106 protein-coding genes (1 of these 106 running past the window's edge) are annotated in these 114887 nt (G+C 59.9%); 82 read left to right on the top strand and 24 right to left on the bottom strand.

Translation table 11 applies throughout. From position 1 onward, the window contains the following. The 19 genes from HYZ49_13000 to HYZ49_13090 all read left to right on the top strand — a co-directional run. Positions 1–564: pyridoxal-phosphate dependent enzyme (locus HYZ49_13000; protein MBI3243200.1), on the top strand; the 564-nt coding region annotated here is incomplete at its 5' end. Between the two features lie 96 nt (positions 565–660). After that, a complete protein-coding gene (locus tag HYZ49_13005) occupies positions 661–1503 on the top strand; it encodes a hypothetical protein (GenBank protein ID MBI3243201.1) in 843 nt (280 codons plus the stop codon). A 7-nt stretch (positions 1504–1510) separates the two neighbouring features. Next, a complete protein-coding gene (locus HYZ49_13010; GenBank protein ID MBI3243202.1) occupies positions 1511–3418 on the top strand; it encodes an indolepyruvate oxidoreductase in 1908 nt (635 codons plus the stop codon). A 52-nt stretch (positions 3419–3470) separates the two neighbouring features. Continuing rightward, positions 3471–4070: an indolepyruvate oxidoreductase subunit beta gene (locus tag HYZ49_13015; protein ID MBI3243203.1), complete on the top strand. Its 600-nt coding sequence runs from the start codon at positions 3471–3473 to the stop codon at positions 4068–4070. Between the two features lie 4 nt (positions 4071–4074). Continuing rightward, complete coding sequence (locus HYZ49_13020; protein ID MBI3243204.1) at positions 4075–4926, top strand: xanthine dehydrogenase family protein subunit M; 852 nt, start codon at positions 4075–4077, stop codon at positions 4924–4926. Between the two features lie 44 nt (positions 4927–4970). Next, on the top strand, positions 4971–5432 hold the full coding sequence (locus HYZ49_13025) for a (2Fe-2S)-binding protein (GenBank protein ID MBI3243205.1): 462 nt from the start codon (positions 4971–4973) through the stop codon (positions 5430–5432). Next, a complete protein-coding gene (locus HYZ49_13030; protein ID MBI3243206.1) occupies positions 5429–7765 on the top strand; it encodes a xanthine dehydrogenase family protein molybdopterin-binding subunit in 2337 nt (778 codons plus the stop codon). Before HYZ49_13025 ends, HYZ49_13030 begins: the two co-directional genes overlap by 4 nt. Then, positions 7762–8883 (top strand): histidinol-phosphate transaminase, encoded by a 1122-nt coding sequence (hisC, locus tag HYZ49_13035; GenBank protein MBI3243207.1) that lies wholly within the window; start codon positions 7762–7764, stop codon positions 8881–8883. Before HYZ49_13030 ends, hisC begins: the two co-directional genes overlap by 4 nt. A 24-nt stretch (positions 8884–8907) precedes the next feature. Next, entirely contained in the window at positions 8908–9096 is a 189-nt protein-coding gene (locus HYZ49_13040; GenBank protein ID MBI3243208.1) for a hypothetical protein, read from the top strand. Between the two features lie 2 nt (positions 9097–9098). After that, the gene (locus tag HYZ49_13045; protein ID MBI3243209.1) at positions 9099–9533 is read left to right on the top strand and encodes a VOC family protein; all 435 of its coding nucleotides are present in this window, start codon (positions 9099–9101) and stop codon (positions 9531–9533) included. Further along, a complete protein-coding gene (locus HYZ49_13050) occupies positions 9530–9724 on the top strand; it encodes a hypothetical protein (GenBank protein MBI3243210.1) in 195 nt (64 codons plus the stop codon). Before HYZ49_13045 ends, HYZ49_13050 begins: the two co-directional genes overlap by 4 nt. Beyond that, positions 9721–10860 carry an acyl-CoA dehydrogenase family protein gene (locus HYZ49_13055; protein MBI3243211.1) on the top strand — a complete coding sequence of 380 codons (1140 nt, stop codon included), beginning with the start codon at positions 9721–9723 and terminating at the stop codon, positions 10858–10860. Before HYZ49_13050 ends, HYZ49_13055 begins: the two co-directional genes overlap by 4 nt. Continuing rightward, on the top strand, positions 10857–11309 hold the full coding sequence (locus tag HYZ49_13060) for a MaoC family dehydratase N-terminal domain-containing protein (GenBank protein ID MBI3243212.1): 453 nt from the start codon (positions 10857–10859) through the stop codon (positions 11307–11309). The genes HYZ49_13055 and HYZ49_13060 overlap by 4 nt, the downstream gene beginning before the upstream one ends. A gap of 47 nt (positions 11310–11356) precedes the next feature. Then, positions 11357–12124, top strand: a complete 768-nt coding sequence (gene fabG, locus HYZ49_13065) for a 3-oxoacyl-ACP reductase FabG (GenBank protein ID MBI3243213.1) — start codon at positions 11357–11359, stop codon at positions 12122–12124. A 3-nt stretch (positions 12125–12127) separates the two neighbouring features. Further along, a complete protein-coding gene (locus tag HYZ49_13070) occupies positions 12128–13951 on the top strand; it encodes a hypothetical protein (protein ID MBI3243214.1) in 1824 nt (607 codons plus the stop codon). A gap of 14 nt (positions 13952–13965) precedes the next feature. Next, on the top strand, positions 13966–15174 hold the full coding sequence (locus tag HYZ49_13075) for a thiolase family protein (protein MBI3243215.1): 1209 nt from the start codon (positions 13966–13968) through the stop codon (positions 15172–15174). A gap of 24 nt (positions 15175–15198) precedes the next feature. Then, on the top strand, positions 15199–16125 hold the full coding sequence (locus tag HYZ49_13080) for an NAD(P)H-binding protein (GenBank protein ID MBI3243216.1): 927 nt from the start codon (positions 15199–15201) through the stop codon (positions 16123–16125). Between the two features lie 16 nt (positions 16126–16141). After that, complete coding sequence (locus tag HYZ49_13085; protein MBI3243217.1) at positions 16142–16549, top strand: cobalamin B12-binding domain-containing protein; 408 nt, start codon at positions 16142–16144, stop codon at positions 16547–16549. Positions 16550–16561: 12 nt separating this feature from the next. Next, on the top strand, positions 16562–17380 hold the full coding sequence (locus HYZ49_13090; GenBank protein MBI3243218.1) for an alpha/beta hydrolase: 819 nt from the start codon (positions 16562–16564) through the stop codon (positions 17378–17380). Positions 17381–17663: 283 nt separating this feature from the next. Here the strand turns inward: HYZ49_13090 and HYZ49_13095 are convergent, their stop codons facing one another. Continuing rightward, positions 17664–17870, bottom strand: a complete 207-nt coding sequence (locus HYZ49_13095; protein ID MBI3243219.1) for a DUF2283 domain-containing protein — start codon at positions 17868–17870, stop codon at positions 17664–17666. Positions 17871–17946: 76 nt separating this feature from the next. On the opposite strand from HYZ49_13095, the gene HYZ49_13100 reads away from it, so the two are divergent. From HYZ49_13100 to HYZ49_13185, 18 genes are all read left to right on the top strand, one after another. Further along, entirely contained in the window at positions 17947–18114 is a 168-nt protein-coding gene (locus HYZ49_13100) for a hypothetical protein (GenBank protein MBI3243220.1), read from the top strand. A gap of 32 nt (positions 18115–18146) precedes the next feature. Next, positions 18147–19739, top strand: a complete 1593-nt coding sequence (locus HYZ49_13105; GenBank protein MBI3243221.1) for a methylmalonyl-CoA mutase — start codon at positions 18147–18149, stop codon at positions 19737–19739. 74 nt (positions 19740–19813) lie between these two features. After that, positions 19814–20992, top strand: coding sequence for a CoA transferase (locus HYZ49_13110; GenBank protein MBI3243222.1), 1179 nt, complete (start codon positions 19814–19816; stop codon positions 20990–20992). Between the two features lie 51 nt (positions 20993–21043). Beyond that, entirely contained in the window at positions 21044–23119 is a 2076-nt protein-coding gene (locus HYZ49_13115; GenBank protein MBI3243223.1) for a hydantoinase/oxoprolinase family protein, read from the top strand. 218 nt (positions 23120–23337) lie between these two features. Further along, complete coding sequence (locus HYZ49_13120) at positions 23338–25008, top strand: hydantoinase B/oxoprolinase family protein (protein MBI3243224.1); 1671 nt, start codon at positions 23338–23340, stop codon at positions 25006–25008. Between the two features lie 21 nt (positions 25009–25029). Then, entirely contained in the window at positions 25030–26187 is a 1158-nt protein-coding gene (locus HYZ49_13125; GenBank protein ID MBI3243225.1) for a hypothetical protein, read from the top strand. Positions 26188–26297: 110 nt separating this feature from the next. Continuing rightward, positions 26298–28814, top strand: coding sequence for an FAD-dependent oxidoreductase (locus tag HYZ49_13130; GenBank protein MBI3243226.1), 2517 nt, complete (start codon positions 26298–26300; stop codon positions 28812–28814). 69 nt (positions 28815–28883) lie between these two features. After that, positions 28884–29648 (top strand): electron transfer flavoprotein subunit beta/FixA family protein, encoded by a 765-nt coding sequence (locus tag HYZ49_13135; protein ID MBI3243227.1) that lies wholly within the window; start codon positions 28884–28886, stop codon positions 29646–29648. A gap of 2 nt (positions 29649–29650) precedes the next feature. Continuing rightward, positions 29651–30619 (top strand): electron transfer flavoprotein subunit alpha/FixB family protein, encoded by a 969-nt coding sequence (locus HYZ49_13140; GenBank protein ID MBI3243228.1) that lies wholly within the window; start codon positions 29651–29653, stop codon positions 30617–30619. A 74-nt stretch (positions 30620–30693) separates the two neighbouring features. After that, positions 30694–30900 carry an AbrB/MazE/SpoVT family DNA-binding domain-containing protein gene (locus HYZ49_13145; protein MBI3243229.1) on the top strand — a complete coding sequence of 69 codons (207 nt, stop codon included), beginning with the start codon at positions 30694–30696 and terminating at the stop codon, positions 30898–30900. Beyond that, a complete protein-coding gene (locus tag HYZ49_13150; GenBank protein MBI3243230.1) occupies positions 30897–31274 on the top strand; it encodes a type II toxin-antitoxin system VapC family toxin in 378 nt (125 codons plus the stop codon). Before HYZ49_13145 ends, HYZ49_13150 begins: the two co-directional genes overlap by 4 nt. Before the next feature lie 242 nt (positions 31275–31516). Continuing rightward, positions 31517–32689, top strand: a complete 1173-nt coding sequence (locus HYZ49_13155; protein ID MBI3243231.1) for a pentapeptide repeat-containing protein — start codon at positions 31517–31519, stop codon at positions 32687–32689. 191 nt (positions 32690–32880) lie between these two features. Then, positions 32881–33345: an acyl-CoA thioesterase gene (locus tag HYZ49_13160; GenBank protein ID MBI3243232.1), complete on the top strand. Its 465-nt coding sequence runs from the start codon at positions 32881–32883 to the stop codon at positions 33343–33345. Beyond that, entirely contained in the window at positions 33342–33800 is a 459-nt protein-coding gene (locus tag HYZ49_13165; protein MBI3243233.1) for an FAD-binding oxidoreductase, read from the top strand. Before HYZ49_13160 ends, HYZ49_13165 begins: the two co-directional genes overlap by 4 nt. Beyond that, a complete protein-coding gene (locus HYZ49_13170; protein MBI3243234.1) occupies positions 33769–34302 on the top strand; it encodes an FAD-binding oxidoreductase in 534 nt (177 codons plus the stop codon). The genes HYZ49_13165 and HYZ49_13170 overlap by 32 nt, the downstream gene beginning before the upstream one ends. Positions 34303–34501: 199 nt before the next feature. Further along, complete coding sequence (locus HYZ49_13175) at positions 34502–35770, top strand: hypothetical protein (GenBank protein MBI3243235.1); 1269 nt, start codon at positions 34502–34504, stop codon at positions 35768–35770. 39 nt (positions 35771–35809) lie between these two features. Further along, positions 35810–36949: a citrate synthase gene (locus HYZ49_13180; GenBank protein MBI3243236.1), complete on the top strand. Its 1140-nt coding sequence runs from the start codon at positions 35810–35812 to the stop codon at positions 36947–36949. A gap of 9 nt (positions 36950–36958) precedes the next feature. Continuing rightward, on the top strand, positions 36959–37264 hold the full coding sequence (locus tag HYZ49_13185) for a hypothetical protein (protein MBI3243237.1): 306 nt from the start codon (positions 36959–36961) through the stop codon (positions 37262–37264). A gap of 44 nt (positions 37265–37308) precedes the next feature. Here the strand turns inward: HYZ49_13185 and HYZ49_13190 are convergent, their stop codons facing one another. Further along, on the bottom strand, positions 37309–40275 hold the full coding sequence (locus HYZ49_13190; protein MBI3243238.1) for an AAA family ATPase: 2967 nt from the start codon (positions 40273–40275) through the stop codon (positions 37309–37311). Positions 40276–40374: 99 nt separating this feature from the next. Between HYZ49_13190 and HYZ49_13195 the strand changes: the two genes are divergently transcribed. The 4 genes from HYZ49_13195 (at position 40375) to HYZ49_13210 (ending at position 43885) form a co-directional block, all read left to right on the top strand. Next, a complete protein-coding gene (locus tag HYZ49_13195) occupies positions 40375–40830 on the top strand; it encodes a hypothetical protein (GenBank protein MBI3243239.1) in 456 nt (151 codons plus the stop codon). A gap of 99 nt (positions 40831–40929) precedes the next feature. Further along, on the top strand, positions 40930–41910 hold the full coding sequence (locus HYZ49_13200) for a c-type cytochrome (protein ID MBI3243240.1): 981 nt from the start codon (positions 40930–40932) through the stop codon (positions 41908–41910). A 90-nt stretch (positions 41911–42000) separates the two neighbouring features. Continuing rightward, the gene (bphX, locus tag HYZ49_13205) at positions 42001–42435 is read left to right on the top strand and encodes a BphX family protein (GenBank protein ID MBI3243241.1); all 435 of its coding nucleotides are present in this window, start codon (positions 42001–42003) and stop codon (positions 42433–42435) included. 103 nt (positions 42436–42538) lie between these two features. Continuing rightward, on the top strand, positions 42539–43885 hold the full coding sequence (locus tag HYZ49_13210) for a hypothetical protein (protein MBI3243242.1): 1347 nt from the start codon (positions 42539–42541) through the stop codon (positions 43883–43885). Positions 43886–43916: 31 nt separating this feature from the next. On the opposite strand, the gene HYZ49_13215 is transcribed toward HYZ49_13210, so the two are convergent. Both HYZ49_13215 and HYZ49_13220 read right to left on the bottom strand, forming a co-directional pair. Beyond that, a complete protein-coding gene (locus tag HYZ49_13215; GenBank protein ID MBI3243243.1) occupies positions 43917–44336 on the bottom strand; it encodes an HNH endonuclease in 420 nt (139 codons plus the stop codon). Next, positions 44333–44755, bottom strand: a complete 423-nt coding sequence (locus HYZ49_13220; GenBank protein MBI3243244.1) for a hypothetical protein — start codon at positions 44753–44755, stop codon at positions 44333–44335. Before HYZ49_13220 ends, HYZ49_13215 begins: the two co-directional genes overlap by 4 nt. Positions 44756–44910: 155 nt before the next feature. Between HYZ49_13220 and HYZ49_13225 the strand changes: the two genes are divergently transcribed. The 11 genes from HYZ49_13225 to HYZ49_13275 all read left to right on the top strand — a co-directional run bounded on the left by HYZ49_13225 (position 44911) and on the right by HYZ49_13275 (position 59913). Beyond that, entirely contained in the window at positions 44911–46674 is a 1764-nt protein-coding gene (locus tag HYZ49_13225; GenBank protein MBI3243245.1) for a cyclic nucleotide-binding domain-containing protein, read from the top strand. Positions 46675–47776: 1102 nt separating this feature from the next. After that, positions 47777–48106, top strand: coding sequence for a GxxExxY protein (locus tag HYZ49_13230; protein ID MBI3243246.1), 330 nt, complete (start codon positions 47777–47779; stop codon positions 48104–48106). Positions 48107–48245: 139 nt separating this feature from the next. Next, positions 48246–50984 carry a protein kinase gene (locus tag HYZ49_13235; protein MBI3243247.1) on the top strand — a complete coding sequence of 913 codons (2739 nt, stop codon included), beginning with the start codon at positions 48246–48248 and terminating at the stop codon, positions 50982–50984. 3 nt (positions 50985–50987) lie between these two features. Beyond that, positions 50988–52241 (top strand): hypothetical protein, encoded by a 1254-nt coding sequence (locus tag HYZ49_13240; protein MBI3243248.1) that lies wholly within the window; start codon positions 50988–50990, stop codon positions 52239–52241. A 46-nt stretch (positions 52242–52287) separates the two neighbouring features. Beyond that, positions 52288–53565: a hypothetical protein gene (locus HYZ49_13245; protein MBI3243249.1), complete on the top strand. Its 1278-nt coding sequence runs from the start codon at positions 52288–52290 to the stop codon at positions 53563–53565. Further along, a complete protein-coding gene (locus tag HYZ49_13250; protein ID MBI3243250.1) occupies positions 53562–55040 on the top strand; it encodes an NAD(P)/FAD-dependent oxidoreductase in 1479 nt (492 codons plus the stop codon). The genes HYZ49_13245 and HYZ49_13250 overlap by 4 nt, the downstream gene beginning before the upstream one ends. 155 nt (positions 55041–55195) lie before the next feature. Continuing rightward, positions 55196–56815: a SpoIIE family protein phosphatase gene (locus HYZ49_13255; protein ID MBI3243251.1), complete on the top strand. Its 1620-nt coding sequence runs from the start codon at positions 55196–55198 to the stop codon at positions 56813–56815. Then, positions 56805–57152 carry an STAS domain-containing protein gene (locus HYZ49_13260; protein ID MBI3243252.1) on the top strand — a complete coding sequence of 116 codons (348 nt, stop codon included), beginning with the start codon at positions 56805–56807 and terminating at the stop codon, positions 57150–57152. The genes HYZ49_13255 and HYZ49_13260 overlap by 11 nt, the downstream gene beginning before the upstream one ends. A gap of 109 nt (positions 57153–57261) precedes the next feature. After that, entirely contained in the window at positions 57262–57615 is a 354-nt protein-coding gene (locus HYZ49_13265; protein ID MBI3243253.1) for an STAS domain-containing protein, read from the top strand. Positions 57616–57629: 14 nt separating this feature from the next. Then, complete coding sequence (locus tag HYZ49_13270) at positions 57630–58400, top strand: hypothetical protein (GenBank protein ID MBI3243254.1); 771 nt, start codon at positions 57630–57632, stop codon at positions 58398–58400. A 91-nt stretch (positions 58401–58491) separates the two neighbouring features. After that, positions 58492–59913, top strand: a complete 1422-nt coding sequence (locus HYZ49_13275; protein MBI3243255.1) for an NAD(P)/FAD-dependent oxidoreductase — start codon at positions 58492–58494, stop codon at positions 59911–59913. On the opposite strand, the gene HYZ49_13280 is transcribed toward HYZ49_13275, so the two are convergent. Continuing rightward, positions 59908–61581, bottom strand: a complete 1674-nt coding sequence (locus tag HYZ49_13280) for a glutamine--tRNA ligase/YqeY domain fusion protein (protein MBI3243256.1) — start codon at positions 61579–61581, stop codon at positions 59908–59910. The genes HYZ49_13275 and HYZ49_13280 overlap by 6 nt on opposite strands. A 158-nt stretch (positions 61582–61739) precedes the next feature. On the opposite strand from HYZ49_13280, the gene HYZ49_13285 reads away from it, so the two are divergent. The 13 genes from HYZ49_13285 to HYZ49_13345 all read left to right on the top strand — a co-directional run bounded on the left by HYZ49_13285 (position 61740) and on the right by HYZ49_13345 (position 74839). Further along, on the top strand, positions 61740–62867 hold the full coding sequence (locus tag HYZ49_13285) for a DUF4338 domain-containing protein (GenBank protein MBI3243257.1): 1128 nt from the start codon (positions 61740–61742) through the stop codon (positions 62865–62867). After that, positions 62864–64006, top strand: a complete 1143-nt coding sequence (locus HYZ49_13290; protein ID MBI3243258.1) for a DNA double-strand break repair nuclease NurA — start codon at positions 62864–62866, stop codon at positions 64004–64006. Before HYZ49_13285 ends, HYZ49_13290 begins: the two co-directional genes overlap by 4 nt. Before the next feature lie 2 nt (positions 64007–64008). After that, a complete protein-coding gene (locus tag HYZ49_13295) occupies positions 64009–65838 on the top strand; it encodes an ATP-binding protein (protein ID MBI3243259.1) in 1830 nt (609 codons plus the stop codon). Positions 65839–65894: 56 nt separating this feature from the next. Further along, the gene (locus HYZ49_13300) at positions 65895–66113 is read left to right on the top strand and encodes a hypothetical protein (protein MBI3243260.1); all 219 of its coding nucleotides are present in this window, start codon (positions 65895–65897) and stop codon (positions 66111–66113) included. A gap of 15 nt (positions 66114–66128) precedes the next feature. Continuing rightward, positions 66129–66752, top strand: a complete 624-nt coding sequence (locus HYZ49_13305; GenBank protein ID MBI3243261.1) for a hypothetical protein — start codon at positions 66129–66131, stop codon at positions 66750–66752. A 190-nt stretch (positions 66753–66942) separates the two neighbouring features. Next, positions 66943–68931 carry a Sec-dependent nitrous-oxide reductase gene (nosZ, locus tag HYZ49_13310; protein MBI3243262.1) on the top strand — a complete coding sequence of 663 codons (1989 nt, stop codon included), beginning with the start codon at positions 66943–66945 and terminating at the stop codon, positions 68929–68931. 91 nt (positions 68932–69022) lie between these two features. Next, positions 69023–69715 (top strand): cytochrome C, encoded by a 693-nt coding sequence (locus HYZ49_13315; protein ID MBI3243263.1) that lies wholly within the window; start codon positions 69023–69025, stop codon positions 69713–69715. Between the two features lie 19 nt (positions 69716–69734). Continuing rightward, complete coding sequence (nosD, locus tag HYZ49_13320) at positions 69735–72122, top strand: nitrous oxide reductase family maturation protein NosD (GenBank protein MBI3243264.1); 2388 nt, start codon at positions 69735–69737, stop codon at positions 72120–72122. Positions 72123–72189: 67 nt separating this feature from the next. After that, the gene (locus HYZ49_13325; protein ID MBI3243265.1) at positions 72190–73029 is read left to right on the top strand and encodes an ABC transporter permease; all 840 of its coding nucleotides are present in this window, start codon (positions 72190–72192) and stop codon (positions 73027–73029) included. Positions 73030–73115: 86 nt separating this feature from the next. Then, positions 73116–73544, top strand: coding sequence for a nitrous oxide reductase accessory protein NosL (locus HYZ49_13330; protein ID MBI3243266.1), 429 nt, complete (start codon positions 73116–73118; stop codon positions 73542–73544). 9 nt (positions 73545–73553) lie between these two features. After that, positions 73554–74120, top strand: coding sequence for a nitrous oxide reductase accessory protein NosL (locus HYZ49_13335; protein ID MBI3243267.1), 567 nt, complete (start codon positions 73554–73556; stop codon positions 74118–74120). A gap of 30 nt (positions 74121–74150) precedes the next feature. After that, positions 74151–74543 (top strand): cytochrome c, encoded by a 393-nt coding sequence (locus tag HYZ49_13340; protein MBI3243268.1) that lies wholly within the window; start codon positions 74151–74153, stop codon positions 74541–74543. Positions 74544–74575: 32 nt separating this feature from the next. After that, positions 74576–74839 carry a hypothetical protein gene (locus HYZ49_13345; GenBank protein ID MBI3243269.1) on the top strand — a complete coding sequence of 88 codons (264 nt, stop codon included), beginning with the start codon at positions 74576–74578 and terminating at the stop codon, positions 74837–74839. Here the strand turns inward: HYZ49_13345 and HYZ49_13350 are convergent. Further along, positions 74824–75522, bottom strand: a complete 699-nt coding sequence (locus tag HYZ49_13350) for a Crp/Fnr family transcriptional regulator (GenBank protein ID MBI3243270.1) — start codon at positions 75520–75522, stop codon at positions 74824–74826. The two genes, HYZ49_13345 and HYZ49_13350, sit on opposite strands and share 16 nt — an antisense overlap. A gap of 54 nt (positions 75523–75576) precedes the next feature. Between HYZ49_13350 and HYZ49_13355 the strand changes: the two genes are divergently transcribed. Both HYZ49_13355 and HYZ49_13360 read left to right on the top strand, forming a co-directional pair. Next, complete coding sequence (locus tag HYZ49_13355; GenBank protein MBI3243271.1) at positions 75577–75909, top strand: cupin domain-containing protein; 333 nt, start codon at positions 75577–75579, stop codon at positions 75907–75909. After that, complete coding sequence (locus HYZ49_13360; GenBank protein MBI3243272.1) at positions 75906–77003, top strand: hypothetical protein; 1098 nt, start codon at positions 75906–75908, stop codon at positions 77001–77003. The genes HYZ49_13355 and HYZ49_13360 overlap by 4 nt, the downstream gene beginning before the upstream one ends. 87 nt (positions 77004–77090) lie before the next feature. On the opposite strand, the gene HYZ49_13365 is transcribed toward HYZ49_13360, so the two are convergent. Both HYZ49_13365 and HYZ49_13370 read right to left on the bottom strand, forming a co-directional pair. Further along, positions 77091–78029, bottom strand: coding sequence for an alpha/beta fold hydrolase (locus HYZ49_13365; GenBank protein MBI3243273.1), 939 nt, complete (start codon positions 78027–78029; stop codon positions 77091–77093). Between the two features lie 113 nt (positions 78030–78142). Beyond that, positions 78143–80803, bottom strand: coding sequence for a helix-turn-helix transcriptional regulator (locus tag HYZ49_13370; GenBank protein MBI3243274.1), 2661 nt, complete (start codon positions 80801–80803; stop codon positions 78143–78145). A gap of 408 nt (positions 80804–81211) precedes the next feature. Between HYZ49_13370 and HYZ49_13375 the strand changes: the two genes are divergently transcribed. Genes HYZ49_13375 through HYZ49_13385 form a run of 3 tightly spaced genes read left to right on the top strand, consistent with a single transcriptional unit; the run spans position 81212 to position 82546 of the window. Then, complete coding sequence (locus HYZ49_13375; protein ID MBI3243275.1) at positions 81212–81661, top strand: heavy metal-responsive transcriptional regulator; 450 nt, start codon at positions 81212–81214, stop codon at positions 81659–81661. Next, on the top strand, positions 81654–82181 hold the full coding sequence (locus HYZ49_13380; protein ID MBI3243276.1) for a copper chaperone Copz family protein: 528 nt from the start codon (positions 81654–81656) through the stop codon (positions 82179–82181). The genes HYZ49_13375 and HYZ49_13380 overlap by 8 nt, the downstream gene beginning before the upstream one ends. Then, positions 82181–82546 (top strand): MerC domain-containing protein, encoded by a 366-nt coding sequence (locus HYZ49_13385; protein ID MBI3243277.1) that lies wholly within the window; start codon positions 82181–82183, stop codon positions 82544–82546. The genes HYZ49_13380 and HYZ49_13385 overlap by 1 nt, the downstream gene beginning before the upstream one ends. Before the next feature lie 34 nt (positions 82547–82580). Here the strand turns inward: HYZ49_13385 and HYZ49_13390 are convergent, their stop codons facing one another. Next, positions 82581–83180: a hypothetical protein gene (locus HYZ49_13390; GenBank protein ID MBI3243278.1), complete on the bottom strand. Its 600-nt coding sequence runs from the start codon at positions 83178–83180 to the stop codon at positions 82581–82583. A gap of 51 nt (positions 83181–83231) precedes the next feature. Continuing rightward, positions 83232–87056, bottom strand: a complete 3825-nt coding sequence (locus tag HYZ49_13395; GenBank protein ID MBI3243279.1) for an alkaline phosphatase family protein — start codon at positions 87054–87056, stop codon at positions 83232–83234. Between the two features lie 476 nt (positions 87057–87532). Here HYZ49_13395 and HYZ49_13400 point away from each other — a divergent pair, with 476 nt between their 5' ends. The 6 genes from HYZ49_13400 to HYZ49_13425 all read left to right on the top strand — a co-directional run bounded on the left by HYZ49_13400 (position 87533) and on the right by HYZ49_13425 (position 94811). Further along, on the top strand, positions 87533–88777 hold the full coding sequence (locus HYZ49_13400) for a Zn-dependent hydrolase (protein ID MBI3243280.1): 1245 nt from the start codon (positions 87533–87535) through the stop codon (positions 88775–88777). 64 nt (positions 88778–88841) lie between these two features. Further along, positions 88842–89825: a diphosphomevalonate decarboxylase gene (gene mvaD / locus HYZ49_13405; GenBank protein ID MBI3243281.1), complete on the top strand. Its 984-nt coding sequence runs from the start codon at positions 88842–88844 to the stop codon at positions 89823–89825. 127 nt (positions 89826–89952) lie between these two features. Next, positions 89953–90369 carry an SCP2 sterol-binding domain-containing protein gene (locus HYZ49_13410; protein ID MBI3243282.1) on the top strand — a complete coding sequence of 139 codons (417 nt, stop codon included), beginning with the start codon at positions 89953–89955 and terminating at the stop codon, positions 90367–90369. Further along, positions 90370–92214 (top strand): aldehyde ferredoxin oxidoreductase family protein, encoded by a 1845-nt coding sequence (locus HYZ49_13415; GenBank protein MBI3243283.1) that lies wholly within the window; start codon positions 90370–90372, stop codon positions 92212–92214. Continuing rightward, positions 92211–93215, top strand: a complete 1005-nt coding sequence (locus tag HYZ49_13420) for an NAD-dependent epimerase/dehydratase family protein (GenBank protein MBI3243284.1) — start codon at positions 92211–92213, stop codon at positions 93213–93215. The genes HYZ49_13415 and HYZ49_13420 overlap by 4 nt, the downstream gene beginning before the upstream one ends. A gap of 33 nt (positions 93216–93248) precedes the next feature. Next, positions 93249–94811 (top strand): NAD(P)H-hydrate dehydratase, encoded by a 1563-nt coding sequence (locus HYZ49_13425; GenBank protein ID MBI3243285.1) that lies wholly within the window; start codon positions 93249–93251, stop codon positions 94809–94811. 83 nt (positions 94812–94894) lie between these two features. On the opposite strand, the gene HYZ49_13430 is transcribed toward HYZ49_13425, so the two are convergent. The 10 genes from HYZ49_13430 to HYZ49_13475 form a co-directional block, all read right to left on the bottom strand. After that, complete coding sequence (locus HYZ49_13430) at positions 94895–95320, bottom strand: YtxH domain-containing protein (GenBank protein MBI3243286.1); 426 nt, start codon at positions 95318–95320, stop codon at positions 94895–94897. Between the two features lie 12 nt (positions 95321–95332). Continuing rightward, positions 95333–95779 carry a hypothetical protein gene (locus tag HYZ49_13435; GenBank protein MBI3243287.1) on the bottom strand — a complete coding sequence of 149 codons (447 nt, stop codon included), beginning with the start codon at positions 95777–95779 and terminating at the stop codon, positions 95333–95335. 25 nt (positions 95780–95804) lie between these two features. Then, on the bottom strand, positions 95805–96083 hold the full coding sequence (locus HYZ49_13440; GenBank protein MBI3243288.1) for a hypothetical protein: 279 nt from the start codon (positions 96081–96083) through the stop codon (positions 95805–95807). Next, complete coding sequence (gene mnmA / locus HYZ49_13445) at positions 96080–97162, bottom strand: tRNA 2-thiouridine(34) synthase MnmA (GenBank protein MBI3243289.1); 1083 nt, start codon at positions 97160–97162, stop codon at positions 96080–96082. The genes HYZ49_13440 and mnmA overlap by 4 nt, the downstream gene beginning before the upstream one ends. Positions 97163–97270: 108 nt before the next feature. Beyond that, entirely contained in the window at positions 97271–97609 is a 339-nt protein-coding gene (locus HYZ49_13450; GenBank protein ID MBI3243290.1) for a hypothetical protein, read from the bottom strand. 31 nt (positions 97610–97640) lie between these two features. Beyond that, positions 97641–98384, bottom strand: coding sequence for a Fic family protein (locus HYZ49_13455; protein ID MBI3243291.1), 744 nt, complete (start codon positions 98382–98384; stop codon positions 97641–97643). Beyond that, entirely contained in the window at positions 98381–99529 is a 1149-nt protein-coding gene (locus HYZ49_13460) for a cysteine desulfurase (protein MBI3243292.1), read from the bottom strand. The genes HYZ49_13455 and HYZ49_13460 overlap by 4 nt, the downstream gene beginning before the upstream one ends. Before the next feature lie 135 nt (positions 99530–99664). Next, positions 99665–100744, bottom strand: coding sequence for a hypothetical protein (locus HYZ49_13465; protein MBI3243293.1), 1080 nt, complete (start codon positions 100742–100744; stop codon positions 99665–99667). An 87-nt stretch (positions 100745–100831) separates the two neighbouring features. Then, positions 100832–101269, bottom strand: a complete 438-nt coding sequence (locus HYZ49_13470) for a cytochrome c (protein ID MBI3243294.1) — start codon at positions 101267–101269, stop codon at positions 100832–100834. A gap of 48 nt (positions 101270–101317) precedes the next feature. Then, on the bottom strand, positions 101318–101989 hold the full coding sequence (locus tag HYZ49_13475) for a 1-acyl-sn-glycerol-3-phosphate acyltransferase (protein MBI3243295.1): 672 nt from the start codon (positions 101987–101989) through the stop codon (positions 101318–101320). Positions 101990–102048: 59 nt separating this feature from the next. Here HYZ49_13475 and eno point away from each other — a divergent pair, with 59 nt between their 5' ends. After that, on the top strand, positions 102049–103338 hold the full coding sequence (eno, locus tag HYZ49_13480; GenBank protein MBI3243296.1) for a phosphopyruvate hydratase: 1290 nt from the start codon (positions 102049–102051) through the stop codon (positions 103336–103338). 42 nt (positions 103339–103380) lie between these two features. Continuing rightward, the gene (locus tag HYZ49_13485) at positions 103381–104028 is read left to right on the top strand and encodes a Uma2 family endonuclease (protein ID MBI3243297.1); all 648 of its coding nucleotides are present in this window, start codon (positions 103381–103383) and stop codon (positions 104026–104028) included. A gap of 32 nt (positions 104029–104060) precedes the next feature. Here the strand turns inward: HYZ49_13485 and HYZ49_13490 are convergent, their stop codons facing one another. Further along, positions 104061–104552 carry a zinc ribbon domain-containing protein gene (locus tag HYZ49_13490; protein MBI3243298.1) on the bottom strand — a complete coding sequence of 164 codons (492 nt, stop codon included), beginning with the start codon at positions 104550–104552 and terminating at the stop codon, positions 104061–104063. Between the two features lie 160 nt (positions 104553–104712). Here HYZ49_13490 and radC point away from each other — a divergent pair, with 160 nt between their 5' ends. The 4 genes from radC to HYZ49_13510 all read left to right on the top strand — a co-directional run bounded on the left by radC (position 104713) and on the right by HYZ49_13510 (position 111580). After that, entirely contained in the window at positions 104713–105396 is a 684-nt protein-coding gene (gene radC / locus HYZ49_13495) for a DNA repair protein RadC (protein MBI3243299.1), read from the top strand. Next, on the top strand, positions 105396–106598 hold the full coding sequence (locus tag HYZ49_13500; GenBank protein ID MBI3243300.1) for a hypothetical protein: 1203 nt from the start codon (positions 105396–105398) through the stop codon (positions 106596–106598). The genes radC and HYZ49_13500 overlap by 1 nt, the downstream gene beginning before the upstream one ends. Before the next feature lie 73 nt (positions 106599–106671). Continuing rightward, positions 106672–108327 carry a M23 family metallopeptidase gene (locus HYZ49_13505; GenBank protein MBI3243301.1) on the top strand — a complete coding sequence of 552 codons (1656 nt, stop codon included), beginning with the start codon at positions 106672–106674 and terminating at the stop codon, positions 108325–108327. A 430-nt stretch (positions 108328–108757) separates the two neighbouring features. Further along, complete coding sequence (locus tag HYZ49_13510; GenBank protein ID MBI3243302.1) at positions 108758–111580, top strand: SUMF1/EgtB/PvdO family nonheme iron enzyme; 2823 nt, start codon at positions 108758–108760, stop codon at positions 111578–111580. A 190-nt stretch (positions 111581–111770) separates the two neighbouring features. Here the strand turns inward: HYZ49_13510 and HYZ49_13515 are convergent, their stop codons facing one another. From HYZ49_13515 to HYZ49_13525, 3 genes are all read right to left on the bottom strand, one after another. Then, the gene (locus tag HYZ49_13515) at positions 111771–113531 is read right to left on the bottom strand and encodes a glycosyltransferase family 39 protein (GenBank protein MBI3243303.1); all 1761 of its coding nucleotides are present in this window, start codon (positions 113529–113531) and stop codon (positions 111771–111773) included. A 73-nt stretch (positions 113532–113604) separates the two neighbouring features. Continuing rightward, a complete protein-coding gene (locus tag HYZ49_13520) occupies positions 113605–114861 on the bottom strand; it encodes a hypothetical protein (protein MBI3243304.1) in 1257 nt (418 codons plus the stop codon). An 11-nt stretch (positions 114862–114872) separates the two neighbouring features. Beyond that, positions 114873–114887, bottom strand: partial view of an acylphosphatase gene (locus tag HYZ49_13525; protein ID MBI3243305.1) — the 3' end only. 264 nt of this gene lie beyond the right edge of the window; 15 of the gene's 279 nt are visible here — the last part of the coding sequence; the start codon falls outside the window, past its right edge — the gene reads right to left on this strand; it ends in the stop codon at positions 114873–114875.

Here is a 114887-nt window from a genome sequence, read left to right on the forward strand (position 1 = left end):
TTCGCCGGGTTCACCTACCCGTTCCTGTGGAAGAACTTCAGCGACGGGCGGAAGACGAAAGTGATCGCGGTCGAACCGGCGTCGTGCCCCAGCCTGACGCGGGGCCAGTACACGTTTGACTATGGGGACACGGCGGCGATGGCGCCGATCGTGAAGATGCACACGTTAGGTCATACTTTCATCCCGCCGGGGATACATGCGGGCGGGTTGCGGTATCACGGGATGGCGCCGAGCGTGAGCGCGCTGGTGGAGCACGGCGACATCGAAGCGCGGGCGGTGAAGCAGTTGGCGACGTTTGAGGCGGCGGTGCAGTTTTCGAAGGCGGAAGGGATTATTCCGGCGCCGGAGAGTGCGCACGCGATACGGGTGGCGATAGATGAAGCGTTAGCGTGCAAGGCGACAGGGGAGAAGAAAGTGATCGCCTTCAACCTGTCGGGGCACGGGCACTTCGACATGATGGCGTATGAAGCGTATCATCACGGCAAGCTGGAAGACTACGAGTACCCGCAGGCGATGGTGGATGAAGCGATGACCCATTTGCCGAAAGTCCCGGCGATGGCGTAAGAGAGAAGAGAAGAGAAAAGAGAAGAGAGAGATTAGACGCTTCGCGTGGAGAATTCTCCAATTCTCTAATTCTCTGTTTTCCAGTGATGTTCGGCCATGAAACTTGAACCGTCTGCCATCCAACTGCGCTTTGTCGCCCTCGGCGATTTGCTCCTGCACGAGGAGCATGATCCTTATCGGGTGAAGCGCCTGGCGCTCACCCTCAAGCGAGAGGGCCGATTGCGTAACCCGCCTCTCGTGGCCGAACTGAACAGGCGCTACATCGTCTTGGACGGCGCCACCCGCACCACCGCTTTGCGCGAGATGGGCTACCGCGACGCCCTGGTTCAAATTGTGGATTACTACGCCGACACAGTTCAGGTGAGCGCGTGGCATCACGTGGTGGCCGGCTTGTCTCACAACCAACTGCTCTCTACCCTGGCCGATGTAGACGGGATCACCCTTCAGCCGGTTGATGCCGACACGGCTTGTCGGATGCTCGGCACGCGCGACATCATTGCCTGCGTGGTGATGCGAAACGGCCAGTGGTTTGCCGTGTTGGGCGATGGCGAAGCCGACATGGACAACAACCGGCGCGCCGACCTGCTCTGCCGGCTCGTGGCCGAATATCGCGGCAAAGTTGAAGTGCATCGCACGGTTGAGATCGATCTGCCCATGCTGGCTTACGAATATCCGGGGCTGACCGCCGCCATCACTTTTCCCGCATACTCGCCAGCCGAGATTTCGGAGATCGCCGTCAGCGGGGCCAAACTGCCGATGGGCATCACCCGCCACGTGGTCGCCGGGCGGGCGCTGGGGCTGGATGTTCCTCTGGAAATGTTGAGTGACTCGCAACCCCTGGCAGATAAAAACAAGTGGCTGAATGACCAGATCATGAATCGGCTCAAGGCCGACAAGGTTCGCTTGTATCAGGAACCGGTGTTTGTCTTTGACGAATGAGGCCCGGATGACTTTTCAACTTCTTCTCGGCAACGACGCAATTGCGCTCGGCATGGTGCAAAACGGCTGTCAGGTGGTGACGGCTTACCCCGGCACGCCCAGCTCCGAAATTCTGGCCGGGGTGGTGAAGTTCAAAAAGAAACTCGGCCACGACATCTACACTGAGTGGAGCGCAAGCGAGAAGGTGGCCTTTGAAGTGGCTCTGGCGGCAAGCTGGAGCGGGCTACGGTCGGCGACGGCGATGAAGCAGGTAGGGTTAAACGTGGCGGCTGACCCGATGTTCAGCGCGGCTTACATGGGCGTGGTCGGCGGCTTCGTCATCGTGCCTTGCGATGATCCCGGCCCGATGTCGTCGCAAACCGAACAAGACTCGCGGCTACTCGGCCTCACCGCCAAAATCCCGGTGTTCGATCCGGCCACACCTGCCGAAGCGATGGCGATGATGAAAGAGGCGCTCGAACTTTCGGAGCGGCACCGCATCCCCGTCATCCTGCGCCCGACCACGCGCGTTTGCCACGCGGTGCAAACTGTGGAAGTGAATGGCGCGACTCCTTTCGCCCCGCTCAAACCCGGATTCAAAAAAGACCCCCAGCGTTGGGCCGCCACCCCCGGGTTTCGCCTCAAACTACACCACGAGCTTAACGCCAAGCTGGCGGCCATCGAAGAGGAATTCAATTCATCGCCTCTCAACCAATTCTCCAATTCTCTAATCTCTAACACGAGATTAGAGAATTGGAGATTAGGAATCATCGCCAGCGGCGTCGCTTATCAAACGGCTTGCCAGGCCCTGGCCGAACTTGGCGCGAGCGTGCCCGTTCTCAAAATCGGCACGCCGTTCCCACTGCCGCGCAAGTTGGTAATGGATTTTGTGGCCCGATGCGAGCGGGTGCTGGTCATAGAAGAACCGGATGCCTGCATCGAATTGCAAATTCCAGATCTGAGGTGTGTGAGTGGCCGCCTCGACGGCACGGTGCCCAACGCCGGTGAACTGTCGCCTGAAGTGGTGACGGCTATTCTGGCCGAGGCCTTACAACTCACCGGCGCCTCCGTTCCGCCGCCGCCCGAAGACGAGGCCCTGAACGCGATCGTTCAATCGCTGAAGATCGCGCCCCGCCGCCCGCGCCTGTGCCCCGGCTGTTCGCACCGCTCGGCCATGTTCACCATGAAGCACACCTTTGGGCCGAACGCGATCTATCCGGGCGACATCGGTTGTTACTCGCTCGGCACCAACCTGCGCGCGATTGACACCTTTGTGGACATGGGGGCCGCCATTACGATGGCGACCGGGTTCTACCAGGCGGCCCGTTTCACGAAAGACAAGCGCCCCATCGTCGCCATGATTGGCGATTCCACTTTCCTGCACTCCGGCATCACGCCGCTGGTCAACGCCGTTCACACCGGGGCGCGGTTTGTTTTGCTCGTCCTCGACAACCACACGACGGCCATGACCGGCGCTCAACCGACGCCGGCCAATGATTACGCCGCCGACGGCGACATCGCCGCCAAGATTCCCATTATTGATATTGTCAAAGCCTGCGGTGTGAAGTTCGCCCGCATTGCCGACCCTTACGAGCACGAGCCGTTTGAAGCTTTGCTCAAAGAGGCCCATGCTTTCTCTCAATCTCCGGAAGGCGGCATCGCCGTCATCATCGCCGACCGGCCCTGTGTGCTTTACGACCGCTCGCCTGTTACCGAAAACCCGCTCCCGGTCGTCATCACCGAGCAGTGCGATGGCTGCCGTTACTGTGTGGAAGCCTTCGAATGTCCGGCCCTTGTTCTTCGCCCCGACAAGTCGCGAGTGGATGTTGACTACCGAATCTGCGTGGACTGCGGGCAGTGTATAGATGCCTGCTACAAAGGATTCATCGTGCCCAAATTGCCAGTGGATCAGTTGCCGGTGAACAGTCTACAGTGAACAATAAATACTTGCTCACTGCCTACTGTTGACTGTTCACTGCTTACTAACTATGGAACGCAAACTCATCATCGCCGGGATCGGCGGACAAGGCGTTATCTTTGTCACCAAAGTGCTGTCGCAGGCGGCCCTGGCGCGCGGCGAAAGTGTGATGGCCTCTGAGAATCATGGCATGAGCCAGCGCGGCGGCAGCGTGATGTCGTACGTGAAGGTCGGCGGGAGCGAAGCGCCGCTGATCCGGCGCGGCACAGCCGACGCCCTGATCGCCTTTGATCGGGTTGAGGCGATTCGTAACCTGCCGTTTATGCGAGCCGGCGGCAAGGTGTGCGTGAATAGCCTGAACGGCCTGGAGCCGGCGGTGATGCCGCGCTTGAACGAATTGGGCATCAACGTTCACACCCTCAACGCCGACGCCTGCGCCAAAGAACTCGGCGCTCCGGCGGTAGCCAACCTTGTCGTGCTTGGCTTTGCGGCGGCCCACCAGGCGCTAGGCCTGACGTTGGACGATTTGAAAGAGGCGGTGAAGACGCTTGGCCCGGCGAAGGCGGTGGAAATGAATTTGAAGGCGTTGGAGGCGGGAGCGAGGAAAGCGGCCCTCACCCCCGACCCCTCTCCCATTCGGAACAACACCGAACAGGAGAGGGGAGAATAAATCCGTGAACTCATTTGACTATTTTTCCCCGAAGTCGCTTTCCGAAGCCAGCGAGATTCTGGCCCGCTACCACGGCGAAGCGCGGGCGGTGGCCGGCGGCACGGATTTGTTGCTGAAGATGAAAGCCGGCCGGCTCGCGCCGAAGGCCGTCGTCAACATCAAGCGCATTCCCGAACTGCGCGGACTCACTTTCAACGGCCATTTGATGATAGGCGCGTTGACGACGCTGGAGGAACTCAAACGCTCGCCCGTCATCCATGAACATTATCCGGCGCTGGCCGAGGCCGCGAACACCATGGCCTCCGTGCAAATTCGCAACCTGGCCACGGTTGGCGGCAACCTGTGCAACGCCGCGCCCTCGGCTGACCTTGCGCCCATTCTGATCGCCCTCAAAGCCATCGCCCGCATCGCCGGGCCGGGCGGCGAACGGCGCCTGCCGCTTGACGAATTTTTCACCGGGCCAGGCGCCACCGTCCTCGCTCCCGGCGAATTGCTGGTCGGGCTAAAAGTCCTGCGCCCGGACGGCCCGGCTCTTTATCTCAAACACTCGCCGCGTGAGCACATGGACATCGCCGTCGTCGGCGTCGGCCTGTCGTTGCAATTGAAAGAGGGCCGGTGTGAGTCGGCGCGGGTGGCGCTAGGGGCGGTTGCCCCGACGCCCCTGCGAGCGCGCAACGCCGAAGATGAATTAACGAGTGGCCCGCTCACCGCTGATCGAATTCATCGCGCCGCCAAACTTGCCGCCGAAGAGTCGAAGCCGATTGACGACGTGCGCGGCTCGGCCTGGTATCGCCGCCGGATGGTGGAAGTGATGACGCGGCGGGGGCTGGAAACATTAATAACCAGTAACGAATAACGTTATTGGCAATTGGTTACTGGTTATTGGTAATTGGAGATTGCGTGCCGAAATTTCATTTGACCTTGCCGGTAAATAGCGAGCAACACGAACTGCTGATCGATCCTCGCCAGACTTTGCTCGACGTTCTGCGAAACGATCTCGACCTGCGCGGCGCGCATCGCGGCTGCGACTCGGGTGACTGCGGCGCTTGCACCGTTCTTCTGGATGGAAAGCCGATCGCGTCTTGCATGATCCTCGCCGCCGACTGCGACGGGGAAGCCGTCACTACTGTGGAAGGCGTCTCACCAAATGGAAGCCTCCATCCAGTTCAGCGGGCGCTCGTCGAAAAGGGCGGCATCCAGTGCGGCTTCTGCACGCCGGGGATGGTCATGGCGGCGATTGCCCTGCTCGACGACAACCCGCAGCCCACCGAGCAGGAAGTTCGGGATGGGTTGGCCGGCAACCTGTGCCGTTGCACCGGCTACAAGAAGATCGTCGAGGCGGTGATGGCGGTGAATCCATGATCGGCCAGCGCATCCCCAAACTGGACGCGCCCGACAAAGCCACCGGACGCACGACTTACGGCCACGATGTGAAACTGCCCGGCATGTTGCACGGGCGCATTTTGTATTCGCGCTATCCTCATGCCCGCGTTTTGAAAGTGGATGTGTCGCGAGCGGCACAGCTTCCCGGCGTCAAAGCCATCATCACCGCCGCCGACAACCCGCCAACCAAATTTGGCTATGGCAAAGACAACACTCCGCTCAAGGGCGATGCCGTTCGCAGTCTGCGCGACGAAGTCGCCGCCGTCGCCGCCGTAGACGCCGACACTGCCGAAGAAGCGTTGAGGCTGATCGAAGTTGAATACGAGCCGCTCCCGCCTATCTTTGAAGCCGAAGAGGCGCTGAAAGAAGGCGCGCCGCTCATTCATGCTGAGCGCGGCTCGAACCTTTTCAACAGTTATCGCTACTCGCATGGTGATTTGGAGTCGGGCGAGCGCGAGAGCGACGTGGTTCTCGAAACGGATTACGAGTTGCCTTACGTCGCTCACGGCGCGATGGAGACCAGCGTGGTCGTAGCCTCGTTTGATCATCGCGGCCACCTCACCCTTTACAGCACGACCCAGATTCCGTTTCTGCTTCAGCGCGATCTGGCCGAGGCGCTCGGCCTTGAGGGGAGCGACATCCGCATCATTCAAACGGCCATCGGCGGCGCGTTCGGGCGCGGGCTGGATATTTATCCTTTTGAGCCGATTGCGGCTTTGTTGGCGCGCAAGGCCGGCAAGCCGGTTCGCATCTCGTTCTCGCGCCACGAAGAATTTCTGGCCGCGCCGCTTCGTCAGCCGGCGAAGGTTCACGTTCGGGCCGGAGCGAAGCGCAACGGCCTGGTGACGGTTCGTGACGTGTACGCCCTACTCGATATTGGGGCTTATGTGTCGTGGGGAAGCGTCACGCCGCTGGTGATGATGGAGACGACGGCCTCTCTGTATCGCGTGCCGCACGTCCGCTTCTCCGCCGATTGCGTCTACACCAACAACCCGATCACGGGCGCGGTGCGCGGCTACGGCAACCCGCAATCCACCTTCTTCATTGAGACAATGATGGATCGGCTGGCCGTTGCCCTCAATCTTGACCCAATTGAGTTCCGCGTCCGTAACGCCAACATTCCCAACGAAGAGACGCCCCAGGGCTTGAAGATCACCAGTTGTGGAATGAAGCAGTGTTTGGAGGCCGTGGCGGCGCGAGCCGACGTTAGCAGTAAGCAGTTGGCAGTAGGCAGTGAACAGTCGGCAATTTCAAATCCAAAATCCACGCGAAGCGTCAAAAATCAAAAATTGAAGCGTGGGATTGGCTTTGCGACCACGCTCAACGTCGGCGGCGGGGCGCGCATTTACCGGAGTGACGGTTGCGGGGCGACGGTGAAGGTGGACGACTTCGGCCACGTGTCGCTCATCACCGGCAGCACCGAGATCGGGCAAGGCTCGGAGACGGTGTTGGCCCAGATCGTGGCCGAGGTGCTGGGCGTCAAGGTTGAAGATATCAACGTCCTCAACAGTGACACCGACGTGAAGCCCTGGGACGTGGGCGTCCACGCCAGCCGGACGACGTTCATCGCCGGCAACGCCGCCCACATTGCGGCGCTCGACGCGCGGCGGCAACTCTTTGAGACGGCGGCGGAGATGTTGAAAGTCGGTCCGGAGCAGTTGGTTGCGCGAGACGGCAAGATTATGGTTGCGGGGGAGCAGGGGAGCAATCTCCAATCTCCAATCTCCAATTCTCTTTCTCTCGCCAAAGTCGCCCGCGCCCGCCACTTCCGCGAGGGCGGCCAGGTCATCGTCGGCGAAGGCTGGTACGACCCGCCGACGAAGCTGGTGGACAAGGACACGTACAAGGGCAACATCTCGGCCACGTACGGTTTTGGGGCGCAGATGGCCGAGGTGGAAGTGGACACCGAGACCGGCAAGGTGCGCGTGCTGAGGCTGGTGTGCGCCAACGACGTGGGCCGGGCCATCAACCCGATGGCCGTCGAGGGCCAGATCGAGGGCGGGGCGCAGATGGGGCTGGGCTACGCGCTGACGGAAGAGGTGATCGTGAAAGAGGGGCGGGTGTTGAACCCCGACTTTCTCGACTATCGCTTGTTCACCTCTGCCGACATGCCGGAACTTGAATCGATCATCATCGAGACTGACGATCCGCAGGGGCCGTTCGGCGCGAAGGGCGTGGGCGAGATGGGCGGCACGCCGACCGCCGCCGCGATTGCCAACGCCATTTACGACGCGGTGGGCATAAGAATGACACAAGCGCCGATGACGCCGGAGCGCGTGCTGAGGGCTTTAGACGAAAGGAATGGACAGTGACCGGACTTCAACTCAACCCTTATCTTTTGAAAGTGCCGCTTTACATTGCCGGCAAATCCATTGAGGAAGTGCAGGAAGAGCTTGGACTCGACGACGTGGTGAAGCTGGGGTCGAACGAGAATCCGCTCGGCCCGTCGCTGATGGCGATTGAAGCGGCGGAGAAGATGTTGCCCGAGGCACACCGCTATCCGAATTACTGGGAGAAGGAACTGCGCCGCAAGCTGGGGCCGGCGCTTGACCCGGCCTTCACCGAGCGCAACGTCCTCATTGGCAACGGCGGCTGCGACGTGTTGCGGATGATCGCGCACGGCTTCATGAGCGAAGGCGGCGAGACGATCACCGCCAGCGCCACCTTCCCCATGTTTTCGATTCTGACGACGATGTTCGGCGGGCGGACGGTTGAAGTGCCGCTCACGGCGGACTACCGGTTCGACCTGCCTGCCATGCAAAAGGCGGTGACCCCGGCCACCCGGTTGATCTTCCTTTGCACCCCCAACAATCCCACCGGCGCCATCATCACTCAAGGTGAAGCCGACGCGTTCATGGCCGCCATCCCCGATCACGTCGTCGTCGTCTTCGATGAGTCTTACGATGGTTTTGTCGCCGACGCCAATTGCGTCAACAGCTTCGAGCACATCAAGCAGGGCCGGAACGTGATCTCGGTTCGCAGTTTCTCCAAGAAGTCCGGCCTGGCCAACATGCGCGTGGGTTATGCCGTCGGGCGGCCCGACCTCATCGAGTATCTTCATCACGCGCAAATGCCGTTCAACACCGGCTCGGTGTCGCTCGTCGCCGCCGTCGCCAGTTTGGACGATCACGAGTACCAGCGGCGAAGCGCCGAACTGGCGCAGGAAGAGCGCGAGTATCTGTATGTCGCGTTCGACGAACTCGATCTCAACTACGTCCACAGCCAGGCCAACTTTGTTCTGGTGAACGACCCGCCGGTGAACGCCAAAGCGCTGGTGGATGCGCTTCTGCGAAAAGGCGTCATCATTCGCTGGGCGGGAAGCATGGGTTTGCCAAATGCGTTTCGGGTGACGGTGGGGACTCACGAGCAAAATGAAATTTTTGTGGCGGCGCTCAAGGCCGTGCTGGAAGAAGTTAAAGCGACGGTTTAGCCGTCAACCAGGAGAGAAACGACTGTGACCACATCGCCTGCCGACCATTGCCTGAACTGCAACACCGCCGAAGCTGACATACCACTGGTGCAGTGGCAGTATCAAGGCCGTCACCTTTGGATTTGCGCCGATTGCCTGCCGCTCATGATTCACAAACGCCACCAACTTGCTGAGAAGCTGTCGGCGTTGGATGAGTCGCTGGAAGAAGGGTAACGATGGACTATATCAAGCGAGTCGAACGGGTTGCGCTGGCGGTTGAAGATTTGGACAAAGCTCAATCCTTCTTTGAACAGTGGTTCGGAGCGAAGTTCTGCCCCGAAGAGAACATCGAAGACATGGGCATTCGCTACCGCCCGTTTGACATTGGCGCCAGCAAGATGGAGTTGTTGCAGGCCACCCGCGACGACAGCCCGGTGGCGAAGTTCATCAAAAAGAATGGCGGGCCGGGCGTGCATCACATCACCTTTGAAGTGGAAGACCTGGATGTGGCCGTGGCCGAACTGGAGCGGCGCGGAGGCCGAATTGCTTACCGGCACACCTACCAGCCGGGCGTGACGTTTGAGGGCCAATACTGGCGCGAGGCGTTCGTGCATCCAAAGGATTCGTTTGGGGTGCTGATTCACCTGGCGGAGAAGAAGCCGGTGAAATGAACAATGAAGCAATGAACAATGAACAATTGGTGATAGATCGGGCTTTTAAAACTTTGGCTGCTGTGTTGTTGCTGGCGAGCGTGGCTTTCAACGCGCTAAAAGTTGCGCCGATTCACGCCAACGAGTTTGCTTTTGGCGTCGGAGCGTTCGTGCTTTCGTTGATCGCATTGCCTGAAGAGAAGCGGCGATGAACTTTTCTCTGACTGAGGAGCAGGAGTTATTCCGCCGCTCGGTGCGCGACTTTGTAGAGAAGGAAGTCGCGCCGGTGGCGGCCCAACTCGACGAGCGCGGCGAGTTCCCGCTGGCGCTGTTCCGGCGATGCGGCTACCTGGGCTACTTTGGATTGCGCTATCCCGAATCAGTCGGCGGGCTGGGCGCGGACTTCACCACCTTTTGCCTGATGGCTGAAGAGATCGCCCGCGGCTCGCTCGCGCTGGCGGCGGCGGTTTCGATGCAGTGTTTGATGGGAACCGACTTCGTCCATCGTTTTGGCTCAGAGGAACACAAAATCCGTTTGCTTGCGCCCGCCCTGCGCGGCGACAAGATTGGCGCGATTGCCATGACCGAGCCGGACTTCGGCTCCGACTTGGGCGGCATCACCACGCGGGCGGTGAAAGATGGCGACGGCTGGGTGTTGAACGGACGCAAGATGTGGATCACTTCGGCCACGGTGGCCGACTTTTTTACAGTGGCGGCCAAAACGGATCCCGAAGCCGGGTTCAAAGGGATTGACATGTTTCTGGTCGAGAAGGGTCAGCCGGGGCTGGCGGTGGGAAAGCGAATCGAAAAGATGGGCGTGCGCGCGTCCGAGACGTCCGAGTTAATTCTGGAAGATGTGCGCCTGCCTGCGGAAAACCTGCTGGGCCAGCAGGGAACCGGCTTCAAGAATCTTGGCGCAATCCTGGCCGAGATTCGGACGATGACGGGCGCGCTGGCGCTGGGCTTGGCGCAGGCGGCCATCGAAGCCTCCCTCAGATATTCACACGAGCGCGTGCAGTTTGGCAAGCCGATTGCGGCTTACCAGGCCATCGCTCACAAGATTGCCGAGACGGGCACGCAGTTGGAAGCGGCGCGCGGGCTGGTGTATCGCGCCGCCTGGCAAATTGAAAACGGCAAGCCGGACATGAAGCTGGCTTCGATGGCGAAACTGTTTGCGACCGAGATGGCGAACAAGGCCGCCGACGAATGCACCCGCATCTTCGGCAGTTACGGCTTTGCCATGGAATATGACGCCCAACGCTATTTTCGTGACGCGCGCTTTCTGTTGTACGGCGGCGGCACGAGCGAAATTTTGCGCGGCATCATTGCGAAGGAGATGGGAGTATGACTTACAAATCTCGCGGCCTGACCTTTGAACAATTCAACCCGGGCGACTCGTTCACTTCACCGGCTCGCACCGTCACCGAGGCCGACGTGGTGGCCTTTGCCGGATTGTCTGGCGATTTCAACCCGTTGCACATTGACGAAGAATTTGGCAAGACCACGCCCTTTGGCACGCGCATCGCGCACGGCATGTTGGTCGCGGCCATGTCAACGGGGATGTCGAACTGGACAGGCGTGTTTGAGGGGACGACTCTGGCGTTGATGGAGCAAGTCATCCAATATAAGAACCCTACAAAGTTTGGCGATACCGTGCATCTCGAACTCAAAGTGTTAGAGAAGAAGGAAACGTCCAAGCCGGATCGCGGCGTTGTCATCTTCGAGACGCGTGTTTGCAACCAGGAAGGCAAAGCCGTCATCGAAGGCAAGTGGACGCTGATGATGAAGCGGGGATGAAAATCCCAATCTCCAATCTCCAATTCTCTAACCTCAAAGAGGCTGAAATGAAACTCAAAGACAAAGTAGCACTCATCACTGGCGGCGGCAACGGCATTGGCCGGGCCACGGCGCTCCGGTTCGCGAAAGAGGGAGCGGTTGTTGTGGTGGCCGACATGGACGAAGCCGGTGTAACAGAGACGGCCAAACTCATCGCCGACGAGGGCGGCAAAGCGCTGGCCGTGACCGGCAACGTGTCGGCGCGGGCCGAGGCCCAAAACATGGTGGACGCCGTCATCGGCAACTTTGACCGGCTCGACATCCTCATCAACAACGCCGGCATCACCCGCGACGCGCTGACGGTGCGGGTGAAAGATGGCGAGGTGAGGATCATGACCGACGAGCAGTGGGACGCAGTGCTTCTGGTCAACCTCAAAGGCACGTGGCTCATGTCGCAGTTGGCCGCCGTGCCGATGATGAAGCAGAAATATGGCCGCATTGTCAACACGGCCTCGGTTGGCGCGCAGGGCAACATCGGCCAGGCCAACTACTCGGCCTCAAAAGCGGGCGTCATCGGGCTGACCAAGACTCACGCGCTCGAGTGGGCGCGCTACAACATCGCCGTCAACTGCGTCGCGCCCGGCGGCGTCAAGACGCGCATGACGGCGGCCATCCCCGACAGCGTCATGGCCGGCCTCGTCGAACGCATTCCCCTCAAGCGCATGGCCGAGCCGGAAGAGATCGCCTCGGTTCACACTTTCCTCGCCAGCGACGACGCCAGCTACATCACCGGCCAGGTGATTTGGGTGGATGGTGGCTTGACGGTAGGGGCGTAAAGGATGAGCAGGAGTAAACGCTTTTGGTCTCTCATTCTGCTGCTTGTGCTTGCACGGGTTATGTCGGTTTGGCTATTGAAGCCCGATCCAGCCTACGTGCTGATTCCGCGCGGCCTTAACGGACGTGGGTTGTTGACACAGCCCTCTTGGTTTGACTTGGCAATTCCGTTAGCGACGATTGTAATGCTCCAGCGTGGGCGTTTTCGGGAGCGTATTACGGTACGATCGGCGATGTTGGCCGTCGGTGATGCGTCTGGACTATTGCTGTTCCCTTTGCTAACGGGATTAGGGCTGTTCGTCTATATATATAAGTGGTACGTGTCACCCCAGGTTGTTGTGATGAACCTGTTGCGATGGGGTCAGTTTGTGTTGGCTTTCTTGGCTTTGAACTTGATGCTCGACACACTGACGGTGCGAAATCGCTATGGACGTTTGGCTGTTGGGTTGCTGGTGACGCTAATGCTTGGTCCCACCCAAGAAATGTACGCCACGATAGACGGAGAGTGGCTCTTCTTAGTCGTACTGAACAGCGTCGGCACGACGTTGGCGCTGACGGCACTGGCTTTCCGGCCCCTTTATCACCAGTCACCATGGCGTGCGACGTTGGCCGCCGTCATTGTAGGTGGCCTCAGTTGTCTGTTTATTGTTACAGGCGGCTCTGATAGTGTTCTCACTCTGGCCTTACCCTCATTTTCGTTTCTGATCGGTGCATTAGCCATCCGTAGCGCTAAATGGTGGCCGCGCTGGGCAGCATTGGCAGGTACGGTGACTGTCGCGCTCCTATTTAGCTTGGGCTTGCCGCGCCTTGTGCCGCCTGAACAAAGGACACTCCTCATTGAATCGATCCCTGAGCCCTCTCACACTGAGCAAGTCGAAGGGATCACAGTTCGCTACGAGGACTCGCGTGTTAGAGAAGTAACGGTGCGCCTGGCGCGTGTTTTGGCGGCAGCCAATCAGGTCAGCCAGGAGTCATTCGGTGTTTCGCCGCAAGCCAACGAGTTGGTAATTGGGGGAATCGAACCGGGCGGTTTCTATGCCGAATTCCCTCACAGCATCCGTGGCAACTTAGCCTCGGAGCGTTATATCGAACTTTCTCTGGATAACACTTACTTGAATTCTCCCGACGCTTCCATCCACTTTGCCGACCCGATTAACGCTATCCTGCATGAATACAGCCACTTGTATGGCATCGTACCATACTGGCCATGGGTTATGGGATCAGAGGAAGAAGGGTGGGCCACTTATGGCGCCACTCGTTTGGCGCGTCGGCTCTACGAGCGATTTGGCCCTGGTTTGTGGGATCCGCCTTACGATTACGCCGCTCGTGCTGAGGCGATAACGCAATCTAATCTCAACGGGCATCCGGTAGCGTGGTCTCACCCCGATGAGTTTGGGGGCTTTCGACTGTGGTACGAACTCGGCCAGCGAGATGGCGAAGGAGCCCTATTCCGTCGGCGCTGGGAACTGACAAGGCGAGATAGCCTGCGCTTCTTAATGATCGTCAACGATCCTGACATGGCGCAGAAAATGGCTGATGAATTGGGCCGTGCGGACTTTGTTTCCTTCGGCTCAGGCAGGCCGGTTCGCTACGCTCAACTTTATGACCTGCAAGATTTACAACCACTGGGCGACGTGATGGGAATGTCTCGCGCTCAGGTAACTACCCTTTATGACCGGAGGGCAGACGAAATTGTAGACCCGACTATAAAGGTGCCTGCACCGACTCCTGTTGAGTTAGACCTGGGAGCAACAACAGCAGTGCTGTTGCTTACAGTCTGGTTGGCGATGCGGGTTTTCTCGCGGCGAGACAAACTCACAAGTATGTGAGTGTAGGAGGTGCAATGTCATTTCAAAACGTCTTTATTCCCTACGGCGGCTACTGGTGCACGCCGTTTGTGAAGTGGCAGGGCAACTTTGCCAGCCTGCATCCGCTCACGTTTGCCGCTGATGTGGCGAAGCGCGCATTGGCCGAACGAAACATCCAGCCTTCTTCATTTGACGCGTTGTATCTCGGCTTGACCGTTCCGGCGAAAAGTTCGTTTTACGGCGCACCGTGGGTGGCGGCGTTGATCGGCGCGGAGGGGATCACCGGACCGACGTTTTCACAAGCCTGCGCGACTTCAGCGCGCGTGATCGGGAGCGCGGCCTACGAAGTGGAAGCCGGGGACGGCGGGGGAAACGTTGTTCTATGCCTCACCGCCGACCGCACCTCAAACGGGCCGCACCTGACGTACCCGAATCCTGCCAACCCCGGCGGCAAGCCCGACGCCGAAGACTGGGTGTGGGACAATTTCAACTGCGACCCCTTCGCCCGCAATGCGATGATTGAGACGGCGGAAAACGTGGCCCGCGAACAAGAGATCACGGCTCAAGAACAACACGAAGTGATGTTGATGCGCTACGGCCAATATCAAGAGTCGCTCAAAGACGAGGCGGCTTTCCACAAAAAGTATATGGTCACGCCGGTTGAGGTGAATCCATCCGGCAAAAAAGTGGTCGCCACCGTGAAAGACGATGAAGGCGTGTTCCCAACCACCGCTGAAGGACTGGCGAAGCTCAAGCCGGTTGTGCCGAACGGCACGGTCACATTCGGGGCGCAAACCTACCCCGCCGATGGCAACGCCGGAATGATCGTCACTTCGAAAGAGCGGGCGGCTGAACTCAGCCGTGATCGCCAGGTCGAAATTCAAATTCTCAGCTTCGCCCAGGGGCGAGTGAAGAAGGGCTTCATGCCGATGGCGAATGTTCCGGCGGCACAGCAGGCGCTTGAACAGGCGGGCATCTCGATCAATAATGTGAAGGCCATCAAGACTCACAACCCGTTCGCGGTGAACGACATCTACTTCTCGCGCGAGATGGGCGTGAGGAAGGAAGCGATGAACAACTACGGCTCGTCGCTTATCTGGGGCCACCCGCAGGGGCCAACCGGGATGCGGCTGATTATGGAATTGATCGAAGAGCTGGTTCTGCTCGGCGGCGGCTACGGGTTGTTCACCGGCTGCGCGGCGGGCGACACGGCGGCGGCGGTGGTGGTGAAGGTGGGAAGTTAGAGATTAGAGAATTGGAGATTGGAGATTGCAGTGGACGAAGTGCATGTAGTGACTGGCGCGTTTGGGTACACCGGGCGATATATCACCCGGCGGTTGCTGGCGAGGGGAATCACGGTCAAAACGTTGACCGGCCACCCTGACCGCCCCAACCCCTTTGGCGATCAGGTGAGCGCCATGCCGTTCAACTTCGACAAGCCCGCTGAGTTGACGAAGAGTCTCGAAGGCGCGAGCGTGCTGTACAACACTTACTGGGTGCGCTTCTCGCACGGACAGAACACGCACGAGCGGGCGGTTGCCAACACCCAGACTCTGATCCGGGCCGCTGAAGAAGCGGGCGTGAAACGCATGGTTCACGTCAGCATCGCCAAGCCGTCGCTGGACTCGACGCTCCCCTACTATCGCGGCAAGGCGATTATGGAGCAGACTTTGCGCGAGTCAAAACTCTCGTATGCCATCTTGCGCCCGACCGTGCTGTTCGGCGTTGAGGCAGGCGAGGACGTGCTCATCAACAACATTGCCTGGCTCCTGCGGCGTTTCCCGGCGTTCGCCATCCCCGGCGCGGGCGGCTACAAACTCCAGCCAATCTACGTCGAAGACCTGGCCGACCTTGCCGTTAGCGTCGGCCAACAATCAGAAAATGTGGTCATCAACGCCGTTGGCCCGGAGATATTCACTTTCGATGAACTGGTGCGGTTGGTTGCCAAAGCAGTCAACAGCCGGGCGTGGATCGTCCACGTGCCGCCGGGTCTGGCGCTGGCTCTGGCTCAATTGATCAGCCTGCTCGTCGGGGACGTGATGCTGACCGGCGACGAAGTGGCCGGGTTGATGGGCGATCTGCTCTTCGTCGATTCGCCGCCGCCGGGCCAGAAGCGCCTGAGCGAGTGGCTGGCCCAAAACGCGAAGGAAGTCGGCGCGCGTTATGCTTCCGAGTTGGGGCGGCATTTCAAATAGAGATTGGAGGTTGGAGATGACGAGACCCATCCGTGTGCTTATTTCCAAACCCGGACTCGACGGCCACGACCGGGGGGCCAAGGTGGTGGCGATTGCCCTGCGTAATGCTGGGTTTGAAGTCATCTACACCGGCCTGCATCAAACTGTCGATCAAATTGTCGAAGCGGCAACGCAGGAAGATGCGGACGTGATCGGCCTCTCGGTCCTCTCCGGCGCTCACTTGCCGATTGCGCGAAAGTTGATGGCGAAATTGCGCGAGGCCAAAATGGATGACGCGCTGGTGATGGTCGGCGGCAATATCCCGGAGCGCGACGTTGCGCCGCTGAAAGAATTGGGTGTGGCCGGCGTCTTCCCCACCGGAAGCAGTTTTGACGCTATCGCCGCCTTCATCCGCGAGCGAGCAGGCGAAACAGCAAACATATAAGTGGAGAAAACTATGAACACGGAAATGTTGAAAATCGGCGGCGATTCAATCGCCATCTATCAGAGCCAGGGCAAAGGGCCGGCGGCGCTGCTCGTCCACGGCAACTCCTGCTCAAGCCGGTCGTATCAACGCCAGCTTGAGGGCGCGTTCGGCGAGAAGTTCCGGCTGGTGGCAATGGACTTGCCCGGCCACGGGCAATCGTCGCCCGCGTCCGACCCGGCGACCTATTCCCTGCCCGGTTACGCCGAAGTCGTGGTGGAAGTCGCCAAACAACTCGGCCTGGCCGAAGCCGTGTTTGTAGGCTGGAGTTTGGGCGGGCATATTGTGTTGGAAGCGAGCGGTCAACTGCCAAAGGCCGCCGGCTGGATGATTTTCGGCGCGCCGCCGCTGGCGTTTCCTCCGGCGATGGCCGAGGCCTTCCTGCCCAACCCGGCGGTGGCGGTCGGCTTCAAGCCCGACCTGACCGACGAGGAAGCGGCGGCTTACGCCGCCTCGTTTTTCAAGCCGGGCACGCCAACTCCCGATTCGTTTTTGGAAGATATTCGCCGCACGGATGGCCGGGCGCGATTGGGGCTGGGCGGCAGTATTCGCCCGGACGGTTATAAAGATGAGGTTGAAATTGTGGCCAATCTCTCGGTGCCGTTGGCAATTCTTCACGGCGAGCACGAGCAACTCGTCAACCGAGCCTACATCAGCGCCTTGAAAATGCCTGGCCTCTGGCGCGGCGCAGTCCAAATTGTCGGCGACGCCGGACACGCGCCTCACTGGGAGCAACCGGATCAGTTCAACTCGCTCCTTGAAGCGTTCCTGCTGGAAACGGCCAAACGATAAAGGTCGGCCATGCTGTGTGGTCGCCAATGCCACCGGCTGTGTGGAGGTCTGCACCAGAGTCTACCCGTACACTGCCTGGCGCGTGCCGTGGATTAACAACGGCTTCGAGGATGCGGCGGCCACCATTAGCGGAGTCGAAACCGCATATAAAGCCATAAAGCGACGCGGCGATCTCCCGGCGCGGAAGGCCATTGAAGCCCGCGTGCCGGGGAAGGCAAAGGAGATCAATCGCCGGGTGTTTGAAAGAGGGGGAGGCGTTGAAATAAGCAGGCACTCGGCGGCGCTAAACCGTCACCGACTCAGAGCGCATGGAGGCCTTTACCAGGCCTGAGAGAAATTCGCTGGCGCGGAGTATTTCGAGCAGAACCGGGCGGTCATCCGGATCGAGGTGGAGAATAAGGGAGCCCACATGTTCGGCGTGGTCAATCGTGGCGGAAGCATCCAGCTCGATGGTCAGGATGTCTTCTTCACGGTCGTAGCTAACTTTCATATCGCTGCCTCCTGCCCGGGTAAAATGTGATTATGACTTTATCATCGCCTTCAATACGAAATACTACCCGGAGAACATGCTTTTCGTCAAAACCTTTTTGGGCTACTGGCGGGTCTTGGTCGGTTTCGACTTTATCAGGCGCATTGACGGTATCAATGACCTGAGCCTCTGTTACCACAAACTTGTGGCGGGCGAGTATTTCGAACTTTTCCCGCGCATGTTGGGTGAAACGGACGGCCATTGACAACGATTGTATCACAACGGTGAGAGGAAGTTATGCCCGACAAAAATCGTGATGTGATTCTAGAATCAGGCATCCCCGTCAAACCCGTTTACGGGCCGGAAGACCTCAAGGAGGCTGACGGCATTGGCGGGCCGGGCGAATTCCCGTTCACGCGCGGAATCCATCCGCTCATGTATCGCGCCCGCCCGTGGACGATGCGCCAGTATGCCGGCTTCGGCACGCCCGCCGAGACCAACGAGCGCTTCAAGTTCCTCATCGGCAACGGGCAGAACGCGCTTAACGTCGCCTTCGATCTGCCGACGCAGATGGGATTGGACTCCGACGACCCGCTGGCCGAGGGCGAAGTGGGGCGGGTGGGGATGGCGGTGGACACGTTGGCGGACATGGAGACCGCCTTTGACGGCATCCCCATCGAGAAAATCAGCGTCTCGCTCACCATCAACGCCGTGGCCGCGCCAATTATGGCGATGTATCTCGTCGTGGCCGAGAAGCATGGCGTCCCGCTCACTGACGTTCGCGGGACTTCGCAGAACGACATTCTCAAAGAATACATAGGGCGCGGAGCGTGGATTTTCCCGGTGGAGCACGGCATCCGGCTGGTGACGGACACGATTGAGTTCTGCGCCAAGCAAGCGCCGAAGTATTACCCGGTGAGCGTGTGCGGCTATCACATCCGCGAGTCGGGCGCGAACCCGGTGCAGGAGATCGCTTACGCTTATTGCATCGCCCGCGCCTACATTCGCGAAGCGCTGGGGCGCGGCCTGAACGTGGACGACTTCGCCGAACGGCTCTCGTTCAACTTCGACATCTTCGGCAACCTCTTCGAACAGGTGGCAAAATTTCGGGCGGCGCGCAAGCTGTGGGCCAAAATTCTGCGCGACGAGTTCGGGGCGCAGAAGCCGGGCACGATGCAGATGAAGATGATCGCCGGGGGCGGCGGCGGCGGCCTGACCATTGAACAACCGGAAAACAATATCGTGCGCGGCGCGTATTACGCCCTCATCTCCGCCCTCTCCGGCGCGCAAACGATGGCCCTGTGTTCATACGACGAAGCCTACACCATCCCCACTGAGAAGGCGGCGTTGATTTCCCTGCGGACGATGCAAATTCTGGTGGAAGAGATGGGATTGTGTGACACCGCCGACCCGCTGGGCGGCTCCTACTATGTCGAATGGCTGACGAACGAAATGGAGCATCGCATCGCCGCCGAGATGAAGCGCGTGGACGGCGAGATGGGCGGCATTGTTCGCGCCGTGAGCGAGGGCGCGGTGCAACGCGAGGTGGCGCATCAGGCCTTGAAGGTTGAGCAAGGGTTGCAGGACGGGACGATTCCCAAAGTCGGCGTCAACCGGTATCGAATGAATGAAGAAAGCCGCGACGTTGAATTGCACGACTACAAACCGGAGCAGGCCGAAGACGCCATCCGCCGACTCAGCGCCGTTCGCGCCAGCCGCGATTCACAGGCAGTGGCCTCGGCGCTGGAGAAAGTGCGCGAGGCGGCGGCGGACGGCCAGAACGTGATGCCGGCGATGATGGACGCTGTGCGGGCTTACGCAACGCTGGGCGAGATCACCAAGACGTTGAAGGAAGTGTTTGGCGTGTTTCGAGAGCCGGTGCGGTTGTAAGAGTAAACAGTAACCAGTGAACAGTCAGCAGCAGTGTTCACTGTTCACTGATGACTGTTCACTATTCACTCCTCATGCCTTTGCTCTCCTCTCTCACCGTCCTCTCTCTCGAACAAGCCACGACTCTCCCGTTCCTAACTCAGCGTTTAGCGCGGGAAGGAGCGCGAGTGATTCGCATCGAGACTCCGGGGCGCGGCGACCCGAACCGCTATGTGGGCAAAAAGTTCCTCGATGAAGACGGCATGGCCAGTTACTTCCTGCCGAACAACTGCGGCAAGCAAGCCATCACCCTCAACCTCGCCGAAGCCGAAGGCCGCTCAATCCTTCAATCTCTAATCTCTAATCTCCCCGTAGACATCTTCGCCACCAACAACCGCCCGTCCAGTTATCACAAACTTGGCATTGACTACGAGACTATCAAGACCATCCGACCAAACATCATCTGGCTCGGCACCACCGGCTTTGGCCCGGACTCGGACGAAGCGGCCTACGACCCGGTTCTGCAAGCCCGCGCCGGTTGGATGGACTTGACCGGCGAACCGGACGGCTCACCGCTCGTCTTTGGCTTGCCGATGGTTGATCTTGGCGCATCTGAGCACGCTTACGGCGCGTTGATGAAAGCACTGTACCGACGCGCCGTGACTGGCGAAGGAAGCCGAATTGATATTTCCATGTTCCGGTCAACCGTCTCCTGGATGGCAAGCCCGATCATGCTCACCGCCCTCGGCGAACGGGTGACCCGACGCGGCAACACTCACCAGTTTTTCGCCCCGGCCTCGGTTTACCCGACTCGCGATGGCTACGTTTACGTGGCCGTCGGCAATGACCGGCAGTGGGAGGCCATCACCAAACTGCCCGGCTTCGAGTCGCTGGCCGACGAAACGTATCAACGCAACGCGGGCCGAATCGCCGATGTGGAGAAACTGAACCGGCGACTCGCCGACTGCACCCGAACCATGAGCGTCGCCGATCTCGCAACCGCCCTGAACAGCATTGGCGTGCCAATTGCCAAAGTGAACACGCTCCGAGACGTGCTGGAAGACCCTCTGCTGAAAAAGGAATTTACCAACGTTCGCGATGAGAGAAGCGGCACAGAAGTGATCCTGCCACCGCTGGCTGAGGCCGGGGTAATTCGTGAATTGCCCCTACGCTTCCCGCCGCGCCTCGGCGAACACAACGAGGCGATTTACGGCGAAGCGCTCGGCTTCGATTCCCGAAAAATCGCCAGCCTGAAAGAACACGGTATCATCTGATCACCGTTCACCGTTCACTGATCACTGATTACTGTTCACTGGAGACTGAGAATGCGATTGGGAATTGACGTCGGCGGCACCTTCACCGACTTTGTTTTGCTCGACGATGCCACCGGGCAGGTCAACACCTACAAGTGCCTCACCACGCCCCGCGATCCCTCGGACGCGATTGAAGAAGGCGTTCGCGGGCTGGCCGATCAGGTTCCCGATCACGTCGAACGGCTGGAAGAGATTATTCACGGCACGACGCTGGTCATCAACGCCATCATTGAGCGCAAAGGCGCGCGCACCGGCTTGATTACGACCCAGGGCTTTCGCGACGTGCTGGAACTCGGGCGCGAGATTCGTTACGCGCCCTACGATGTCTTCGCCGAAGTCCCGGAGCCGCTCGTTCCCCGCCACCGCCGACTGGAAGTGGTCGAGCGCCTGCGCGCCGACGGGACTGTCGTGAGGCCGCTTGATGAATCAGAAGCGCGGGAGACAGTGCGGGCGCTGAAAGAGATGGACGTTGAGTCCATCGCCGTCTGTTTGCTCAACTCATTCGAGAACCCGGCGCACGAACTGGCCCTCAAACGACTCATCTGTGAAGAATTTCCATCGGCTTCTGTTTCAATTTCATACGAAGTCCTGCCGCAAATCCGCGAATACGAGCGCACCAGCACCACCGTCACCAACGCCTACGTCAAACCGCTCACCGAAAAATATCTGCGGGCGCTCTACAACCGGCTGGCCTCGCTCGGCTTCAGCGGACGGCTGTTCATCATGCTGTCCAGCGGCGGAGTCACCTCTGCGGAAACTGCCGCCGAGTTTCCCGTCCGCATTATCGAGTCCGGGCCGACGGCGGCGGTCATCGCCGGGCAATACTACAGCCGCCTGTTCAATTTGCCGGAAATGTTCTGCTTCGACATGGGCGGCACCACGGCCAAGTCGTGTTTGATTCAGGAAGGCATCGCCGGGGTTGTGCCGACGTTTGAAGTGGGGCGCGTCCAACGCTTCATGAAGGGAAGCGGCCTTACCATTCAAGTGCCGGTTGTAGACTTGATGGAGATCGGCGCGGGCGGCGGGAGTATCGCCCGCATGAGCCGCCTCGGCACTTTGCAAGTGGGGCCGCAGAGCGCGGGCGCGGAGCCGGGGCCGATTTGCTACGGTCGCGGCGGCGTTGAGCCAACCGTCACCGACGCCGATTTGCTGTTGGGCTATCTCGACGCCGATTACTTTCTCGGCGGCACAATGAAGCTGGATGTTGAGGCGGCCAAACATGGGATCGAAGAACGAGTCGCCAAACCGCTGGGCGTGTCTTATCTTCAAGCCGTGTGGGGCATTCACGACCTGATCAACGAGACGATGGCCGCCGCCGCCAAGACGCACATCGCCGAGCGCGGCGGCAACCCGCAGGTGGTCACCGTCGCCGCCTTTGGCGGGGCGGGGCCGGTTCACGCTTACGGGCTGGCGCGCAAGCTCGGCGCGCCGCGCCTCATTGTTCCGCCCAACGCCGGAGTCGGCTCGGCGCTGGGATTCTTCACCGCCCCACGCGCCTTCGATCTGGTTCGGAGTCACAAAGCGCCTGTTCTGTCGGCGGACTTTGCGGAGATCGAATCGTTGTTCCGCGAGATGGAGGCCGAAGGCGAACGCACGTTGCGGAAGGCAGGCGCGGAGGGCGCGATTGAGTTTTTGCGTTCGGTGGATGCGCGGTTTATTGGGCAAGGTTCGGAAACGAATCTGCCGATTCCCGAACGCGATTTCACGATGCTGACTCTGGCGGACGTGCGCCGCCGCTTCGACGAAACGTATAGCCACTTGTACGGGCGCACGTATCCCGAGTCGCCAGTTGAGTTTGTCAACTTCCGGGTGCGGGCCAGTTTGCCGGTGCGGTTGCTGGAATTGCCGCGATTGCAAAACAGGAGTGGGCGCGTTCAAGACGCGATCAAAGGCGAACGCAGAGCATTTTCCGGCCTCGCCCGCGACTTCATCCCCTTCACCGTGTACGACCGCTACAAGTTATTCCCCGGCGCGACGTTCTCCGGCCCGGCCATTGTCGAAGAGCGCGAGTCAACCGTCATCATCGGCGAAGAGGCGAGGGTGAGGGTGGATGAGTTTGGATTCTTGTGGATTGATTTGAAAGAATAGCTGTCACCGCAAAGACGCAAAGAGCGCAAAGAAGATCACAAAGTCTCTTTTGTTTATCTTAGCGGCCTTCGCGGGCAGTGTCCCTGTATAGGGCAGGTGTGTTTTTTTTGTGCGCGAAAGGCCTTGAAAACAAGCTGTTTCGCAAGCGCCAAAAGGCTACCTGCCCGTTATAGGGCCACTACCCCTTCGCGCCTTCGCGGTGAAACAGGTTTTGTTCGATGAGCAACTTTGACCCCGTCACCCTCGAAATCCTCTGGCGTCGCCTGCTCTCCATCGTGGACGAAGCCGACGCCGCCGTGGCCCGCACCGCCTTTTCCAGCCTGCTGCGGGACGCTCATGACTACACCTGCATGTTCACCGACCGGCGCGGGCGCGAACTGGCGCAAGGCTCGTTTGCCACGCCCGGCCAGTCGGGGGCGATGGCGATTGGAATCAAGAAACTGGTGCAAAGCCTGCCAGCTGATTCGTTTGAGCCCGGCGACGCCTTCATCACCAACGACCCCTGGGCGCTGGCCGGCCACCTCAACGACGTTTGCGTCCTCAGCCCGATCTTTTATCGCGATCAACTCACCGCCTTCACCGCCTGCGTCCTCCACCACGCCGACATTGGCGGGCGGGTGGCCTCGGATAATCACGACGTGTTCGAGGAAGGTCTGTTCATTCCGCTCGTCAAACTTTACGACGGTGGCAAGTTGAACGAGGCGGTGATGGACATGATCCGCTGGAATGTAAGAACGCCGGAGCAGGTCATCGGCGACATCCGCTCGCAGATCGCCGCCAACCACGTCTGTGCCGAGCAAGTGTGCAAGATGCTGGCCGAATACAATTTAGATGGCTTGGACGATCTGGCCGACGAGATCATCGGTCGCAGTGAACGAAGCATTCGCGAGTCCATCGCCAAAGTGCCGCCCGGCGTTTACCGGGCCGAAGGCATCATCGAGCAGATGCGCGGAGCGGGCCGCGCCGACCTGATCATCAAGTGCGCGATTGAAGTCGCCGGGAGCGACATCAAAGTTGATCTTACCGGTTCATCGCCGCAAGTGGACTGGGGCGGCAACGTCGTCTACAACTTCACCTACGCCTACGTCCACATGGCCGTCAAGAGCATCTTCGATCCCGACCTCCCCAACAACGACGGGAGCGCCGCGCCGATTCAATTGACGGCCCCTGAGGGCACGGTGGTCAACTGCAAATTTCCGGCGGCGGTCGCGGCCCGAATGCAGATCGGCCACTTCATGACCGAGATCATCTACCGCGCGCTGGCGGGGGCATTGCCGAATCGAGTCGTCGCCGGAAGCGGCGGCACACCGGCGACGATGCAAGTTTTCTACGGACGACGCAATACGGGGCAGCCGTTTCATGCCGTGTTGATCCGGGGCGGCGGCCTCGGCGCGGGCGGCGCCCGCGACGGTGAAGGCTGTTTCATCTTCCCGGCCAACGGCGCGAACACTCCGGTCGAAATTTTAGAGAGCGACTCGCCGCTCGTCGTCGAACGACGCGAACTGCTGACGGACTCAGGTGGCCCCGGCAAACAGCGTGGGGCGCTTGGGCGGCGGGAAGTGTTCCGTGTTCCTGATGACGACTATGCCCCTCAGCCGCCGGTGAATCTTGGAATCCAGTCGGGCCGTTTTCGAATCCCGCCGGAGGGATTATTCGGCGGCCAACCCGGAGCCAAAGCCCAATTTCTGGTCAACGGCCAAACCGGCAATCCCTACGGCCTCACCCGCCTCAAACCGGGCGATGTCGTCATCATGGACGCGGCGGGCGGCGGCGGCAACGGCAATCCAAAAGATCGGGAGCGTGATCAAGTGATTCGCGACGTGCGCGACGGCAAAGTGAGTCGTGAGAGCGCGTTGAAGGATTACGGAGTCGAGATCGCCGATGTGTAAGTGACGTAGCGAGCGCATGAAATGATACGCAAAGTTTTGGCCGCCATCGCCAAATTCATCGCCTTTGTGCTGGCAGTGTTGGCGGTGATTGTGGCAGTAGCGGCGCTGCCGCTCTTCAACGTCGGCCTGCACCTGTTCAGCCCGGACGTGTATAAACGCGCTTTGGCGGCGCAGAACATTTACGACCGTCTCCCGGCGCTGGCGGCTGAACAACTCGATCTGCAACTCCATTACACCGGGCCGGGCCTCGAAGAGGGGGGCGAGGGCCAGGCCTCCACTCCAGAACCCGGCAGTGGCCCGCCGCCCATGTTCCAAAATATTAGCCGGGCCGGCTGGGAACAACTTTTGTCTACCCTGTTGCCAGCCGACTGGCTGAAAACTCAGACCGAGAGCGCGCTTGATCAGACGTTTGCCATGCTGGATTCGACTGATCCCGACTCGAAAGTCACTATATCGCTGGTTGAATTAAAAGCGCATGTCGGCGGCGAGGCCGGGGTGGCCGCCTTTCTACAATTAGTGCGCGCTCAGCCGCCCTGCTCGCAGGAAGAATTGTTGGGGTGGGGCGGCGCGGCGGAGGCCGCCTTGCCCATCTGTCGCCCGCCGGAGGAAATTCTCACGGCGGCCACCCCGCAGATTCAAGCAATGCTGGCTGCGGTCGTGGTGGGTCTTCCCGATGAGGCTGATCTAGCCCAGACATTCGCGGGCGGCGGCGAGAGCGAGCAAGGCGAGTCTTCTGTTCCAAATTCCGGTGAGCCGCAACCGGATCCGCGAACGACTCTACGGTTGATCCGGCTTGGTCTGCGCTTGAGTCCGTCCCTCCCGCTCGTTCTACTGTTGCTGGTTGCGCTTTTCGGCGCGCGCTCGCGCAAGGCGTTACTGCGCTGGTGGGGCATCCCATTGCTGGTGGCCGGCCTCATCGGCGTGATTGAAGCATTGACATTAGTGCCAGCCATGCAGGCAGGTTACGCCACATTTGCCGCCGACAAAATCCCGCTGTACCTCTCAGAAAGTTTTGTGCAGGCCGGGCTGGATGTGGCTTTGCGCCTCGGACAGACGCTTGCGTGGTGGATTGGAAGCGAAGCTGTGCTGATCGGGTTGAGCGGCCTGGTGATGGTGGCCGGGTCGCGGTTACAGGCACAGCCCGCGAAAAGCACGCGAACTGCTCCCACAGCTTCTTAATGGGATATGACGGCCAAACGCCGATTAAACTGGGAGAAAAATGTGATATATTTGCCGTATATCACTGTCGCACTTGTCGCCAGGCATCAAAATAAAAAGGAGTATCTCCCATGAGTTCATTCCCAAACCAAGCAAACGTCGTCATCATCGGGGCCGGCATTGTCGGCAACAGCATGGCCTACCACCTGGCCCGGCTGGGCTGGAAGGACATTGTGTTGCTGGACAAAGGGCCTCTGCCCAACCCCGGCGGTTCCACCGGCCATGCTTCAAACTTCATTTTCCTCACCGACCACTCCAAAGAAATGACCAAGTTCACGTTGGACAGCGTGAAGCAATATAGAGAATTGGATGTGTTTATTCAGAGCGGCGGCATTGAGGTGGCCCGCACCACCGAACGCGCTGAAGAACTCAAGCGCCGCCTCGCCGCCTCCAAGTCGTGGGGCATTGAGTCGGAGTTGATCTCGCCGGCGCGGGTGAAGGAACTCGTGCCGTATGTCAACGATAAGATCATCCTCGGCGGTTTCTACACGCCCGGCATCGGCACAGTGGACTCCTTGCGCGGCGGCACGCTCATGCGCGAGAAGGCGCAAGCGATGGGCGCTCTGCAAGTGTTTGCCAACACCGAAATTTTGGGCGTCGAAACCCAAAATGGCCGCGTGCGCGGCATCAAGACCAGCCGGGGCGACATCAAAGCGGAAGTGATAGTCGTGTGCTGTGGCATCTGGAGTCCGCGCATTGCCCGCATGGCCGGCGCATCCATCCCGCTCACGCCCGCCGTCCACCAGATGATCAGCGTGGGGCCGGTGCCGCTCTTCGCCAACACCAAAGGCGAGATCGAATATCCCATCATCCGCGACATGGACACCAACGGTTACGAGCGTCAGCACGGCAGCGATCTGGAAGTCGGCTCGTACGATCACCGCCCGATCCTGATGGAACCCGATGACATCCCGCCGAACGAAAAAGCGGCGCTCTCCCCGACCGAGATGCCGTTCACCAAAGAGGATTTCGATCCGTCGCTGGAGCGGGCGTTGGAACTGATCCCCGACATTTTGGCCGACGAAAAAGTGGGCATCCGCTACGCCATCAACGGCTTACTCTCGCTCACGCCCGACGGCTTCCCGCTCCTCGGCGAGACGCCCGAAGTGAAAGGGCTGTGGGCAGTGTCCGCCATTTGGATCAAGGAAGCGCCCGGCATCGCCCGCGCGGTGGCCGAGTGGATGACGAACGGCCAGCCGGAGATTGACCCGAGCAGTTCAGACATCGCCCGCTTCTATGGCCATCAGAAAACCAAGACCCACGTCAACGCCCGCACCGCCGAAGGCTTCAACAAGACTTACGGCATTGTGCATCCGCGTGAGCAGTGGGCGTCCAACCGTTACGTGCGAACCAGCCCGCTCTTCGAGCGTCAGAAGGCGCTGGGCGCTGTTTTCTTTGAAGCGATGGGCTTCGAGCGCCCGCAGTGGTACGAGTCCAACACTAAACTGCTGGCGAAGTACGGCGAGCAGGTGATGCCGCGCAAGTACGAGTGGGACGGGCGCTGGTGGTCGCCCATCATCAACGCCGAGCATTTGGCGATGCGCGAAAGCGTGGGCATGGTTGACCTCTCGGCCTTCGCCATTTTCGACGTGACCGGCCCGACTGCGCTCGACTACATTCAAAAGATGGCCGTGGCGCAGATGGATGTTCCGGTGGGCCGCGTGGTTTACACGCCATTGCTGAACGTGGCCGGCGGCATCAAGTCCGATCTGACCATCATGCGCCTCAGTCAGAATCACTTCCGCGTGGTCACCGGCGTCTTCGACGGGCCGCGCGACAAGAAGTGGTTCGCCGATCACTTGCCCGCCGACGGCTCAACCCAACTGAGCGATGTCAGTTCGGCCTGGACGACGATTGGCATGTGGGGGCCGAATGCCCGCAAGCTGGTGCAGTCGGCCACCGAACACGACATGTCGCACGCCGCCTTCCCCTTTGCCACCTGCCAACAAGTGGACTTTGGCCCGATCCGCGCCATCGCTTCGCGCATTTCTTACGTGGGCGAACTGGGCTGGGAAATTTACGCGCCGATGGAACAGGCCGGGCGCTTGTGGGATATTTTGTGGGAAGCGGGGCAACAGTTCAACGTCGCTCCGGTAGGCATCGGCGTCTACGGCACAACCGCCCGTCTGGAGAAATCCTATCGCCTGTACGGCAACGAACTGGAGTTGGAATACAACCTGGTCGAGGCCGGCCTGGCCCGGCCACAGGTGAAGCCCCAGGACTTCGTCGGCAAGGAAGCGTATCTCAAGCAACGAGGCGGGCAACCTGCCGCCATCCTCTGCACGCTCACCGTGGACGACAACACTTCCAAGTCCGGCTTCAAGCGCTACATGCAAGGCCGCGAACCGATCCTCACGCCCGACGGCAAACCGATTGTGGACGCACATGGCCGCGGCTCGTACGTCACCAGCGCCGGCTCCGGCCCCTCCATCGGCAAGACCATCCTCATGAGCTACCTGCCGCCGCAACACGCCAAAGTCGGCGCGAGCCTCATGGTCGAATATTTCAACGAGCATTACCCGGTGACCGTGGCCGCCGTTGGCCCGACGCCGGTGTTTGATCCGAAGAATGAAAGAATGAAGGGTTGAGAGAGAAAAGAGAAAAGAGAATTGGAGAATTAGAGAATTCTCTAATCCTCCAATTCTCTATTACCTGTCATGAACATTTTAGTTTGCGTCAAACGTGTCCCGGCGGCGGGCGGCAAGATGTCGCTGACGGCGGACGAACAGGACATTGAAACGCGCTACTTCAGCTTCACAGTCAGCCCGCACGAAGAATGCGCGATTGAAGAAGCGGTGCGGTTGATTGAGGCGCACGGCGGAAGCTCGACTGTGCTGACGCTCGGCCCCGAGGTTGCCACCGAGCAATTGCGCGAAGGCATGGCGCTTGGCATCGAGCGGGCCATCCTGCTGGAAACCGATGGCCGCGAGTGGGATGGCGGGGCAACAGCGGGGGCTATCGTCGAGGCCGTTCGGGCGCAAGAGGCGGCTGGACACAAGTTCGATCTTCTGCTCTTCGGCAACGAGGCGGCGGACTCGGGCGGCTATCAAGTCGGCATCCGCGTCGCCCACGCCCTCGACTTGCCGTGCGTCACCGGAGTCAAAGAGTTGAAGATTCGGGATGGCAAGGCCGTTGCCAAACGGCAGGCCGGCGGCGGCTGGGACATTTTTGAAGTTCCCCTGCCCGCCGTCATCAGCGTGAAAGAGGGCATCAACCTGCCGCGCTATCCGTCTCTGCCGGGCCGCCTCAAAGCCAAGAAGAAGCCCATCGAACGCCTCACCCCAACCTGGCCCGGAAACGGTTTGGAAAAGATTCGACTCAAACTGCCCGCCGAGCGCGATCATCAAGTTGAGATTTTGGGCAAAGGCCCGGAAGCGGCGGTGAAGGCCGTTGAGTTGTTGCAAAGATTGGGAATGGTATGACCATGATTCTCGGATTGATAGAACACGACCGTGGCAAGTTGAACGACCTGTCGCTTGAGATGCTGACGTTTGGCCGCCGACTCGCCAATCAACTTGGTTCTACGCTTGAGGCCGTTTTGATCGGCGAGGCCGCCCGCCCGTTGGCCGAGCGGCTTCAGGCTTACGGTGTTTCGACCGTTTATCTCGTGCAACATGATCGACTCGACGATTACGCTCCCGAAGCCTGGGCGGGGAGTCTGGTGGAAGTGATGATGGCGGCCAAGCCGCAGATCGTGATCGCGCCCGGAAGCGATCGTGGCAACGAAGTGATGGCTCACGTGGCCGCTCGAAGCAACTTGCCAATGGCCGCCAACTGCACTGGAGCTTTGCCGGGCGATCCATTCATTGTGACTCGCGTGCGCTGGGGCGGCAGTCTTCTGGAAGAAGCCCGGCTGGGCGGCGAAGTGAAACTGCTGACGGTTTCGCCGCACGCCCTTGTTGCCGAAGAAGCGCCCGCGGCTGAGCTGACGATCAACACCATCACCCCGTCTCTCGCCGACAAAGATTTTCGGGTGCGGGTCACGGGCCGGGTTGAGGCGGGCGAAGGCAAAATCTCGCTGGCCGAAGCCAAAGTGGTGGTGGGCGGCGGGCGCGGCGTGGGCAGCGCCGAAGGCTTCAAGAAGCTTGAAGAGTTGGCCGGACTGTTGGGCGCGGCGGTCGGTTGCTCGCGCGCGGTGACAAGCCTGGGCTGGCGGCCACACGCCGACCAGATCGGCCAGACGGGAACCCGCATCGCGCCAGAGATTTACATCGCCTGCGGTGTGAGCGGGGCTACGCAACACCTTGTTGGCTGTCAGGGGGCCAAGCGCATCTTAGCCATCAACACCGACCCCGAGGCGACTATCATCGCCAAAGCCAATTACGCCATCATCGGCGACCTGCACGAGGTGCTTCCGGCGTTGAGTGAGGAGGTTAGGAAGGTGAGGAAGTAGGCGGGCGCGGGAAGCTGCTTTGAATGTAGAATAAAGGCGTATTACGCAACCCAGAACGATAAGCGGAGACCCCAATGGAAGTCGTAACTGTTTCGCCAAAGTTTCAGGTCGTCATCCCCCTCAGTGTCCGGCAGTCACTCGGCCTCAAGCCCGGCCACAAAGTACAGGTCATCTTGTACGAAGGCCGGATTGAGCTGATCCCGCTCAAGCCCATCAAGAAGATGCGCGGCTTTCTCAAAGGCATTGATACGACGATTGAGCGCGAAGCCGACCGCGTATGAACGTCGTTGACTCATCGGGCTGGCTGGAATACCTGGCCGAAGAGCCAAACGCGGATTTTTTCGCGCCCGCCATTGAGAATACAGCCGAGTTGATTGTGCCTTCCATCAGCGTCTACGAAGTGTTCAAGCGCATCAGCCAACAACGCGATGAGCATACGGCACTCCAGGCAACGGCGCTAATGATGCAAGGCCAAGTCATTCCTTTGGATATTTCGATTGCGTTGAGCGCGGCGAAAACCTCAGTAGCACTGTCTCTGCCGATGGCGGATAGTGTGATCCTGGCGACGGCGCGCGCTTTTGGCGCGACCCTGTGGACGCAAGATGAGCACTTCAAGAGCGTTGAAGGGGTGCGCTACATCGCCAAGAAGAAATAACGGCGACAACGCCGCCGAGTTGTGGAGCGCATCTTAGCCATCAACACCGACCCCGAGGCGACTATCATCGCCAAAGCCAACTACGCCATCATCGGCGATCTGCATGAGGTGCTTCCGGCGTTGAGCGCGGGGATTAAGAAGGTGAAGAAGTAAGTGGGGTGGCTTTGGGATATAAAGTGGAATTGTTATCCCGAAGCCTTGATTTGGTAGCTTCCCTGTAGCCGAAAGTTTCGTGAGGTCTCATGAGTTGGTTGGATCTGTTGCAAACGGTCATTGATAATTTGCGAGACGGGTTCGAACGCCGCGAACAACCCATCCAAAATTCAAATGACCATCGCATGCGCCCATTAACACGAGATGATGTCATAAAGATGATTCAGCAGAATGGTGGCTCAGAAGGTTTAGACCTATCCAAATGTGATCTGTCGGGAGCGGATTTACGCAATCTGAGTCTGCGCGGGGTCATATTTGGCAGATGTGATTTTGTAACCACAGGATACGGCGCAAACCTGGTAGGCGCTACCTTTACCGACTCCGACCTGACGCGAGCTAATCTGACGCATACAAACCTTCAAGATGCCGGTTTTTGGGAAGCCAATCTCTATGAAGCATCATTGTTTGCGGCTCAAGCTCAGAATGCACATTTTGGTCGAGCTGATCTGAGGCGAGCCGACTTGTATGGTTGTCAATTAGGCGGCGCTAATTTGTGGTACGCTCGTTTGGAGGAAGCCAACCTCGCAACTGCTAGACTCGCCGACGCCTTAGTTACAGGCGTTCAATTGGGTGATTTTCTATTACAGGAAAAGCAGAAAGACTATGAAGAATACTTCGAACGTTGGTATGCAAGAGACCTGCCAGCCAAGTATCGAGAACGCCACCTGAAACTCAGGTATCACGAAGCCACCGAAATATATATGAATCTCAAGAACGCCTACTTGTCACATGGGCGCTACAAGGAAGCAAGTCGGGCATATATCAATGAGCGTCTATCAAGGCGGGCGACTTGTGCCCCATGGCGAGCGAAAGCATATTACAGCACCGAATGGAATAGTAGCATTTTGAGAAAACTTTGGTTCTACCCCAAATATTTCGTTACATGGATTTTGGATTGGTTGGCAGACTTGCTGTGTGGTTATGGCGAAAAACCTCTTCGCACCGTGCTATGGGCGGGCGTTATTCTACTGGCATTCCCTCTCCTATTTGCCTTGTCAGGTGGTGTTGTTTCGCGGAGTGGACAAATGACGTGGCTGGATTACTTGAACTACAGTTTGGGAACTTTCACTACGATAGGGTTTAGCCAATTCGAAGCCCAAACGCCTTTAGCGCAAGTTCTGACCAGTATCGAAGCCTTGCTCGGTATTTCCACTTTGGCATTACTAATGTTTACTTTAGGCAATCGTATCAGTCGGTCGTAGGGAATTTGAAATCGCCACCTAGCCCCAATACGGTTCGGTTAAGCCGTATCGGGGCTTGCCCGCTTGAAGTTTCGCCAAGTTTATAGCCAAAATCGCGATGTTTTCAGCCAAATCCAACGGATGTGATCTGCTAACCGAACCGTATTGCACCTAGCCCGCGAATGCAGGTGCTGTTGGGCAAGCTACATCGGATGAACAACTCTATCCCCTCCGAACTCAAAATGACCTCCCCCTTCAAATTCTTCACCCCCCTCAAAGTCCGCTTCAACGAAACCGACCTGCAGGGCCACGTCAACTTTGCCCACTATCTCACCTATTTCGACGTGGGCGCGACCGAGTACATGGCCGCCATCGGTTACGACTACGACGCTTTGCTGGCCGAGGGTGTTGACCTGCTGTACGCCGAGTCGCACTGCAATTACAAATCGCCGGTCAAGTGGCCCGAAACTTTGCGAATTCACACCCGCATCGCCGAACTTGGCCGCCGCAGTCTGCGCTACGAATTTGACGTTCGGGCCGAGCAGGACGGACGGCAAGTGGCCACCGGCCACATCATCGCCATCATCGCCGAGCGCGGGACGTGGGCCGAACGGGAAGTGCCGGCCAAACTCCGGCAGGCGGTTACAAACTACGAAAACAAGGAGATTACACAATGAATTCAACAGCAGATGTCGTCGTCATCGGCGGCGGAGTCATGGGCGCGAGCACGGCGTTCCGGCTGGCCGAGCGTGGGCTAAAGGTGACGCTGGTGGAGAAGAGTTTCCTGGCCGGCGGCACCACCGGCAAATCGTCGGCCATTGTTCGTCAGCATTACTCAAATGAGACCACGGCTCGCATGGCGCTGTTCGCCCTGAGCATCTTCCAAAACTTTGCCGAGGCCACCGGCGGCGAGTGCGGCTACATGCCGGTTGGCTTCGTGGTGCTGGCCTCGGCGAACGATCGCGAAGGACTGGCGGCCAACGTGGCGATGCAGCAGAGCGTGGGCATCAACACTCGCCTGCTCTCAGCCGAAGAAATTCGCGAAATCGCGCCCGGAATGGCCCAATGCAAAACTGTTCTCAATAAAAAGGCTTTTCTATTTGTGCACAAGTGTCAAAATACAGTTTTTTAAAAGTTTTATTCTTCCATATTTTGACTATTGTGCCGCGCCTCACGTTTTCGTTGACTTCCCCAACGTCGCCTACTTCCGCCCTGAAACCGGCGGCATGACCCTGGTGGGTTCAGTCGATCCGGTCGAGGCCGACGATCGCGCCAACCCGGACAGCTACAACGAGCGGGTTGACTTTGAGTTTGTGGCCGACTCTGGAACCAAGCTGGCGCGGCGCTTTCCGTGCATGGAGCGCGGCGTGAGCCGCGGCGGCTACGCCGGCATTTATGACGTAACGCCGGACTGGCATCCGGTGATTGACGAAGTTCCGGCTGGCAGCGGATTCTTCGTCGCCGCCGGGCACAGCGGGCACGGTTTCAAATTAAGCCCCGCCGTCGGAGTGATGGTGGCCGACCTTGTTACCGGCCAGCGCACCGAAGGCCTTGACCCAACTTTGTTCCGCTTTGCGCGTTACGCTGAAGGCCGGCCTGTGCGCGGACGATATGACTATGGTATTGCGGGTTAGGCGACTGCTTCGCTTGATGAGTGAAAAACAGCGACCGCCGGGCTGAAACGCTCAGAGCCTGTTTGAAAATTGCTCAAAGCCCGCGTCCTCGCGGGCGTTCCCAACCGCGAGGACGCGGTTGGGGAGCATTTATTAAACAGGCTCTCAGGAGGGATATAATGCGGGTTAGGCGCAACGTGCCAAAACCGGAGAGGCAAGCATGGCCAAAACAACTTCAACCCGCCACACCCCCTTCAACCTCAACAGCTTTTTCAAGCAACTCAACATTCCCGAACCGGAACGGGCGCTCGTAGCCGACTGCCTGGCGCGCGGCCTCGAGCACTATTACCAGCACATTTACGGCTACAACAAATATGGCCGCCGCCCCGACTTCTTGATTCCGGAGCGCATGCACGAACCTTATATCTTCGGTTTCGGCGCGGTGGAAGTCGTGCGGCTTGAGACCCTGTCGCAGGAAACGCGGCTGAAGATCACCCAATATGCGTTTCAACAAATTGACGCCAATGCCGAGTACGGCACGCCGCACGGTCTGCCGGTGATGATCAGCTACCTGGCCGGCCTGGGCCAGCTCGACCCGGCCAGCTTTCGCTCGCTGATGATCGCCGCCGACTTTGGCGGCCCGCTCTTCGACGACTGGGAACTGATGGAAGTGCGCCGCCTGTTCGAGTGGCTGATCGCCAAGGCCGACATCCCGGAGCCAGAGCGGCTGTGGTGGCTGTGGCATCTGTGCGTCAATTGCGAGTCAACGCAAATGTGCCGCTCCCTGGCCGAAGTGCTGTTGACCGACACAAAGCTTTCCAAAGCCGGCAAGCGCGCCCTGTGTGAAGCCTGGCTGGCCGACGCTCCGGTCGGCAAGCCGCCGGCTCAGTGGGAAGCCATGCAAGCCCTGTTGAGCGGCAACGTGGACGCCTTCACCGCCCACGCCGCCGAGGCCGGTCTGCCCGTCTCTGGAACCCTGCCCACCCGTGAAGCCATCGAGGCCGAATACGACTCGGCCCTGGACGCCTTGATGGCCGACGACGACAAAGCTTTCGACACGCCCACCTCCATCCACCTCTTCCGAAAAATGCTGGTCGGGCCGCTGGGGCTGGTGGTCCTCACGCCCGGCGCGTTGAAACGAGCCGCCATCTCGGCTTTGCCCAGCCTGGGCCAGTCGCCGCTCAAAGTGTGCCAGCAGTATCTCGGCTCGGCCAGGGAATACTATGCCGACACTATCAATCAAGGCGTGGCCGACGTGATTCGCGCTTACCACCACAAGATGACGGGCGAGGAAATCAAGACCCTGATTGAGCGCGGCCTCAAAGTGGGCGCGGTGCCCACCCGCAAAACCTTTTATCAACTGGGGGCTGACCTTCTCGGCGAAAAGTTTATGAAGCGGGCGGCGCGCGACAGCGCCAAGTCCATCCGCGAGTGGGCGGCAAGGAAAACCGAAAGCGCCCCCAAAAAGAGGCGGGTCACCCGTGTCTAATCGCTTCACATTTGATTCATCAAGGAGCTTCCCCTTTTTATGACTCTTCCCTCTCCAGCTTTTGTCAAAGGGTTGGCCGGCGTGGTCGCCGCCCAAACTGCCCTGTCGTCGGTGGACGGCGCCAACGGCGTGCTCACTTATCGCGGCCTCAACATCCACGACCTGGCCGGAAATGTTGAATACGAAGAAGTTGTGCATCTATTGCTTTACGGAACGCTTCCCACCCAGGCGCAGTTGACCACCCTCAAAAAGGAACTGGCCGCCAACCGCAAACTCCCTAAAGCCGTTCTCGACCTGATCCGGTCTGCGCCCAAAAAAGCCGTGCCCATGGATACCCTGCGCACGGTCATCTCGGCCCTGGCGCTTCACGAAAAAGATGTAGACGATATTTCGCTGGAGGCCACGCGCCGCAAGGGCCTCCGCCTCACGGCCCAAATGGCAACCGTCGTGGCCGCCATCCAGCGCGCCCGCAAAGGCAAAGAGATTCTCAATCCTAAGCCGGGCTTGAGCCACGCCGAGAATTTTCTCTACATGCTTCACGGCGAAAAGCGAAACCGGCTTGAGAACGAGACGATGAACTTGTATTTCGTTCTGCTGGCCGATCACTCGCTCAACGCCTCGACCTTCACCGCCCGCGTCGTGTCGTCCACCAACGCCGACTTGCACGCCGCCGTCACCGCCGCGCTGGGCGCACTCAAGGGCAACCTGCACGGCGGCGCGGCAGAAGCCACCATGAACACGCTGTTGGAAATCGGTGCGATTGATAAAGTCAATCCTTTCGTGGACAACGCCTTTGCCAACAAACGCAAAATCATGGGCATCGGCCACCGCATTTACAAGCACGGCGACCCGCGCGCCCGGCACTTGCTGGAGTGGGCGCGCAAGATGGAAACCGCCGAAGGCAAGGGCAACAATTACGTGGACATGGCTCTGGCGGTGGAGCAGGCCGTCTTGCGTCATCGCGAGTTGTACCCGAACGTAGACTTTTTCTCCGCGCCTTTGCTCTACTATCTCGGCGTCCCGACGGACTTGGACACCTGTGTGTTCGCCGTCTCCCGCGTGGCGGGCTGGGCGGCGCACGTGATCGAGCAGTACAACGACTCGGCTCTGATCCGGCCGGCCGCGCAGTACACCGGCCCGGCAGAACAGGCGCTTGTGTCAATTGAAGATCGGAAGTAATCTAAGGCCATGACGAATCCATCCTTTCCCTCCAACTCCGACGAACTCGTGCGGCTGATCCAGGACGCCGCTTCGGGCGCGATCGCGCCTGAAATGTTCCTCAGGCTTTTCCGCGAAACGCACGAAGTGCTGGAGAGGGCCGGACGAGTGAGATACGCCTCTAAAGAACAGGCCCGTTTGATCTGGGATGTGTTGTGGGATATGGAGTATTGCTCGCCCGACCCCTCGAAAGAGGCCAGGCCGGGTGACTGGCACACGGCGGATCACCTGATGAAAACGGTGAAGCACACCGCAGAGAAGCTGGCAAAGTTGTGAAAGAAAAACGCCCGAAGGTTCATAACCTTCGGGCATTTTTTGTTTCACCATTCTGCAAGTTTCCAGATTTCCGGTTGCCATTTGCTGGTATTCGCGCCAACGCCGGCCTCGACGCCAATTTCGGCGAACAGGACGACGGCTCGTTTGAGATGTTGCATGGCGGCTTCGGTTTGGCCGTCGGTGTGTAAAAGATCGGCCAGGTTGTTGTGCAGAGCCGCTTCGCGGTGACGGTCGCCCTGCGAAGCGCACAACTTCAAGGCCCGTTCAGTGAGCGTGATTGCAGTCGCCGTCTGTTCATTAGCCCCAAAGGCCAGCGCCAGATTATTCAATGCCGCCGCCTGCGCGCCCGTGTCGCCCAAAGTTTCGGCCAGCGCCAGGCTACGCTCAAGATGAAGTTGAGCAGTCGGGAGGTCGGCCTGACTGCTGGCGAGAATGCCGAGAATGTTGTGCGCTTGCGCCAGCGCCCGCTGGTCGCCGCCGGCCTCGGCCAGCGTCAGCGCCTGCCGAGCCAGATCGAGCGCCCGCTCTGTTTGACCTCGATGATGAGCGGTGAGACTCCAGTCGGCCAGAACACGGGCGCGGCCACCTTGAGAACCGTCCACGCCGAACGCCGCCAGCGCGGCCTCAAAATGGCGCTCGGCCAGTTCCCCATCACCACGTCGTTCGTAAACATTGCCCAGTTTGTGTTCCAGTTCGGCCAGCGCCTCGAGTGAGCCGAGCGCCGCCGCCGTCTGGTAACTCGTCAGGGCAACGCCGTATTCGCCGGCCAGCGTTTGCAGATCGCCAATCGCTTCGTGCAGGGCGGTGGGATCAGGATGGCCTAAGGCCAGCGCCGAGCGATAGTGCGAGAGGGCTTCGGCATTGGCATACAGCTTGCGGGCGTGGTCGCCCGCCAGTTTGTAGTAGTGGGCGGCTTCGGCGTTGCGACCGCCCAGCCGGTAGTGCAAGGCAACCTGGCCGGCGAGCGGCCCGGGCGGCGTTTGAGCGCGGGCGCGCGAGGTGAGGGCTTCGGCCACGCGCCGGTGCAGGAGCCGGCGGCGGGCGAGGCTGGTTTCGTCGTAAACCAGGGCGCGCAGTTTGTCATGGCCGAAGTCATACGTCAGCGCGCCGTCGCCGCCGCCCACTTCGTGGACGAGACCGCGCGCGATCAGAGATTCCAGTCCGGCCACCGTTTCTTCGTCACTGCGGCCACTGGCAACTTGCAGAGTGTCGAAGTCAAACGAGCGCCCGATGACGGCGGCGGCGCCGAGCAATTGTCTGCCGGCGTCGTCAATTATTGCCAGGCGCGAGTGAAGCAGGCCGCGCACACCTTCGGGCAGAGGCCACTCGGCCTCAGGCCCGCCGCCGCCCAGCGCCGCCAGATATTCGACGAGAAAGAGCGGGAGGCCTTCGGTCTCGTGGTACAGCCGCTCCGCAATCCGGCTTTCGGGCGCGGACTTCATCGTTAGTTGAACCAGTTCTGCGACTGCGGATTGGCTGAGCCGCGAGAGCGAGAGCAGGTGGGCCAGCCCGGCCCGTTGCGATTCGGCCAGCGCCTGACGCAGGCGATGCCCGGTCGGCACCTGCTCGTCGCGCCACGTTCCCAGCAGGCACAGGCGATGGCCGCGCAGGCGGCGCGCCAGGTAGGCGAAGAGGTCCAGCGAGGCCTCGTCAATCCAGTGGAGGTCGTCCAGAAAAACGACGGTGGGCAAGTCGTTTCCCAACGCCAGCAAAATCTGGGTGATGCTTTCAAAGAAGCGGCTTTGCGCGCCGGGGCTGTCGAGAGGCGGTGTGGGCGGCAGGTCGCTCCTCAGGTTAGCCAGGTCAGGCAACAGCCGGGCGGCCTCGCTCAACCAGTGTGGCTCCAATGACTCAAGCCGGGCGGCAATGGCCGGTTGCCTCAGCGCCGATTGCAGGGCTTCGAGGAAGGGGCCATAGGCCAGGTTGCGTTCGCCTTCGTAGCAACGGGCGGGGAGCGTGGTCGCGCCTTGAGCCTGCGCCCGCTCGATGAAGGCCTCTGCCAGTCGCGTCTTGCCGATCCCAGCTTCACCCTCTATCACGATCAACGCGCCGTCCGCGCTCTGAGAGGCATACTGATTTTGCAAGGCGGCAACTTCGGCGGAACGACCGATGAGGGGGAGGTTAGAGGTTAGAGGCTGGAGGTTAGAAGTTAGAGGTTGGAGATTGGACGCCTGAACTACGGCGGGAAGTTGGACGCCTGAACTACGGCGGGAAGTTGGGATTTGGGATTTGGGGCTTGGAGTTTCCGTCGTCGGGCGGTTCTCTTTGATAGCCTCGTACAGCCGCGTCGTCTCTTCCAGCGGCGGCACGCCGAGTTCTTCGTCAAGAATTCGCGCACACTCCTGATACTGGCGCAGGGCGGCGGCGCGTTGCCCGGCGCAATCATACAACGACATGAGCCAGCGGTGAGCCGGTTCGTGCATCGGGTCGAGGGAGAGCCAGCGCCGAGCGTGGGCAATGGCGGCGTCCACTTCGCCGGCTGTGCTGTGACACTTCACCAGCCGTTCCAAAGCGTCGGCCAGTTCGCGGCGCAGTCCTTCACTCTGAAAAAATTGCCAGTCGTCGAAGGCGGGGCTGTCGCGCAGGCTGAAGCCGGCCAGGAAGTCGTCGTGGTAAAGCGTCACTGCCTCAGAAAGGGGATGGACGCAACGCGGGCAGGGGTCGTGAGGCGGGTGACCGTGAGTCCGGCAATCGGCCAGGCGGCGGTGAAACTCGGCCACGTCCACCCAGGCCGCCCCCGTCTCCAAATTCACCGCCTCCCGCTCAATCCTCAATCCTTCTCCATCCAGCGCCTTATTCAACACCGAGAGAGTGCGGCGCAGGGCGGCGTGCGCTTTGGCCTCGTCGGCGTCAGGCCAGAAGAGGGTTGCCAGGCGCTCGCGGCTGTGCAGTTCGCCCGTCACCGCCAGGTAGACGGCGAGGGCGGTGGCTTTGCGCGTGTCCACTTCGATGGGTGCGCCGTCGAGTTCGACGCGGGGCGAGCCGAGGAGGTGAAAAGCAAGCCGGGGCATCTCGATTGCATTGTACTCGAAAAGTGATTCCGTAACGCCTGCCGTAACGTTGCCGGAATGCGCGTTGTGTAAAGTGGAAGCAGATTAACGGAGGCAACTATGGTCAAAGAACAGAGTCGAGAAACGACAATGGGCGATGCGGCGGTGGACGGCCTGCTGGCCGGTGGAATGGCCGGGGTGTTGATGGCGGTTTATTTGGCAGTGGCCGGCCTGACCTGGGGAGACGGAATCGGCGTGACGCTGGGCCATTTCGATCCAGGGGCAACCGCCTCGCCGGTGGTGGGCGTGATCTCCCACCTGGCCGTGTCGGGCGTGTACGGGGCGTTGTTCGGGGTCGGGTGGCGGCTCGTTGCCCGTCTCTGGCAACGTTTGTCGGCCTATGCCTGGCTGGGCGGGCTGGCCTTCGGGCTGGCGCTGTGGGGGCTGGCCGGCGTCGTTCTCCTGCCGGGTGCGGCCTCAGCCCTCAGAGCCGTGCCGCCTCTCCATTTTGTCATCGCCCACATTGTCTACGGCTTGACGCTTGGCATCGGATTGTCCATGCGACAGCATGAATGACTGGCTAAGACCTGCCAGGTCTGGTCGAAAGTTCGGCAAAACTTAAAGCTGGCAAGACCCGGCAGGTCTTCCAGATAGTTGCTCAGGAGGCAAACTAAAATGATCGCAAACATCCTCATCTTTCTCGTTCTGATTGTTCTCACCATCGGCGCGGGCTGGCTGACGTGGCGGGTCGTGCGGGCCAAACGGCTGTGGGTGAAGATCGCCGGCGGGCTGGGAGCCGGACTGCTCACGCTGATTCTGACCGCCGTCTCGTTCGCGGGCGGCAAAGGCATCGCCATTCTTTATTTCCCCGGCGCAAAACCCGCGTCCGATCTCAAAGTGGAAGGCACGCCGGAGCAAATCGCGCGCGGCGAGTATCTAGCGGACATCGGCTGTGTGGGTTGTCACGGCCAGGTGGATGCCGACGGAAAGCCTACCGAAAAGTTTCCGCTCTCCGGCGGCTATAACATTGCAGAGGCGGAGGGCTTCGGTTTTGTCGGTCAACTCGCCACCGAGAACCTGACCCCCGGCGGCAAGCTGGCGAGCTACAGCGACGGCGAACTGTTCCGCGCCATCCGGCACGGGGTGAATAAAGACGGCCAGTCGCTCGGTTTCATGTCCCTCCTGCCCTTCGGCCAGATGAGCGACGATGATACGAAGGCCGTCGTCGCCTTCCTGCGCTCTCAGCCCGCTGTCACCCTCAGCAACCCAACCGGCGATAACATCAACTTCGTCGGCGCTCTGCTGTTTGGTGCGGGCATGTTCCCCAGCCCGGAGCCAAAACCAGATTCCATCACCGCGCCGCCCGCCGGCCCGACGGCAGACTACGGCAAGTACGTTGCCACCTTTGGCGAGTGCCGGGGCTGTCACGGCCCGGATGTCACCGGGGTGGAAGCCTCCTCGTTAGGCCCGGCGGTTCCCAACCCGCGCCCGTTCATATCCACCCTGACGGCTGAACAGTTCGTCGAAACCATGCGCAGCGGCACGCGGCCCAACGGCGTTGCCTTCCCCGAAACCATGCCCTGGCAGAACGCCTCGAAGATGAGCGACGACGATCTGGCCGCGTTGTACGCCTATCTCACCGCGCCGGTTAAGTAAGGGCGAAGCATGCTTCGCCCCAACAGACCCGAAGGGTCTCCAAGACCCTTAGGGTCTTCAACACACTCAACTCAAAAAGGAGACTTCACAATGAACAAACTCAAGTGGTGGTTTCGCATCGTCGGAGCGTTCTATCTGCTCCTGGCGCTGATGAACATGTACGGCATGTTTATCAACCGTCAATTTTTCGCCAGCGTAATCCCGTTCCCCGCGGATGAGTTCGCAGTCAAGGCATTTGTGGACGGGTGGTCTCCCTTCGCATTCGAGATATTGGGGATAGCCACGTTCATGCTCTGGGCGTCGCGTGACCCGCTCAAGTATCTCGGCGCGGTCTGGCTCATCGTCTGGCTCGAACTCCTTCACGGGGTTGTGGATGATGTGTACTTGATTGCCAACGGGTATGACGCCGTGGGCTACCTCGTTTTCATCGTCGTTCACCTGATCATCATCGGCACGGGGGTCATGTTCACGCGGCAGGCGTCAGTCCAAACACCGGCTCGCGCATCAGTTCCGATGAAGGCTTAGTGCTTCGCTATAGAAACCCTGCGGAGCAAGCATCCCCAGATGCGGCGCAGGCCGCAGAAGGGGATGCAGACTCCGCAGGGATTAAATTGCGGGAGTCTAAACGATGACCCTCGATGCCGAACTTGCCTCAGCGACGCGCCTGCAGGGTCGTTGGCTCACAGCGGCCCGCGCGGTGTGGGCGGCCGTATTTGTCTTCTCGGTGGCCGTTTTCCTCGTCGCCCTGCCAGCGCGCTATGCCCAACTGCTATCACCCGAGGATGAAATCAGGGATGGGATGACGCGCCTCGGTTTTTCGCCAGAGATTGTTGAACAGTATGGGAGCGAGGCCGCCATGCGCGCGGTCTTGTCCCAGCTTAGCCTGCCGGAGACGGGGTATGCCGTTTTCAATGTAGCCCTCGAAGGGGGCGTGGCATTAGTGTACATCGTCGTCGCGCTAATGATCTACTGGCGCAAATCCGATAGCCTGATGGGGCTTTTCACCTCCCTGTTCCTGGTCACTTTCGGCGTCGCCGGGAGTTCTTACCTTTTGATACCGCTCGAAGTGCGGCATCCGGCCGGATTCTACCTGGTGGCGGTAGTGGCTACCCTGGCCTATTCGATGCTGCCGCCGTTTTTCTATCTCTTCCCCGATGGGCGTCTGGTGCCCTATTGGGCGTGGATTCCGGCCGGGTTTTGGGCGGGCACAACCTTTTTCTGGAATTTTTTACCCCGCTCGCCATTAAATCCAACCAGTTGGCCGCTCTGGCTTTTTTTCCTGTATTTGCTCTTGCTTTGGGGATCAACAGTCGTTGCCCAAATCTATCGCTACCGGCGCGTTTCGAGCATGGCCCAGCGCCAACAAACCAAGTGGGTGGTGTTCGGTTTTGGGCTGATGATTTTACTGATCCTTCCTCCCTACATGATTCTCCCCGGTTTGTTACCGAACGTCGCGCCCGAAACGGTTTATTCAATACTGTCACCCGTACAAACCCTGGCAATGAGCATCATCCCGATTGCGCTTGCCATCAGCATCCTCCGTTACCGCCTGTGGGACATTGACATCCTCATCCGCAAAACGCTGGTGTACTCGGTGCTGACCGGTGCCCTCGCCCTCACTTACTTTGGCAGTGTCGTCATTCTGCAAAGCCTTTTCACCGCCGTCACCGGCCAGCAGTCGCCGGTCGTCGTCGTCCTCTCTACCCTCGCCATCGCCGCGCTGTTCTTCCCGCTCCGCAAGCGCGTGCAGGACACGATTGACCGCCGCTTCTACCGCAAGAAGTACGACGCCGCCAAAACACTCGCCGACTTCGCCGCGACCTGCCGCGACGAGACCGACCTGGAGAAGTTGACGGCTCGGCTAGTGGAAGTGGTGGAGGAGACGATGCAGCCGGAGAGTGTGAGCCTGTGGCTGACTTTAAATAAAGTGAGCTCAGCGAATCCGCACAACGAGCGTACTGAGCAGGAGAGATAGGGTGAGGTTGAAACGAGTAAGGGGAAGCCAGTTAAAGTTCTGGCGGATGGTAACCGGCTTGAACCCAAAGAGCGCGGGCGCGCACGCGCAGTTCGTCGTTGAGCGACAGGGCCTGAACAGTCGCGCGGCCTATCGCCGTCAGGCCAAGGATATGGACGCTTTGCTCATCCCAAGCGAAATGTCCGGCCCACGTTTGCGTTCGAGGGTTGTAGAGGGGAACGGCCTCGCCCGTTTGAGGATCAGCGGCTTCGGTCAGAACGCCTTTGGCTTCGTTGCACAGGCGGCACGAGAGCCACAAGTTCTCTTCGGCGTCGGACCCGCCGCGCGCTTTGGGGGTGAGGTGTTCGAGGGTGAGGGGGATGCCGCTGACAACTTCCTGCGTGTGGCAATAGCCGCAGCAATGGCGGGCTTGCGCGGCGACTCGTTGGCGCAGAGCCACAGAGACCGTCATGCCGCCAAACTCAGTTCGGCGAGTGTTGGCAGGTGGTAGCCGCGCCGCTTGAGGAGAACAGCGGCGTAGCCTTTGCGAAAGGTCAACGCATCGGCTTCTTGGCGAAGCGAGTCGAGTTTGGCTTGTTCAGCCTCGCTCAAGAGCGATGCCTTCTTCTTGTCGAGCAGGGCTTCGTATTCGGCCCACCGTTCGGCGGGCAGACGGCGACGGGACTCTTGAATGAGTTCAGTCTCGCTCATGGATAAGAGCGGGTAGACGTCGGGCTGGTAGGCGGGCGGAATCTCTTCGAGGAGCGGCGGCAGACTGTGCGACAGGCTTTGCTCGACGATCACATCCACTGGTTGATGGGCAAGTTCCGCCGCTTGCTTGAGGTGGTTATAGGTCGCATCGGAGAGTTTGACAGTGAGCGTCTGAGTCATTGTATGTTCATCATCCTTGCTGGGGATTATAGCATGAGCGGCGTGGCGATAAATGCGACACCTGGCCGACTTCGCCGCGAATGATCATAAATCTTTACATTCTTTGCGGCCTGGCGTCTTTGCGTTGAATTACGGAGGGGAAAATGGAAAAGCAGATGAATCTCAAACTGGAAGACGGCTCTCGCGTAGCAGTGATGGGCGGTGGCCCGGCGGGGTCGTTCTTCGCCTACTTCCTGCTCGACATGGCTGAACGTGCCAAGCTGAGCCTTCGCGTGGACATCTACGAGCCGCGCGATTTCACCGTTCCCGGCCCACTCGGGTGTAATATGTGCGGCGGCATCATCTCCGAGTCGCTGGTGCAGATGCTGGCCGCCGAGGGCATCAACTTGCCGCCCACCATCGTCCAGCGCGGTATCTCGGCCTACATGTTGCACACCGACGCGGGCAGTGTTCGCATCGCCACGCCGCTGGAGGAGAAGCGCATCGGGGCAGTGTATCGCGGCCCTGGCCCGCGCGGCATCAAGGAACTCAAGTGGGGCAGTTTCGACGGCCACCTGCAATCGCTGGCCCGGCAGAAGGGCGCGAACGTGATCCGGGCGCGGGTCGAGGAGGTGAGCTGGCAGGACGGCAAAGTGGCGGTCAAGGGCAAAGGCGGCGCGCCGGAAGTCTACGACCTGCTGGCGGTGACGGCGGGCATCAACACCGCCGCCGCCAAACTCTTTGAGAAGTTGAATCTGGCTTACAAGCCGCCGAAGACGACCAAGACCTTCATCCGCGAATACTATCTGGGCGAAGAGACGATTGGGAAAGTCCTCGGGAACGCAATGCACGTCTTCCTGCTCAACATCCCCCGGCTGGAGTTCGCCGCCATCATCCCCAAAGGCGACTACGTGACGACCTGCCTGCTGGGTGAGGACATTGACAACGATTTGATCCAATCCTTCCTGAACTGCCCCGAGGTCAAGCGCATCATGCCGCCGGAATTGAATCTGGAGCAGGGGGCGTGCCAGTGCCAGCCGCGCATCGCCACCGAGGGCGCGGTTCAGCCGTTCGGCGACCGCATCGTCTTCATCGGCGATTGCGGGGTGACGCGGCTGTACAAGGACGGCATCGGGTCGGCTTATCGCACCTCGAAGGCCGCGGCCACAACCGCCGTCTTCGAGGGTATCTCCGCTAATGACTTTCGCAAGCACTACCTGCCTGCCTGCCGGGCCATCGAATTCGACAACGCCATCGGCAAGATCGTCTTCCTGGTCACGCGGCTGATTCAGGAGCGGGGCTTCGCGCGGCGGGCGGTGGTGCGCATGACGGCGGACGAACAGCAGAGGCCAGGCAGTCGGCGGCGCATGAGCACCGTGCTGTGGGATATGTTTACCGGGAGCGCGCCCTACAAAGAAATCTTTTTGCGGACTCTGCATCCGGCATTCTGGCTGCGGTTGAGCTGGGATTTGTTGGTCTCGCTTCTGCCTGCCAGCGCCGGTTCGCAAGCCGAGGCGGGTGAGCGCCGCCAGGAGTTACCTATGAATTCCGGAGCCTTAGGCAAGGTCTTTGAACCCGGCGACATCCTCTTTCGCCAGGGCGAGGTCGGCCAATGTATGTTTGTCATTCAGGAAGGGCAGGTGGCAATCGTGCAGGAACACGAGGGCGAAGAGATTTTTCTGGGCGTGCGCAGCGCCGGCGAGTTTTTGGGCGAAATGGCGATTTTTGAAGCCGAGCCGCATTCGGCGACGGTGCGCGCCCTGAGTCAGGTGCGCGTGCTGACGGTGGATCAGAAAAACTTTCAGCGGCGCATTCACGAAGACCCGTCGCTGGCCTATCGTCTCTTCAAACTCATGTCGCGCCGTATCCGCGAGTTGGGCCAGGAGAAAGCCCTGCTGAGCAAGGAGATTGACCGGCTGAGCGAGGGGAGGGCGGAATGACTTTCGAATCCAACACAACCCTGCGCCCGCCGTGGCTCAACGTCGCGCGCGCCGCCTGGATCGCCCTGTCACTCAGCGCGCTTATCGTGTTCACCATCGGCACGTTCAATCAACTGCAAGGACCGCTGCCGAGCTGCACCACGCCGGGCACCGAGTGCGGTCCGTGGTCGATCAGTCAAGAGGATATTCAATTGGGGCAGCAGTTGGGCATGTCAGGACAGCTCTTGTTTCTGATCGCGACTGCGGTGTTGTGGGTCCCGCGGCTGGGCTATATTTTCGTCGCCGGGATTATTTTCTGGCGCAAGTCAGACGATTGGATGGCATTAGCGTTATCTTTGCTGCTGACGCTAGGGATCACCGAGGGTATCACCGACGTCGGTGTGCTGTTGCCGCTGCAATCTACGGTCTACGCGCTGTCCATCGCACTCTTTGTGCTATTGCCCTTTGTTTTTCCGAACGGACGTTTTGTGCCGCGCTGGATGCGCTGGCTGGTTCTGCCCATATGGCTGGCGTGGTTGGCTTCAATGGTCTGGACGCAGCTACTTGGCCTGGTCAGCCTGATTTGGTTTGTTCCGGCGGCGTACGCCGTGGTCCACCGCTATCGGCGCGTCTTCAACGCGGTGGAACAGCAGCAGACCAAATGGGTGATGGGTGGGCTGTTAAGTTCGTTCGTGGCGTTTGTGCCCATATTGTTCAGCTCGTTCGTTTTTCCGCCGACGCAGTCCACCCCCGATCGGCTCGCGTTCATGTTTCTGGTGTATGTCCCGGTTTATGTGGGCGTATCGTTGCTGGTGCCCATCTGCATCGGCGTGGCTATCTTCCGCTATCGGATGTGGGACATCGACGTCATCGTTCGCAAGACGCTGGTGTACTCGGTGCTGACCGGCGCGCTCGCCCTCACTTACTTCGGCAGTGTTGTCATTCTGCAAGGCCTCTTCACCGCTATCACCAGCCAGCAGTCGCCGGTCGTCCTTGTCCTCTCCACCCTCGCCATCGCCGCCCTGTTCTTCCCGCTTCGCAACCGGGTGCAGGATTTCATTGACCGCCGCTTCTACCGCAAGAAGTACGACGCGGCCAAAACGCTGGCCGATTTCGCCGCCACCTGCCGCGACGAGACGGATTTGGACAGGTTGACGGCGCGGCTGGTGGAAGTGGTGCAAGAGACAATGCAGCCGGAGAGTGTGACGTTGTGGCTAAAAGATTCCAACGCAAAGCCTGCCCCTTCGGCAAGCTCAAGGCAAGCTCTGAGCCTAATGTGCTCGTTGAGAAGCTTGTTATCGTCGAAGCGAAGGCCGTGACTGTGTACAATCCGATCTTTGAAGCTCAAGCCCTGACTTATCTGCGCCTGCTCGACTTGCGGCTAGCACTCGTCATCAACTTCGGCGAGAAACTTGTAAAGAACGGTATCCATCGTGTCGTCAACGGCCTGTGAAACACCAAAGAACAATCCTTGCGCCCTTGCGTTAAAAGCTTTAACGCAAAGTCGCAAAGACGCCAGGGCGCAAAGAAATAGATAAAAGACCTTTGCGTTCTCTGCGTCCTCGCGTCTTTGCGTTAGAAAGAGACATTGAGTGACTGACACAGATCTCAAGCAACCTGGCGCCCTCATCGGTGGCCGTTACCGGCTCGGCGAGCGCCTGGGGCGGGGCGGCATGGCCGAGGTCTACAAGGCCTACCAGGAAAGCCTCGATCGCCACGTCGCCATCAAGTTCATGCACGCCTTCCTGGCCGAAGACCCGCAGTTCCAACAGCGCTTCCAGCGTGAGGCCCGCAGTGTCGCCGCCCTGCATCATCCCAACATCGTCCAGGTCATTGACTTCGACTGGGCCGAGGGCGCGGCTTACATGGTGATGGAGTTCATTGACGGCCTCACCCTCGACGCGCGTTTAGCCGAACTGGCCGAACGCAAAGAGCGCCTGCCGCTCGCCGAAGCCGTCCGCGTCGTCCGCGACGCCGCTCACGCCCTCAGTTACGCCCACGCCCGCGACATCGTCCACCGCGACATCAAGCCGGCCAACATCATGCTCGAACGACAGGGCCGCGTCATCCTCACCGACTTCGGCCTGGCTAAGCTCATGTCGGCCTCGCGCTTCACCACCTCCGGGGCCATCCTGGGCACGCCCGCTTACATGGCCCCCGAGCAGGCGCTGGGGCAGGCGGGCGATAAACGGGTGGACATTTACGCCCTCGGCGTCCTCCTCTACGAACTGGTCACCGGTCAACTCCCCTTTGAGGCCGACTCGGCCATCGCCCTCATCCTCATGCACCTCAACCAGGCCGCCGCCCCCCCGCGCACCCTCAACCCCGACCTGCCCGAAGGCCTGGAGCAAGTCATCCTCAAGGCCATGAGCAAACGGCCCGAAACCCGCATTCAATCCGCCGACGAACTGGCGGCGCATCTCAACTTTTTCCTCTCGCCGACGAGCGCCGCGCCCCCCGATCTGGCCGCCGCTCCCTCCGTCAACCTCCGCCCCTTGCCGCCGCACAACCTGCCCGCCCAGCCCACTTCGTTCATTGGCCGCCAACAGGAACTTTCTGAAGTGTGCGCGCTCCTCCGCCAGCCTGAGGTGCGTCTGGCGACTCTCACCGGCCCGGGCGGCGCGGGCAAGACCCGCCTCAGTTTGCAAGTCGCCAGCACCCTCCTGCCCGAATTTGCCGACGGCGTCTTCTTCGTTCCTATCGCCGAGATTCGCGAACCCGATTTCGTCATCACCGCCGTTGCCCAGGCCCTCGGCGTCAAAGAAGGCGAACGCGCACTACTCGATCACCTCAAGGCGCACTTACAATCCCGGCAAGTCTTGTTGGTGCTGGACAACTTCGAGCAAGTGTTGGAAGCCGCGCCACTCATCGCCGAGTTGCTAATTGCTTCACCGGGCTTGAAAGTGCTGGCGACCAGCCGCGCCGCCTTGCGCGTCTATGGCGAACACGAATTCCCTGTGCCGCCGCTGGCCGTGCCTGATCTGAATCAACTGACTTCGCCGGGTGCGGAAGGGGCCGCCGACCTGACTCGATACACCGCCATTTCTCTCTTCGCCGAGCGCGCTCAGGCGGTGAAACCCAACTTCACCCTCACCCACGACAACGCGATCACGGTTGCTCAAATTTGCGCCAAACTCGACGGCCTGCCTCTGGCCATCGAACTGGTTGCGCCGCGCATCAAATTGCTTTCTCTCTCGGCCATCCTCAACGGCCTCGACAGCCGTCTCAAACTGCTCACCGGCGGCGCGCGCGATCTCCCGGCCCGCCAGCGCACCCTGCGCGGCGCGATTGACTGGGGCTACAATCTGCTCGAAGAAGACGAGCGGATTCTGTTTGCGCGGCTGGGGGTGTTCAGCGGCGGCTTCACCCTGGAGTCCGCCGAGGCGGTTCTGGGAGCAGAGCCGGTCAACCCTGAATACTCGATCCTCGACGGCCTCACCGTCATGGTAGATAACAGTCTTCTACGTCAGACCGAAACCGCCGCCGCCGAGCCGCGCTTTACAATGTTTGAAACCATCCGCGAGTATGCGCTTGAAAAATTGCAGGCGGGCGGCGAACTGGCGCGCTATCAGACTTTGCATGCAACGCACTACCTGGCGCTGGCCGAGGCCGCCGCGCCGCAACTTCAGGGCCGCGATCAAATTGCCGCTCTCAACCAGTTTGAAGCCGAGCATCACAATCTCATCGCCGCGCTGGCCGGGTCGCTCGCGCGCCGCAGTCTGCCCACTGTTCTTCGCCTCGGCAGCGCCCTGTGGCGTTTCTGGCTTTTGCGCGGCCACCTCAGCGAAGGCCTCAAATGGCTGGACGAGATTCGGGCGCTGGCCCGCGAACATCCGTCGCCCGATCCTGTTCCGCTCGCTCGCGCCCTGTACGGCGTGGCCGCGCTCCATAACGAACGCGGCGACACGGCCACGGCTTCGGCATTGTTTGAGGAGAGTCTGACTCTATTCAAGCAGGCCGGCGCGGCGAGTGGGGCCGCTTACGCGCAAAACGATCTCGGCGCTTCGCTGTTGGCCCAAACGCGCACTGAAGAGGCGACGGCTCTGTGTGAGGCAAGTCTCGCCGCTTTCAAAAAAATGGGCGATGATTGGGGGACGGCCAGCGCGTTGACCAACCTCGGTCTGGCCGCCCTCTCGCGTGGCGACGCGGCCCGGGCCACGCAGTTGTGCCAGGAGAGCTTGAGTCTGTTTCAAAAGCTGGGCGACCGCTGGGGCATGGCCCTGGCCCTGAATAACTTAGGGTTGGCCGCCTTGCCGCAGGGCGACCATGACCGCGCCAGCACCCTGGTGGAAAGCGGCCTGGCGCTGATACGCGAATTGGGAAGTAGATAAGCCATGAAAAAACTGGAAGTTGTTCCTAACCCCTGGCTCCGCCTCATGCGCTACGCGTGGGTTGTGACGGCTGTGCTGGCGTTCGGCATTCTCATCGCCGCCCTGCCACACTACTACGCCAGAGTCCTGGTGGAGGCGGCCAACCAGCTCGTGGACGGGCCGCCCGAGTTCGTCTTCGCGATGGATTTCATCGGCACGTTTGCTTCCGTTCTCGCCGCGGTCGTCTCCCTTGCCGTCGCGGTTCTGCTGTTCAGGCGCAAAGCGCGCGACGGCATGGCGCTGTTCCTGTCATTCTTTCTGCTCGGCTACGGCACGATGATGGCGGGGCCGCTGGAAGCGCTTTTTGATTTTGGCGGCCCGGGCAGTGAGTTTGCCCTGCTGGCCCAGACCGGTCTGCTGACGGCGCCAATGATTGCCTTCGGTTTCCTTTTTCCGAACGGGAGATTTGTCCCGCGCTGGAGCCGGGGCCTCCTGGTCATCTCGCTTTTTCTCCTGCCACTGCTGGCCTCGACGCCGGTGAGCCAATGGTTTTCGACCCCCACGCCCGCGACCCTCGTGGGCGAATTCGGTCTGGGGGCGCTCCTCCTCGCGGCGCTCGGCGCGCAAGTCCACCGCTATCGCCGGGTGTCGAATTTCGACGAGCGCCAGCAGACGAAATGGGTGCTGTATGGCTTCGTGCTTTTCTTTGCCCTGATAGTTGTCTTGACGATCCCGTACTCGATCTTGGAGGCCATCCCGAAAGGCAGGCGCATTCCCTGGTGGGGGCCTCTGAACGGCGCGCTGTGGTGGCTCTCGTTGTGTGTTCTGCCCGTTTCGATTGCGCTGGCCATTCTGCGGCATCGCCTGTACGACATTGACATCCTCATCCGCCGCACCCTGCAATACTCGGTGTTGACCGGCCTGCTTGCCTTCACCTACTTTGGCAGTATCGTCGTCCTGCAAAGTATTTTCACAGCAGTCACCGGCCAGCAGTCGCCGGTCGTCCTCGTCCTCTCCACTCTCGCCATCGCCGCCCTGTTCTTCCCGCTTCGCAACCGGGTGCAAGATTTCATTGACCGCCGCTTCTTTCGCAAAAAGTACGACGCGGCTAAAGTCATCGCCGAGTTCGCCGCCACCTGCCGCGACGAGACGGATTTGGATAAACTGACAGCACGGCTGGTGGAAGTGGTAGACGAGACGATGCAACCTGAAAGTGTGACGCTGTGGCTAAAAGACTCTAACGCAAAGCCGCAAAGGCGCGAGGGCGCAAAGGAATGAAAAGAATCTTTGCGACCTTGCGTCTTTGCGTTAAAGGTTTAACCTGATGAATACAATTGCCTCCGAATCAAATACGACGCTGCGCCCGCCCTGGGTTCACCTGGCACGCGCCGCCTGGATTCTCATAAGCCTTGCCACGCTTACACTGTTCCTCGTCGGCACGGTGAAAACCATTCGCGCGCCCTTGCCCAGCTGCATAGCCCCCGATGCCGCCTGCACGCAGGTATTCATCAGCCGCGAAGACGCGCAGATTGCCGAACAAATGGGGCTGCCGATCCCATTATTCGCCGTCACTCTGGCATTAGCGATTGTTGCCCGGCTGAGCCTGGTCGTGGTAGGCATCATCATCTTCTGGCGCAGGTCGGATGACTGGGTGGCGATGATGCTGTCCGGCTCGCTGATGACGACTCTGATTGAGGGCGGGTTTGGAAATATGGGCGTGCTTAATGTCGCCATTGCCTTGTTGTTTGCAATTGGGGCTGCGCTCTTTAATCCGCTCCCGTTCGTGTTTCCCAATGGACGTCCCGAGCCGCGCTGGACACGTTGGATTGTCATTCCACTCACAGCTGGGTTTACCCTCACGAGTCTGGCGGCTTATTTTTCGCCGCAATGGGCGGGGCCGAATGCCGCCTTGACCATTATCTGGGTCACCCTTTCGCTTTATGCGATGGTCTATCGCTACTTCCGCGTCTCGAACGCGGTAGAGCGCCAGCAGACGAAGTGGGTGCTGCTTGGTTTGTCAGCCACTTTCGTCGTTGGGATTAATTACGTTGTCAGTAACTCCATTTTTCCCTCGTCGCAGCCCTCGCCCACCCGAATCACCGGGTTATTGATCGGCTTGGCGCTCTATCTGGGGGGCTATGGTTTTTTCGCTTTCTCTATGGGCGTGGCCATGCTCCGCTACCGGCTGTGGGACATTGACCTCCTCATCCGCCGGACGCTCATCTACTCGATTCTCTCTGGCCTCCTCGCTCTCACTTACTTCGGCAGTGTGGTGGTTTTGCAAGGCATTTTTACTGCCATCAGCGGCCAATCGTCCGCCGTCAGCATTGTCATTTCCACCCTCACCATCGCCGCCCTGTTCTTCCCGCTTCGCAACCGCGTGCAGGATTTCATTGACCGCCGCTTCTATCGCAAGAAGTACGACGCGGCCAAGACGCTGGCCGAGTTCGCCGCGACCTGCCGCGATGAGACGGATTTGGACAAGTTGACGGCGCGGCTGGTGGAAGTGGTGGACGAGACGATGCAACCGGAGAGTGTGGCCTTGTGGCTGAAGCCGACCGAGACCGCGATCTCCAGGAAAGGGATCAACGATCAACGATGACGAACATTATTGTAGTTGGCGGCGGGCCGGCAGGTGTCACCGCCGCCCTGCGCGCCCGCGAACTGGGCGCAAACGTGACCCTGGTAGAACGCGGACGACTCGGCGGTGTTTGCACCAACGACGGTTGCGCGCCGACGCGGGTGCTGGCCAAAGCGGCCCGTCTCGTCCGCGAGGCCGAACAGTTTGGCGATTACGGGCTGATCGGCCAGCCGCCCACTGTGGACCTGGCCGAATTGCTGGCGCGAGTCCAGCAAACGATCTACCGCCTGCAAGAGAAGAAGCAACTGCTCAGCCACCTGGAAGAGGCCGGGGTTAAAGTGCTGGCGGAGGTTGGCGAAGCGCGTTTCGTGGACGCGCACACGCTGGTCCTTGCCGGTAGTAACGACTTTAGTCGTTCGCCAGCGACTGAAGTCGCTACTACAATACTGAAAGCTGATAAGTTCATTCTCTGTGTCGGCGGCCATGCCCGACGATTGAATTTCCCCGGCAGTGAATATGCCCTCACACACAGCGACGTGTGGACGATGCGGAGTCTGCCACGCTCGGTCGCCGTCGTCGGGGCGGCGGCCACCGGTTGTCAACTGGCTTCTATCCTCGCCGCTTTCGGCGCGCAGACTCACTTACTTGATCTCGCGCCCCGCATCCTGCCCGCCGAGGATGAAAATGTGTCGGCGGAGATCGCAAATGGTTTTCGGAAACACGGGATCAAGATCATTACCGGCATCGGCGGCGTCCACCAGATTGACAAGATCGGGTCGGGACTCTGCCTCCACTACAAATCCGGCGCCGACGTTCTCTCCCTGGAAGTGGAAGCGGTCATCATGGCGACCGGTTGGGCCGGCAACGTTGAAAGGTTGAATGCCGAAGCGGCGGGTATCAAGACCGAACACGGTTACGTGGTAGTGGACGATTTTCTGCGTTCGACCGCGCCGCACATCTTTGCCGCCGGCGACATCACCGGGCGGATGATGCTGGTGCAGAGCGCCGGTTACGAAGCGCGGGTGGCCGCCGAGAACGCCGTGCTGGGCCTGGCGCGCAAATACGAACATCGGATCGTGCCGCACGGCGGCTTCACCGACCCAGAATACGGCAGTGTGGGCTTCACCGAAGCGCAGGCGCGGGCCGCCGAGCCGGATTGCGTTGTGGCGCGAGTGTCTTACGCCGAACTGGATCGGCCCGTGATTGATGGCCGCCCGGACGGGTTCTGCAAGCTGATTGTTTCGCGAGCCACGCGCCAACTGTTAGGCGCACACGTCGTCGGCGAGCAGGCGGTGGAAGTCGTACAATTGATTGCCACCGGCATGGCGGCCGGACTGCAAATCGAGCAGTTAGCCGAACTGGAACTGGCCTACCCGACCTTCACCGAAATCGTCGGCCTGGCGGCGCGGCAGTCCGCACACGAATTGGCGGTGACCCCGCTCGCGCCGCACTGGCGCGCTCTCGGCCAACGAAGCGCTTTAACGCAAGGACGCTAAGATGCAAAGGCGCAAGGGAAATAAATGGGACGCAGATGAACACAAATTTCCGCAGATAAATCGAAAAATCTGCGTAAATCTGCGAAATCTGCGGATAAGCCCGTAACGCTCTTCGTAACGATCCGCAAACGCTTATCCTGTAGACTGGAGTTGAAATGACCACTTTACTGAGATCTTTCTGGCAAACGCTGACCGGTCAAAGCCAACCGGCGGCAACCGAGACGCCTCAACAGCCGGCGGCCCAACCGGCCCGCCCGGTCAAGGCGCTCACCCTTGAAATTGCGCCCAACGACCCGCTGGCGGTCTATTTCCAGAGTTCGCCCGGCACAGTGGAGATCGAACGACTCAATATGGACTCGCCCGCGCTGAAAGTGTTGAAGGCGGCCCGGGTCAAACTGATAGTGCCGCTGGTCAGCCAGGGTGAACTCATTGGCGTGGTCAGCCTCGACCATCGCCGCAGTGAGCAGGACTATTCCAGCGACGACCGCGGGCTGTTGAGCAACCTGGCCACGCAGGCCGGGCCGGCGGTGCGCGTGGCGCAACTGGTGCGCCAGCAACAACTCGAAGCGCAAGCCCGTGAACGGTTGGAACAGGAATTGCGCGTCGCGCGCCTGATCCAGCAAACGCTTCTGCCTAAAGAATTACCCGCCCTGGCCGGCTGGAACGTGGCCGCCTATTACCAACCCGCGCGCTCGGTGGGCGGCGACTTTTACGACTTCATCTATTTGCCCGATGGCCGCCTGGGTCTGGTGATCGGCGATGTCACCGACAAAGGCGTACCGGCGGCCCTGGTCATGGCCACCGCCCACGCGCTCTTGCGCACGGCCGCCCTCCAATTCGACACCCCCGGGCAAGTGCTGGCGCAAGTCAACAACCTGATCTGCCCCGACATCCCGCCCAAGATGTTCGTCACCTGCCTGTACGCCATCCTCGACTCGACCACTGGGCGCTTGCACTACGCCAACGCCGGCCACGATTTGCCCTATGCCTGGTCGGGCGCCGGCGCAACCGAACTGCGTGCGCGCGGGATGCCGCTCGGCCTGATGTCGGGCATGAACTACGAAGAAAAAGAAAAGATGATCGCCCCCGGCGAGAGCATCCTTTTCTACAGCGACGGCCTGGTGGAAGCCCACAATGCCCGGCGCGATATGTTCGGGTTCCCGCGCCTGGGGCGGCTGGTTGGCGAACACAAGGGCGGCGCGAGCGTGATTGAATTTTTGCTCGACGAACTCAAAACCTTCACCGGCCCGGACTGGGAACAGGAAGACGATACGACGATGGTGGTCGTTCAACGTGGTGAAGCAGAGGATGGGGGGGAAGCCGCCTCCTGGCAAACCATTGCCGCCTTTACTGTCCCCAGCGAACCCGGCAACGAACGTGAAGCCATGCAACGCGTGGCCGAGGTAGTGAAGGACCTGAACCTGCCCTCGGCCCGTTTTGAAAAATTGAAGACGGCAGTGGCCGAAGGCACGATGAACGCCATCGAGCACGGCAACCAGAACCGGCCCGACCTGAACGTGGAAATCGCCGTGTTAGTGTCGGCGGCCCGGGACGCGTTGGCGGTGCGCATCACCGATCACGCTCTGGCTGGCAACAAGCCGGTGGCGGCGGCCACCCCCGATCTGGACGCCAAGCTGGCCGGCCTGCAAACGCCGCGCGGCTGGGGGTTGTTCCTCATCGAGAAGATGGTGGACAAGATGAACGTGATCAGCAACGAGGCGCACCACACCCTCGAACTCATCGTAACTCTTCAAGGAGACGGGCATGCCCAATAACACACTATCCACAAGCGTGCGCCAGGCAAACTCAACTGCGATTATTGACTTGCGCGGCGAGATCAATTCCTTTGCCGAAGAAGTTCTGAACAACGCCTATACCGAAGCCAACCAGGCCCATCCTAAAATTATCCTGCTCAACTTCAGCGGCGTAGACTACATCAACAGCACCGGCATCGCCCTCATCGTCGGCCTGCTGGCGCAAGCGCGCAAGTCGGGCCAGCGGTTGTTCACCACCGGCCTGAGCAGTCACTATGTCGAAATCTTCCAGATCACCCGGCTGTCCGATTTCATGAACATCTATCCCGACGAGGCCAGCGCCCTCGCGGCCCAGTAATTTTCGATTTAGGATTTTAGATTTTTGATTACGGATATGACGGCTCCCTCCCGACGGAAGCGGTTGTCAATCCAAAATCCCCAATCCGAAATCCAGAATGAGGAATGCCATGACCCCGGCTAAAGCGACTCTCACCGTGCGTTCACTTAATAGCCACGCCAGTGTGGTGGACATCAAAGGCGACATCACCGCCGCCGCCGAGGCGGCCTTGTCGGATGCTTACACTCAGGCCACCGCCGCCGGTGCGCGCATCATCATCCTGAATTTCAGCGGCCTCGAATACATGAACAGTTCCGGCATCGGCCTGCTGGTGACTCTGCTCGTGCGCGCCAACCGGCAAAAGCAACACCTGCTGGCCTGCGGCCTGAGCCAGCACTACCAGCAGATTTTTGAGTTGACCCGCCTCAACGAAGCTATCGGCATCTTCAATACCGAAGCCGATGCAATCGCCACGGCTGGCTGATCAATGGAGAACGCATGAGCACCCAATCCTCCTCTCTTCCCGAAGACGAGAATCCCCACGTCGCCTCGTGGGCTGTGCCGGTCACTAAACTCAAAACCGAGGACGTCCCGCGCGAGGCCGTCAACCTGAACGTGGATGGCCGCCGCCTCACCGGGCCGCTCAAAGGCTTTGGGCAGATGTGGCAGAAAACCTACTCGGTGCGCCTGCCGGGCGTCCAACAATCGCCTGCCGACATCATCAACATTTGGAAGAAGAACTTTGGCAGTTTCTGGCAGAAGGGCAACCGCTTTTATGGCTCCATCATCGGCATTGCGCCGGGCGAAGTGGCCCTGCTCAACCTGGCCGGGCCGGGCGGCATGACCGGCCCCGGCGGCGCGCCCCTCATCTCCACCGGCGTCCTGGTCATCTACGCCGACGACGTCTCTTTCAGCTTCATGACGCCCGAAGGCCACATGTTTGCCGGCATGATCACCTTCAGCGCCCACGAAGACGAAGATGGCCCGGTGGCGCAAATCCAGGTTCTCATCCGCGCCAACGATCCTGTCTACGAACTTGGCTGTCGCCTCGGCGTCGTCCACAAGACTGAAGACACGCACTGGCATGCCACACTCACCAATCTGGCAACCCACCTCGGCGCGCAGAACATCAAAGTCGGGCAGAAGAACACGCTTGTAGATCCGCGCGTGCAGTGGAGCGAAGCGAAGAACGTCTGGCACAACGCCGCCCTGCGCACGGCGCTGTACATGCCGCTGACGCTGACCAGGAAAGTTTTCAAACGCGGCTGAAAGACTTCGACGCCAAGACGCAGGGACGCAAAGGAATGAAAAAGAAACCTTGCGCCCTTTGCCCCTTGGCGGCTTTGCGTCAAACCACCCTATGCCTATTTACGACGCCATCATCGTCGGCGCCGGCCCCAACGGGCTGGCCGCCGCCATTACCCTCGCCCGGGCCGGGCGCAAAGTGCTGGTGCGCGAAGCCGCTTCCACCATCGGCGGCGGCTCCCGCTCCGCCGAACTGACTCTGCCCGGTTTCGTCCACGACGTGTGCGCGGCCGCCCATCCTCTTGGATTGGCCTCCCCGTTTTTCCGGTCGTTGTCATTGAGTGAATTCGGCCTGGAATGGATCCAGCCGTCAATTCCTGTGGCTCACCCGTTTGACGACGGCACGGCGGCAGTGCTGGATCGGTCGCTTGAAGCCACGGGCGACTCGCTCGGCGCAGATTCAAAAACCTATCAACGCTTGATGAAACCGCTCGTGGCGGACTGGGAAAAGATCATGCGCGAGTTTCTCGGCCCGTTGCGCTTTCCGCGCTACCCGCTGGCCATGACTCGCTTTGGCCTGCTGGCGATCTGGCCCGCCCGGACTCTGGCTCAGACTCTCTTTCGGGGCGGGCGGGCCAGGGCCTTGTTCGCCGGGTTGGCCGCCCACTCGATCCAACCGTTGGAGCGCCCACCCACCGCCGCCTTCGGCTTCATGCTCGGCATCCTCGGCCACGCCGTCGGCTGGCCGGTCGCCAAAGGCGGCTCGCAATCCATTGTGAACGCGATGGCGGCTTATCTTCGTTCGCTGAGCGGCGAGATCGTCACTGATGCGCGAGTGGACTCGGTGGATGAGTTGCCGTCCGCCCGCGCTGTTCTTTTTGATGTGACCCCGCGCCAGTTCCTGCATCTGGCAAAGGATCGCCTGCCGGCGTCGTATCGCAACACGCTGGAGCGGTATCGTTACGGGCCGGGGGCCTTTAAGATTGACTTTGCCTTGAGTGAGCCGATCCCGTGGAAAGCTGAAGCATGCCGACGCGCCGGCACGGTGCATCTGGGCGGCACGCTTGAGGAAATTGCCGCTTCCGAAAGCGCCGTGTGGCGGAACGAAACCGCCGAGCGGCCTTACATCTTGCTGGCCCAGCAGAGTCTATTCGATTGCTCACGCGCGCCGCAGGGCCAGCACACGGCCTGGGCTTACTGCCACGTGCCACATGCCTCCACCGTTGACATGACCGAACGCATCATTGCCCAAATCGAGCGCTTCGCGCCGGGCTTTCGCGATTGCATTCTGGCGCATCACTCTCATTCGACAAAAGTGATGGAGCAATACAACCCCAACTACATCGGCGGCGACATCACCGGCGGGGTGCAGGATTTTGGCCAACTCTTCACCCGTCCCACGTGGCATTTTCCGCCTTACGCCACTCCAGCCCGCGGCCTCTATCTTTGCTCGGCTTCCACCCCGCCGGGCGGCGGCGTGCACGGCATGTGCGGCTACTTTGCGGCGCAGACGGCCTTGCGCGATGAAAGGCTATAAGGTTTTGGGCACTTGGTAATCACTCTTTAGCGACACGGTGCGGTTGAAGACGAGCCGGTCGTCCGCCGAATCAGCATCTACGCAGAAGTAGCCGTTGCGCTCGAACTGGTAGCGGTCGCCGACCGTTGCCCCTTTCAGTGACGGCTCCACGTAGCACTTAGGCAGGACTTCCAACGAATGCGGGTTGAGGTCGGAAAGGAAGTCGCCACTCGCTTCCGGGTCCTGGTTCTGGAACAGGCGATCATAGAGACGCACTTCGGCCTCCACCGCAGTGGCGGCCGCCACCCAGTGAATGGTGGCCTTCACTTTACGACCATCGGGCGCGTCGCCGCCGCGCGTGGCCGGGTCGCAGGTGCAACGCAATTCCACCACCTGGCCGTTCGCATCCTTCACCACCTCCACACACTTGACGAAGTAGGCGTAGCGCAGGCGCACCTCGCGGCCCGGCGCGAGGCGGAAATATTTGGGCGGCGGGTTCTCGCGGAAGTCGTCCTGCTCGATGTAGAGCACGCGGCTGAAGGGCACCTTGCGCGTCCCGGCGGTTGGGTCCTCGGGGTTGTTGATTGCATCCATTTCCTCAACCTGATCTTCGGGATAGTTTTCGATGACGACGCGCAGGGGCTTGAGCACGCCCATGACCCGGGGCGCGCGCTTGTTGAGGTCGTCGCGGACGCAATGCTCCAGCAGGGCCAGGTCAATCGTGCCGTTGATCTTGGTGACGCCGATGCGGGCGCAGAAATCGCGGATGGCTTCGGGTGTATAGCCGCGCCGCCGCAGGCCGGTGAGGGTGGGCATGCGCGGGTCGTCCCAGCCGCGCACGAGGCCGTCCTTCACCAATTTCAAGAGCTTGCGCTTGCTCACCACCGTGTAGGAAAGATTGAGGCGGGCGAACTCGATCTGGCGCGGGGCGTAAATCTCCAATTCTCTAATCAACCAATCATACAAGGGCCGGTGATCTTCGTATTCCAATGAGCACAGCGAGTGGGTGACGCCTTCGATGGAGTCGCTCTGGCCGTGAGCGAAGTCGTACATCGGGTAAATGCACCAGGCGTCGCCGGTGCGGTGGTGGCTGGCGTGGAGGATGCGGTAGAGCACCGGATCGCGCATATTGATGTTGCCGGCGGTCATGTCAATCCTGGCTCGCAGGGTGCGGGCACCATCGGGGAACTCACCGGCCCGCATCCGGGCGAACAAATCCAGATTCTCCTCCACCGGGCGGTTGCGATAGGGGCTGTCCTGGCCCGGCTCGGTGAGCGTGCCGCGATACTCGCGCACTTCGTCGGCGGTGAGGTCGCAGACGTAGGCTTTGCCTTTCTTGATCAACTTGACGGCGTACTCGTAGAGTTGCTCGAAGTAGTCGGAGGCGTAGAAGAGACGGTCTTCCCAGTCGTAGCCCAGCCAGCGGATGTCGGCCATGATGTTCTCGACATACTCGGTATCTTCTTTGACCGGGTTGGTGTCGTCGAAGCGCAGATTGCATTGGCCGCCAAAGTCGGCGGCGATGCCGAAGTCCACGCTGATGGCTTTGGCGTGGCCGATGTGCAGGTAGCCGTTCGGCTCCGGCGGAAAGCGGGTGTGGACGCGGTTGAAGCGACCCGCCTTCAGGTCTTCGGCCACGGCGGCGCGGATGAAGTCGGTGGGTTGGGGGGCAGTAGGCTCAGAAGTCATAATGGTGTGGTTGCTTACAGGGTGAGGTGTGGTCTGATTCCGAATGTGGGATATTATACCGCTCAGTGTGGGTAACATCTTGTAGAGGGGTGTTGGCCTGTAGAGCAACTTATCGAGTGGCTTTCCCAGGCACAAGCTTGGGCATATAATTCAGCGTGATGGTATCCAAACATAAGCTAGAAGAAGTAACAGCCAAGAGTCTCCGTCGGAAGATACTCGCGCATTTTAAGCAGGTAAAACAATCCGACTCGGAGGAGACAAAAGATTCCCTCCGCGCTTTGCATGAGCCAGCCGTTCAAGTCGAACTGCTCAAAAACCAAAAGTGGATTAAGGCTAATTATCCCAAGTATTCTAAGTATTTTGCAGACGGCATTGATATGGCCCCTGCAAAAATTAAACCTATTCTGATAGAAGTCAATGACGAGCATTGGGCCAATCTTTTTCGTCTTGCACGGCTAACGTGGTCTTTACCATTTACACGGGGTTACGGCAGACGGCTAAGATATGTTTTACTGGATGAAGCCAACGAAAAATTAATTGGCGTTCTTGGTCTACAGTCCCCTCCACTTGATTTTCCTGTACGTGACAAGCTATTCAACTACCCGGAAGGGCGAAAAATTGAGCTTGTAAATCAAACGATGGATATATACACGCTAGGCGCAATCCCCCCTTACAATCGGTTGTTGGGCGGGAAATTAGTTGCGCTGACCGCCGCATCAAACGAAGTTAGGCAGGCTTACAGTAAAAAATACACCGGGGCAGTTACCGAAATTGATAAACGGACTTTGCCAGCAAGACTCGTTGCCCTCACTACAACAAGCGCCTATGGAAGAAGCAGCATCTATAACAGACTAAACTACAACAACCGTGCCATAGCATATTCAATCGGTTACACGGAAGGATATGGCAGTTTCCATCTCGCGCCTTTGTACCCTTTGGTCTGCGAGTTTCTAGAGAAATCAGGAGAAGTTATACGGGGCGGCTTTGGGGTTGGCCCTCGCATCATGTGGCAAAACTACAAACGGGTTTTTAGCCTGCTTGACCTGCCAAGCCAATTACTCAAGCATGGCGTAAGGCGCGAGGCTTTTCTGTTTCCACTAAGTTCTAATCTAGAAAACTATATGAGCGGAAAAGCATCTCGCCCCGTTTACTATCACCAATCGTTTCAAGACCTAGTAGATTGGTGGTGCGAACGGTGGCTATTGCCGAGAGCCGACAGAGTCGACGGTTGGCACGCTTGGGATAAAGAACAAATTGAGCATTTGCTCACTTTGAAGAAATCATGAATGCTAATTTCGACCGCCCTTTTGCCGATTTGCCATCGGCGCTTGTTGACGAAGTGCTACAGCGCACTCAGGAAGTGGGAAAAGCCCTTCTGGACTCATTCCATGAATTGCAATCACAGAAGGCCGCCCGCCGCAATCAACTGACAGACTCAAAGCTATTGGGCCGCGAATCTGATTTTGAGTATGGCATCATCCCGACAACTTGTGGAATAGATGGAGCATTTGCCATTGAGCGATTATTGGCTATTGACTTGATAGCGGTGGCAGCGGTTGCTATGGAGGGACTGACCCCGCCGTCAGAAAACCGTTTCTGGCCTGAACCGCGCCATCAGGTTTTGATTGAAACCGAGTCGCACGACCCCGACACCGGAACAATAGCGAGAGCCTTGATGATGGGGATGGAGTTAAGCCTAGCCGTACAAGCCCCTCATGAAGTTGTTTTTCTTGATGGGTCGCTGACCACTCCAATCATCTTCTTCAATCAAGCACTGAACAAAATACAGGAAGCAGAACATTTGAAAACTTCGCAGGAGTTTCTGGCCCGTGCGAAGGACATTTTGGAAGCCTATCAGGCAATACTCAAAGCGCACCGTTCCGACAAGTATTGGGTGGCTATCCCTAAATACACTACTCGTCGTGAAATAGGAGAAATATCGCAGTGGCCAGAGTCACAAGATGACCGTTCTATTTTGACTGGCATCCTAGAGCCAGGAGAAATTACCCAACCAGTTGAGTTGAAAAAGCCTGAAAAGCCTTGGCATTTGAATACTAACCCTATTAAGGCCAAGGGTGTGGCGGAACTCGCCGACGACATCACAAATCGCTTGTATGAAATTCAGGTGGTGTATTACCGGCCATATCCTTGGTTGCCTGCTTTGCGCCTTGAAATGAGTCGCGCGGTTGCCAAAACCCCCGCTAGACTTGCAAGCGTGTTACATGCTATCAAACATCAATGCGGCGCACCCGCAATGATGGAACCTTACCCGCTTTATATGGCTGACCGTATGGTTAAGTCGCTTGCAACAGCCATCCCAACGTTTAGACAAATTACAAGCCAGCACATGGCCGAGGCATATCAAGGCGATGTCGCAGATATATTCCTTGGGCTTCACGGATATCGAACTGAAACAGGTAGATGACTATGACACACGATACTTCTAGCCACGTTGACAAACTGATAGACCAGTCTGAGCGAATCGGAGTTATAGGTTCGCCATCTTCAACGAATGAGTTGGCCCTAGACATTATGGGCGGGGCAGTCAGCAAAAAACTCGTTGGTGAGTTGGCTTTATTGCGGTATCTGCAAGATAACAGTCCTCACTATGCCCTCGGCCAAATCACCGAAGTGACGTTGCGAAACGTGTGGCACGAAGACCCTACGATGCGGAGTCTCATTAGGCAACGCGGGCGTATTGACGCTGTTAGCGAACGCCAAGACACCCATCAAGGCGAAATGCTCATCAGTGCTGTGTTTGCCGGAGGAGCCAATGGTTATAGGCCAAGCATTCTTGGCACAGTTCCAGCCACCGGAACGCCCATTCATTTAGTTGATGATGGCGTACTCAATGAACTGCTATCACCTTATCGACAGCAGTTGTTTTACCTCGGCAAGGTATACGGTTCTACTCCCAACCTGCCCTTATGGTTTAAGCATTTTGACACAGGGCCAGATGGAGCAGGCGAGGCCTATCACCTCGGCATCTTCGGCAAGACTGGCTCAGGCAAATCAGTTTTGGCGAAAATGATATTGCTGGCCTATGCGCGTTATCCAAAGATGGCTATGCTGGTCATTGACCCGCAGGGAGAATTTGCAAAGGAAGCCAAAGGCGAGTCGGTGCTTGGGCAATTCACTTTACCGACTAAAACCGTACTCAATCAACTCAACAAGTCAACCCAAGTTTACAGCGTCCGCGACCTTATACTCGACCGATGGGAACTCTTTGAGCAAATACTTACTGAGTCGCGATTCTTTCGAGAACTTCAAATTATGACTCGCGACAAGGCGGAGTTAGCGTCCGGCCAACTCATTTTGGAAATGCAGAAGGCCAAGTTAACTCTGGCGAAGTTGCATGAGCGAAGCAGCTTTGACCGCGCTTGGGCATTACTAAAACAGGATAAGGTGCAGAACAAAATCTATGCAAAGGAAGGAGCAGCGGCTGAGAGATTCGCTGAAGCTATACAAGAAGCCGACCCTGATGAGATATATCGAACAATCTGGCTACCTGTTGCTCAACTTTTCAGGGAAGACCGAAAGAGTGCGCGGAAAGTTGAAGCCCTTTTGCGCGGCTTATTTGACCCAGAGAAAGACCGCCGTCCTCTTGTAGTAATTGACCTGTCAATTGAGCAGGCTATATCGCTGGGTGGTAGTAGCAGTTTAGGGCCATTGTTTAACGAAGAAGCGCAATCCGAGCAATCCGTAGAGGTGCTGTGGAACGAGACAATCCAGGCTTTGGTGATTAAGCGTCTGCTGGAGGGTATTCGCAGAACCGCTGAAGAAGCCTACAAACAGAACCGAAGTCTCAATACACTTGTCTTGATAGATGAAGCACACCGACTCGCCCCACGCGAAGAACCTGAAAATGACCAGAAAAAAAGCGTTAGGGGCATATTGATTGACGCAGCCCGAACCACGCGCAAGTATGGCGTGGGCTGGATGTTCATAAGTCAAACCTTGTCTAGTCTGCATCGGGAGATTCTGGAACAATTGCGTATTTTTTTCTTTGGCTTTGGGTTGGGCATGGGGTCAGAGTTCAAGGCCCTCAGCGAGTTAGTTGGCGGGCGAAGCAAAGCCCTTGACCTGTATCAATTATTCCGCGACCCTCACTCATCGTTTGATACATCATCGCGAGAATATTCATTCATGACGATTGGGCCAGTATCGCCTTTGTCCTTTTCGGGAACGCCTTTATTCCTGAGCAGTTTCAATAAGTCAGACGACTTTTTGAAGGCGAATGGCTTGGATAAGCCATAGAGAGTCAAACCATAGTATGGAGTAGCCTACCAATTGCCCCAGGATAGGAGTTCGCTATGACCCTTGCAGAAATTCTCCCCACCGTCCAGCAACTGCCGGCGCAAGACAAACTCAGGCTGATTCGTATTCTCGCTGAAGAACTGGACGCCAAAACCGAGGCTGTTTTTCCATTTCAACCCAACAGGATTTACTATCTGCCCACTCCTTACAATTCGTTTGGAACTGGCCGAAAACTGATGGACGCCATGAAGCTGGCTGATAATCGCAAGAACTGAACGCTAACCGTGAACATGCAAGCCACCCCACCCTCCATTTGGGATGTGTATCAGGAAGGGAGCCGTTTCTTTATGAAGGAAGGCGATGTCTACGAAACGCTTCGCGCCCTGGCAACCCGGTTGAGGGAAGAGGGGCTGGAGTACGCGCTGATCGGCGGCCTGGCCCTGGCGGCGCACGGCTACCGCCGTTTCACCGAAGACGTGGACATTCTGATGACGCCTGAGACATTGCGCCTTTTCAAGGAGAAATTTGTCGGGTTGGGGTATTTGCCGGCCTTTGCCACCGCCTCAAAATCTTTCCGCGACACGCGCACCGGCGTCAAGGTCGAAGTGATGACGACCGGTGAGTATCCGGGCGACGGCAAACCGAAACCGGTGGCGTTTCCTGATCCGGTTTTGGCCCGCGTGGAGCGGGACGGCTTGTGGGTTTTGGCGTTGGAGAAGCTCGTCGAACTCAAGCTGGCTTCCGGCCTCTCGGCCTCCCACCGGCTCAAAGACCTGGCCGACGTTCAGGAATTGATCGCCATCTTGAAACTGCCGCTGGAGTTGGCCGGGCAGTTGGATGCCAGCGTCCGCGCCGAGTATCAACGGCTCTGGCAGGGCGCGCAAACCGCCCCGCCTGAGGAAGGGATGTCATAGCCTCTGCAGTAAGAAACACATGATATTTGTCATTTGTTTGAAGCGCCCTCACCGTGAGGGCGCTTTTTTTATTCCCGGCCCGGCCTGAATATGACGATTGTCATACGCTCCGATTGTGTTTTAAGGAACAATCTGGGGCATATCGGTTATTCAAGCGATTCGCTTTTCTCACAACCCCAAGGAGGCTTCTATGAAAAAAGTATTGACAACACTGTTAGCGCTGGTCACCCTGCTGGTGGCCTGCAGTGGCGGCAAGCCGGCCGCCACCCCGGCCACGAGCGGCCTGCCCGCCGACGCGGCGGCCATTGCCGCCGCCCGTGGCCTGACCCAGGACGACATCGCTGCCGCCCTCAAGACCTACACCCCCTCCGGCCAGCTCGACCCCTACATCATGTTCGCTTCGGGCGGGCAGGGCGGCCAGGTGCTGGCCATTGGCGTGCCGTCCATGCGCATCCTCAAGCTCATCGGCGTTTTCACCCCCGAACCCTGGCAAGGCTACGGTTTCGGCGGGTCGAGCGACAAGGTCATCGAGGGCGGCTACATGCCGAACGGCGATGAACTCAAGTGGGGCGACACTCATCACCCCAACCTGTCGGAGACCAAAGGTGAGTACGACGGGCAGTTCCTCTTCATCAACGACAAGGCCAACGCCCGCCTGGCGGTGATTGACCTGCGCGACTTCGAGACCAAGCAGATCATCAAAAACCCCAACGCCATCAACGACCACGGCGGCGCGTTCGTCACCCCCAACACCGAGTACGTCATCGAAGGCCCGCAATATGCCGCCCCGCTCGGCTTTGAGTATGCGCCCATTGACGAGTATCAGAACAAGTATCGCGGCCTGATCACCTTCTGGAAATTTGACCGGGCCAAGGGCCGGGTGGACGAATCCCAGTCCTTCCAGATTGAACTGCCGCCCTACTGGCAAGACCTGTGCGACGCCGGCAAAGGCGTGAGCGAGGGCTGGTTCTTCTGCAACTCGTTCAACACCGAATTGGCCACCGGCGGCGTGGAACTGGGCAACCCGGCCTTCGAGGCCGGCACGACCAAGAACGACGTGGACTATCTGCACATCGTGGACTGGAAGAAGGCCGAGCAGGTCTTCAAGGGCGGGGACGTAGAAAAGCTGAACGGGATCGCCGTCATCAGCATGGAGACCGCCATCAAGGAAAACATCCTCTACTTCGCCCCCGAGCCGAAGAGTCCGCACGGCGCGGACGTGACCCCCGGCGGCGAGTTCATCGTCGTCGGCGGCAAGCTCGACCCGCACGTGACGATCTACTCCTTCGACAAGATCAAGGCCGCCATCGAAGCCGGCGGTTTGGAGACCGACTCCTACGGCGTCCCCGTCATCCCGCTCGACAAGGTGATGGAAGCCCAGGTTGAACTCGGCCTCGGCCCGCTTCACACCGTCTACGACGACAAGGGTTACGCCTACACCTCGCTCTTCCTGGACTCGGCGGTGGCCCGCTGGACTCTCGGCGGCCCGTACGCCGACAAGCACCCTGAAGAACCGTGGACGCTCGTCCAGAAACTGCCCGTGCAATACAACATCGGCCACATCGCGGCGGCAGAAGGCGACACCGCCTCGCCCGATGGCGGCTACGTAGTGGCCCTCAACAAGTGGAGCATTGACCGCTTCGCCAACGTCGGGCCGCTCCTGCCGCAAAACTTCCAACTGGTGGACATCGCCCAGACCGGCGATCAGATGAAAGTGATCTACGACATGCCCATCGGCATGGCCGAGCCGCACTACGCTCAGATCATCAAGGCCGACAAACTGCACCCATTCGAGGTCTACCCCGAAATTGGTTGGAACCCGGAGACGATGAGCGTTGACCCGAACGCCATCACCGACGCGGCCCAGGCCCGGGTGGAACGCAACGGCAACAACGTTGAAATCTGGACGGCAGTCGTGCGGTCTCACTACACGCCAGAGCACGTTGAAGTCAACAAAGGTGATCACGTGGTCTGGCACTTCACCAGCCTTGAGCGCCAGCGCGACGCGACACACGGCTTTGGCCTCTCCGGCTACAACATTAATCTCAGCCTTGAGCCAGGCGAAGCACAGACCATTGAGTTCGACGCCAACAAGGCCGGCACCTTCACCTTCTACTGCACCGAGTTCTGCTCGGCCCTGCATCTGGAGATGATCGGGTACTTCTTAGTCAAACCGTAATCAGAGCCGAAGACATGGAGATCGGGAGACAAGGAGATTAACTTCTCCTTGTCTCCCCTGCTCCCCTACTCCCTGTCTCACGAGTAAACCCATGAAGCAGTTCTTCTCCCTCGACCCCGACGTCAAAGTCCTCCTCCCCGACGGCAGTACCCGCCGCCTGACGGATTATCTTTTCCCCAGCGCCCTGCTCATGCTGGCCGCGTTGATGCTGATGATCTCGATGTTCCTGCCCTACTGGAGCATGACGATGACAGCCCCGCAGTATCCCAAAGGCCTGAAGGTGGATGTGTACGTCAATCATCTCGAGGGCGACATGCGCGAGATTGACGAACTCAATCACTACCTGGGCCTGCCGCCGCTCGACGAGGGCGGCCAGTTTGAACGCTCGATCTCCATTTTCTCGATTGTGGCCCTCGGCCTGCTGTTGATCGCCGGAGTGTTCATTCACAATCAATGGGCCGGCGTGCTGGCCCTGCCCGTCCTCGGTTTCCCCGTCGTCTTCGTGGCCGACCTCTGGTACATCCTTTATCACTACGGTCACAGCATTGACCCCGACTCGGCGCTGGGCGACGCTATCCAGCCTTTCACCCCGCCCATCATCGGCATTGGCAAAGTCGCCCAGTTCGGCACTGTCGCCAATTTCACCGCCGGCTTCTACCTGGCGATTGCCGCCATCGTCGTGATGCTCGTCGGCCTGTGGTTCCACCGCGCCGCCTACAAACCGATTGTGGACGCCCGCAAGAAAGTGGGCAGTGATCAGTTGCCAGTTATCAGTAATTCGTGAGCGACAAGTGAGTCGAGCAATGAAACTGTCTATGCCGGGAATCATGGGGGTCGTGTTGGCAATATTGCTTGGCGCGTTGCCAACTACAGCGGCTCCGTCTGCCACTGATCACTCTTCACTGTTCACTGATCACTTGATTGTTTCCCCCTCCGGCCCCTACACCACCATTGAAGCCGCCCTGGCCGACGCCGGCGACGGCGACACCGTCGAAGTTCACGGCGGCGCGTACCCGGCACTCGTGATCGCAAAATCGGTGACGCTGGTTGGGGTGGATTGGCCGGTGATTGACGGCGGCGGACAGGGCACGGTCGTCATGCTCAACGCGCCCGGCATCGTCTTCAAAGGGTTCCATGTGCGCGGCAGCGGCGTCGAGCCGGATCGCGACCACGCCGGCATCACCCTCACCGCGCCGGATATCACGGTTGAAGGCAATCGTTTGAGCGACGTGCTCTTTGGCGTCTTCGTCGAGCAGGCCGACGGGGCTGTGGTGCGCGGCAACGACATTGCCAGCAAAGCCCAGTACGACTCGGGCCGCAAAGGCGACGGCATTCGGGTCTGGTACAGCAAGGATGTCATCGTCGAAGGCAACCACGTTCACGACGCCCGCGACGTGGTGTTGTGGTACGCCGAAAACATCGTCGTGCGCGACAACCTCATCGAAGGCGGGCGCTACGGCCTGCATCTGATGTACTGCAACAACTCGCAGGTGGAAGGCAACCGGGTGCTGAACAACTCGGTGGGCGTTTACACCATGTACTCCAGCAACGTGATCCTGCGCGACAACGACATTCGCGGCCAGCGCGGGCCGAGCGGTTACGCCCTCGGCTTCAAAGACGCCGACTTTGTCGAAGTGACCGGCAACGTGGTGGTGGACAACCGCGCCGGAATTTTCGTGGACGGCACGCCATTCAACCCCCAAAGCTGGGGCCGCTTCACCGACAACATTTTCGCCTTCAACGACGTGGGGGCGATCCTGCTCACTGCCGTGCGCGGCAACACGTTTGAGAACAACACCTTCTGGGAGAACGTGGAACAGGTTGCACAGCAGGGCGGTGGCCACCCCGGCGAAAATGTCTGGCGGGGCAACTACTGGAGCGATTATGCCGGTTTCGACGTTGACGGCGACAACCTGGGCGAGTCGCCTTACACCTCCGAACGTTTCTTTGAAAGCCTGACCGATCGCGAGCCGATGTTGCGCGCTCTCATCTACAGCCCGGCGGCGCAAACCATCGAGTTCGCCGCGTCCTCATTTCCCATTATCAAGCCCCAACCCAAATTAGTGGATGAGTCGCCGCGCCTGCAACCCGCAATCATTCCGGCCTCGGCCATCGCCCCGAAGAAACCGGCCCTGCCCATGACTCTGCTGGGGGTCGCTATATTTGCCGTTGGCATCCTGTTCGGCGCTTTGGCTTTTATGAACCGCAAAGAAAACACAAAAGGGCATCACCCTATGGCAACTCAAACCCCACCCGAAACCGCTGTGCGCGTTGAGGGCCTGATCAAACGCTACGGCAAGACGGCGGCCCTGAACGGCGTTTCGTTCACGGCCCGCCCCGGCGAGGCGCTGGCCCTGTGGGGCGAAAACGGCGCCGGCAAGACTACCCTAATCAAAGCCCTGCTCGGCCTCATCGAGTTTGAAGGCGACGTTTCCATTCAGGGCTGTGATGTGCGTCGGAACGGCAAGGCCGCCCGCCGCAACATCGGCTACGTGCCACAAGAGGCGATCTTTTATGATATGACCGTTCAGGCGACGATGGAGTTTTATGCCCGGTTGAAAGAAAGAAAAGAGATGAGAGATGAGAGATTGGAGATTGAGCAATCTCTCGTCTCTCATCTCTCATCTCCCATAGAACGTATTCCGGCCTTGCTCGAACGCCTCGGCCTGAGCGAGCACGCTCGTAAACCCGTGCCCGCCCTCTCCGGCGGCCTCAAGCAACGGCTGGCGCTGGCGGTGGCTCTGCTGTCCGACCCGCCCGTGCTTCTGCTCGACGAGCCGACGGCCAACCTCGACGCTAAAGCGCGGCGCGACTACCTGGCTCTGTTGGGGACGCTTCGCAAAGAGAAGAAGACCATCATCTTCGCCTCGCACCGCATCGAAGAAGTGGAAACGCTGGCCGACCGGGTGGTCGTCATGGAGGCCGGTCGGGTGGTTGAGACGCTCAACCCCGGCGAAGTCCGTTTGCGGCTCGCGCCGGATGTTGAACTCACCCTGTGGGTCGCCGATGGCGAACGTCCCCGCGCCCTGGCCTGCTTTGAGAGCAACGGCCTCAACGCTCACCTTAACGGGCGCGGAACCGTCGTCGTCCGTGTAGACCCGCAAAACAAATTGCAACCCCTGAGCCTGCTGGCCGAGCAGGGCATCTCGGTGCTGGACTTTGAAGTGGAGCGAGGCCGTTTGTGGAATTGAGGGGACGCAGATGAACGCAGATGAACACAGATTTGGAATCACGATCCGTGTGCATCGGTGAAAATCCGTGCCTGAAAAAATGGAATTGACACTGCTCTGGACGATTGCTCAACGTGAACTGCGCGAGAGCTTGCGCAACAAGTGGCTGGCCTTTTACGCCGTCGGTTTTGCGGCGCTGGCCTTTGCCCTCTCGCAAGCCAGCCAGGCCTCCGCCGGCTATAGCGGCCTCGGCGGCTTTGGTCGCACCGCCGCCAGCCTCGTCAACGCCCTCCTGCTCTTCGTGCCACTGCTCGGCCTCAGCGTGGGCGCGGGCGCGCTGGCCGGAGATCGCGAACGGGGAACCTTGATGTACCTGCTGGCCCAGCCGGTGAATCGCGCCGAAGTATTCTTTGGCAAAGCATTAGGGGCCGGGTTGGCCGTCACTGCCGCCCTGGCCGTCGGCTTCGGGTTGGCGGCCATTGCCCTGTCGTCAACCGGCGACGGCGACCCCTCAGTCTTTCTCGCCCTCACCGGCTACACCGTCCTGCTGGCGCTGGCCTCGCTGGGCTTCGGCTTCGTCATCAGCGCCCTCACTCGCAAAAGCGCAACAGCCGTCGGCGCTTCGCTGTTACTGTGGCTGGGGCTGGTCTTCTTCGGCGACCTGAGTGTGGTGGGCGCAACCCTGACTCTGCGCCCAACCCCGGCCATGCTCCTCAGCATGTTGCTCGTTAACCCTCTGCAAGCCTTCAAGCTGGGCGCGATCTACAGTCTGCGAGCCACGCTCGACACGCTGGGCGCGGCCGGCCAATATGCCACGTACCGCTTCGGCGAAAGCCTGCCCTTCCTGCTCGCCGGCCTGCTTCTTGCCTGGATCGTTCTCTCATTCGGCATTGCCTTTGCCACCTTCAGCCGTCGAGGCGACTTATGAAGACTGATTTTCAAGTGTCAAATGTCATAAATAACTTGTCACATTTGACGTTTGATCTTTCACGCCTCCCACTGTACTTTTTGCTGATGGGCCTTTTGCTTTCCGCCTGTAGCTCCAATTCCAACGAACCCCAACCGCCGGAAATTCTTTACGGCCAGGACCTGTGCGACGCCTGCGGCATGATCATTGACGACGCCCGCTTTGCCGCCGCCACCCTGCTCACCAGCGGCGAGTTCCGCAAATTCGACGAGATTGGCGACATGATGATTTATCACATGGAGCACCCGGAAGAACAGGTGCAGGCCTATTTCGTCCACGACTACAAATCTGAAGCGTGGATTCGCGGCGAGACGGCGTTCTTTGTGGAAGGCGATATCACGACTCCGATGGGCGGCAGTATCGTCGCCTTTGAAGATCAAACCGAGGCCAAAGCTTTCGCCGCAGAAGTGAATGGCAAAGTATTCACCCTCTACGACTTGCGTGTGGAAGCTCACCTGGCCGTGCATGGAGGATAAGGACTGAAAATGTATCGTTGGATATGCGTCTTATTGCTTGCCGGAAGTCTGCTCACCGCCTGCGGCGGCGGGGCCGCCGCCACCCCTACAGTGGAGCCGCCGACGGCCACCCCGTTGCCGCCCACGCCCACGTCGCCGCCGCCCACCGCCACCGCCGAGCCGGCAACGCCGCCGGAGATCAACTACGGCCACGACTTCTGCGACGAGTGCAACATGATCATCGGCTACGACAAGTTCGCCGCCGCCACCATTCTCACCAGCGGCGACTCGCACAAGTTCGACGAAGTCTCAAACATGCTCTTCTATCACCTCAAGCATCCCGACGAGCAAGTGCGGGCCTGGTTCGTTCACGACTACGCCAGCAAGACGTGGATCAGAGGCGAAACGGCCTTCTACGTGCAAGGCGCCGCGATCATCACCCCGATGAACGACGGCATCATCGCCTTCGAGCAGGAGGCCGACGCTCAGGAATATGCCGTCACCAAGAACGGCGACGTCTTCACCTTTGAAGAAATCCAACTTGTTGCTCAACAACTATTGCAGGCCAAAGAAGCCACTGCCTCGCCTGCGCCCTAACCTTCAATTCAATAATTCAGGAGACCCACAATGAAAGTTCGACTACTCACCATTTTTTCTCTGCTTCTCGCAGGCGCCTTGATCATCGCCGCCTGTGGCGGCGGCGGCCCGGCGGCCACCCCCACGCCCGAAGGCCCCGCCGGCGACGCCGTGGCCGGCAAAGCCAAGTTCGAAACCACCTGCACCACCTGTCACGGCCCGGATGCTAAAGGCCTGCCCGGCCTCGGCAAAGACCTGACGGCCAGCGAGTTTGCCAAAGGCCTTTCGAATCAGGAATTGGTTGACTTCCTGCTGGTTGGCCGCCCGGCGAGCGACCCGCTCAACACCACCGGCGTTGACATGCCGCCCAGAGGCGGCAACCCGGCCTTCACCGATCAAGACCTGGTTGACATCATGACTTACATTCGCACCTTGCAACAGTAATTCTGAAAACGAAAGAGGAACGGGGAGCTGTCATGGCGGAACCGAATCACCCTTTGAATCAGTGGCGAATTGACCCGGTCACGGGCCTGCCGCTCCCCGATCCTTTTCCCGAATACATTCACTGCCCGCACTGCGGCGAGTCGGAAGTTGAGGTCTTCTGTTATCAAACCAGCGTGAAGTGCCACAACTGCGGCAAGGAGATTCCACATACGCGCCCGCCCGGTTGCGGCGCCTACCCTTTTTGCAAACGGGGCGAGCCGTCGAAGGACGAGAAGCCGCCTCAAGAAGGAGGGTGAGCCTGTCGGCGCAATTTTTCCACGTCGGTGATGACGAGGTAGCCGCCGCGCCGGGTTTCGATCAGCCCCTGAGCGCGAAAACGGGACATGGTACGGATGGCTGTCTCCAACGTCGTTCCGGCCATGTCGGCTAAATCCTGTCGCGAAAGTGAGATGGTAATCAGAACTCCGTCGGCCTCGGCCCGGCCCACCCGGTCGGCCAGCTTGAGCAGGATGTGAGCCATGCGCCGCTCCACCTTCTCGCCGGCCAAAATCTGCAGGCCCATCATCGAGTGCAAACGCATGCCCAACATGCGGATGAGTTTGAGCGTTGTGGCGGGTTGCGTGGTTAGAAACTGAGCATACGCGGCGCTGGGCAGGCTCACCGTTTCCACCTCGTCCATAGCTTTGGCCGTGGCCGGGTGGCGGGGCATGAACAGCACCGCGCCGCCAAAGACCTCGCCCGGCGAGATCATTTCCAGAATCACCTCGCGCCCGGCGTCTTCGTGATAGACGATCTTCACCCGGCCCTGCCGCACCAGCCACACCCGGTCGCACTCATCGCCCTGATAAAAGATGGCCGCCTCGCGCTCGAAATGATCGACGCGGGCCTGACCGGCTAGCGAGGCCAGGTCTTGTTCGACAAGATCGGCAAACAACGGCAGTCGCCGGAGCAGTTCGATAATCTGGGAAGCGGCCAGCATACGGATGTAAAGCGATTATATCGCATCAGCCCTCACAACAGCCCGGAGCCTTTCATGGAAAAACCCTATTCACATCTTGTTCTTGGCGAGCAATTCCCCGACCTCCCCGCCGACAGCATTCTGAGCCGGACGATCTACGGCGACGAGCAGGTGAAGGCGGTGCTGTTCAACTTTGCCGCCGGGCAGGAGCTTTCGGAACATACGGCGGCCATGCCGGCCATCATTCACATTCTGCAAGGTGAAGCAAAGCTCACGCTTGGCGGTGAGGCGCTGGAGGCCCGCGCCGGAACCTGGGTGCGCATGGCGGCCAATTTGCCGCACAGCCTGCTTGCTAAAACGCCGGTGACGATGTTGCTATTGATGTTGAAAACACCCGGAGGGAAATGAGACGCGAGCATCTTCCGTTGATGGTCCTGGCCGGGCTGACTCTGTTGGCCGGGCTGTGGGCCGGGTTGAACCGCCTCGGCTGGGGGTTGCCGCCTCTGCGCCCAACCGCTCACGGCCCGCTGATGATCTCCGGCTTCCTCGGTGCCCTCATCAGCCTGGAGCGCGCCGCCGCCTTTGGCCGCCGCTGGCCTTACGCCGCGCCTGCGCTCGCGCTCGCCGGAGTCGTCCTGCTCCTCGCCGGCGCGCCCGCCCCGGTTTATCAAAGCCTGATTCTTCTGGGTAGCCTGTTTCTGCTCACCGCCTTCCTCGTCACCTATCATCGGCACTACGGCTTCAAGCTGGAATGGGCCGCGGCCACCATGTCGCTGGGCGCGTTGTGCTGGGTGGCGGGCAACCTGGCCTGGCTCGTCGGGCGGCCCCTCTTTCAAGTGTCGCCCTGGTGGATCGGCTTCCTCATGCTCACCATTGCCGGAGAGCGGCTGGAGTTGGCGCGAGTGTTATTGCTCCGCCGCGCCTCGCTGATCATGTTTGCCCTCAGCGTCGCTGTTTTCTTCGGCGGCTTGCTGGTCTCGTTGAGCTTCTTCGCTCGCGGCCTGCAGCTAAGCGGCTTCGGCCTGGTCATGCTCGGCTTGTGGCTGCTCCGCTTCGACGTGGCTCAGAAGACCGTCCGGCAAAGCGGCCTGACTCGTTTCATCGCCGCCTGTCTTCTGCCGGGCTATGCCTGGCTCGTGGCCGCCGGGGCGTTGTGGGTTGCCTGGCCGGCCTACTTTGTGGCCGGGTCGGCCTACGATGCCATGTTGCACATGATTCTGGTTGGCTTTGTGTTCTCGATGATCTTCGGCCACGCGCCCATCATCGTCCCCGCCATTCTGAATTTGCCTATCACTTACCGCCCCGCGTTCTATCTGCACCTCATTTTGCTCCATGCCTCGCTCGTTCTGCGCGTGTCGGGCGACATTGCCGCCCTGCCGGCGCTCAGATTATGGGGCGGCCTGCTCAACGTCACAGCCATCTTGCTCTTCATTGGCAACACTATCCTGGCAACACGAAAACAGACCTCAGGCGCCCGCTCGGCGAAGACCTCTGAGGTGTGAGTCCTTCACGAGCTAATCTCCGTAGCGGGCCTCAACCTTACGCTCGAAGAAGTGGAAAGCATCTTCGCTCCGCAACCTCGGCGCTGTCTACGTCTCCTGCACAAACCGGATGACCCTTTCGGCAACTTCCTGCGCTTTGTCTTCAGCGAGAAAGTGGTTGGCGTCAGCCAAGATGTGAACGCGCTCCGGCGGCACGCGCAGGTCGCGGGCGAACTGCACCGGAATCTTGGCATGGTTGAGCACCGGGTCTTTCTTGCCCCAGAGGATGGTCGCCGGGACGTTCAGGCGTTTGAGAGCCGCTTGCCAGCGCGGCATTTGGGCGAAGACGAAATCGAAATTGCTTACAAATTGCTGGAACGGGCGTGTAGCGCCCTCATTCATGGGGAGCCAGTAGCCCTCGGCCGCGGCGGAATTAATCACCTCGGGGTGGCCGGTGAACTCCTTGATGAACGACGCCATCATCATCGGCCCCATCAGCTTACCGCTCATCATACTCAACATCATCGGGCCTAGCGGACTCATCATCATCTTAATCATCGCCGGGGGCTGGAAGCCATCTGTGTAGGCGGATGTGTTGAGAATGACGAGGCGGGCAACGCGCCCGGGCGCGCGATCCACTATCTCCCAAGCCCAGGGGCCGCCAAGGTCATGCACCACGAGCGTAGCTTTATCCACGCCGATTTTGTCGAGCAGGGCGGTGACACGCCGGGATTGCTTATCGAGGGTGTATTCGCTCAGGTCGGCGGGCTTGTCGCTGGCGCCCCAGCCGAGCAGGTCGGGCGCGATGACGCGCAAGTTAGCGACGGTGAGGTGCGGGATAACTTTGCGCCAGAGCCACGAGTTGGTGGGCATGCCGTGCAGAAGCACAACTGGCTCGCCGTCGCGCGGGCCTTCGTCCACATAAGCGATGTGGCCGCCTTCCACTTGCGCTTTCTTCAAGCGGGCGCGGTGCTCGGCCACAGTCTGCGGGATGTGGTCGGCAGTGGGCGATTGAGCGCGGAGGGAATCAACAGTCGGTGTGGTCATGGTCAGGGTCTCCTTAATTGAAATTTGATGGCAACAGGGTAACGCCGAAATCGGTTGGACCGTGTCCACCGGCCGGTTGAATAGGGGAGGTTGAATTAGGTGATGCCGCTTACTTAAAGGAGGCCATGTTCTCGCGCCCGCCCCACTGCCTCGATACGGTTGCGGACGGAGAGTTTGCCGTAAATACGGATGAGGTGGGTCTTCACCGTCGCCACGCTGAGGACGAGTTGCGTGGCGATTTCGGGATTGGAGAATCCGGCGGCGACAAGGCGCAAGACTTCTAATTCACGCTCACTCAAGGCCTCGAAGAGTCCTTCGGGTTTGGGCGCTTCAGCCTTGAGGAGAGCGAGGAGCGCGCGGATGTGGTCAACATGTTTGCCTTGCGCGAGGAGCGCACCCAAAGGATTGAGGAGATTGGCGTCGGCATCTGCAAAGGCCCGGAGGTGGCCCTTTGGCTCGGCGAGGGATAGCGCCCGGTCTAGGGTGACCGCTGCCTCTGTCATTTTGCCCTGCCGCGCCTGAATGGAGGCAAGAATCACCAACGCTTCCAGCGCATCGCCGTTGCGCTCCTGATCGAGGGCGGCCTCGAGCAATCGTTGAGCAAGTTGAACGGCGGTGGCGTATTGGCCCTGCGCGGCGAGGGTGCGCGCCAGCAAGCGGGCCTCGAACTCGCGGGCAACGGGGACGGGCGCATCGGCGCTGAGGTCGGAGGCGGCGGCCCACTCGGCGACGGAGGCGGCGTCACCAGTTTGAAGAGCGAGCCAAGCGCGGTGCGCGGCGATGCGCTTCAGGACGTGGCCTTTCCCTTCGACCTGCGCCAGTTTCTCAGCCCGTTCCAACTGAGCGTGGGCGGAGTCGAAATCGTTTTGCGCGGCGTGGATGCGCGCCAGTGTGAGATGCGCTTGCCGCCGTTGACCCGGCGATTGGAATTTTTCTGCCAGGTCGAGGGCGCGCCGGGCTTCGCGCAATGCCTCATCAAGCTTGTTGCGCTCCAGCGCAATTTGGGCGAGCGCAAGATGCGCACCAACGAGAATCGGGTCATGGGCTGCGCCGCCGAGGTCGAGGGCCTGTCGGTGCGCGGCTTCGGCGTTGCGCAGTTGCCCTTGCCGGAGACGCACCTCACCCAAATCCGTCAGCGCGTAGAGCGTGACGGTAAGGTTGCCCGCCTGCTGGCCAGCGCGCGCCGCGCGCTCGAGAATCTCGCCAGCCACCGTGCTCTGCCCCAGGCGCACGCAGATGTAGCCCTGCAACTGCAGCCCCACCGATTGCAGAAACAGATTATCGGGCGAGAGCGCGTCGAGCGCCTGCCGCGACAGTTCCAGCGCCGTTTGCGTTGCGCCGCGCTCCAGGGCAATCTCGGCGCGCACCATCAGCAGTTCGCTGACGGCTTCGTCATTTGAATCGGTGGCGGAGGCCGGCGCTTGCTCGACCAACGCGATGTGCGCTTCAATCGCCTCCAAATCCGGCATGCCGAAGAGGCCGTGTGTCAGGAACAGCAAACGCGCATAGACCGCGCCGAGGCGGGGGCGAGCCATGACAAAATTTTCCGGCAACGCCTGTAGCCACTGTTGTAGCTGCGTAATTTCAAAACTACGGCGCAGCATATCGCCCGCCACACGCTCGATCAGCCCGGCGGCATAGTCGAAATCGCTGGCGGCCAGCGCGTGCCAGATAGCGTCTTCGACGAGTTCGGCCTGCTCAAGCCAGTGGGCAGCGCGCTGGTGCAGGCCGCGCACATCCGCGCCAGATTGCTCGAGGCGAGCACGCAGAAAGTCGGCAAAGAGGTGGTGATAGCGATACCACCGACGTTCATTGTCCAACGGGATAACGAGCAAGTTCGCGCTGTCGAGCAATTGCAGAATGGGCTGGCTCTGCTGGAAAGGCAGAACGGTATCGCACAGCGGCGCACAAAAGCGTCTCAGCACCGACGTGTTCAACAGAAAGGTCTGCACCTCCGGCGACTGCCGCGCGAACACTTCATCCAGCAGATAGTCGGTCACGAAGCGATGGCTGCCGCTGAAGTTGCGAATGAAGACAGCCTGATCAATCCGGCCTGCCCCGGGTGGCGGATTCTGCAACGCGATCGCCGCGAGTTGCAAAGCCGCGATCCAACCCTCGGTGCGGGCTTCGAGGGTAGCTACGTCATCGGTGGAGAGATTCAACCGCATCGTCTGATTCAGGAACTGCGCGGCCTCATCCGGCGTGAAACGCAAATCGTCGGCGCGGATTTCAGCCAGTTCACCACGCGCTCGCCAGCGCGAGAGCGGCAGTGGCGGGTCGGTGCGCGTGAGGATGACGAGGTGAAACTGTGCGGGAGCGTGATCGAGCAGGTAAGTCAGCGCGTCGTGAATAGGCTCTGACTCGATGACATGATAATCGTCGAAGACGAGAAAAAACGGGTCAGGCAGGAGGGCGGTTTCGTTGAAGAGGGCCGTCATCAACGAGGTGAAAGCCGTCGGTTGGGCCGAAGGCAACAATGCTATCGCGTCTTTTCCGAGAGTCGGCTGAAGCTTCTGCAACGCGGCGATCACGTAAGTCCAGAAACGCGCCGGGTCGTTGTCGCCCGCCTCGAGCGAGAGCCATGCGACAGGGTGGCGGCTCTGCGCAATCCATTCCGCGAGGAGCGTGGTCTTGCCAAACCCGGCGGGCGCGGCGATGAGCGTGAGTGGACAGGTCGGCCCTTCTGCGAGGCGGGCAGTGAGGCGCGGGCGCGAGATGAGCGTCGGGCGCATGGATGGGGCGTGGAGCTTTATGGTGAGGAGCGAAGCAGGCATAAATTGTACCCGGCTGAATTTTAGCTGAGGCGCAGTTTAACGCTAGTAGTCCGCCAATGCTAAATTGATGGATGTCTAATCCGCCGCAGTTCGCGAAGCGTGCGGCGCGGGCGGCGGTGCAATTGCCATCCATCAAAACAGGTTTGGCGGACTACCATGCTTCCACGCCGACTTCTGCCCGGTGGCCCGCAGTATCGGCGGCTGCATGGCGATCACGACCTCCTCGACATGAAGACACCTAACGAGTTTTCGGCCTCTGGTAAGAAATTCCGGCATCGTGTTGTCTAAGCGCTATTCAGGCCAGGATAAACGGATGATAATTACTCCCGAAGGTATAAGGCCTTCGGGAGTTTTTTTGCGGCCTTGACCTTCCAGCGACTGGAAGGTGTAGAGTGAGGAGTGATGACGATGTTGATTCACGACTTGGCGAAACAAACCGGCGTTCCGGCCAAAACCATCCGCTATTACGAGTCCATTGGCTTGTTGCCGCCCCCGAAACGGGCGGCGAACAATTACCGCGAGTACGCGCCGGCCGAGGCCGAACGCTTGCGCTTCATCGCCAGCGCGCGCGGTTTGGGTTTCTCGCTCGACGACGTGGCCGAAATCCTTTCGGCGCGTGACGGCGGTATTGCCCCCTGCCAGCGTGTGCTCGATGCGGTTGACCGGCGGCTGACGGACGTTGACCGCCGCATTGCCGATTTGCTGGCCTTGCGCGATTCTCTCCGGCAACTGCAGAGCGAGGGCGCCATTCTTCCCCGTGATGACGTGCAGGGGGAGCACTGCGTGTGTTACTTGCTCAAAGCGTATCGTGACACCGGACACGTCACTATTCAGAGAGGAGAATTTTTCGATGACTGATACTTGTGGTTGTCCGCCCGAAGCCGGAAGCGCGGTTTGCGAACTGCCGGCGCAAGGATTTCAACGCCCGGCTCACGCTGCCAATACTTGCCCTGAATGTGGCAAGACAGGCAAGCTCGTGCAGGGGCAAACCGTCAAAGCCCTTCTAGCGGTGAGTCTGCGCGACGTGCGCGACGTGGAGTATTTGTTTTGCCGGACGCAGACCTGCCCCGTCGTTTACTTTTCACCCGATGGCGAGCAAACCTTCACGGTGGAAGAAGTGCGAGAGCGCGTCTATCAAAAGGAGCCGAACGCAGAGGAAGTGTTTGTCTGCTACTGCTTCCGGCATACGGTCGGCGAAGTGCGCGCCGCTTCGCCGGAGACTCGCGCCGTCATCTTGGACGACATCAACGCGGGCATCAACGCCGGGCAGTGCGCCTGCGATCTGCGAAACCCGCAAGGCACGTGTTGTTTGGGGAATGTGCGCGGCCTGGCTGCTACGCAACAACTTGAGCGCCTGGCGGCGGGAGTGACACACTAATGCGTCTCGTCATCTTGCGTATCCTCGGCGCGGTCAGTTCCATTTTCGTCGCCCTGTGTTGCCTGGGCGTCCCGGCGGTGATCGCGGCGCTGTCCGCCATCGGCGCAGGCTTTTTGATTAATGACGCCATTCTGGCTCCTTTGCTGGTTGTGGCGTTGGGCATAACAGTGGCGGGAAGTTTCTTCACCTTTCGCCAACATCACAACCTGTGGCCTCTCGGTTTGACGATCGCCAGCGCCGTCGTCGCCTTCGCCAGTGTTTATATCGTTTACCTGCCTGTGGTGGTGTATGGCGCTCTGGCCGTATTGATTCTCACGCAGATTGGCGATTTTGTTTATCAGCGCAAGTGGCTTCTGCCGGTTTGAAAGAAGAGGCCAGCATGATCGCTGGCCTCTTCTTTTATGATTTTTCGCGTTGGGCCGGTGACTGCATTCTGCGAAAGATGGCAACCAGGCCAAGCACCACCAGCGCCAACCCGCCAAACACCAGAGCGGGCGAAGGCGAGGGCGGCGGCGCGCCAGAGGTCGCCGGTTGAGGCGTGGGCGCCGAGGCTTGCGCTTTGGGAAAGGTGGGCATGGGCGCTAACAACGCCTCTTCCTCTTCGCGCAGTTCGCCTTCGCCCTCTGCTTCCAACACCGGCGGCCCATAAACGACGATCGGCGCGCTCGCAACCGGCAGGTTGGAGCTTTGGGCCAGCACCTTGTACGTGCCTTCAGGCATGTCAACAGGCACGGTGAAGGGCTGGGTGAAGTCGCCGTGGCCGTCGCCGGTGGCGACGCCGAGCGGGAACTCGCCTGCGGCCCCGACCAGCGAGACGGTGATTGGCTCGTCGGCGGCGATATTGACGCCGCGCACTTCCAGCACCAGGCCGGGCTGGAGACGGTCAGAACTGATCTCCACTCGCGGGTCGCCGTCGTGCGCCCGGGCCTGGAGCGGCAAGAGCAACAACGTGAAGACGGCGAACGCCGCCAGTAGTCGTTGAAACAGTGTTTGCTTCATCGTGGATGAGAATTGAGGGCCGGCAAAGTTGCCGGCCCTCAATTCTTCAACCTATGGCGTCACAACCGGGCAATTGTTCGAGCTAGCCGGGTTGAACACCTTGACGCATTTAATCCGCCCCTGGATAGTCGGGCTGATGGGAGTGTTAGCAACAACATAGTCGGCCAATACCTGATCCATGATGTCGCGAGACGTAGCGCGGCTGAAGAAATTCGGGTACGTATCACCGCCGCTTACCATGAAGTCGTTTTCGGCGATGGTGTAGGTGGAAGCCGCTGTCAAATCAACCGCAGCGCCAGTGCAACTTCCATCAGATGCTTGTCTAACGGCGCTGACCACTCGATTGCCGGTGCCAGGCACCGGAGTCGGTGAGACGGTTCGTGGTGTTGCTGAGATGTCGTAGGTGAAGCACAAGCCTGAGACCTGCCCATATCGTCCATTAGCGCCAGGCATCGAGGCGACGGCATTTTCCAACATGTCTTTCAACTCAGCGCCGTTCACCGAGAGGGTGACGACGACGTTGCCGAACGGCAGAACCGTGAGCACCTGGCCGCGTGTGATCAGGAAGGGCGGTTGTGTGCCCGGTGGGCAGAAACCTGGGCCGCCACCCGCCGCCGGACAGGTGAGCGCGTCGCGCAGGCCGCCAGAGTTGGTGACGGCGAAGTCAACGCTGTAGGTTGTTCGCATCGCATCGGCGGTGACATTGCCCACCAGCGACTCGCAGGTGCGGCCGGCTGTGTTGCCACAGGCGTCGGTGCGCGGGATGAAGCGATTGGAACTGCCAATCTTCGTGCCGAGGATCGGCGCAAGTTGCCCACTCAGATCGTCAATCTGAGCCTGGATCGCCGGGTCGGGCGTCACGCCAATGTTCCACGGTTTGTGGAAGTCGGCGGTCATGTAGATCACCTTCTTGGTGCTGGGGTCGAAGACAAGGCGGATGCGGGTGAAGCGGATGCCTTTGCTTCGATTCTCGACGACCAGCACGCCGTTCGGCCTCGTGGTAAGCACCTGGAGGTCGGTGTGGTCGCCGACGACGGCGTTAACATTGGTGACGTTGTCAGCCAGATCCACCAACGGGCCGGCGGGCGCGGTCAAAGTTCCTGCCGTTGCCCCCAGGTGTCCAAAGGCGACGATGATGCCAACCTTCTTGTTCTTCAGCCTCACGGCTTCGGCGTTGACGGCGGCAACCGGGTCAGTCACCTGGAACGGGTCAAAGGAGTTGGGAAAGACCAGGGTTGGGGCGTCGGGGTTGGTAAAGCCGATCAGGCCCACCTTGACGCCGTCGAACTCGAACACCTTCGACTTCACCCACTCTCTGGGCGTCTTGCCCCGGTTGTCTACAACGTTGGCCGAGATGTACTTGAAGTCGGCCAGCGGGATCAGGGTGTTACGGAGGTAGGACTGGCCCTTGTCGAAGTTGTGGTTGCCCAGACCGTCGGCGTTGAAGCCCATTAGGTTCATTAACTCGATAGTGGGCGTGTCGCCGAAGAAGCTGGAGATGGGCGGCGTCGCGCCGACCGAGTCGCCGGCGGCGATGGTGATGGATGTCAAATTGTCGTCATTGTCATCATCACCCGCGCTCGCGGCTTCGGCGCGATAGACGTCGAACCAGGGCTTGAGGAAGGCCGACCCGCCGATGGCAAAGCTCGGGCCCAGCGTGTCGGCTGTTTCGGAGAGCGGCACAAGCTGGCCGTGGTAGTCGCTGATGTCGAGGATGGTGACTTCCTTCCAGTGATCGGAGCGCGGGAGGACGTCGTAGAGAATCTTGCCGCGCGCGTTTTGCGGGCCGGGGATGCCCATGAGGAAGGCAATCGTCGGGGCCAGGTCAATCGCCCGAACGCCGACGATCGGATCATCGTTTTTCTTGACGCCCGGACCGGAAGCGACGAACGTGCCGTGCATGTTGACGTTGTGTTCGATGTCAACGAGGTTGGGCAGGTAGCCATGCTGGCCGAAAAACTGGGAGAAGGCGAAGAGTTGACCGGGGGTGGCCGCGTCTGTTTGATAGGGCGGGCGGAAAACGACGACGACGTCGCCGCTGCGATTGGGATGCAGGGCGTCGGTCCCGTCCACGTTCCGCAAATCTTCTTTCTTGAAGACGGCGGCCACCACTTGCTTGCCGGGGTTGGCCGGGTCAGTCAAGTTCTGGAAGTAGTTGACCAGATTGTTCCGAACCGTTTCATAGTCAGCCGCGAGGACTTGTGGCGCGTTACTACCGCCCGGATCACGCCCGGCCAAATCAATATACAACTGAACCGTTCCACCAGCGTGGCATTCTTTGACCAGGGTTGCCGCTACAGCACGGCAGTTGCTGGTCTGTTCGGGGCCATAACCGAGATCGGCCAGAGCTTTGCTCACGTTCACCGCATACCACTGCGGCGCAAAGCCGTGGTCGGACGAAGCGAAGACGGTGGCATTGGGCAGGAAAGAGCGCGTCAGCGCCAGTTTTGCATCCGCTTCATGATAGGCGCTACGGATGTAGCCCTCGCGAGTGGCAATCAGACCATCGGGCGTGCCGTTGCCTTCAAGATCGTCGAAGTACGGATTCGGGTTGCCATCAATGTCAGTCGGCGTCACCAGCGCCATGAACTGGTGCGAGAACTCGTCGGTGACCGGGTAGCCCACGAAAGCAATATCGGTGTCTGGCTGTAGCGTGCCGAGGATAAAGTTGAGGTAAGCGTCGGCAGAGGCCTTTTCAAGATCGCGCCCCTGCTGGACGTAAGTCTCTTCGTCAATGATGCGCGCTTCGAGCGGGGCGAAGTCAGCCGAGATAAAGGTGGGGAAATTTTCGGCCAGGTACTTCTCAAGCTTATTCTCACCCGCTCCACCGGCTGGCAGAGCATTGCAGGCGGCAGTGGCGCAAGTTGCAATCACGCGCTCAACTGAGGTGAAGTACAGTTTGAAGGACGAGAGATCGGGCGCGAGTGTAATGAGTTTGGTATAGAAGCCGGCCGTCTGTCCGGCGCGCGGGCCGATCAACCCATCTGCGCCCATGAGCTTGATCTCTTTGAAGTCGCCTACGGCCAGGTCTACGGCCTTTTGATTGCCGTCTTTGGCCGCGCCGCTGCGAACCAGGATGGCGTGATCGTAAGCCGCCGTGCCGTCTATCATGCTGTCATAGATGTAGATGTCGTAAATACGGTCGGGGTTAACAGTCGAGCCAGGGTTTGTAGGAACGGTGAGAGAGGATTGTTGAGAGGGGGCGGCGGGATCACCTGTGGGTACATTGCTCCAACCACTGGCCGGAGCAAATCCCGCAACTTTATACACGATGCCAAATGCCGCCGCCCCGGCCTGTTCGGTCGCATTTACCGGTGCCGCCAACACGCCACGGTTCGAGAAAAAGGTGGTGAAGTCAACGGTCGGGCCGGCAATAAGAGCATTCGCGCCGCCGACCCAATCAACTTGGGCAACTTTCTTGCCGGCGCGCTCGGCGGCGGCGGCCAGGGTGTCGGCCTGCAGGATGCCGGTGGCGGCGAAGCTGGTGCGGGTGTTGAAGTTGCTTTCGCCGGTGCGGTGGAAGGTGTTGTTGGTGGAGCCATGCTCGCTGGGCCAGGTGCCGGTGGCCAGGGTGTACCAGCCCACCCCCGTGTTCGGCGGGAAGCCCTGGAGCAGGCCGTTGTCGCCGCGAACGCCGTCGTCCATCAATTCGGCGTAAGTCGGCATCGCGCCTTCTTCGGCATAGCGTTCCATGAGATCGGGGCGCATGCCGTCGGAGGCGAAGAAGATCACTTTGTCGGCGTGAGGCGGGCCGGACGGATCGGCCAGGGCGGGCGAGGCCGTGGAAGTGGAGGCGGCAGTTGAATTGAGGGGAGATAGAATGACGCCCAGTATCAAGGTGAGAGTAAAAATTCGTTGCAACAACTTGGTGACCATCAGGAACTCCTTATGTATGAATGTTGTGAAGAATGGTTACCACAAAATGCGCGGGGCATTTCTGCCGCATGGGCAGGCGCAATGCGCTTGAGCGACGCTATTGTCCTAAAGTTTGACACCACCTCCTTAATCTCACAAGTTATGCAGTTGTTGTAGTGTTTGAGATGTTGCTTGAAGCAGGCCTAACGGCCTCGCTTTGCAACCATAAGGCAAACGGCTGATTGCCCCACCCTCCGATTTTCACCTGCGTGAGCAACAAAAAAGTGAACGAGGCTCTACCCGCCTTTAGAGGGAGAGCCTCGTTTTTTAATGCGCCAGATTCTGTTTGGAAAAACACCAAATTGTCATTGCGTTTCAGGTCTCACAACTCAATTCAGGCCACAAACGTTCTTTTATTTCGGATCAAACTTGTCTAATATTACTGACTAACACACAAGCCTGTCAAGTGAGAATCTAATAGCGTTATAATCTTGATCATGACCCTCCTCGTCAACCCCGACCGCTTCAAACAAGACTTTGATTCGCTGGCCAAAATTGGCTCGACCCCCGACGGCGGCGTGCATCGCCCGGCCTTGAGCGAAGCCAACCTGGCAGCCCGTCGCTGGTTTCTGGCTCGTGCTACTGAAGCCGGGCTTGAGACCCGCGTGGACAGCGCCGGGAATCACTCAGCAATCTTTAATTCTCCAATCTCCAATTCTCGCTCCCTCCTCCTCGGCTCCCATACCGACTCCGTTCCCAACGGCGGGCGCTTCGACGGCGCGCTGGGCGTAGTCGCCGCGCTCGAAGCCGCGCGCACGATCAAAGAAGCCGGACTCAATCTGCCAGTGAATCTTGAAGTGATTGACTTCACCGATGAAGAGGGAACGCTGGCCGGTATTCTGGGGAGCCAGGCGCTGGCCGGGCAACTCAAGGCTGAAACGCTGGCTCAGCCGCGCGGCGGGCGCGATTTGTTGGAAGCAGGCATGACTCGCGCCGGGTTGACCGACTCTGGTTTTCTGTCTGCGAAGCGTGATCCTGAAACACTGGCCGGTTATCTGGAACTGCACATCGAGCAGGGGCCGCGGCTGGTTCAATCGGCGATTGCGATTGGGGTGGTGACGGGCATCGTCGGCATCAAGTCGTACCGGCTCATCTATCGCGGCAAGGCCAACCACGCCGGGACAACGCCGATGGAGTCGCGCACGGACGCTTCGCTCGGCGCGGCCACCTTCATCCTCACCGCGCGCGAACTGGTCCTGCGCGATTTTCCAACATGCGTGGTCAACGTGGGGCAGATGAACCTGAGGCCGGGCGCGTTCAACATCATCCCCGGCGTCGCCGAATTTGCCCTGGAATACCGCGCGCCCGAGGCCAAACAACTCAAGGAACTGGGATCGGCATTGCTCAGTTTGGCCGAAGTGATCGGGCGGCAGTATGGACTCAAACTCACGGTGGAGCCGGTGGGCGAGTGTGAACCGGCGCCGATGAGTGAACGGGCGCAAGCCGCCATCGCCTCCGCCGCCGACTCGCTGGCCCTGAGCCGCACTGCCCTGCACTCCGGCGCGGGCCACGACGCCCAATCGCTGGCCGTCATCACCGAGGCAGGCATGATTTTTATTCCGTCGCGCGACGGCATCAGCCACTCGCCTCAGGAGTTTAGCGAATGGGAAGCGTGCCTGAATGGGGCCAACGTTTTGCTGAGAGCGGCGTTGAAGATGGCGGAGGGCAGATCAATAGATTGAGCAGGGTTTGGTTTGCTTGCCGAGCGCGATAAACTTGCCATAGAAAACGACGAAAGGGCTATTTATGCAAAACAGAAAAGCAACGAGTATCAGTTGTGCCAACATCGCCTTCATCAAATACTGGGGGAATCGAGATCACACTCTGCGCCTGCCTGCGACCAGTTCACTCTCCATGAACCTGGCCGGGCTGTTCACTCGCACCACCGTCGCCTTCGATCCGGCCCTTCACTCGGATGTGGTGGTGCTGGACAACATGGCCCAGTCGCCCGAAGCCTCGCGGCGCGTCAGCGAGCAACTCGACCGGGTACGCAAGCTGGCAAACATTTCCACCCGCGCCCGTGTGGACAGCCAGAATAATTTTCCGAGCGGCACGGGCATTGCCTCGTCGGCCTCCGGCTTCGCCGCCCTCACTGTGGCCGTCTGCGCCGCCGCCGGTTTGCAACTCTCGGAGCGCCAGCTTTCCGTTCTGGCCCGGCAAGGCTCCGGCTCGGCCAGCCGTTCTATCCCGGCCGGTTTTGTGGAGTGGCAAATGGGAACAGGAAGCGATGACTCGTATGCCTTCTCCATCGCCGGGCCGGAGCACTGGGCGCTGGCCGATTGTATTGCCATCGTCAGCCGTGAGCATAAAGCCGTTGGCTCCTCCGACGGCCACACCCTGGCGAGCACCAGCCCGCTTCAGGAGGCCCGCATTAAAGATACGCCGCGCCGCCTTGACGCCTGCCGCGAAGCCCTGCTGGCCCGCGACTTTGCCCGCTTGGCCGACGTCGTCGAAGAGGATTCGACGATCATGCACTCGGTAATGATGACTTCGCGCCCGCCGCTTTATTACTGGTTGCCGCCGACGCTGACGATCATACAGGCCGCGCGCGAGTGGCGGGCCAAAGGATTGCCGGTCTGCTTTACGATTGACGCCGGCCCCAACGTCCACGTGATTACCACTGCCGAATATGCAACTGAGGTGAACAAACGCTTACACGCGATTCCGGGCGTGCAGAACGTTCTCACCGCCACTCCGGGGGGCGGCGCTGAACTGGTGACAGGCTCATAAAAGATTGTTCGGGCGAAAGTTGGACTTTCGCCCGAACCGATCAAGCCGCTACGTTGACTGCGCGTTTGACATCCCATCTTCTCTGCCCGATAATCCTTAATAAGGTATATAAAAAGGAGAGACTGACATGTCAAATCCGTTTCCCAGCGATGCCTGGGTCAAAGCCCTCAAAGAGGTGATCAACTCGGACGCCGACTATGCCCAGGCGGCGCAAAACTGGGAAGGCGACGTGATCTTCCACGTGGAGCCGGACGATCTGGCGCCGAAGCCGATGTTGATGTATGTAGACCTGTGGCACGGGCAATGCCGTGACGCTTACGAAGTTGCCAGCCTCGACGACAAGAAGGCGGCCTTCGTGCTGGCCGCTCCGACGTCCGTCTTTATTCGCATCATTCAGGGCAAGCTCGATCCGATGCAGGCCATGATCACCCGCCAACTCAAAGTTCACGGCAGCATGGTTTACATGATGAAAAACGTGCCGACGGTGCTGAAGTTCGTCAAGTGCGCCTCGAAGGTGGATTCAGAGTTTCCGGTTGCGCAATAAATGAACGGCTATCTGGGGCGCATTCTTACCGTTGACCTTTCCACCGGCCACATTGCGGATCAACTTCTCGACAGCAACCTTCTCCGCGATTTCGTGGGCGGGGCCTCGCTGGCCGCCGGCCTCTTGTATGGCCGACTGACTCCTGCTCTCGACCCGCTCGGCCCTGACAATCCGCTGTTGTTTATGACCGGGCCGCTCACCGGCTCGTCCGGCCCGGCGGTTGGCCGCTACACTGTTTGCGCCAAATCGCCCGCCACCCATTTGTGGGCCGAGTCGAATTGCGGCGGCTTTGTCGGCCCCGAGATTCGATTCGCCGGCTACGACGGCATTCTGTTCACCGGGCGCGCAACATCGCCGGTCTATTTGTGGTTGAAAGATGGGCGGGCCGAATTACGTGACGCATCTCATCTCTGGGGCGGCGACACTTACATCACCCAAAGCCGAATCAAACAAGAGACGGGTGACCCGTCGACTCGGGTGGCCTGCATTGGCGTAGCGGGCGAGCGTCTTATTCCATTTGCCCTCATCCTCGGCGATCATGGCCGGGTGGCCGGGCGCGCCGGTCTGGGCGCGGTGATGGGTTCCAAGAATCTCAAAGCAGTGGCCGCGCGTGGGTCGGGCGAGTTTCCGGCGGCTCACGCCGGCTTCAAAACCATCCGCTCTCAGGCTAACCATCAGTTGCGAAAAGATAACATGAGCAACGTCTTGCGCGAGACCGGCTCGGCGGGCGCGGCGGAGTATTTCGATTTGCTGGGCACGATGCCGGTTCGCTACTATTCGCGGAGCGGCTTTGCGAATGTGAGCAAGGTGTCGGGCGCGGGCATGGCCGAGACGATCCTCTCTGGCGTGTCCACCTGCCACGCCTGCGTCATCGCCTGCGGGCGCAAGGTGACGATTCCGGACGGGCCGTATCAACGCGGCGAGGGCAAGGGGCCGGAGTACGAAACCATCGTCGGCTTTGGCCCGAACATTGAGAACGACGATCTGGCCGCCATTGTTCATCTGGGCCAGTTGTGTGATTCTTACGGCTTGGACACGATCAGCATGAGCAACATCATCGGTCTGGCCTTCATGATGTACGACCGGGGCGTTATCACTGCCGCCGACGCGAGCGGTCTTGAACTCAAGTGGGGCGACGTTCACGCCGCCGAGACTCTTGTTCATCAAACCGCCCGGCGCGAGGGACTCGGCGAGTGGCTGGCGCAGGGCGCGCGCGACTTTGCTCGCCGCTTTGGCGTCGAAGAGATGGCGGTGCAGGTGAATGGCCTCGAAGCGGCTTACCACGACCCGCGCGGGGCCACCGGCATGGCCCTGACCTACGCCACCTCGCCGCGCGGCGCGTGCCACAACCAGAGCGATTACTTCATCGTCGAGATCGGCGGCGAGATGCCGGAGATCGGCATCAAGACGCTTGACCGTTCAGCCAGCGCCGGCAAGGCCGAAAGCGTGGCCCGCCATCAGTGGTGGCGCACGCTCAACAACAGTCTGGTCATGTGCGTCTTTGCCAACCTCACCTTCACCACCGCCCACGAGCTAATCAACGCCGCCACCGGCCTCGACTACTCGGCTGAAGAATTCTTCCGCTGTGGCGAGCGCGGCTGGGCGCTCAAACGGGCCATCAACAACCGCCTCGGCCTCACTGCCGCTAACGACAAATTGCCCAAAGCCTTTCTCACGCCCTACAACGAAGGCGGCGCGGCGGGCGTCGCGCCTGATATGAAGACTCTGCTGGCTGAATACTACGAGGTTGAGGGCTGGGACCCGGCCACGGGCAAGCCGACTCGCTCGACCCTGGAACGACTCGGCCTGGCCGGGGTCGCCGCCGATTTGTGGGGGGCGGCATGATCTTCGTCACCGGCGCAACCGGCTTCCTCGGCCATCACTTGATTCCGGCGCTGGCCCAAACCGGGTGCGCGGTGCGTGTGCTGGCCCGCTCCACCAGCGACGTCGGTTTTCTCAAACACTACGGCAACGTCGAAGTGGTGACGGGCGACGTTTTAGATCGAGACTCGATTCTGGCGGCGATGAAGGATTGTGAGAAGGTCATTCATGCCGGCGGTCTCTTCCGCTTTTGGGGGCCGCGCGAATCGTTTGAAAAGGTCAACGTGCAAGGCACGGCCAACATGCTCGAGGCGTCTCTGCGCCAGAACATTCAGCGTTTCATTTACGTTTCCACTGTGGCTGTCGTCGGCATCCCGCAAAATGGCCGGGTCATTGACGAGACCTATCCCTGCCAGCCGGTGGACGCTTACCAGCGAAGCAAGTTCGACGCCGAGAACATGGTGCGCATGTTCAACCGGAGCACCCGGTTTCCGGCCATCATTCTCCGGCCCGGCGCGTTTTACGGCCCCTGGGGCCACTACGCCTGGAACCGCCTCTTTTTTGAAGACCCTCTGCGCGGCTTGCGCATCCGGATTCATAAGGGCCAGCGCCTCACCTTCCCGGCCTTTGTGCCGGATGTGGCTCGCGGTATTGTGGCCGCCCTGAGCCAGGGCCGAACCGGAGAAATTTACAACCTCAGCGGCGAGCCGCTGACGCACAACGAAGCCAACCGCATCATCAGCAGGCTGGCCGGCATCAGTTCATTCCGGTTGAACTGCCCGGCTCCGCTCATGATGTGGTTGGCCAACCGCCTCACCGACATGGCCGCCCGCACCGGGCGCGAACCGTACTACCCCATCAACCTGGCGAAATACGTTTTCTACGACTGGCAAGTTTCCTCCGACAAAGCGCGCGCCGAACTCGATTTCACGCCCAAGCCGTTTGAAGAAGGCGCAAAGCAGACGGTGGACTGGTATCGGCAGATCGGGTGGGTTAAAGGAAAAAGGAAGAAGGAAGAAGGATGAACTTCATCCTTCTTCCTTCATAATTCATCCTTCATGAAGCTCGTCACTACCGAAGAAATGCGCCGCCTGGAGGCAGAAGCCGCCGCCGCCGGAGTTTCATACGCGACGATGATGGAGCACGCCGGCAAAGCAGTCGCGGATGCTATCGTTGAGCGCGTTGATCCCAAGACGGCCAGCGTCGTCGTCCTCGTCGGGCCGGGCAACAACGGCGGCGACGGGCTGGTGGCCGCCCGCCACCTGACGGACGCGGGGGCAACCGTCAAAGTCTATTGCCTCAAGCCGCCCGAAGAATCCGACTCTAAAGTCGTCGAGCTTCGCAACCGTTCTATCTTTCTTGTGGACGCCGATAACGACACGCAATCACGGGTGCTCAGGCACTCGCTCGGCGGCGCAAATGTAATTGTAGATGCGCTCTTCGGCACGGGCGCGCGCCTGCCACTGCGCGACAAAGCGGCGCAAGTGTTACGGCAGGCGGCGGGGCGGGCGGGCGACGGCCAGCGTCGCCCCTACATTGTGGCTGTCGATTGCCCGTCCGGCACAAACTGCGACACCGGCGAGGTGGACGGCAACACGATCAAGGCCGATCTCACAGTGACGTTCGGCGCGGCCAAGATCGGCCAATACAAATTTCCGGCGGCAGATTACGTTGGCGAGTTGATCGTGGCCGACATTGGCTGGGCCGGCTTGCCCGGTTTGCAGGCGATCAATCTTGAGTTGGCCGACTCGGCGCGAGCGAAAGCTACTTTGCCGGAACGGCGGCGCGACGCGCACAAGTACACATTTGGCAAGACGCTGATCGTGGCCGGCTCGAAGAACTTCGTGGGCGCGGCCTACCTCGCCGGAGCCGCCGCCTATCGCGCCGGAACCGGACTCGTCACCCTTGCCGTCCCCGACTCGATCCAGCCCATTCTTGCGACTCAACTTCCCGAAGCCACCTGGTTGCCCCTGCCCGAGTCGTCGGGCGCGATTGCCGAGAGCGCGGCTGAGGTTGTAAGCGCCCAACTCGGCAAGGCCGACGCGCTCATTCTTGGGCCGGGCTTTGGCATGGCTGAAGTGACACTGAACTTTTTACGAGCGTTGCTTGCAGACTTCCGAAGTCTCGCCGGTGTTTGGCGCTTCGGAAGTCTGGTGGACGCCGACGGCCTGCGCCTCCTCGCCCAAATTGAAAACTGGCCGAGCCTTCTGCCCAAACCCGCCATACTCACACCGCATCCTGGCGAAATGGAAACGCTCACCGGACTCTCGAAAGAAGAAATTCAGGCCGATCGTTTAGGCGTGGCCCGCAAGTTTGCGGCGCAGTGGGGGCACGTGGTTCTGCTCAAAGGCGCATTCACCGTCATTGCCGCGCCCGATGGCAAGGCCGCCATCGAGCCGTTTGCGACGGCGGCGCTGGCCAAAGCCGGGTCGGGTGATGTGTTGTCGGGCTTGATCGGCGGGTTGCTGGCGCAGGGCGCGCCGCCGTTCGAGGCGGCAGTCGCGGGCGCATTCATTCATGGCCGCGCGGCGGAAATCGCCGCCGAGACTCTCGGCACGACCGTCAGCATCGTGGCCAGCGATTTGTTGAAGGCGATTCCGAAGGCAATTGCGACATTGTAGAGGCGCGGCTGCCACGCCCGTCGCACAAAATAAAACGCCCCGTCTTGCGAACGGGGCGTTTTATTTTATGGATCGAGTTGTTCTTACACAGCGGCTTCGGAGTCAGAGGCGGCGCCACCTTTGGGTGTGGTCATCGCCTTCTTGCCGGCTTCAAAGGCATCCTGCAATTTCGCGCGCTGTTCCTCAATCACCACCCGGCCCTGCTTGGTCAACTCTTCGGTGCGGGTGCGGGCCTCGGCGGCCACGTGCTCGGCGCGGGTCTTGGCCTCGGCGGCCAGCTTCTCGGCGCGGGCGCGGGCTTCGGCGGCGGCGGCCTCGGTGCGGGCGCGGGCTTCGGCCAGCGACTCTTCGCCCTGCTCGCGCAGTTCAATGCCCTTCTGCCGAATCTGTTCGCGGGTCTCCGCGCCCGACTGCGGGGCCAGGATGAGGGCCACGGCCGCGCCTACCAGACCGCCGACCACAAAGCCGGTGAGGAAAGCGCCAATATCGTCACTACTGTTGTTTGACATGAGGGTTCTCCTTTACTTCTTTATCACGTTGATAAGATCGAAGAATTTGGACAATGCCGCCACGTAACCGTTGAGCTTCATCACCGGCTCGACGATGTTCTCGCTGACGAAGATGGCCGTGCCGCGCACCGTGTTCACCGTCTCGTTGGTGCTTTCGAGGATCGGCTTGATCTCGTGTTGGAGCAGGTTGGTGAGCCGGGCCAGTTGGATCATCAGGATGACCAGGGCAAAGCCGATGAACAACGACTCGACGGCCATGAAGATGATGAAGATGTCGCGGATGACGGTGGTGGCCGACGGGTTTTGCACCATGAAGTACACCGCCGCCACGATCCCGGCGACAACGATCAGCGTCATTACGATGGCAATCAAGGCCAGCCGCCGTTGTTCCGGGGTGAGGTCAGAACTGGTGGGTGGAGGTGTTGGTGTGGGTTGTGAAGGCGGGGTTCCGGTTGACATTGCAATTGCGATTATACCGGATAAATCAACTTCGTGATTCAGGCTCACGGCCACGCTGGGCCAGCCAGTTGGCGGTGAACAGGGCGATGATGCTGCCCAGGCTGGCCGGGACGATGTGAAGCGCGCCGGCGCTCATGAAGGTGAAGCCAATGAAGCCGCCGGCAAAGTGGCCGACGACGAAGCCCACCCAACCCGCCAGCAAATACAGCAGGAGACGCCGCGAACTGCCGCCCAGCCACAGGTGAAAACCCGCGCCGTAAAGCGTGGAAAGGATGAAGGCTAGAAGATATGCTCCGGTTGTCATCGTTGAATGATTCCTCCTCCCAGGCAAACGTCGCCATCGTAAAACACGGCGGCCTGCCCCGGAGTGATGTCGCGCATGGGCGCTTCAAACGTCACCCCGGCCCGTTTGTCGTCGAGCGGCGTGATCCGCCCACGCCGGGGCTGGGCCTTGTAACGAATTTTGATGTCGGCCTCAAACGGTTCAACCGGCGGCACGCCCGACACCCAGTTGATGCGCCCGACGCGCATCGTCGTTTGCCCAAGCTCAGACTCGACGCCGACGACGAGGGCGTTGCGAGCCGGGTCGGCACCCAACACGTAGAGCGGCTCGCGGGCGGCGAGGCCGATGCCCTTGCGCTGGCCGATAGTGTAAAACGCCAGGCCCTTGTGTTCGCCCAGCACATTGCCTGAACTGTCTACGATAGGGCCGGGTTGAGCGACTTGCGGCGCATGCTCGGTCAAAAAGCGGCGGTAGTCGTTGTCGGCCAGGAAGCACAAATCCTGGCTGTCGGGCCGCTCGGCTACCGGCAGGTTGAACTTGCGCGCCAGCTCGCGGATTTCGGTTTTGGTGTAGCCGCCAACCGGGAACATGGCGTGGCGAAGTTGGCGCTGGCCCAGCACGCTGAGGACGTAAGACTGATCCTTTTTGTCGTCAATGGATTTTAGTAATTGGTAACGACAGTCCCCGGAGCGAAGCGGAGTGGGAATAGTAATTGGGCCGTCGGCGACGGCGCGCACGCGGGCGTAGTGGCCGGTGGCGAGAAATTCTGCGCCGAAGGAGAGGGCCTTGTTGAGCAAAAACTCCCACCGGATGTGGCGGTTGCACTCCATACAAGGATTGGGCGTGACGCCACTGGCGTAGCCGTCAATGAAAAAGTTGACGATTGTGTCGTGGAAAACATCCTTCGTGTCCACCACGTAAAACGGGATGTCGAGCGACTCGGCGATATGGCGGGCGTGGCCCATCGCGTCGGGCGTGCAACAGCGATTGTAAGCCTCCTTGCCCGGCTCGCTCCACAGGCGCATCATCAGCCCGATCACGTCGTAGCCCTGCTCGACGAGCAAGGCCGCGGCCACCGAACTATCCACGCCGCCCGACATGGCGACGACCACACGCGGTCTAACTCCCAAATCCCAGACTCCAAATCCCAAAGGTCAGGCGGCGAGGAAGATATCCAACGAGCGCTCCACTGCCTCGGCCATCATCAACTAACGCAGGCCGACGAAGTTGGACTTGGCGACCGCGCCCCAGCAGCCGTCGCGTTTGTAGAGCGCCAGCATGTGGTCGTCGTCGCGGTTGGTGGGGAGCATGTCAATGATGAGCGGTGGATGGCCGAGCCGGCGCAGGGCGGCGGCGGCGAAGGATGCGCCGTCAAAGCAGTGGCCGATGCCGTCGCGCAGAACCCGGAGCGGGCAACGATAGATGTCTTCCGAGCTATAAGTCAGCGTATCGAGGAAGGCTTGAATTTTGGCCGGGGTCGTCAGGCTGGCGAGAAGTTTGCGATCGGGTTGGGTGAGCAGGTCGTCAAAAGTTTTTGGTTTTGGCATTTCGCCTTGCAAGAAAGCAATCTTCAGCAACTTATGCGGCTAAAAAGATATCTAATGAACGGTCTGTCGCTTCAGCTATCATTACTGTGAACGGTTCAGTGTTACCTGTATGGGCTTGATCAAGCGCGTCATAGTAAGCAAGCCGATCTTCACGGCGGATGACGGCTGGCGGGTAGCCGTCGCGCATGAGTAGCAAATTCATCAGTAGGCGGGCTGTGCGACCATTGCCGTCGGCAAAAGGGTGAATATGCACTAGTTGGAAATGAGTCAACGCCGCTCGTTCAATGGTAGATAGTTTTTGACCATCGCCATTCAACCAAGACATGAATTCCTGCATCAACGCTGGTACACTTAACGCATCAGGAGGAACGTACTCGGAGCCGCTGATGCGAACTTGACCGAGGCGATAACGCCCGGCTTCTTCATCGTCAATGCCCTTCAAAACCAGCGCGTGAATTTGCCGCAGATTATGCTCAGTGAGTGGCTCTGCGCCGTTCGCTAAGGCCTCTACAAAGTCTATCGCGTCTTTATGATTGATAGCCTCAAGATGTTCGCGCAATGTCTTGCCGCCAACAGTAATGCCCTGATGTAACACAACCTCGGTTTCGCGAAGCGTGAGAGTAGAGCCTTCTATGGCGTTCGAGTGATACGTCCACTCTACATCAAAGTATTCCTTTAGACGAGCGGCGGCAGAGGCCGACAGAGGGCGATGGGCGTCAAGCGCCGCTTTCTTGTCTGCCAATTGTTCAAGAATCTGCTTCAAGTTCACTTTCAACTCCTCATCTGCCCCACCACCCTCGTCACCCCCTCCACCGCCCGCTCAATCTCCTCCTCCGTCGTCGGACGGCCAACCGTCAGCCTGAGCGAGCCGAGCGCCCAACTGCGGTCGTAGCCCAGGGCCAGGATCACGTCGGACGGTTCGGGGTCGCCGGTCTTGCAGGCCGAACCGGAGGAGGCGGCGATGCCTTCCAGGTCGAGCCGCATCAGCAGTTCATTGCCGTCAATGTTTCGGAAGACGAACGAGGCGTTGTTGGGCAGGCGCTCTGCCGGATGGCCGGTGAGGCGCGAATCTGGAATCTGGGTGAGGGCAGAGATGAGGCGGTCGCGCAGTCGGCGGTAGCGGGCGTTGTCGGCTTCACGGCGGGCGACGGTGAATTTGAGGGCGGCGGCTAAACCGGCGATGTAAGGCACGTTGGAAGTTCCGGCGCGGCGGCCCTGTTCGTGCGCGCCGCCAGTTTGAGTCGAAATAAGCGGCGTGCCTTTGCGAACGTACAACGCGCCAACGCCCTTCGGCCCGTAAAATTTGTGCGCGCCGAGGGCCAGCATATCCACGCCCAGCTTTTGCACGTCCATCTCAAGCTGGCTGGCGGCCTGCACCGCGTCGGTGTGTGTGATGATGCCATGTGAACGCGCGAGTTGAGCGATCTCGGCGACGGGCTGGATCGTGCCAATCTCGTTGTTGGCGGTCATTACCGAAATCAGAATCGTGTCGGGGCGGACGGCGGCCTCCACGTCCGAGAGACGGACGCGGCCACAGTCGTCAACGGGCAGGATCGTTAGGTCGAAGTTGTAGTGTTCGGCAAGCTGGCGGGCGGTGTGCAGAACGGCGTGATGCTCGACGGCGGTGGTGATGAGGTGGTTGCCGCGCCCGGCTTCGCGCATCGCGTGAGCGGCGCCGCGAAGCGCGTAGTTGTCGGACTCGGTGCCGCCGGAGGTGAAGATGACTTCGTTCGGCTCGCAGTTGAGGACGGCGGCCATGTCGCGTCTGGCCTCTTCGATGGCCTTTTCGGCGTTGCGGCCCCAGCGATGGATGGACGACGGGTTGCCGAAGTTGTCGCGGAAGTGCGGCAACATGGCCTCCAGCACGGCGGGGTCAACCGGGGTAGTGGCGGCGTAATCGAGGTAGATTGGGTCGGGCATGGCGTGATTGTATCACGGCCATTTACTCACTCACCTTACGCAAGCACCCTGAGCGGAGCGGCGGCCCTGAGCGAAACGAAGTGAAGTCGAAGGGTCGCCGCGCAGTCGAAGGGTGCGGCACCTGTGTAAGGTAAGTTACTCAAACAGGCTCACCTTCTCGACGTTGGACGGAACGACAAGATAGCTCACCAGCCAGCCCATGACGCCGCACAGCACCACAGCGCCCGTCCAGAGATGGATGCTCCACCACAAGCCAACGGTGAAGAGGGCGGCGAGGAAGTAGAAGAGGTAGAGGATGGCGGGCAGGGCGGCGGAGAAGAGCCGCAGGGCGCGGATGTTGATGATGGAAGGTTTGAGCCGCCACACTAACACATCGGCGGCTACCCCGGCGAGGACGCCGGTGACGAACAGCAAAGCCGGGTTGGCGCCGAAGAATATGTCGTGCATCACCACCATCAAGGCGGAGTTGATCGTCAGCATGAAAGTCAGCGCACCGGGCCGGAGTTTGTGGTTTCGGATCAATACCAGGACGATGGCTGTGAGCAGGGCCGACTGAAACAGGAAGGCGGTGATGCCGAGCGCCTGGGTGACGAAGACGTAGCCCTGGCCGGGCCGGTCAACGCTGGTGATCCAGGTTCCGCCGAGAGGGCTGGCATAGTCGGTGAAGAAGGTGAGGATCGAAAACAGGAGGGTGGCTGAAATGAGGAACGGGAAGTACGAAAGCCACGAGGCGTCGTTGGCGCGTTTGAGACCGGCGCGCAGAGGGCCGGTGATCAGCAACACGCCGCCGAACGCCAGCATGAGATGAGTTGGGCTGAGGAGGGCCTCGACGCCGATCTCGATGCCGAAGAGAATGTGCCAGATCATGTCGCCGACACCACCGACCATGAAGATGGCCGCGCCCAGGAGCGAGAGGCCGTAGCCGCTTGGCATGGCCGCCGTGAACGAATGGCCGCGTCGCAGGTTGCGAACGAACAGGCCGGCCAGAACAGCCGCTTGAATCAGAAACCCGGAATAAAGCGCGCCGTGCCAGGGTGTAAAGAAAGTTTCGAGATTCGGGTTGTGGGTGTGCGCCCAGCCGTCGAGGTAGAGTCCGCCGATCAGCCACGCGCCGAGGGCGGCCATGAGCCAATCGAAGCCGAGGCCGCCGAGACTTTTCGCCTGTGACGTGTCGAGACCAGTAGTTTTTGTGGGGGTGGTAGTGATAGTCGTCATGCAGGTAATTCTACCAAAGGTTGTCAGGTTTGCTCCTGGCTGGTTGCCCGCTTCACGCCCGCCGGAATGCGCGCGCACCGATCATTGCTATTCGCCCTGCGTGTAGGTAACCCACCACTGAAACTCGCGCTCGTCTTTGCCCCATTTGCTTTTGATGAAGTCCAGGATTGCGACAATTTCGTCTTCGGCGAGCTTGTCGCCGAAGGCGGGCATTTTGGCGTTATCGTAGACGGCCTGGCCGCCTTTGGCGATGATCGTGATGAGGAGCGAATCGGTGTGGTGCCAGGTGTGGCCGGAACTGTCGTGGGGCGGCGGCGGGAGGGAGCCGTCGGCCAGCGGCCTTTTCCAGTCGGGCGCGCCTTCGAGGTTTGCGCCGTGACAACTGGCGCAGTGTTGGGCGTAAAGTTGCTCACCCTGGGCCGCGCGATCCGGGTTGAGAGTGGGGACGGGCGGCACGGCGGTTTCGTTGATGACGACTGAACTGCTACTGGAGGAGGCGCAAGCCGCTAAGAACAAGGCCGCCATCAACAGAGGCGGCCACCACTTGAGTCGAAAGCGCATGAGGTTGAAGTCTTACCGATACACGCCCCGATACTCTTCCGGCAACATGGCGGCGATGGCGCGCATAACGCGTTCGGTGAGCGAGTCGGTGGTGTCGTCGGCCTGCGGGTAAATTGGCTGGCCGATGTTGACGGTGACTGGCGTGGGGCGATACCAGGGCTTGAAGAGCCGGTCGGTTCCAACAATGGCGAGCGGCAGAATGGGCGAGTTGGCGGCAAGAGCAAAGCGCGCCGCGCCGGTCTTGGCTTGTTGCAAACCTTTGCCTTTGCTTCGTTTGCCTTCGGGGAAGATGCCAAGTGTTTGGCCTTCGAGCAGAACACGCTCGGCAAAGTTCAGCGCCCACTTGTCGCCGCCGCCGCGAAAAACCGGGAAGGCGCACAGGTTGCGAATGAGCCAGCCCAGCGCCGGGTTCTTGAACAACTCGGCCTTGCCCATGAAGCAGATGGTGCGCGGCAGAGTTGAAATCTGCATCGGGAACACGTCGAAGTTGGTGACGTGGTTGCCGCTGATGATGAGCGGGCCGGTCAGCGGCACGTTCTCGTAGCCTCGCACTTCGATTTTCATCACGGGATGGATCAGGAATCGGGTGATGAGAAAAGTGGCGATTGCCCGGACAGGCGTCATCGTGATGTAGTAACGATGGCGGTCGCGTTCGTCGGTTGGGGCAATGGAGAGCGTCGTCATGGGCGGGATTATAATGGGTGTCGCACTATTTCATCCATCTAAAACACGGAGACTGAAAAATGGATACGACAATTATTTCGATTCACGGGCGTGAAATTCTGGACTCGCGGGGAAACCCGACGGTGGAAGTGGAAGTCGGTTTAGCCGACGGCGCGTGGGGGCGGGCGGCGGTTCCGTCCGGAGCGTCCACCGGCGCACACGAGGCGCTGGAAATGCGCGACGGAGAAAAGGGGCGCTACGGTGGCAAAGGCACGCTCAAGGCGGTTGCCAACGTCAACGAGGCCATCGCGCCCGAACTGGTGGGCCTGGACGCGCTCGACCAGCGCGACCTCGACGCGCTCATGCTCGAACTGGACGGCACGTCGAACAAGTCCAAGTTGGGGGCCAACGCCATTTTGGGGGTGAGCCTTGCTATCGCAAAAGCGGCGGCCAACTCGCTCTCGCTCCCGCTCTATCGTTACCTTGGCGGCACGCACGCCCACGTTCTGCCGGTGCCCATGCTCAACATCCTCAACGGCGGCGCGCACACCGCCTGGCAGTCCACCGACTTTCAGGAGTTCATGGTCATGCCGCTCGGAGCGCAGTCGTTCGCCGAAGGCCTGCGCTGGGGCGCGGAGGTTTATCACGCGCTCAAGAAGGTGCTCAAAGACAAAGGCTACACCACCCTCGTCGGTGACGAGGGCGGCTACGCGCCCGCGCTCAAGACGAATGAAGAAGCGATCGAAGTGATCCTCAAAGCCATTGAGACCGCAGGTTACAAGCCTGGCGACCAACTCAGCATCGCCCTCGACCCGGCGGCCTCTGAACTTTACGAGGCCGAAACCAAAACTTACAACTTGCGTAAAGAAGGCAAGAAGTTGACGGGCGCGGAGATGGTGGCTTTCTGGGGCGAGTGGATCAAGAAGTATCCGATTGTTTCGATTGAAGACGGGCTGGCCGAGGACGACTGGGCAAGCTGGAAGCTGATGACCGATCAATGGGGCAACCGCCTCCAACTGGTGGGCGACGATCTCCTGGTCACCAACCCGGAGCGCGTCAAGCGGGCGATCAAGGAAGGCGTCGCCAACTCCCTGCTCGTCAAAGTGAATCAGATTGGCTCGCTGACCGAGACGATTGAGGCCGTGACGATCTGCCAGCGCAACGGCTGGACGGCAGTCACCTCGCACCGCTCCGGCGAGACTGAAGACACCACGATTGCCGATCTCTCGGTGGCCCTCAACATGGGCCAGATCAAAACCGGCGCTCCCGCCCGCTCCGACCGGGTGGCGAAATACAATCAGCTATTGCGAATTGAGGAAGAGCTTGGCGACTCGGCGGAGTATTTGGGGCGGGCGGCGCTGAAGAAGTAGCCATTTTCGTTGTACAATCATCGTCATGGAAAGGAGGCCGAGATGGCAACACAAGCCCCACCTGCAACACTCATAACCGAAGCCCAACCGGGCACACGGCCTAAAATGACATACGACGAATTCCTGGCGTGGGCGGGTGAAGATATGCACGCCGAATGGGTCAAAGGGGAGGTTTTTGTTTATATGACTGCTCACACCATTCATCAAAGACTTGTGGGGTTTTTGATCCGGCTCATTCAAGACTTTGCTGATCTTAGCAATTTGGGTGAGGTATTTGCTGGGCCGATGCAGGTGAAACTCTCTCCCGAAGGCTCAGGGCGCGAACCGGATGTGTTTTTTGTCGCGCAAGAAAGATTAGAGCACGTCACTGAAAAATACTTTGATGGAGCGCCCGACCTGGCAGTGGAAGTCATTTCTGAAGACAGCGTGAATCGTGACCGGGTAGACAAGTTTGAAGAATACGAAGAAGCTGGCGTGCGCGAATACTGGATCATTGACCCTCGCCCGCGCCGCCGCCGGGCCGACTTTTACCAGTTGGGCGCTGACGGCAAATATCAGCCGGTTCCTTTGAACGCCGAAGGGGTTTATCACTCGGCCGTGTTGCCAGGGTTTTGGCTCAAAGCAAGCTGGCTTTGGGAAGACCCACTGCCAAAACTGGCGCCGACGTTGAAAGAGATCGAAGGCAAATAGAAAAAGCGGGTGTCACGCGACACCCGCTTTTGTTATGCCTTCTCCGTCTCTTCCTCTTCCGTCTCAAAGTTTGCTCTGGCCTCCCGCCCCGGCGCAGGCGTGCCGCACGAGGCGCACACGTTCCAGTTCAGGTCGAGCAACTTGCCGCAATTGCTACACACCTTTTTGAGGATCGTCTGGCAGTGCGGGCAAATCTTCCAGTCGGGTTTGGCGGCCCGGCTACAGCCGGGGCAGGTGGGGCGCTCTTCGATCTCCTGCAGGAGCGCCTCTTCTTCCAGCGAACGGGCGTAAGATTGAGACAGGGTTTCCGGCGGGCGCAGAATCAAATACACGATGAAGCCGGGGATGTTGAGCACCGCCACCACCAGCGCCGCCAAAAACTGGGCGAAGATGTCGCGCGAGCGCGAGCGCATATCGCGGAACGTCCAGATGACGAGCGAGAGCCACAGGGCGGCGATGAAGGCCCCCAACAGGGCCACGCCGTAGCGCACGTAGTTGAGAATGGCAGGCAGGTCGAAGGACATGGCGAGATTATACAGTGAAACTTTGTCGCCTACTTTTGTTTGGGCGGTAGTTCGCGGAGCGTGCCGCCCGAACTTCTGGCGAAACCTCATTTGACCTCTCTCTCACTCCGAAGTATTATCACGGCACATGACAACCCAGCCTGAATCGGATACAACGTTCATGCCGCGCATCGGCGACATGGCCTCGGAAGACCGGCCCCGCGAGCGGCTGGCGCAGGCCGGGCCGGAGGCGCTGAATAATGCCGAACTTATGGCAATCTTGTTGCGAGTGGGGATGCGGGGCGAAAATGCGGTGCGGCTGGCCGAGCGCCTGCTCTCAACACACGGCGGGCTGGTGGGTTTGTTGAAATTATCTTACGGCGATCTTTGTAAGGTCAAAGGGATCGGGCCGGCCAAGGCGGCCCAACTAAAAGCGGCAGTGGAACTGGGCCGGCGGATGGCGGCGGCCTCCCCGCAGGAAAAACCCGTCATTAACTCTCCCGCCGACGCCGCCAACCTGGTCATGTACGAAATGCGCGCCCTCGATCAGGAAATCGTGAGGGTCATCCTGCTCGACACCCGCAATCGTTTGATGAAGATGGATGACGTTTACAAAGGCTCGCTCAACACTTCGATGATCCGCGTCGGCGAACTGTTCCGCGAGGCGGTGAAACAAAATGCGGCCTCGATCATCGTCGTTCACAACCACCCCAGCGGCGACCCCTCACCCTCGCCCGACGACGTAGCCGTCACCCGCCTCATGGTGGAAGCCGGCCGCCTGCTCGACATCCCGGTGCACGATCACCTCATCATCGGCAGTCAGCGTTTTGTGTCGCTCAAAGAACGCGGGTTGGGATTCAGCTGATGCCCGAACAACGGATCGAGCAACTCTTTTTAGTGCCCGGCAACACCAAAGCCGACGTGGCAACCTGGGGCGCCGCCGTCTTGGAATTTGCCGCCTACTTCCCCGGCGTGTTCATCTCGCACGATTACGCCGACGCCCAGCGGCCCGACTTTGAGCGCCTGACTCTGGTGGAGCCGGACTCCTGGCCTGACGACCTGTGGACGATGATCAAGCAGAACCCGCGCAAGCCGGCGCTGGAAAAGCTGACCGCGCCTACGCCCGAAGTGCTGGCCGAGATTCTGCACGCGCGCGTTTACTACGGCCTGCGCTTCGGCTTCCAGACCGAATACGACTGGGCGCAACAGTGGCCGCCGGGCGTGAGCCTCATCGGCCTGCATGGCCGCTCGGACGGCGAACTGCAGGGCGTGGACTTCGACATTGCTCAGAAGGCGCGACTCGAAGCAATCAAGCTCACCAGTTCCGCCACGCCCAAAACCCTCGAACGGTTACGGGCCATCAATCCGGGCCTGTTCATCATGTTGCGGCCCATTCTCAACTTCAACGACGACGGGCGGGCCAGGCGGATCGGCCCGCAGGAATTTTTCGACGCCACCGCCAACGACCTGCAGCGGCTGTTCGACTACGACCCGAACATCCAATACATCGAAGTCCACAACGAGCCGAACCTGGTCATCGAAGGGCTGGGCGGGTGGTGGACGAACGGCAAAGAGTTCGGCAGTTGGTTTGATGAAGTGGTGCGGCTTTACAAGGAGCGATGGCCCGGCAAAAAGTACGGCTTCCCCGGCCTCTCGCCGGGCAATAATATAAATAATGTCCGCCAGGCCATGCGCCAATTTTTGGGCGAGGCCGCGCTGGCCGCCGCCCGCACCGACTGGATCGCCGTGCACGGCTACTGGGTCAACGACCGCGAGATGACCGAGCCAATTCACGGCTTCACCTGGCAACTCTATCGCGAGTTCTTCCCCGACAAGCTGTTGTTCATCACCGAGTTCGGCAACCCGACCCAGCCCAAGCACACCGTCGCCGATCAATATGCGCGTTACTACGGCATTCTGCGCCACGTGCCCGGCCTGGGCGGCGCAGTGTCCTACGTCGTCTCCACCTCCAACTCCTTTGAGTCGCCGCGCTGGGCCTGGCGCGACGAGAACGGGGTGGACGTAGGCATTGCGGCAGAGATTGGCCTCAGGCGTTATATTCGATGACGAAAGACGATGGACGACAGACGATAGCCGTCGTCTTTCGTCTGTCGTCCATTGTCTGATTAGGAGAGTTCTTATGCCCGACCCCCAAATCATCCTCCTCCCGAAACAGAACTACTACGCCTGGGTGGCCGCCGCCAAAGATTACGTCCTCAAGTTCGGCCCCAACCTCACCCCCGATCCGGAGACGGCGGCGCATTTCAACGCCCCCAGTCAAACGATCACCATTGCCAACACGCCCGACGGTTTTGGCCGTGACATCGTCCAGTGGTTCAAGAACACTTATCCCAACTTGAAGCTGGACGTGGTTGACGCCGGTTCGCCCGACGACTTCAAGAACGCCCTGGCGACTCGGATCACCAACGATCAGCAGTTTGGGCCGCCGGCCTCCACCAAAGTGGACTCTGCGCCTTTTAGTTTGCGCTGGCCGACCGACTTCCCCAAAATCACCCAGCCCTTCGGCGTCAACCCGGACATCTACCGCCGCTTCGGCCTGCCCGGCCACGAGGGCCTGGACATTCGCGCCCCGATGGGGGCCAACGTTTACGCCGCCGCCGACGGAACCGTCTTTCAGGTGAACGCCGACGGCAAGTTGGCGAACGGGGCCGCGCACGCCTACGGCATTCACGTTCGCGTCCAGCACCGCGACGGCTACCAGACGATCTACGCTCACTTCCAGCAGGCGCTGGCGCAAGTGGGCCAGCAGGTAAAGGCCGGCGACAAGATCGGCATCGCCGACTCGACCGGCAACTCCACCGGCAGTCACCTGCACCTGACGCTGAAGAAACAGGGGGCGACGGCCTCCGGCCTCACCAACTATCCCAACGACATCATTGACCCGACTCCTTTTTTGCAGGACTCAGGCACAGTAACGCCGCCGGCCAACACCTTTGGCTGGGCCTACGGCAAATGCCTGGTGGGAGTCAATGGCCGGGCCGACGGCCCATTGATGGAAGCCGATTACCCTGTCCTCCAAACGTCCCGCGTCGAAGCCATTAAACTGCTGTCGTCGGGCCGCCCGGAGAATCTGGATCGCCTGCGCCAGATCAAGAATGATATGTTCGTCATGGTGCGCCTCTTCGCCGACTTCCGGGGCCGCACGGTGCGCTCGGACGAGTTTGCCTCGTGGGTCGAGTTCGACATGGGCCAGTTTTACAACCGGGGCGTGCGCTACTTTGAAGTGCACAACGAGCCGAACCTGCAACTGGAGGGCTGGAAGTTTTCGTGGCAGGATGGCCGCGAGTTTGGCAATTGGTTCAAGGACGTGGTCAACCGCCTCAAAGCCAAATACCCTGAGGCCAAGTTTGGCTACCCCGGCCTCTCGCCGGGCGCGAGCATCAGCGGCCAGCGGGTAGACTCGTGGGCCTTCCTGGGCCAGGGCGACGAAGCCATTCGTTCAGCCGCCGACTGGGTGGCCTGCCACTGCTACTGGGTGAGCGACTCGGATCAACTCGCGCCGACCGGCGGCCTGGTGTACGAAGAGTACCGAAAACGCTACCCGAGCAAGCTGTTGTTCATCACCGAGTTCTCGAACCCGACCGACAACACCAACACCCGCATCAAGGGCCAGCAGTACGTGAACTACTACAAACGCCTGCGCGACCTGCCCGGCCTGGGCGCGGCCTTCGCCTTCGTCCTCTCGGCCTCGTCGTTCTTCCCCAACGAAGCCTGGCGGCTGGAGGACGGGACGATGACGGATATTCCGAAGATTGTGGGGGCGCGAAATTTCTGATTTTAGATTTCTGATTTTGGATTGAGGATTGAGACGCCGGGTTTCGGGAAGAGGCCCGGCGTTTTTGATTCATAGCACGGATTCTCGCGCAAAGCGTGAACGGATCGTATCCGCCCATTCCGAGAATCCGTGCTCTTTTGAGGGCGTCTAATCCGCCCGCTATCTTTGGTTCTTAGTTGCCCTTGATCCTGCTGGGGAACTTTCCCGGCAGAACAAAAGGTAATGTGCAGAACAAAGCCGCTTGGCGGATTAGAGCGCCCAACCTACCGCCTCTCTGCTCGCGGCCAATTTTCGCATTTGCCCCCTCTTTCAGCCTTCGCTATACTTCTGGCATGTTTAGAACAACGGATCGGACGAATTTAGCGGATCAGAATCCGTCGAATTCGGTTGATCCGCTGTTCTCCCGCCCGGCCAGCAAAGGTTTCTGCCCATGACCACTCCCACCCCCGACGACGAACTCGGCAAAATTGAAGCGGCGTTGAAACCGCTGGAAGCTCTGCGCGGAAGCCTGCCCGACGAACAGCTTGAGGCTATGATGGCCCCGCTTCGCGCCAAACGTGATGTCCTGCTGGCCCAAATCAACGTGAGCCAGCGGCAGGGCGGAATAGACAACAGCGGCCAACTCACGGTAGGAAGCGGCGATGTGACGGGACGCGACAAGGTGACGTTGGCGCCGAATGCAACTTACGTCGCGCCGGGCGCGACTCTCGTTCAAGCGCCGAAAGCCGACGACGCAACGGTGGCCCGCAAGCGCTACCTCGCCAACCTCAGCCGCGCCTGTAAAGCCTTGCCGCTGGCCGCGCTCGGCGGCGAAGAAGGCGCGGACGAAGAGATCACGCTCGAAGATGTGTATATTGATTTGGACACGACCGCGCCTTTTCCAAAGCCATTGACTAAAAGAAACAGCGAGAAGCGTAGGCAGCAAGGTAAAGCCGTTGTCAAGAAAGAGAAGTGGCATAAAGGAGCCGTGTTAGTTAATCAAGACCATCGCCCGCTCACGACGTTGGAAGCCGCCATTCAATCGCCGAAGCTGGCTCTGCTCGGCGGGCCGGGGTCGGGCAAGAGCACCTTCGTCCGCGAACTGCTGGCCCAACTGGCCGACGGCAAAGCGCCAGATGGAATCCCGAAGGACTTGTTGCCGGTGCTGATCACCTTGCGTGATCTCGCCCCGGCCCTGGCCGCGCTTGACCTGGACCCTCTTCCCGGCGATCGTCAGCGGGAAACACTGGCCGCCCTGGTGCGCGATCAGGCGGTGAGCGATCTGGCCCGGCTGGAAGCCAAAGACTTTGAACCGGGCTTGCGCGAAGCCTTCAACTCTAGTCAGTGTTTGCTGGCCCTCGACGGCCTGGACGAAGTGCCGCACGACCTGCGCGGACTGGTGCGGCGGACAGTTCAAGCCGTGGTGGGTCGCTATCGTCTGGCCCGCATCATTCTCACTTGCCGGGTGCGCTCGTATCAGGGCGAGGCCGTCCTGCCCAACTTTCAGGAGCGCATATTAGCCCCGTTCGACGAATACGAAGTGAGATCGTTCGCCTCAGCCTGGTACAACGCCCAGAAAAAGTTGAGCCGCTTCGACGCTGAAGAAGCGAAGAGCAAAGCCGAGAATTTAGCCGAGGCCGCCCTTGGCCCGGATTTGCGCGAACTCTCCGACAACCCGATGATGCTGACCACGATGGCCCTGATCCATCAAAAAGAGATCGGCTTGCCGAGGGAGCGGGTGCAACTTTACAAGCAGGCGGTGGATGTGCTTCTGCGCCGCTGGCAGAAGCGCAAGACCGGTGAGGCCGGGCCGTCCGAGGAGATGCGGGCTTTCCTCAAAGACGATTTGCGCCTGCGGGCGACGATGGAACGGTTGGCTTATGAGGCGCACCTCGTGCGCGCGGGCGAAAGCGACAAGAAGGAAGCGGCTGACTTGGAGCGCGGCGATGCGCTGACCTTGCTCGAAAGCCGAGAGTATCTTGGCAGTGCCGCGCTGGCCGCCGAGTTTTTGGATTACGTGGATCAGCGGGCCGGGTTGTTGGTGGGGCGCGGTGGCGAGCCGAACCGACCGGCAGTTTACAGCTTCCCGCACCGCACCTTTCAGGAATATCTGGCCGGGTGTTATCTTGTAGGCCAGCGCGACGTGGCCCGCGAGTTGTTCGCCCGCGCCGCCGAGGGCGATGACTGGCAATTGGCCGTGAGGCTGGGCGCGGAAGAATTGCTCTACAACCGCCGCAACTTCAACGAATTGCTCAACACCGCTTATCTTCTGTTTTCTGACCAGAAGGGCCTGCAAGCAGAGCGTGCCTCGTTGTGGGCGGGCGAGATCGCCGCGCTTGTTGGAAAAGAAAGAGTTGAAAGCGACGATGCGCCTGGCGGCGGAAAGCCTTACCTTGACCACTTGCGGAAGCGCCTTGTGAATTTGCTAGGAAGTGGACTGCCCGCCACCGAACGCGCCGACGCTGGAAACGCTCTAGGCAAACTGGACGACCCGCGCTTTCTCCCCGACGCTTGGTACTTGCCCGATGAACCCCTGCTTGGTTTCGTCGAAATTCCCGAAGGGCCGTTCATCATGGGCAGTGACCCAGAATGGGACGAATATGCTCAACCAGAAGAACAACCTCAGCACGAGTTGACTCTGCCGCGCTACTTCATTGCTCGCTATCCTGTCACTGTCGCCCAATTCAGGGCCTTTGCGAAGGCCAGCGGCTACACGCCGCGTAACGAAGACAGCTTGCTCGGGCCGCCCAATCATCCGGTCGTCAACGTAACTTGGCACGAAGCTTGCAAGTATTGTGACTGGCTGACTGAAGCATTGAGGAGATGGGATGGCACGCCGCAGCTTTTAGCTAGATTATTGCGCGAAGGCAAGTGGCGCATCGTTCTGCCTTCGGAGGCCGAATGGGAAAAAGCAGCACGCGGCAGTGACCCGGATAGAGCAAACACGAGAGAGACTGGCCTCTACATCACCAGCGCCGTCGGTTGCTTTCCGGGCGGGGCCAGCCCTTACGACGTGTTGGACTTGAGCGGCAACGTGTGGGAGTGGACGCGAAGCTTGTGGGGGAAAGACTACCAGAAGCCTGACTTCAACTATCCTTACGAAGCCAAAGATGGCCGAGAAGTGATGGATGCACCCGATCAAGGATTGCGCGTGTTGCGGGGCGGCTCCTTCATCAGCGACGATAGGGATGCCCGCTGTGTGGCCCGCAACATGGGCAGCCTGCGCCACGGGAACTGGGACTTCGGCTTTCGGGTGGCGGCGTCCCCGTTCTAACTCTGGTCTCTGTTATCTCTGAACTCTGGAGACTCTGGGGGATATTGACGATAGCACCCTGAGCAGAGGCCTGCGTGTTCGTTGCAGGCCGTAGTCGAAGGGTGCGGTGCTGACGCGAGAGCCGCATCCTTCGACTGCGCGGCGGGACAGCGCCGCCGCTCCGCTCAGGATGCTACTCGTTACCCTTGTTTCACCGCCTCACCCTCACCACCTCAAACACCGGCGCGCCATCCCGCCGCGAAATAATCGCCACCTGCTCGCCCCGCCAGCCCTGCGATTGAAGGTAAGCGTCGAACGCTTCGCGGCGCGGGAAGATGGTCTCTTGCGGGAAGTGGAAGACAAAGAGCGTGCCGGGTTGGGTGGCAACTTCGGCCAGGCGGCCTGAAAAACCATCGTCGGGTTCCCAGGTGTAGCCAAAGATTTCCTGCGGGGCAACTCTGCTGTTCGTGAGCATTCGCACCTGCGGCGCAAAGCCCCAATCCATCGCCGCCACTGGCGCGGTCGCGTCGGCGTTTTCTTCAAGAAAGTCCACCAAACGATACACGGCATCCGAGTGCGGCCCCAGGCCGCCGCTCTTGTTGAGCGCCAGATGATATTGGGTGACGACAAAAACATCCTGTGTCCACAAAAAACCCAGGCCGACGGCCAGCACCGTCATGCCCATGTTCAAAAACCCCAACCAGCCAAAAGCCCAATTTCCAAAAAAACTGAGCGGCGGGCCGCTGAGGTGAATCATCAGCGGCTCATAAAACGGGTCGAAGACGATCTCGCAAGCGACGGCGATGATGACCGGCCACAGCGGCGCGAAAATCGAAAAGTGAGTCGGAAAGAGGCCGGAGACGGTGAACGAGGTTTGAATCACGCCGAAGGCCAGCAGGAGCAGGAGGGCGAGCGGGGCGCGCGAGCGTTGGCGGCGAAAGAGGGCGCGGGCGACGATGGCTAACGCCGCCAGGCGCAAGGCGGTTTCCCACATGGCGTTGCCAAACGAGCCGCCGAGATACCACAAATGGTCGCGCCCGGCCAGCACCGCCCCAAACTGATCGATCCGTCCGCGCAAGTTCTCGGCAAAGTTGAGATTGTTCACGCCGTAATAAGACGTGCCCAGGTTCGTGCCGACCGAGAGAAACGTGCCACCCGTTTGCAGGTTGTAGGTCAGGAGCGGCAACAGGCCGAGGATGGCCGCCATTCCAAAAGCGGCCAAATCGGCCATTGCCGGAGAGCGCGGGAATAGCTCAAGCCCCCGAATGCCAAACCACGATGAAATCATCTTTGCGTCTTTGCGCCCTTGCGTCTTTGCGTTAATGAACTGCCGCGCAACAACAAGCAAGTTAATGATCGCCAACGCCCCAACCATGCCGCCGATGATCCAGATGAAGAGCAGTTTGGCGTAGAGGCCCGCGCCGCAAATCAGGCCGAGCAGAGCCGCCAGTTTCCACGCTGTTTTTGGCGAGCCTCTTTTTGCCCACAGCGCGCCGACCCACAGCGCCGCCATCGTCAGCGTAGCAGTGAGCGAAGTGACGAACACGCCTTGCCTCTGCCAGAAGATGAACGACGGCGAGGTTGCCAAGAGCATGGCGGCGATGAAGGCCGGGCGCTGGCCGAAAGCTTCTGTGACAAACCCAAAGGTGAAAAGAATCGTGACGGCCCCGATCAACACCGTGTACAGCCGCAAGGCAAAGACGGTTGAACCGAAGAGGGCGAAGAACGGCAGTGGCAAGTAAACGTTGAACGCGCCGATGTAATCCTGCACCATCAGTGGGAAGGTGCGACCGCCTAAAGTGATTCCTGCGTCGCGAAAGGCGGAGATGGCCCCACCAGAGATGATCTGGCTGGCTTGCAGTCCGGCCTCGGCGGCTTCGTCGTTGTGCAAACCGGGCAGGTCGAGTTGAGGCAAGGCGAGGGCGAAGTAGACAGCCAGCGGAAGCAAAAGGCCGAGGAGATAGCGGCGCATGAGAAAGGGTCAACGGATTGATCGGATTGAACAGATTTGAATCATAATCCGCTAAATCCGTTCAATCCGTTGACTAATCCCCGGCCAGCAGTTCAACTTCGGAGACGAAGGTTTCAAAGGCGTGGCCCTGAGATTCAAGCGAGATGGCGTTGATGATGGCCGGCTCAGCGCCAGTGGTGGTGTTCTTGAACAACACGATCAACTCCGGCGAATCGTAAAGATACCAGCCGTTGCGCTCCACCCGCTGGTGCAAACTCTGCGGCGGCGGGCAGGTGACGCACGAGGCGGGCAGTCTGGGATCGGCCAGATAATAAAAGCCCTGTATCCACTCGTGGCTGTTGCCGGCCTTGTCGGTGTATTCGATCTTCACCATCAGCGGGCACTCCGAGCCGTACTGGCCGCAACTCTGCACGTTCTGGTTGGCCAGGCGCACGGCCAGGTGCAGGCGTAGCGTTTTGTAGTCGCGCACGTCGCGGTTGATCACCTGCCGGATTCCGGTGCGGCCCCAGTTGAGGCCGGGCCGGAGGAAATGCGCCACGTTGCGCTCGGCCCCGGTCTCGCGGGTGATCTCGCCCAACACGTCGCCCGGCGTGCGATCCTGGTAGATGCTCCAGGCCGGGGAGAGCGACTCTGAAAAATCACCGTTGACGATCAAGTTATTTTCACCGGTAAAGACGCCTTGCGGCGGTTGGCCGGCTATTACCAGCGTGCGCTCGTCGGCGGCCAGAGTCAGGCTTTGCCCCTGGGCCGAAACGGTGGCCGACCCCTGGCGCACGGCCACTTCCGTGCCTTTGTCGGTGACTTCGACCGAATAACTGCCGGGGTGATCCAACAGGACAGCGCCGTGCGGGGTGTTGAGGGTGATCATCACCGGGCGAGCCGCGTTCTCCTCCAGGTTCACCCGCGCCCGCCCGCTTTGCAATTCAACCGTCATGTGGTGCGGCAGGGCGCTCCACATGAAGCGCGGCGAGAGCATCTGGCTGAGGGTGGCCCGTGTGCCGCCGTAAATTTGCATCGCCCCCAGCGCCGTCGTCTCGTCGGGCGCAAAGAACTGCACCACCGCCTGCGCGCCCGGGTCGCTTTCAATTTCGGTGCCGGGGCTGAGGCCGGGCACGGTTTCGATGACGGCTTCGGGCCGGGCCGCGCCCGGCGACAAGATCAGCACCGTGCCCGACACCAGCGTGATCGAAGCCTCCTGCGCGGTTTCGGTGGTGAGCAAATACCAGCGCGCAGTGAGCGGCGCCGAGACCACGAGCAGGCAGAAGATCACAAAGGACGTGATCAGAATTGACCAGGCGGTGCGCTCGATTTGGTAATGGTTGTTTTGCATGTGGAAAAGGGTCAGTGGACGTGGAA

It is taken from the genome of Chloroflexota bacterium, assembly GCA_016197225.1.
GTDB lineage: Bacteria > Chloroflexota > Anaerolineae > Anaerolineales > VGOW01 > VGOW01.

What these genes read in the sequence shown, in the direction of transcription:
- HYZ49_13005 (MBI3243201.1), top strand. Translation starts at nt 661, where the DNA reads ATGAAACTTGAACCGTCTGCCATCCAACTGCGCTTTGTCGCCCTCGGC.
- HYZ49_13010 (MBI3243202.1), top strand. Translation starts at nt 1,511, where the DNA reads ATGACTTTTCAACTTCTTCTCGGCAACGACGCAATTGCGCTCGGCATG.
- HYZ49_13015 (MBI3243203.1), top strand. Translation starts at nt 3,471, where the DNA reads ATGGAACGCAAACTCATCATCGCCGGGATCGGCGGACAAGGCGTTATC.
- HYZ49_13030 (MBI3243206.1), top strand. Translation starts at nt 5,429, where the DNA reads ATGATCGGCCAGCGCATCCCCAAACTGGACGCGCCCGACAAAGCCACC.
- HYZ49_13045 (MBI3243209.1), top strand. Translation starts at nt 9,099, where the DNA reads ATGGACTATATCAAGCGAGTCGAACGGGTTGCGCTGGCGGTTGAAGAT.
- HYZ49_13050 (MBI3243210.1), top strand. Translation starts at nt 9,530, where the DNA reads ATGAACAATGAAGCAATGAACAATGAACAATTGGTGATAGATCGGGCT.
- HYZ49_13055 (MBI3243211.1), top strand. Translation starts at nt 9,721, where the DNA reads ATGAACTTTTCTCTGACTGAGGAGCAGGAGTTATTCCGCCGCTCGGTG.
- HYZ49_13060 (MBI3243212.1), top strand. Translation starts at nt 10,857, where the DNA reads ATGACTTACAAATCTCGCGGCCTGACCTTTGAACAATTCAACCCGGGC.
- fabG (MBI3243213.1), top strand. Translation starts at nt 11,357, where the DNA reads ATGAAACTCAAAGACAAAGTAGCACTCATCACTGGCGGCGGCAACGGC.
- HYZ49_13070 (MBI3243214.1), top strand. Translation starts at nt 12,128, where the DNA reads ATGAGCAGGAGTAAACGCTTTTGGTCTCTCATTCTGCTGCTTGTGCTT.
- HYZ49_13075 (MBI3243215.1), top strand. Translation starts at nt 13,966, where the DNA reads ATGTCATTTCAAAACGTCTTTATTCCCTACGGCGGCTACTGGTGCACG.
- HYZ49_13085 (MBI3243217.1), top strand. Translation starts at nt 16,142, where the DNA reads ATGACGAGACCCATCCGTGTGCTTATTTCCAAACCCGGACTCGACGGC.
- HYZ49_13090 (MBI3243218.1), top strand. Translation starts at nt 16,562, where the DNA reads ATGAACACGGAAATGTTGAAAATCGGCGGCGATTCAATCGCCATCTAT.
- HYZ49_13095 (MBI3243219.1), bottom strand. Translation starts at nt 17,870, where the DNA reads ATGAAAGTTAGCTACGACCGTGAAGAAGACATCCTGACCATCGAGCTG.
- HYZ49_13100 (MBI3243220.1), top strand. Translation starts at nt 17,947, where the DNA reads ATGCTTTTCGTCAAAACCTTTTTGGGCTACTGGCGGGTCTTGGTCGGT.
- HYZ49_13105 (MBI3243221.1), top strand. Translation starts at nt 18,147, where the DNA reads ATGCCCGACAAAAATCGTGATGTGATTCTAGAATCAGGCATCCCCGTC.
- HYZ49_13110 (MBI3243222.1), top strand. Translation starts at nt 19,814, where the DNA reads ATGCCTTTGCTCTCCTCTCTCACCGTCCTCTCTCTCGAACAAGCCACG.
- HYZ49_13115 (MBI3243223.1), top strand. Translation starts at nt 21,044, where the DNA reads ATGCGATTGGGAATTGACGTCGGCGGCACCTTCACCGACTTTGTTTTG.
- HYZ49_13120 (MBI3243224.1), top strand. Translation starts at nt 23,338, where the DNA reads ATGAGCAACTTTGACCCCGTCACCCTCGAAATCCTCTGGCGTCGCCTG.
- HYZ49_13125 (MBI3243225.1), top strand. Translation starts at nt 25,030, where the DNA reads ATGATACGCAAAGTTTTGGCCGCCATCGCCAAATTCATCGCCTTTGTG.
- HYZ49_13130 (MBI3243226.1), top strand. Translation starts at nt 26,298, where the DNA reads ATGAGTTCATTCCCAAACCAAGCAAACGTCGTCATCATCGGGGCCGGC.
- HYZ49_13135 (MBI3243227.1), top strand. Translation starts at nt 28,884, where the DNA reads ATGAACATTTTAGTTTGCGTCAAACGTGTCCCGGCGGCGGGCGGCAAG.
- HYZ49_13140 (MBI3243228.1), top strand. Translation starts at nt 29,651, where the DNA reads ATGATTCTCGGATTGATAGAACACGACCGTGGCAAGTTGAACGACCTG.
- HYZ49_13145 (MBI3243229.1), top strand. Translation starts at nt 30,694, where the DNA reads ATGGAAGTCGTAACTGTTTCGCCAAAGTTTCAGGTCGTCATCCCCCTC.
- HYZ49_13150 (MBI3243230.1), top strand. Translation starts at nt 30,897, where the DNA reads ATGAACGTCGTTGACTCATCGGGCTGGCTGGAATACCTGGCCGAAGAG.
- HYZ49_13155 (MBI3243231.1), top strand. Translation starts at nt 31,517, where the DNA reads ATGAGTTGGTTGGATCTGTTGCAAACGGTCATTGATAATTTGCGAGAC.
- HYZ49_13160 (MBI3243232.1), top strand. Translation starts at nt 32,881, where the DNA reads ATGAACAACTCTATCCCCTCCGAACTCAAAATGACCTCCCCCTTCAAA.
- HYZ49_13165 (MBI3243233.1), top strand. Translation starts at nt 33,342, where the DNA reads ATGAATTCAACAGCAGATGTCGTCGTCATCGGCGGCGGAGTCATGGGC.
- HYZ49_13175 (MBI3243235.1), top strand. Translation starts at nt 34,502, where the DNA reads ATGGCCAAAACAACTTCAACCCGCCACACCCCCTTCAACCTCAACAGC.
- HYZ49_13180 (MBI3243236.1), top strand. Translation starts at nt 35,810, where the DNA reads ATGACTCTTCCCTCTCCAGCTTTTGTCAAAGGGTTGGCCGGCGTGGTC.
- HYZ49_13185 (MBI3243237.1), top strand. Translation starts at nt 36,959, where the DNA reads ATGACGAATCCATCCTTTCCCTCCAACTCCGACGAACTCGTGCGGCTG.
- HYZ49_13190 (MBI3243238.1), bottom strand. Translation starts at nt 40,275, where the DNA reads ATGCCCCGGCTTGCTTTTCACCTCCTCGGCTCGCCCCGCGTCGAACTC.
- HYZ49_13195 (MBI3243239.1), top strand. Translation starts at nt 40,375, where the DNA reads ATGGTCAAAGAACAGAGTCGAGAAACGACAATGGGCGATGCGGCGGTG.
- HYZ49_13200 (MBI3243240.1), top strand. Translation starts at nt 40,930, where the DNA reads ATGATCGCAAACATCCTCATCTTTCTCGTTCTGATTGTTCTCACCATC.
- bphX (MBI3243241.1), top strand. Translation starts at nt 42,001, where the DNA reads ATGAACAAACTCAAGTGGTGGTTTCGCATCGTCGGAGCGTTCTATCTG.
- HYZ49_13210 (MBI3243242.1), top strand. Translation starts at nt 42,539, where the DNA reads ATGACCCTCGATGCCGAACTTGCCTCAGCGACGCGCCTGCAGGGTCGT.
- HYZ49_13215 (MBI3243243.1), bottom strand. Translation starts at nt 44,336, where the DNA reads ATGACGGTCTCTGTGGCTCTGCGCCAACGAGTCGCCGCGCAAGCCCGC.
- HYZ49_13220 (MBI3243244.1), bottom strand. Translation starts at nt 44,755, where the DNA reads ATGACTCAGACGCTCACTGTCAAACTCTCCGATGCGACCTATAACCAC.
- HYZ49_13225 (MBI3243245.1), top strand. Translation starts at nt 44,911, where the DNA reads ATGAATCTCAAACTGGAAGACGGCTCTCGCGTAGCAGTGATGGGCGGT.
- HYZ49_13240 (MBI3243248.1), top strand. Translation starts at nt 50,988, where the DNA reads ATGAAAAAACTGGAAGTTGTTCCTAACCCCTGGCTCCGCCTCATGCGC.
- HYZ49_13245 (MBI3243249.1), top strand. Translation starts at nt 52,288, where the DNA reads ATGAATACAATTGCCTCCGAATCAAATACGACGCTGCGCCCGCCCTGG.
- HYZ49_13250 (MBI3243250.1), top strand. Translation starts at nt 53,562, where the DNA reads ATGACGAACATTATTGTAGTTGGCGGCGGGCCGGCAGGTGTCACCGCC.
- HYZ49_13255 (MBI3243251.1), top strand. Translation starts at nt 55,196, where the DNA reads ATGACCACTTTACTGAGATCTTTCTGGCAAACGCTGACCGGTCAAAGC.
- HYZ49_13260 (MBI3243252.1), top strand. Translation starts at nt 56,805, where the DNA reads ATGCCCAATAACACACTATCCACAAGCGTGCGCCAGGCAAACTCAACT.
- HYZ49_13265 (MBI3243253.1), top strand. Translation starts at nt 57,262, where the DNA reads ATGACCCCGGCTAAAGCGACTCTCACCGTGCGTTCACTTAATAGCCAC.
- HYZ49_13270 (MBI3243254.1), top strand. Translation starts at nt 57,630, where the DNA reads ATGAGCACCCAATCCTCCTCTCTTCCCGAAGACGAGAATCCCCACGTC.
- HYZ49_13275 (MBI3243255.1), top strand. Translation starts at nt 58,492, where the DNA reads ATGCCTATTTACGACGCCATCATCGTCGGCGCCGGCCCCAACGGGCTG.
- HYZ49_13280 (MBI3243256.1), bottom strand. Translation starts at nt 61,581, where the DNA reads ATGACTTCTGAGCCTACTGCCCCCCAACCCACCGACTTCATCCGCGCC.
- HYZ49_13285 (MBI3243257.1), top strand. Translation starts at nt 61,740, where the DNA reads ATGGTATCCAAACATAAGCTAGAAGAAGTAACAGCCAAGAGTCTCCGT.
- HYZ49_13290 (MBI3243258.1), top strand. Translation starts at nt 62,864, where the DNA reads ATGAATGCTAATTTCGACCGCCCTTTTGCCGATTTGCCATCGGCGCTT.
- HYZ49_13295 (MBI3243259.1), top strand. Translation starts at nt 64,009, where the DNA reads ATGACACACGATACTTCTAGCCACGTTGACAAACTGATAGACCAGTCT.
- HYZ49_13300 (MBI3243260.1), top strand. Translation starts at nt 65,895, where the DNA reads ATGACCCTTGCAGAAATTCTCCCCACCGTCCAGCAACTGCCGGCGCAA.
- HYZ49_13305 (MBI3243261.1), top strand. Translation starts at nt 66,129, where the DNA reads ATGCAAGCCACCCCACCCTCCATTTGGGATGTGTATCAGGAAGGGAGC.
- nosZ (MBI3243262.1), top strand. Translation starts at nt 66,943, where the DNA reads ATGAAAAAAGTATTGACAACACTGTTAGCGCTGGTCACCCTGCTGGTG.
- HYZ49_13315 (MBI3243263.1), top strand. Translation starts at nt 69,023, where the DNA reads ATGAAGCAGTTCTTCTCCCTCGACCCCGACGTCAAAGTCCTCCTCCCC.
- nosD (MBI3243264.1), top strand. Translation starts at nt 69,735, where the DNA reads ATGAAACTGTCTATGCCGGGAATCATGGGGGTCGTGTTGGCAATATTG.
- HYZ49_13330 (MBI3243266.1), top strand. Translation starts at nt 73,116, where the DNA reads ATGGGCCTTTTGCTTTCCGCCTGTAGCTCCAATTCCAACGAACCCCAA.
- HYZ49_13335 (MBI3243267.1), top strand. Translation starts at nt 73,554, where the DNA reads ATGTATCGTTGGATATGCGTCTTATTGCTTGCCGGAAGTCTGCTCACC.
- HYZ49_13340 (MBI3243268.1), top strand. Translation starts at nt 74,151, where the DNA reads ATGAAAGTTCGACTACTCACCATTTTTTCTCTGCTTCTCGCAGGCGCC.
- HYZ49_13345 (MBI3243269.1), top strand. Translation starts at nt 74,576, where the DNA reads ATGGCGGAACCGAATCACCCTTTGAATCAGTGGCGAATTGACCCGGTC.
- HYZ49_13350 (MBI3243270.1), bottom strand. Translation starts at nt 75,522, where the DNA reads ATGCTGGCCGCTTCCCAGATTATCGAACTGCTCCGGCGACTGCCGTTG.
- HYZ49_13355 (MBI3243271.1), top strand. Translation starts at nt 75,577, where the DNA reads ATGGAAAAACCCTATTCACATCTTGTTCTTGGCGAGCAATTCCCCGAC.
- HYZ49_13360 (MBI3243272.1), top strand. Translation starts at nt 75,906, where the DNA reads ATGAGACGCGAGCATCTTCCGTTGATGGTCCTGGCCGGGCTGACTCTG.
- HYZ49_13365 (MBI3243273.1), bottom strand. Translation starts at nt 78,029, where the DNA reads ATGACCACACCGACTGTTGATTCCCTCCGCGCTCAATCGCCCACTGCC.
- HYZ49_13370 (MBI3243274.1), bottom strand. Translation starts at nt 80,803, where the DNA reads ATGCCTGCTTCGCTCCTCACCATAAAGCTCCACGCCCCATCCATGCGC.
- HYZ49_13375 (MBI3243275.1), top strand. Translation starts at nt 81,212, where the DNA reads ATGTTGATTCACGACTTGGCGAAACAAACCGGCGTTCCGGCCAAAACC.
- HYZ49_13380 (MBI3243276.1), top strand. Translation starts at nt 81,654, where the DNA reads ATGACTGATACTTGTGGTTGTCCGCCCGAAGCCGGAAGCGCGGTTTGC.
- HYZ49_13385 (MBI3243277.1), top strand. Translation starts at nt 82,181, where the DNA reads ATGCGTCTCGTCATCTTGCGTATCCTCGGCGCGGTCAGTTCCATTTTC.
- HYZ49_13390 (MBI3243278.1), bottom strand. Translation starts at nt 83,180, where the DNA reads ATGAAGCAAACACTGTTTCAACGACTACTGGCGGCGTTCGCCGTCTTC.
- HYZ49_13395 (MBI3243279.1), bottom strand. Translation starts at nt 87,056, where the DNA reads ATGGTCACCAAGTTGTTGCAACGAATTTTTACTCTCACCTTGATACTG.
- HYZ49_13400 (MBI3243280.1), top strand. Translation starts at nt 87,533, where the DNA reads ATGACCCTCCTCGTCAACCCCGACCGCTTCAAACAAGACTTTGATTCG.
- mvaD (MBI3243281.1), top strand. Translation starts at nt 88,842, where the DNA reads ATGCAAAACAGAAAAGCAACGAGTATCAGTTGTGCCAACATCGCCTTC.
- HYZ49_13410 (MBI3243282.1), top strand. Translation starts at nt 89,953, where the DNA reads ATGTCAAATCCGTTTCCCAGCGATGCCTGGGTCAAAGCCCTCAAAGAG.
- HYZ49_13415 (MBI3243283.1), top strand. Translation starts at nt 90,370, where the DNA reads ATGAACGGCTATCTGGGGCGCATTCTTACCGTTGACCTTTCCACCGGC.
- HYZ49_13420 (MBI3243284.1), top strand. Translation starts at nt 92,211, where the DNA reads ATGATCTTCGTCACCGGCGCAACCGGCTTCCTCGGCCATCACTTGATT.
- HYZ49_13425 (MBI3243285.1), top strand. Translation starts at nt 93,249, where the DNA reads ATGAAGCTCGTCACTACCGAAGAAATGCGCCGCCTGGAGGCAGAAGCC.
- HYZ49_13430 (MBI3243286.1), bottom strand. Translation starts at nt 95,320, where the DNA reads ATGTCAAACAACAGTAGTGACGATATTGGCGCTTTCCTCACCGGCTTT.
- HYZ49_13435 (MBI3243287.1), bottom strand. Translation starts at nt 95,779, where the DNA reads ATGTCAACCGGAACCCCGCCTTCACAACCCACACCAACACCTCCACCC.
- HYZ49_13440 (MBI3243288.1), bottom strand. Translation starts at nt 96,083, where the DNA reads ATGACAACCGGAGCATATCTTCTAGCCTTCATCCTTTCCACGCTTTAC.
- mnmA (MBI3243289.1), bottom strand. Translation starts at nt 97,162, where the DNA reads ATGTCGGGCGGCGTGGATAGTTCGGTGGCCGCGGCCTTGCTCGTCGAG.
- HYZ49_13450 (MBI3243290.1), bottom strand. Translation starts at nt 97,609, where the DNA reads ATGCCAAAACCAAAAACTTTTGACGACCTGCTCACCCAACCCGATCGC.
- HYZ49_13460 (MBI3243292.1), bottom strand. Translation starts at nt 99,529, where the DNA reads ATGCCCGACCCAATCTACCTCGATTACGCCGCCACTACCCCGGTTGAC.
- HYZ49_13465 (MBI3243293.1), bottom strand. Translation starts at nt 100,744, where the DNA reads ATGACGACTATCACTACCACCCCCACAAAAACTACTGGTCTCGACACG.
- HYZ49_13470 (MBI3243294.1), bottom strand. Translation starts at nt 101,269, where the DNA reads ATGGCGGCCTTGTTCTTAGCGGCTTGCGCCTCCTCCAGTAGCAGTTCA.
- HYZ49_13475 (MBI3243295.1), bottom strand. Translation starts at nt 101,989, where the DNA reads ATGACGACGCTCTCCATTGCCCCAACCGACGAACGCGACCGCCATCGT.
- eno (MBI3243296.1), top strand. Translation starts at nt 102,049, where the DNA reads ATGGATACGACAATTATTTCGATTCACGGGCGTGAAATTCTGGACTCG.
- HYZ49_13485 (MBI3243297.1), top strand. Translation starts at nt 103,381, where the DNA reads ATGGCAACACAAGCCCCACCTGCAACACTCATAACCGAAGCCCAACCG.
- HYZ49_13490 (MBI3243298.1), bottom strand. Translation starts at nt 104,552, where the DNA reads ATGTCCTTCGACCTGCCTGCCATTCTCAACTACGTGCGCTACGGCGTG.
- radC (MBI3243299.1), top strand. Translation starts at nt 104,713, where the DNA reads ATGCCGCGCATCGGCGACATGGCCTCGGAAGACCGGCCCCGCGAGCGG.
- HYZ49_13500 (MBI3243300.1), top strand. Translation starts at nt 105,396, where the DNA reads ATGCCCGAACAACGGATCGAGCAACTCTTTTTAGTGCCCGGCAACACC.
- HYZ49_13505 (MBI3243301.1), top strand. Translation starts at nt 106,672, where the DNA reads ATGCCCGACCCCCAAATCATCCTCCTCCCGAAACAGAACTACTACGCC.
- HYZ49_13510 (MBI3243302.1), top strand. Translation starts at nt 108,758, where the DNA reads ATGACCACTCCCACCCCCGACGACGAACTCGGCAAAATTGAAGCGGCG.
- HYZ49_13515 (MBI3243303.1), bottom strand. Translation starts at nt 113,531, where the DNA reads ATGCGCCGCTATCTCCTCGGCCTTTTGCTTCCGCTGGCTGTCTACTTC.
- HYZ49_13520 (MBI3243304.1), bottom strand. Translation starts at nt 114,861, where the DNA reads ATGCAAAACAACCATTACCAAATCGAGCGCACCGCCTGGTCAATTCTG.